The organism is Jiangella endophytica, from assembly GCF_003427025.1.
Classification (GTDB): Bacteria; Actinomycetota; Actinomycetes; order Jiangellales; family Jiangellaceae; genus Jiangella; species Jiangella endophytica.
Window position 1 is genome coordinate 1 of sequence record NZ_QVAI01000010.1, and the last position, 113,332, is coordinate 113,332.

The following is a 113,332-nucleotide window of genomic DNA, read 5'->3' on the forward strand; positions in this document are numbered from 1 at the left end:
AGCCAGCCCTGGCTGGCCAGATGCCAGCCCAGCTGAAGGCGATTCTCCACTCCCGCCGCGTCCATCACGTCATGGAGGCGGCGCTGCACCGTCCGTTCGCTGATCCCGAGCTCCCGGCCGGCGATGCGATCGGTGATGCCCGTCAGCAGCAAGGACAGGAGTGCCTGGTCGGCGCTCGAGAGGTATGACGGGCTCCTGTCTACGGGGTCGGGCGACACCATGGGTTGGGCTCGGGCCCAGATGAGTTCGAACAACGAGACGAGCGTGTCCAGCAAGCCGCATGGGTGCACGAGGATGCACGCGGTGAGGATGCCGTCTCGATCGCTGCTGATGGGGACGAGAGCGAGCGAGCGATCGCTGATCGCGAGCTTGATCGGCACTGCTGTCGACAGGCGGGCTTCCTCCCCGAGAGACAGGTACCGGCCGACCTCCATCGGAGCTCCGGTCTCGCGCAGCGCACGCGGGTGGTAGAGGCAGCGATAGCGAATTCCCTGTGCGAGCAGCTCGATCTCGGTGTCGTTCTCGCCCAACGCCCGTACGTAGGGAGGCATGACGAACATCAGGACCTCCTCGCGGGTGGCCCGCTGCAACTGGTCGAATCGCTGTGCCACGGCATCCTCGCCGACGCACAGCTCGATGAGCTCCTCTGCGGCACGCTCTCGAGGACTGCGGCGGTACTCGTCGATGAGCGGCCCGACGGCGCTACTGGCCTCGCGCAGCTCACGCTCGGACCGCTGGATAAGGGCGGGCAGCGCAACGTCGGGCGGGGCCGGTCGCCACGTCGAGGGTCGGCCCGATACCTGATGGACCAGGCCTTTGGCCGCGAGTTCGTGGACGGCTTTTGAGACGCGCCGTGGCTCGAGCCCGAGCGATTCGCCGAGTCGTCGGGCCGTTGCCGGGGCATCCCTGAGGAGTGCTCGGTACACGACCTCCTCGAGATCGCTGACGCCAATCGCCTTCAGCGACATCGGTGGATTAGTTGCCGGTCTCGACAGCTCGCTCACACTTGACATTCTTACGCCATTGACGGGTTCCCGACATATGCCTTCACCTGGGGCTGCTAATTTCCGCTGATCACACGCGTCCGGACTGAGGGGTCGTTCATGCGTCGGGTCGTTCGTCTTTCGCTCTCCCTCGTCGCCGCCATGGTGGTGCTCGCTGCTGCGCCTCCGGGAGGCGCGCAGCCGTCTCGGCCAATGCCTCTGGCTACTGACGTGGCCGACGCGCGCGTGGCCGACGCGCGTGCACAGACGCGGGTCACCCTGATCACGGGCGACGTCGTGTCCGTGGCGACCATCGGCGGCCGGCAGGCCATGACCGTCGAGTGGGCCGAGCGGGATGGGCCGGTGGCGTTCCAGCAGTTCGATGTCGACGGGGACTCGTACGTGATCCCCGATGACGCGGCACACCTCGTCACCGCGGGGACACTGGACCGGCAACTGTTCAACATCACGCAGCTCGTGGCGCAGGGCTTCGACGACGCCAACACGCCGTCCCTGCCCGTGATCGTCACATATGAGGGGAGGCCGGCCCTGCAGCGAGCGACGACGATGACGCTGCCCGGTGTCCAGGTCACCGCGGAACTTCCGAGCGTCGACGGGGTGGCAGTCGAGGCGGACAAGGACCGCATCCGCGAGGTCTTCGACGCGATCGCCGCTGAGCCCACCGGGGCGCACGGCACCGCGAGCGCCGAATCCATCGAGAGGGTGTGGCTCGATCGCGTCGTCTCGGTTGCCGATGAGGCCAGCAATGGGCGGATCGGAGCACCGGCAGCGTGGTCGTCCGGATGGGACGGCTCCGGCGTGACCGTGGCGGTGCTCGACACCGGCATCGACGTCGACCACCCCGATCTTGCCGGGAAGGTCGCCGCGGCCGAGGATTTCACCACCGATGGAACAGTCGACGACCTGCACGGCCACGGGACGCACGTCTCGTCCACCGCGGCCGGCACCGGCGCCGCATCGGAGCGTGCGCACCAGGGCGTGGCGTTCGACGCGACACTGCTGAACGGCAAGGTGCTCGATGCGGCCGGCAACGGTCAGCTCTCCTGGATCATCAGCGGCATGGAGTGGGCCGTGGCCCAGGGCGCCGACGTGATCAATATGAGCCTCGGGGATCCGGAGCCCAGCGACGGCACCGATCCACTCAGCCAGGCGGTGAACGACCTGACGACCGCGTCCGGCAGCCTCTTCGTCATCGCGTCAGGCAATTCGGGGACGACGCTCGGATCACCCGGTGCCGCCGACGCCGCCCTGACGGTCGGGGCGGTGGACACGAACGACGTGCTGGCGTCCTTCTCCAGCCCGGGACCTCGTTTCGGTGACTTCGCCATCAAGCCGGACCTGTCCGCGCCAGGTGTGGAGATCGTCGGCGCCCGGGCAGGCGGCACCTCCATGGGCGATCCCGTCGACGGCCACTACACGAGAGCATCGGGCACATCGATGGCGACGCCGCATGTCGCAGGAGCTGCGGCCATCCTGAAGGAACAGCACCCGGACTGGCAGGCCGCCGAACTCAAGTCGGCCTTGGTCGGGGCCACGATCCCGACTGTGGGAACGCACTCGATCTACGACCAGGGCGCCGGCCGGCTGGACCTCACCCGCGCGGTCGGCCAGGACGTCATCGCGACACCCGCGCCGCTGAACCTCGGTTTCCTCGCCTGGCCCCACACCGACCAACCGCCGGTGACCCAGACACTGACCTACCACAACGCCGCCGCTGCCGAGACCACGCTGACGCTGAGCCTTGCGCTCACCGACCAGGACGACGTCGCCGCGCCTGAGGGCACCATGTCGCTCACCGCGTCATCGGTGACGATCCCGGCGGGAGGCACTGCCACCGTCGACGTCTCGGTGGACCCCTCCGCGGTGTCGCCGGGCCGATACGGCGGATTCGTCGTCGCCATGGGGCCGGACACCGTGGTCCGGACGCCGGTCGGCGTGTATGTGGAGCCGGAGACCTTCGACCTGACCATCCGCGGCATCGGGCTCGACGGTCTGCCCGCTAACCCACGGTCGGACCTGACCGTTCTTGACGTCGAGGACTTCAGCGACTATTTCCAACAGGGGCAGCCGTTCGTGGACGGCGAGGCGACGGTCCGGGTGCCGGCGGGCATCTACAGCGCCATGGCCTACCTGCGTGGCATGCAGGGCAAGGAGACCACATCGATCGCGCTCGTCGGTGAGCCCGAGATGGTCATCGGCCAGGACACCACGGTGACGCTGGACGCGCGTGAGGCCCACGCGGTCACGCTGACCACGGAACGCCCGACGGTTCCTGTGGAGCACCCGAGCTCAAAGTTGTCCTACGCCCGGACGAGCAGCAGCGGGCAGACCATGTCGACCAGTTGGTTCTTCCCACCGCAGGTCTCCGGCTACGCCAAGCCCACCGAGCCGGTCGGCACCGGTGCGTTCGAGTTCTACTCGCAGTTCGCCGTCCAGTCGCCGCCGGGAGCGCCCGGGACCCCGCGCCTGTACGACGTGAGTTTCCCGAATTCCGGTGCCGTCCCCGACGACACCGCCTACGTCATCGATGCGGCATACGAGCGTGCGCACCTCGCGCGGATCGACAACCGGGTGCACGCCAACGCCGACGCTGATCTCGCCGAGGTGCGCCACCATTTCCGGCCGTACGAGGACGGCAGCCTGGCGTACCTGCGGGAGCTGCCGGCGCCGATCGAGAGGGTCGAGTACGTCTCTGTGGGCGACACCATCTGGACCCAGACCGTGTTCGTCGGCGGCTTCCTGGGCGCCCGGATGGAGGAGTACCCGCAAACGTACGAGCCGGGACCGGCCGGGGTCCGCCACTGGTTCCGGCAGCCGCTCCGACCGGTCATCGACGCGGACTCCTACTTCGGGGAACCGGGCGCCATCCGTTCGGTTCGAGTCGGCGACGAGTTGCGGATCCGGATGCCCGAGGTCGGCGACAGCCAAGACGGCCACTGGGGCCTGGCCTCGGAGTACGAAGGGCTGGCGGTATCGATGCGGCTCTACCGTGACGCGGAGCTGCTTGGCGAGAGCGCAAGCGGGGTCGCGGACTTCGCTATCGCGCCTGGTGCCGGTCAGTACCGTGTGCACGTGGAGACCGACGCCTCGGCGGCACCGGCGGCATGGGCCCAGAAGTCGACGCGCACCGACACCACGTACACGATCGTCTCCACGCCGCCGCGCGAGAACCCGGTGGTGCTGCCGCTGCTCCAGATCGACTACGACCTCGGCGTCGATCTGCACAACGAAGCAGGCCGGCCGGGCGCGCACGAGGTCCGGCTGTCCGTGCGGCATCAGCGCGACGCCGAAGCGAGGCCCGTAGCAGGTCTGGCCATGTGGGCCTCTTACGACGGCGGCGCCACGTGGCGGTCGGTGAGGGTCAGGGCCGATGGCATGGCCGCATACACGGCCAGGCTGATCCATCCGCCCCGCGCTCAGGACGTGTCGCTGCGTACCGAAGCCTGGGACGAGGCCGGAAACCGGATCGACCAGACCATCATCACGGCCTACACCATGCGCAAGCGCTGAGCCCGATCAGAGCGCCGCCGAGACAGTCCGGCGGACGTTCGCCGGATCCGCCACGACGTCGAGGACCGCGCGGGCCAGGTCCGCGCGCACCAGCGTGAAGCCATGACGGACGGTTCCGTCGTGGCGGCGGCAGCCAGACCGGACGCGGCCGGCGGCGAGCATCGGCGGCCCGCGGTCTGAGCGGTCAGGTTCTTGATTCGCCCAGCCGGATACACCTAGCGCTTCATCAGGTGCTCGGCCAGCCTGCTGCCTGTGTGACCAGCTGTGCGCAGACGGCGGTCACTGTGCTTTCGGCGTCAGGACCGTTGACGAGCCAGAGCGTGTTGAGCGGACGCGCGAGCACGCGCCTTACCTACCGCCCGAACCAGAACGTCCTCGGGTTGCGCAAGAATGTGACGCAGACGATCGGCCTGGTGTCCGACACCATTGCGACGCGACGACTCCGTTCGCCGGCGAAGCCATCCATGGGGCGCTCGATGCGGCGCCGGAACACGGATACTTCCTGCTCGTCGACGAGAGCGAGGGCGATGTGCAGGTCGAGGGCGTGATCTACGCTGCGATGTATGTGTGCGAGGTGGAGGGTCCCTCGGCTCCTCTTGGACGACCGCAGGTTCTGCTCAACTGCTTGTCGCTGACGGCGCCACTACCCGCGGTGATGCCGGATGAGACGGAGGCCGGCCGGACCGCTGCTCGTCGCCGACACCGTGCCGCCAATCGGTTCACGCCGCTAATCATCGTCGACACCATGGCGCCGTCGAGGCCCCGACGGCTCGTGCCGTCGGCGTGCAGCACCGCTCTCGACGGGGCCGCCCGCAGCCGGTGCTGCACCAGCTGGGCGGCGTGGACGGTGAGCTGCTGCCTGAACCGGGCCGCCAGCGACGGAGCCAGGAAGGTCGCGGCGAGGACCCGCAGCCACACCGCCAGCCGGGACTGGGTCGCCGGTGGCCAGTGCGCGGTCGACGTCAGCCCCAGCACCACCGGGATCGCGGACTGAGCAACCTGCTGGACGATCGACAGAAGCGCGCCCGGGCCTGCGAAGCATCGAGCATCCTTCTGGACGATGCGTAAAGAAGTCTGGACTCTAAATGATGGATCGTACTCCAGTGCTCACGCAGTATCGATGTCGTAGGTGAACCACGAGCAAACGAGCGCAGCCCGGACGCCGGGCGAGGAAGGCAGTCATGTCCGACTTCAACATCCGCGAGTTCTACGACCGCTACTGCGAGGCGCTCAACGCGCATGAGTTCGACCGCATGGACGAGTTCGTCAGCGAGTCCATCCTCTCGCACGGCCAGCCGGCCACTCGCGGGGACGTCGTCGCGGCGCTCAAGGGTATCGCCGACGCGGTACCCGACATCCACTGGGAGATCAAGGAGGTGGTGATCCACGGTGAAACCCTGGCCTGCCACTCCGTCAACCACGGCACCCCCACCAAGGAATGGCTCGGGGTGGCTCCCACTGGCGCTCGGATCGAGATCGACGAGGTCGCCATGTACCGGGTCCGCGACGGGAAGTTCGTGCAGATGTCGAACGTCCACGACGTCGAGGTCCTGAAGAAGCAACTCGCGGGCTGACCCAGCCGGTACGGAGAACTGATGGAGACCCCCTGGGACAGCTGGAAGGCAAGACGTCGGTGGTGCGCGAGGCCGAGCTGGAGGACCCTCAGGGGGCGCGGCATCCGGGTCAACGCGATCTCGCCGGGCTGGATCGAGACGCCCGGGGGCACCGCCATCAACGGTGGCGAGGAAGCCATGCCGGCCATCAGGGAGTATGCCGCCGCGACCGTGGCCAAGGGCCGCATGGGTCAACCCGAGGAGGCGGCCGCGGTCGTGGCGTTCCTGGCGACGGAACAGAGCAGCTACGTCGTCGGTGCGAACCTCTACGTCGACGGCGGAGCGAACCAGATCTAGGGGGCCGTCCGTGGCAGCGGGACGCGGTCACCTCGGGCGCCGGCCGGTCGCGCGGCCTGGCCGGCGCCCCGCCCGGCCGGTCCATGGCCTAGCCCATCACGGTGCCCGAGGACGACCGGTTGACCACGCGCCTCCGGGAGAACGCACCGAGATCGATCACGTGACCGGTGTGCTCGCAGGTGTAGGTCAGAGGGTCGTGATCGTGGTCGTGGCCGTTCTCGACCCCCTCGACCAGGGCGGCGATGAACCGCCCCGCCAACGGGGCGTTCTTGAACTGATTGCCGCTGGTGCCCATCGCGACGTAGAAGCCGTCAAGGTCGGTGCGGTCGTAGATCGGAGTCCAGTCCTCGGCGACGTCGTAGACACCGGAGATGCCACTGGGCCTGGTGGGAACCCGCAGGCTCGGGAAACGGCGTGCGGCGCGGGTGGCTTGCGCCTCGAACCGATCCATCGTCGGCCGCGGACTCGACGCCTCGACGTCGTCGATCCATTCCAAGGGGTCACAGGCCGGTTCCGTGCTGCCCACCAGGAGTGAGTCGGGCGACGTCGGCCGCAGGTAGATCCCGAGGTCCAGGTCGGCGATGGCCGGCCCGAGGTGCTCGTCGGCGTTGTATCCGGGCGGGGTGGGAACCTGATGAACTTCCTGTCGCATCGGCCGGACCGCGATGGTGAAGTCGGCTCCCACGCCGACCAGCCGGTTGATCGAGCTGGACCAAGGGCCGGCTGCGTTGACGACGACCGGGGTCGCGATGCGAGTTCCGTCGGAGAGACGAACTCCTGTGACGCGGTCGTGGTCGCGATCCACCGAGACGACTGTGCGGTTGAGTCGAAAGACGGCCCCGTTTGCCTGGGCCGCCACGGCCAAATTCTGAGTGGCCAGTTGCGGATCGTTCACGAAACCGGCATCGGGCGTGAACATTGCTCCGAGATGGCCGTTGGGATCGTCGAAGAACGCCTCGTCGTCGATCGTTTTGGGTGGCCAGTAGCGTCCGGTGTCGATACCTGGAACCCGGTCGGCAAGGGTCGCCGCATCCCAGATCTCGTAGGGCACATTCAGCCGATCGAACAAGGCGGTCGTTCGGTCACTGGCGACCGGTGGCGCATCCAGTATCACCATCCCGATTCGGACGAACGACGCCAGCCCCGACTCGTCCTTCGTCCGTAGGTGATCGGCCCACTTCTCCCAGCAGTGCTTGGACTCCCACGCTGTCGCGACGCCGTCCGAGGTGGAGTAGTTGAATCTCACGATGGCGCTCGAGGCGCTGGTGGATCCGAGGCCGGCGCCACCGGCCTTGTCCACGACGACCACCCGAAGGCCCAGTCTGGACAGTTCCAGTGCCGCGGACGATCCGATCACGCCGGCACCGATGACGACTACATCAGTTGTGTCAGACATTCCCGATCCCACGATGGTCGAGTGATTTGCTCCCATCGTCGAGCCACTCATGCTCACGATGCGATCGCCAACCGTCGCGTATCAGCGCGCTCGCACTCGTCGTTCGTGGCGTCGGCCGGTCAAGGGACGAGTTGCGCCAGCTTGAGGCCCAGGTGTGCGGCGAGCCGGTCGTCACCGTGCGAAAGCTTCAGGCCCGTGACGTCCTCGGCGCGCCGCAACCGCTGATAGAGCGTGGCACGGTGAATGTGCAGTTGGCTCGCGGTGCGCTTGACGTCGGCGGCGTTGTCGAAATACGCCGTGAGCGTCTCGACCAACTCACGGTGGTCCACGGAGTTCAGCAGGCGCCGCATGCCTGGGTGAATGCTGTCTGCCAGTTCGTCGGGAGGGAGCTTCGCCAGCATGGCGAAGACCCCCAGGCGCGCATAGGACACGGTCGGGCCCAGCGCACCGGTGATGCGCGCGACCTCCGCTGCCCGTCGAGCCTCGAGGTAGCCGGTGTGGGCGTCGGCGAGGAATCGCTGCGTCGTGCTGCTGCCGACCCAGCCCCTGCCGTCGGCCGGGGCGGCCTCGGTCATCAGCCTGCCGTGCACTTCGCCGGCCAGGTAGTCGACGTTCACGGCCCGGCCCTCCGGCCATGCGGCGACGAGGACCGAGTGGTCGGGCCGGTGCAGGACCAGGCCGTGACCTGGAGGGAGCCGTCGTCGGCCGTGGTCGATCGCGATACGCAGAGCCAATCGGCCGCGCTCGCCGATGGGCTCGTCGCGGGCATGGCTCAGCGTCGCGACCAGCACGGTGACTGGTCCCACCACGACCCACTCCTCTTCGACCAGGGTTTGGGCGGCCTCCTCCCTCAGCGCGTGGTCGGTGGAGAGGAGGTTGCGGACGAGGCCGCGTTCTCGGTCGCCGGCGAGCTCCCCGGCGACATGCTCGCGATGCAGGATGCGTGCGGCTTCATCGGCCGCTTCGCGCAGCACCTCGGCATCGTGTGGGCTGACCTCGCCATCGGACGCGAGGAGCCACAGGTACCCGAGCAGCTTCTGCTCGAAGCGCACGGGCACGCCGATACGCGCCACCTCGAGTCCGACGGCGGGGTTGGCCGGAAGGGTGAAGAGGTCGGCCGCTTGTGCGGCACCCTGCATCGCGATGTAGTCCTTCAGCTCTGCCGGGACGCTGCGACGCAGGATGGATCCGATCCGGGCGGTATCGACGTCGCGCGTATGGGACGTATACGCCAGGAGGCGGATGTATTGGTCATCGACTGCGACCGACCGACGCATCTGAGATCCGAGCGAGTCGACCAGTCGCTGCAGCTCCGCGGCCATGGCCACCACTATAGAAAACGTTCTCGACGCTCGGTGGCCGCGCGCGGTTCGTGCAGGTGGCAGTGGCTCCCGCCAAGAGTCATCTCGCGCGCTCGGGCGCCGATCTCAGCTGTGACCGCGGCGTCAATTGTCGGCTCGTGGCGATCGCCAAGCCGACGTTTGTCGATGCTCCGGTCGGAGCCGCGCGCAATAAGGTTCGCGTCATGAAACGGAAGACTCACTGGAGCCGACGGCCGATGGTCGTGGCTTGCGTCTGCGCCGCGGCGGTGGTCTCGTTCGCGGCCTGCGGTGGGCCCGGAGGCTCGGACTCCGAGGCCACACTCATCGATGGCGGCACCGCGCGGGTCGGCCTGACGTCACCGGTCTCGAACTTCGACCCCTACAGCCTGGACGGCTTCGGGGTCGCGAAGTACGCCTACGACTCGCTCGTCAACATCACCATCGATGGCGACATCGTCTCCGGTCTCGCCACCGAGTGGGACTCGACCGCAACCTCGGCGACGTTCACGCTGCGGCCGGACGTGACGTGCTCCGACGGCTCGACGTTGACCGCGACCGACGTCGCGGACGCGATCACCTACGCCAGCGATCCGGCGAACCAGCTGCAGGCTGCGCAGTTGCTGCTGCCCAGTGTTCCGTTCACCGTCGAGGGCGACGACGACACGAGCACGGTCGAGGTGGTGATGTCGGAGCCCTACAGCTTCTCCGTCCGCACGGTCGGACTTCTTCCCATCGTCTGCCCGAGTGGTCTCGCTGATCCCGAGTCCCTGACATCGACCACTCACGGTACGGGCCCTTACGAGTTGGCCGACTACTCCTCTGCCGGCCCGTACGAGCTCACCGTCCGCGACGGATACGCCTGGGGCCCCGACGGTGCGTCGACCGATGAGCCGGGAGTGCCCGCGAAGGTCGTGATCTCGGTCGTGCCCAGCGAGGCCACGAAGGCCAACCTGCTGACGGCCGGAGATCTGGAGATCGCGGTGGTCGCCGGTCCCGACCAGGCGCGGCTCGATGCGGCTGGCCTCTTCTCCGCGCCGATCCCCACCGTGGCCGGGATCACCTACTTCAACCAGGCCGCGGGCCGTCCCCTCGCCGACACGGCGCTCCGGACGGCGCTGATCGAGGCCCTGGACCGTCAGGCGCTGGCCAACGTGGCCGTGGGCGGCGAGGGCAAGCCGGCGACGGCGCTAGGTCCGGCGAACGCGGTCTGCCACGCCGACATTGTCGATGCCAACCTGCCGGAGGGCGACGCTCTGGACACCCTCGCCGCGGCTGGGTGGAGTCAGGCCGGCGGCAGGCTGGAGAAGGACGGGGACCAGCTGTCGATCAGAGTGCTCACCCTCTCCTCCGACACCCAGCTGATGGCGGTCGCCGAGCTCATGGGAAAGATGTGGGCGGACCTGGGCATCGACATCGAGATGTTGGCCCAGGACGCGACGAGCTTCACGTCGACGTTGTACGAGACCGGCAACTGGGACGTTCTGGTCGGCGCGAGCTCGATCAGCCTGCCGACGACGCTGATCCCGGTGCTCTCGGGTCCGCCTCCGCCGGATGGCACCAACTTCTCGCACATCGAGAACGATGAGTACTCGAGCGCGGTGTCCGAAGCGCTGACGAAGGAGGACACCGACAGCTGCCCCTTCTGGCAGCAGGCGGACGCGGCTCTGCTGCAGGCGGCGGACATCCTCCCGATCGCGGAGTCCAGCACCTACTACTGGGGTCAGAACGTGCGGTTCGCGCTGACCGCGACCGGGGCGAACAGCCCGGCGGTCGATCCGAGCAGCATCCGGCTGTCCGAGTAGAGGCCGGGTCTGTTCCGCCGCCCACACGCACCAGGGGGAGATCATCTCGTTGCACGAGCTGGACCTCATCCATCGAGTGCCCGGCCGGCACGCCGGCCGGGCACTCGCAGGGGGCCATGCCCCTCGGCACCGGCGAGGAGTTGAGTAGATGTCCACCGGCCATGACGGCTTCGACAGGTTCTTCGGAGGTCTCGACCGGCTGGCGCCGGGTGGCACGGTCGTGCCCGCGTGGTCGCCCGACGCCAGGTGGCTCGCCTTCATCGACGGGCCGGCCGATGACCGCCAGGGCTGGCTGGCCGACTGCGCGAGCGGCGAGCGGAAGCCGCTGGTCCCCGACGTCTCCTCACTGCGGGAGTCGATCCGGCACCTGACAGGCGAGACCCCGGCCGGTCGCGGGCTGCCCTTCGACCACGTCATCTTCGCCGCAGACGCTCAGGTGGAGGCGCGCGTCGGCGGGGTACGAGTGCGCATCGAGTTGGACAGCGGCAAGGCCGAGAGGCTCGCCGACGGCGAGGAGGGGAGTGTGACGCCGCGTGAGTTCCTTCGCCCGCGTCCGCTGATCGATCCGGCCGAGGCTCGAGAACTCGCCTCTCCCGGTGGGGCCCTCCTGGCCTCGATGGCCGACGGGAATGTCGTCGTGCGATCGACGATCGACGGCCGGGTGTCATCTCTGACGAGCGACGGCACGCCGGAACACGACTACCGCTTCGACCTGGTCGATTCCGGCCTGGCCTCGTTGGGCATGGCGTTCCCGGTCTGCAACTGGTCACCTGACGGCTCGCGCCTGGCGGTCTCGAGGGTCGACAGCCGGGGCGTTCACCGGGCCCCGCAGGTGCACTACCTCAATCGTGAGGAGGAGGTCGTCCACCGGTACTGCGCGCAGGCCGGCGGCCAGCTCGAGCGCACGACTCTGCACGTCCTCGACGTCTTCGGCCGGCCAGCCGTGCAGCTCGACCTCGGCGACACCACCGACACCTACCCCGTGCCCGCCGCGTGGCTGCCCGACGGCAGGCACCTCATCGTCTTCGTCATGAGCCGCGACTGCCGGCGGATCGACGTCGTGCTCGCCGACGCGCAGACCGGAGCGACCCGGCCGATCTTCCGCGAGGTCGGCGATTCCTTCCTCCGGATCCATCACGACGTCTACTACGCCAGCAAGATCGGCCTGTTCCTCACCCCCGACGGCGCGCACGTGCTGTGGCTGTCCGAGCGATCAGGCTGGAAACACCTGTACCTGTACGACCTCGAGGGCACGTTGGTCCGGCAGCTGACCGACGGCGAGTGGCCGGTGGACTACGTGCACCACGTCGACGACGATCACGTGTACTTCACCGCGCACATCGACACAGACCGTCCCTACGACACACACCTGGCGCGGGTGCGGCTCGACGGGGGGCCCGTCGAGCAGCTCACCAGCGACCCCGGCGCCCACTCGATGGTCATGGCGCCGAGGGGCGATGTGCTCGTGGACACCTGGTCCACGGTGGCGACGGCCCCACGCAGCGTGTTGCGTTCGGTCGACGGATCCCTTCTGGCCGAGCTGTCCACCGCGGACACCTCGGGCCTGGCGTGGACCCCGACCCAGGAGTTCACGGTGCTCGCCGCCGACGGTGAGACGGAGCTGTGGGGGGCGGTGTTCTTCCCGGCCGATTTCGACGAGACCCGGACGTACCCGCTGGTCGAGTACGTCTACGGGGGCCCGCAGTGGGTGGCCGCTCCGCACTCCTTCGACTACGGAGCCTTCGGCAGGCACGCCCACGCACTCGCTCAGCTCGGCTACATCGTGTTCGTCGTCGACGGCCGAGGCACCCCTGGGCGATCCAAAGCCTTCCACGACGTCGTCTACGGCGACTGGACGGCCGGTCTGGTGCCGGATCACGCCGCTGCAGCGCTGCAGCTGAAGGAGCGCTACTCCTTCCTCTCCGAGTCCCCTGTCGCCGTGATCGGGTACAGCTGGGGCGGCTACGCGGCCTTTCGTCTGGCCGCTGAACGCCCCGATGTCTACGGGGCCGCCGTCTCCCTGGCGGCAGGGTTCGATCCCTACTCACTCGTGCTCTACGAGTGCTATCTCGGCCTGCCGCAGGCGAACCCCCAGGCGTACCGGAAGGCCGAGACGTATCCGCTGGCCCACTCGTTCGCATCACCGTTCCTGCTCGCCTGCGGCTCCGCGGACCACCCGCAATGGCCTGACGTCATGAAGATGAGCGAGACGCTGATCCGCGCCGGCAAGGAGCACGAGTTCGTCGTGCTGCCAGGACAGATCCACGCCCTCGACGCAGTGCACGCCGCGTACTTCTGGCGCAAAGTCCGTACGTTCCTCGCCGCCCACCTCGCGGCGGGCTGAGGCGATGGAGTTCATGTCGGAGGATCACGTCGCCGTGATCAACACGATCCTGCGGCGCGATCCCGCCGTACACGAGGCGTGCGCCCGGCTGGCGGGACCGCGAGTGCTCGCCTACCGGCTGGAGCGCGAGCCTGGCGGCGAGCCGGTGCACTGGACGATCGCCTTCGAGCAGACCGTCCAATTCTCCCTGGCCGAGGCCGCGGCACCTGACGTGGTCCTGGTCGGGGACTGGAGCGTGATGATCCGCGCGGCGAAGGCGAACCGTGAGGGTGTCCGGGTCGATCCGGAGCTCTCGGTGGAAGGAGACGAGGAGATTCTCGATGAGATCCTCCAAGTGCTCGGGCTCGCGAGTGACATCGCGACGGTTCCGGTGACGTTCCCTGTGCCGGCCGACGTACGGCGGGTGGGTTGAGCTGGTGACCGCCGAACTGTCCAGCCCGGGGAGGGCCTCCGCCGCGCAGGGGCTACGCAATCCCTGGGTCGCGTTCCTGATCAGGCGTCTGTCGTGGCTGGTCGTGTCGCTGTGGGTGGTGGTCACGGCCGCGTTCCTGATGATCCAGCTGGTTCCGGGTGACCCGGTGCGGGCGGCGCTCGGGACGTCGGCGCCGGCAGAGCTGGTGCAAGCGCGTCGAGAGTCGTTGGGCCTCGACGATCCCTTGCCGACCCAGTACTGGAACCATCTCCGTTCGGTGCTCACCGGTGACTTCGGGACGTCGATGACGACCGACCTCCCGGTCTCGCAGCTGGTGGGTGACCGGTTGCCGACGACCGTGACACTGGCGGCGCTCTCGTTTGTGGTGATCATCCTCATCGCGGTGCCGCTCGGCGTGACGATTGCGGTGCTGACGCGTGGAGCGCGGTGGCGTGGTGGAGAGCTGGCCTTCACGTCGGCGAGCGTCGTCGTGGCGGCGATCCCGGAGTTCCTGCTCGCGGTCGGCCTGGTCTACGTCTTCGCCGTGACTCTGGGCTGGTTCCCCGTCGCCGGTGGCGACGGCATGGGCGCCTGGGTCCTGCCGGTCGCCTCCCTGTCCATCGGCCCGGCGGCCGTCATCGCACGGATCGTGAGGGTGGAGGTGCTTGCCGTCCTGGGACAGGACTTCGTGCGAACGGCGCGCGCCAAACGTCTGCCTCCCTGGCGGATCTACGCGCGCCACGCATTGCCGAACGCGTTGACCGCGACCCTGACGCTCACCGGCCTGCTGCTGACCGGACTGGTGGCCGGGACGGTGCTGGTGGAGAACGTCTTCGCGCTGCAGGGACTCGGCTCGACCATCGTGCAGTCGATCCTGCAGAAGGACTACCCGGTCGTGCAGGGCATCGTGCTCGTGTACGGGGCGCTGGTCCTGCTGGTGAATCTCGTGGTGGACCTGGTGCTGGCGGCGCTGGACCCGCGCTCGACGATCCGGGAGGCCTGATGCGCTCGCGCAGGTGGATGCGTGTCGTGACCACACCCTCGGGTGCGGTGGCGGTGGCGCTGCTGGTGCTGGTCATCGGGCTGGCGATCCTGGCGCCGATCATCTGGGGCGACGCCGCCTCGGAGGTCAACGACAGCGCGCCGGTACAGGGCCCGTCGAGCGCGCACTGGGCCGGGACCGACGCACTGGGGCGCGACATCTTCTACCGGGTACTGGTGGCCACCCGGCTCTCGATCGAGCTGGCGGTGATGGCCTCACTCCTCGGCGTGGTCGTCGGCACGGTCGTGGGCACGGCGCCGTCGGTCCTGCCGCGGTGGGCGGGCAGATGGGTGAGCTCGGCCGTCAACATCGCGGTGGCGTTCCCGAGCCTGCTGCTGGTGTTGTTCTTCGCGGTCGTCTTCGGCGTGGGGACCACAGGCGCCGTCCTGGCCATCGGCCTCGCCTTCGCGCCCGGATTCGCCCGGCTGACGCAGACGCTGTCGGCGGCGGTCGTGGGCCGCGACTTCGTGGCGGCCGCGCGGGTGGCCGGCGTGGGGCGGCTTCGGATCCTGGTCCGGCACGTCCTGCCGAACATCGGCGAACCGCTGGTGGTGAACGCGACGATCAACGCCGGCCAGGCGCTGCTGGCGTTCGCGGGGCTGTCGTTCCTGGGGATCGGCGTGCAGGCGCCGTCCTACGACTGGGGCCGGCTGCTCGGCGAAGGGCTGACCCAGATCTACGTCAACCCCGCGGCCGCGCTGGCTCCCGCCGTGGCGGTGGTGATCGCAGGGCTCGCGTTCAACCTGCTGGGGGAGACAGCGGCCGCCGTGATCGGGGTCCGGACCGGCCCAACGAGATCGGGTCCGCTTCCGGCCACGCCCGGACGCGACGAGCCGATCGACGCGTCCGGCGATCAGCCGGTCCTCGCCGTCGAGAACCTGCACGTCGCGTTCCCTCGTGACGGCCGTTGGGCGACTCCCGTGCGCGGCATCAGCTTCGCCGTCAGGCCGGGCGAGTTCGTCGGCGTCGTCGGCGAGTCCGGCTCGGGTAAGAGCGTCACGGCCTTGGCTGTGTCGCGGTTGATCGAGCACCCGGGCGTGGTCACCGCCGACCGGCTGGACTTCGCGGGTGTGCCGATGCTGTCCACGCCTGAACGGGAGCTGCGTCCTCTTCTCGGTACCTCGCTGGCCATGGTCTTCCAGGACCCGACGACCTCGTTCAATCCGACCCGGCGGGTCGGCCGGCAGCTCGCCGAGGTCGCCGAGCAGCACCAGGATCTGCGTCGCGGACCGGCTCTGGCGCGTGCGGTGGATCGGTTGCGCGCGGTGCGGATCGCGGCAGCTGAGCGCCGGGCGGGCCAGTATCCGCACGAGTTCTCGGGCGGAATGCGACAACGCGCGATGATCGGCATGGGGCTGATGGGGACGCCCAAGCTGGTGATCGCCGACGAACCGACCACCGCGCTGGACGTCACGGTGCAGGGGCAGATCCTCCGGCTGCTGTCGGAGGTCCGCGCCGAGACGGACGCCGCGATCCTGCTGATCAGCCACGACATCACCGTCGTGGCGCAGACCTGCAGCCGGATCCTGGTCATGTACGCGGGGCGGATCGTCGAGGACCTGCCGGCCGCGGACCTGACCCGCACGCCTCGCCATCCGTACACGAAAGCGCTGCTCGCGGTCGTGCCGGACCTCGCCACAGATCGTGAACAGCCCCTCGTCGCGATCGCTGGACGCCCGCCCGCACCCGAACAGATCCCCGCCGGGTGCGCGTTCGCCGCTCGGTGCCCGTTGGCCGATGAACGCTGTAGGACCGATGATCCGGCGCTGGTCCAGGTCGCGCAGCTGCATCGCGTCGCCTGCTGGCACGCCGATGACCAGCACGATCAAGGGACGATGGGATGAGCGAGCTGCGTTTCGAGCACGTGAGCGTGCGGTACGGCTCCGGCCGTGCCGCCCTGACCGCGGTCGATCACGTCAGCCTGACCGTGCCGTCCGGTCAGGTCGTGGGGTTGGTCGGGGAGTCGGGTTCGGGCAAGTCGACGCTGGCTCGCGCGGCGGTCGGGCTGTCTCCGGTCGCCGAGGGCCGTGTGGTGCTCGAGGGCACCGACGTGCGCAGGCTGCCACGTCGTCACCGGCCCCTGCAGATGGTCTTCCAGGATCCGTACTCGAGCCTCGACCCGCGCATGACCATCGGCCAATCCGTCGCCGAGGCCATGCCCCGCGCCGCGCACGGCGGGCGGCGCGGTCGACGGCTGGAGGTCGCCCGGCTGCTGGAACTGGTCAACCTGGATCCGGAACGCGTCGACATGCTGCCCGGCGAGCTCTCCGGTGGGCAGCGGCAACGAGTCGCGCTGGCCCGGGCCCTGGCCGGCCGGCCCGAGGTCATCATCGCTGACGAGATCACGTCGGCACTCGACGTCTCGGTGCAGGGGGCCCTGCTCAACGTGGTCCGCGGCCTCCAGCGTGAGCTGGGGCTGTCGATGCTGTTCATCTCCCACAACCTGGCCGTCGTGCGCTACCTGTCCGATGTCATCGCGGTCATGTACCTCGGTCGAATCGTCGAGGTCGGCCCCACCCTCGACGTGCTGTCGCGTCCGCAACACCCCTACACACGAGACCTGCTGGCGGCGGCCTCGCACACGAGACATGGGCTCGATGACCCTCTGGTGAGCATCGCCGACGCCGAGCCCGCCGACGCCGAGCCCGCCGACCCGCATCACCCGCCCGCCGGCTGTCGCTACCACCCCCACTGTCCCATCGGTCCGCTCGTCCATGCCGATCGTCGGATCTGCGTTTCCGCGGATCCCGCCGAAGGCGCTGAGCAGCGTCCCCACCACGCCGCCTGTCACTTCACCGAAGGCGGAGAACACCTACTCAACCGGGAGGAAGACCGGCATGTCCGCGGCCATTGACACGTCGGATCTCGAAGCACAGGTCGATCGCCTGAACGCCGAGCTCGGGCTGCCGGGACTCGCCGTCGGCATCTGGCACGGGGGTGAGGAACAGTACGTGTACCGCGGTGTCACGAGCGTACGGAACCCGCTGCCGGTCGACCAGGACACGCTGTTCCAGTTCGGCTCGACCGGGAAGACCATGACGGCCAGCGCGATCATGCGCCTGGTCGAGCGCGGCCTCGTCGACCTCGAGGCGCCGGTGCGGCGGTACGTCCCCGAACTCCGGCTGGGCGATGAGCTCGTCGCTCGCGACGTGACGGTGCTCCACCTGCTCAACCACACGGCGGGCTGGGAAGGGGACATGGTGGACTACACGGGCGAGGGCGACGACGCCCTCGAGCGTTACGTCGCGCTGATGAGCCGCCTGCACCAGGTCAGCCCACTCGGAACGATCGTCTCCTACAACAATGCCGCCCTCTCGCTGGCCGGTCGGGTCATCGAGAAGGTGACCGGAGTGACCTACGAGACGGCCATGCGCGAGCTGCTGCTCGACCCGCTCGGTCTGCACGACACCCTGTTCTCGATGAACGACATCATGCTGCGTCGCTTCGTGGTGGGTCATCATCAGAGGGCTGACGGCCGGATCGATCAGGCCACGACGTGGGCGGTCCCGCGCGGTCGTCGTCCCGCCGGTGGAATGTCCGCCACCGCTCGCGACCAGATCGCCTGGGCACGATTCCATCTCTGCGGCGGCCTCACGCCGGACGGCACCCGGGTGCTCAGCGCGGAGACGATCCGTCGCATGCAGCAGCCGACCGCGTCCATGCCGGGTAGCGGGCTGGGCGATCACGTCGGCATCAGCTGGCTGCTGCGCGACGTCGACGGCGTTCGGCTGGTCGCCCACGGCGGGACGACGATCGGCCAGCATTCGGACTTCGTGATCGTCCCGGATCGCGACTTCGCCGTGGTCGTCCTGACCAACTGCGGCCCCAACGGGAACCAGTTCAAGAACCAGTTCACCGACTGGGCCCTGGGTGAGTACCTCGGCCTCGCCCAGGCCGATCCGTCGCTGTCGCTGCGGCCGGACGATGAGCTGACCCGGTACGCCGGCAGGTATCAGACCATCGTGGCAATGAACGATGTCAGGGCGAGCGAAGGCCGGCTGGTGATGACGCAGGGAGCGCGCCCGGACCGGGCCGACACGCTACGCCGGGCGGGGGAGGACCCGGAGGCCCGCCAGGAGTTCGTGCTGGCGATGGTCGAGGGAGCTGGCGATCGATTCGTCGTGGTCGAGGGGGCGACGAAGGGCGCGTCGGGCTACTTCTCCCGTGACGCCGGGCGCCGCGTGGACGGCCTGCACTTCGGCGGCCGGCTCGCGAAGCGGGTCGGGGGAGCGGCGGCCTGATCGACACCGCGTCCGCCGGTCCGGTTGGGCGCGGCGACTACGCCGGACGTAGCCGAACGCCACGGCGCGGACCGATGTAGTGCGAACCTTCGACCGTGATCGCACCGGCCTGCATGACCCAGCCGATGCCAGCGGGCGCCCGCACGGGATCCCGGTAGTCGCACACGTGGTCGACGTGGTCGGGATCGAAGGCGACGAGATCGGCGACGTAGCCGCGCCGGACCAGTCCCCGCTCGGGAATGCGGAAAACCTCGGCGGGCAGCGAGGTCATGCGCCGGACCGCTTCCCCGAGCTCCATGAGCTTCTCGGTCCGGACGTACTCCGCGAGGATCCGCGGGAAGGTGCCGAAGGCGCGCGGGTGCGGCTTGCCGCCACCACCTGGTGGCAGGCCGTCCGACCCGACCATGGTGTCGGGGTCGGCGAAGGCGTCGCGGACGTCGCCGGGATCCATCACGAACAGCACCATGGTCGCGCGGAGGCGCTCCTCGGTGAGGACGCGGATCAAGGCGTCCACCGGGGACAGCTCCAGATCGGCCGCGATCTCAGTGAGGGTGCGGCCCTCGTGACGGTGACTGTGCGTCGAGCTCACCATGACGTTGTCCCAGCCGCCGGCCGCGTGAAGGTGCGATTCCCACCCGTCGATGCCGTGCTCCATGGCGTGGGCGAGCTCGCGCCGGCGTTCCGGCGAGGACAACCGGCCGAGAACCGCGTCGTTTCCGCCGGTCAGGAAGTGCGGCGGGAGCATCGCCGTCAGCACGGTCGATCCCGCCGTGTACGGGTAGATGTCCTTCGTGAGCGGCCGGTCGCTGCCCAGCTCCTTGACCAGGTCCAGCGCCAGGGGCATGCGGCCCCAGTTGTCGCGCCCCCTGGCCTTCAGATGAGAGATGTGCACCCGGCAGCGGGCGGTCCTGCCGATCCGGTCGGCCTCCCGGATCGAGTTCAGCAGCTGGGAACCCTCGTTGCGCAGGTGCGTCACGTAGAGCCCGTCGGGGCCGAGCTGACGCGCCAGCGCGATCAGTTCGCCGGTGTCGCTGAAGATCCCCGGCGGGTAGATGAGTCCGCTGGACATGCCGAAGGCGCCGCCGTCGAGTGCCTTGTCCAGCTCGCGCCGCATCAGTGTCAGCTCGTCGGCATCGGGGGCCCGGTCGTCCAGGCCGAGCACGGCGATGCGCAGCGGCCCGTGGCCGACCAGCGGCGCGTAGTTGGTGACGTAGCCGAGCGCGTCGGTCCGCTCCGTGAACTCCGACCAGGACGACCAGGTGACGTCCAGCGGCGGGAACGTACGATCGGCGAACGCGGCGAACGACTCCGGTGCGAGCGTGCTGGCCGGCGCCAGTGACTCGCCGCAGTTCCCCACGACCTCGGTGGTGACCCCCTGCAGGATCTTGCTGGTGTCGTCGTCGGCCAGCAGGGGCGCGTTGTCCGCGTGCGAGTGCACGTCGATGAAGCCGGGGGCGACCACGAGCCCGCTCGCGTCGATCGTCGGCGCCGCGTCGGCGGGGATGCGCCCCGGGGGCTCCACGGCGTCGATCCGGCCGCGGCGGATCAGGACGTCGGCGCGCGCCGGCGGCGCCCCCGAACCGTCGACGACGCGTCCCCCTCGCACCAGCCGGTCGCTCACCGCGGGCTCCGCGGGCGGGCGAAGTAGTCGGCGATCCGGTCGAGGCCGTTGGCGAGCACGGACTCGCTCGCGGTCAGGGAGAGCCGGAGATGTCCCTCGCCGCTCGGCCCGAACTCGCGACCGGCTCGGACGAGGACGCCCCGCAGCGCCAGCTCCCGGGTGACGTCGACGGACCCGAGGCGATGCTCATAGCGGGGAAAGGCGAACAGCCCGCCCTCCGGAACGTCGGCGCTGAGCCCGGGGATGGCCCGGACGTGCTCGATGACCAGATCGCGTCGCCGCTGCAGGATCTCGCTCATGTCCGAGGTCCACGGCAGCCCCGTCCGCAGCGCGGCGAGGGCGGCCCGCTGAGCGATGGTGTTGACCGAGGTGAGGGTGTTCCGGTGGACGAGGGCGATGTCGTCGATGAGGGGTGCCGGCGCGATCGTGTAGCCGACCCGCCAGCCGGTCATCGACGACGTCTTCGACATGCTCTGGCAGTAGATGAGCCGGTCGCGCCACTGGTCGATATCCACCGCGGACGCGAATGTGCGGCCGTCGAAGGTGAAGCGGTCGCAGACCTCGTCGCTCACGACGACCACGCCGTGCCGGGCGGTGAGCCCGGCGAGCTGCGTGAGCTCGTCTCGCGTGAACACGGCGCCGGTCGGGTTGGACGGGTTCACCAGCACGAGGAGCCGGCAGCCCGGGAGCTGCCGCTCGATCGCCTCGAGATCGAGATGTCCGGCCGGGTCCAGCGGCACGTGGACGGGAACGCCCCCGGCCATCTGCACCACCGCCTCGAACAGGGAGTACGTCGGGTCGAGCAGCAGCACCCGGTCGCCGGGCGAGACGGTCGCGGTCAGCGCGGCGTGTGCTCCCGAGCTCGCCCCGTTCGTGACCAGCACCTCGGCGGCGGTGTACCGGTATCCGGCCACGGCGGAGGTCACGGCCGCCGCCGTCTCCCGCAGCTCGGGGTCGCCGGTGAGGTCGCCGTACCCGGTTCTGCCCTCGTCCATGGCGGCCGTCGCGGCACGCAGCACGGGATCGGGCGTGGCGAAGTCGGGGTCGCCGCTGCTGAGCATGATGGTGCCGGGGGTCCGTCCGTGGACGACCGCGGGACGAAGGCTCCCGGCGCGCAGTCGCCGCACGACGGGGGAGGGCTCGTGCGGCGTCATCGCTCGCTCCGGGCCGCCGGGTCCAGGTGGACGTCGGCGCTGCCGCTCAGCCACGCCGGCAGGCCGGCCAGGAACGTCCTGACCAGGAGGTCGACGATCCGGCCGGGATCGGTGCAGCCGTGGTCGTGGAGATCGCGGATCTCGCGGGGGTCGCTGATCTGGTTGAGCAGCATCAGGGCCCGTGGCAGCGCGTCGGCCGGGTACGTGTCGCGGAGCGTCCGCTCGACCGGGCCGCGCCACGCCTCCGCCGCGGACGAGACGACGGGATCGCCGGACTCGAGCCGGGCGAGATAGCCGCGCCGGGAACGCAGCTGGATGAGCACGGCGCCGTGCGCGACGACGAGGTCGACCCAGTGGCGCATTACCGAGCGCAGGGGGTCGGCGTCGTCCGCGGGGAGGCGGAGACTGACGTCGCGCAGGTCCTCGGTGATCCCCAGGACGACGGCCTCGACGAGGCGCGCCATCGAGGGAAAGTGGCGGTACGCGGTCGCGGTCGAGATCTCGGCGTGGGCGGCCACGTCGGCCATCGTGGCTGTCTCGCCGTCAGCGGCCAGCACCACGCGCGCGGCGGCCAGCAGGCGTCGCCGGTTGCGCCGGGTGTCGCTTCGCACGTGCTCGCTCCGTCCGTCCTCGCTGGTCGTGGCCGGGCCGGGCGCGATCACGTCGTGCTCCGGAGCCGGCGGTCGAAGTACGACCGCATCCGGTGCAGCCCGGTGCGGAGGTCGTCCGCCCCGGCCGCGAACGAGATGCGCACGTGTCCCTCGCCCGAGGGGCCGTACTCCGACCCCGCCCTGACGATGACCCCATGGTCGCGAAGGCCCAGCGTGACGTCGACGGACGGGTGGTCGCCCTCGTACCTGACGAAGGCGTAGAAGCCGCCTTCCGGGGGGACCAGAGCGACTCCGTTCGCTCCGCTCAACTCGTCGGCGACCAGGTTCCGGCGTTGCTCGTACGCCTCCAGCATGGGCCGCAGCGCTGCGTCGTCGAGGCTCAGGGCGCTGACCGCCGCGATCTGGGCCGCAGTGTTGACGGAACCGTTGACGGTGCGATGCACCAGTGCGGCGGCCTCGACGACCGGACGCGGGCCCACGAGGTAGCCGACGCGCCAGCCGGTCATCGCGTAGGTCTTGGAGAACGTCTGGACGTAGACGGTTCGGTGCGCGAGAGCGTCGACGCTGAGGGCCGAGCAGAACTCGTGACCCGCGTAGACGAAGCGATGGTAGGCCTCGTCGGCGACGACCAGGGTGTCCGAGCCCTCCAGCATCGCGGCCAGCGCGCGTAGCTCGTCCCGGGTGTGCACCACGCCGGTCGGGTTGGCCGGGTTCGAGAAGATCACCAGCCGGGCGCCGGGAAGCGCCGCGTGGAGGCGGTCGAGGTCCCAGTGCAGGGACCGGGCCAGCGGGACGTGGACGGCTCGGCCTCCGGCGAGCACGACGAGGTCCGCGTAGAGGGAGTAGGCCGGCTCGGGGATGACCACGCGGTCACCGGGGTTGACGGTCGCGAGGATCAGGGACGCGAGGCCGGCGGTGGCTCCGTGCGTCACGAGCACGTCGGACGCCGTCCAGCTCCGTGCCCCGGGCAGGCGCTCGGCGATCGCGGCTCGCAGGCTCGGGTGGCCCTGCTGGTCGGCGTAGTGCGTGTGCCCGTCGCGTAGTGCCTGGGCCGCGGCGTCGACGATCGCGGCCGGGGTCGCGAAGTCGGGATCGCCCATCGCCAGCGACACCGCTCCCGGTGGCGGGGGCGCGAGGGCCGGCCGGAGCGACGCGGCGCGCAGGTCGTCCGCCCGGCCGGCCGGACGCCAGGTGGCTGCGGGGGAGGTCATGAGGAGCCCCCCGGGCGCTGGCGGATGCGTGAGCGCAGCTGGTTCTCCCGGCCCAGAGCCGCCTGCCACTCGTCCGACACGTGCTGGACCTTGCTCACCGGTACCACGACGACGCCGTCGGCATCGCCGATGATGATGTCGCCGGGGCCGACGACGATGCCGCCGGCCGCCACCGTCGCGCCGACGGTGCCCGGTCCGGTCTTGTACGGCCCCGCGGGGGTCGTGGCCCGTGCGTACACCGTCAGTCCCAGCTCGCCGAGCGCCGTCACGTCTCGCACCGCGCCGTCGATCACCGCGCCCCGCACGCCGGCGCCGACCATGATCTCGCCGATGAGATCCCCGATGAGCGCGCGCGTCGTGTCGCCCCGGCCGTTCACGACCAGGACGTCGCCGGGGCGGGCCTCGTCCAGCGCGCGATGGACGGCCAGGTTGTCCCCCTCGCGCGTGTCGACCGGCAACGCGAAACCGATCAGCGTCGCCCGGTCGGTCAGCAGCCGGACGCCGCCGTCCATGACCGTCATCCGGTTCAGGACGTCACCCACGAGCGCCGCGGGGATGCCGTCGAGCCGCTCGAGCCAGGCGTCCGGCGGCCGGTCCCACGGTGGCGCGACGTCGATGCTGTCGGCGGGCACGGAGAGAAACATGAGCCTCCTCCTGAAATGAGAGTCGAGACGCATTTCGGCTGTCACTCTGACCGGCTGCGGGGGAGGTGTAAAGGCCGGGAGAGTTGTTGCGACCGACGTGCCGTGTCGAGGATGGAACCCGCGACGATCGTCGATACCGATCGGCCGGCGGGTCGTCTGACACTGACTGCACGATGGCCAGTGCCGAGTGGTCTTCAAGGAAGGACACGTTGTGGATGACGCAGCACGCAAGCGACTGACCGATCAGGCGAGGTTCGGCCGCAAGGAGGTGGCCCGCGGCCGGAACGGCATCGCCGTCACCAGCAATCCGATCGTGACGCAGGCGGCCGTCGACGTGCTGAAGTCCGGCGGCAACGCGGCCGACGCGGCCCTCGGGGCCTCCGTCGTCCAAGCGGTGGCCGAACCGCACATGACCACCATCTGCGGCGTGCTGTCCATGCTGTACTACGACGCGCGGACCGGCGCGACGACCTACCTCAACGGCTCGATGAACCGCCCGGAGAAGCTGGAGTCGCTCTCCGTGGACGACCTGACCACGGGCAGGAGTGTCGCCGTGCCCGGCTTCTGGGCGGCCTTCGAGGCGGCGCTGGACCGGCACGGGACGAAGCCGAGGAGCGAGTTGGTGGCGCCCGCCATCGAACTCGCGCGGGAGGGATTCGAGGTCTATCCGTTCCTCTACGGCATGGCCTTCGAGCAGGCCGGGACGCTGGGCCGCTACCGGGAGGGGCGGGAGCTGTTCTTCCCCCGCGGCGGCCTGATCGAGGTGGGTGAAGTGCTGCGCCAACCCGCGCTCGCCGAGACCCTGGAACAACTCGTGGCCGGAGGGGCTGACTATTTCTACCGTGGGGCGTTCGCGGAGAAGATGGTCGCGACGGTTCAGGCCGCCGGAGGGGTGCTGAGCCGGAAGGACCTCGACGAGTACGCCGTGCGCTGGATGGAGCCTGCTCGTGGCACCTACCGGGGCTACGACGTGGCAGCCTCACCGCCGCCGGACACCGGCGGTACCCACATCATCGAGATCCTCAATCTCCTCGAGCTGATCCCGGTCACGGAGTGGGGACCGCCGACGGAGTCCGCCGACTCGCTGTACTGGATGCTGCGATTCTGCGGTGAGGTGTTCGCCGACGGTGGCAAGCTGCGCGATCCGGAGTTCTTCGACGTGCCGCTGGATCTCATCGTGAGCAAGGAGTATGCGCAGCAGCGGTTCGAGATGATGAAGATGAGCGCTCCCCGCCCGACCCGGACGCCGATCTACCCCGGCTCCAATCACGTGACGGTCGTCGACGGCGAAGGGAACGTGGCAAGCATCCTGCACTCGGTGATGAGCATGCCGTGGACCAACGGCTTGTTCGTGGACGGCGTGCAGCTGTGGGCCGGCGCCGCGCACTTCCTGAGCCAGCTGCCGCCGCCAGGTGGCCGTGGCACCTGCTACGTGGCGCCGACCATCATCTTCAAGGACGGAGCACCCGTGCTGGCCGCGGGTTCGCCCTCGGTCTCCCTCATCCCGAACATCGTGCAGAACACCGTCAACATCCTGGACTTCGGGATCGATATCGAGGATTCGGTCCATCGGCCGCGGTTCGGTGGCCCGACGGTCGGGACCATGCGAGATCCGTCGGCACCACCGGTCTACGCGATCGAGGCGGACATCGACGAGACGCTCCGGGCCGAGGTGATCTCGCGGGGTGTCGGTCTCGAGGTGTGCAACCCGTGGAGCATCCACTCCGGCAGCTATGAGGGCGTGCACATCGCAGCGGACGGCGTCATGAGTGCCTGCGCCGACCCGCGCCGTACCGGGAAAGCCGCTGCGGTTTGAGTGCACCTGGCCTCGGGATTTCACCTCGCCGGTGACGAGTACGGCGCGTAACGCAGGGCTCGGGGTCCGCCGCGGAGCCGCCGGTGACGGCCGCACGTCACGCGGGTTTCTACGCGGCCTGTGAATGACCCCGACCCACGGAGGAGGATGGCTTGTGAGGATCGTCACCCTGGTTAAGTACGTTCCGGACGCCACCGCGTACCGGTCTTTCGCTGCTGACAACACGACTGATCGTGCTGGTGTGGACGGCTTGTTGTCAGAGTTGGACGAGTACGCGGTCGAGGAGGCGTTGAAGATCGCCGAAGCGGGCGACGGTGTCGAGGTCGTCGCGTTGACGGTGGGCCCTGCGGGCGCGGACGCGGCGTTGAAGAAGGCGTTGCAGATGGGCGCGGGTGCCGCGGTGCATGTGGTGGATGACGCGTTGCATGGGTCGGATGCGTTGGCGACGGCGCGGGTGTTGGCGGCGGCGATCGGCAAGATCGGGTCGGTGGATCTGGTGTTGACGGGGATGGCGTCGACCGATGGTGGGATGAGTGTGGTGCCGGCGATGTTGGCCGAGCTGCTGCGGTGGGCGCAGGTGGGGTTCGTCGGTGAGCTGTCGGTGTCGGGGTCGTTGGTGACGGCGCGGCGTGATGGTGACACCGCCAGCGAGACGATCGAGGCGGGCCTGCCGGCGATCGTCGCGGTGACTGATCAGATCAACGAGCCGCGGTATCCGTCGTTCAAGGGGATCATGGCGGCGAAGAAGAAGCCGGTCCAGACGTGGGGCCTGGCTGACCTCGACCTCGATCCCGCGACGGTGGGGTTGGGTGCCGCTTGGTCGGTGGTGCGTGAGGTGGTGAAGCGGCCGGAGCGTGCCGCCGGCATGGTCGTGACCGACGAGGGTGACGGCGGCGTGCGGTTGGCCGAGTTCCTCGCCGACCAGAAGTTCATCTGAAGGGGTTGTGACGATGGCTGAGATTCTGGTGCTGGTCGACCACGTCGACGGGCAGGTCCGCAAGACCACGCTGGAGTTGCTGACCCTGGCGGCCCGCGCGGGCGAACCGGCCGCGGTGTTCCTCGGGTCGGGGTATGGCGCGGCCCGCGACACCCTGGGCGCCCATGGCGCGGGCAAGGTGTATGTGGTGGAGGCGGGCGAGTTCGAGCAGTTCCTGGTGGTGCCGAAGGCCGAGGCGCTGGCCCACATCGCGTCCTCGTCCGGCGCGGCGGGGGTGCTGGTCACGTCCAGCCCGGAGGGCAAGGAGATCGCGGCCCGGCTGGCGGTGAAGCTGGGTTCGGGTGTGATCACCGACGCGGTCGATGTTGCCGCCGACCTGTCGACCACGCAGTCGGTGTTCGCCGGCGGGTACACCGTCACCGCGGCCGTCACCACCGGCACCCCGGTGATCACGGTGAAACCGAACGCGGTCACCCCCGAACCCGCACCCGCGACCCCGGTGGAGGAGAAGGTGGCGGTCGCGTTCACCGCGGCGGCCACGAGGGCCCGCATCGTCGACCGCGCGCCGCGCGCGGCGACCGGCCGGCCGGAGCTGACCGAAGCCTCCATCGTGGTGTCCGGCGGGCGTGGCACCGGTGGTGACTTCGCCCCGGTCGAGGCGCTGGCCGACGCCCTCGGCGCCGCCGTCGGCGCCTCCCGCGCCGCCGTCGACTTGGGCTGGTACCCGCACGCCTACCAGGTCGGGCAGACCGGCAAGACCGTCTCCCCCCAGCTGTATCTGGCCGCCGGGATCTCCGGCGCCATCCAGCACCGGGCCGGCATGCAGACCTCCAAGACCATCGTCGTGGTCAACAAGGACCCCGAAGCACCGATCTTCGCGATGGCCGACTTCGGCGTCGTCGGCGACCTCCACACCGTCCTCCCCCAAGCGACCGCGGAGATCGAGAAGCGGAAGGGCTGAGGGTTCGGCGACCCGCGGCTGCGCCGGCCCATGATCATGCTCGTCCGGGCCGGCGCCTCGCCGGCACGTGTCGCTGCGCGGCAGGGAGCGGCGCACGCCGTGCGCGGCATGCCGTCGTGGCGGGGGAGCATTTCGGGTGGCAGGCGTCTTCAGTCGACGGTCAAGGCGACTTTCCGTGGGTCCGCTCGGTGCCGGCTGCTGATCAGCGTCGCCACCGACGAGCCGATGGCGCTCGCCGCGCGCTCGGAGGGCTGACGGGACCTACTGCTTGCGCGGGAGCAACCTCGTGTTCGGCAGCGGCGGAGCGGGCAGCGGCGGTAGCTGGTCCGGTGGGAAGGTGCCGAACAGAGGGGACTTGCTCTCGTCTCGCGGATCGGCCGGCTCGAACCCGAGCTCGGCCTGGTAGCGGCGCCGGAACTCGACGATCTCGTCGTGGTCGCGGCCGACGAAGTTCCACCACATCACGATCTGCTCGTCCAGTGGGACGCCGCCCAGCAGGATCACGCGGGCCTCCCTGTCACCCGCCGTGACGACCAGCGTGTCGGCGCCGGGCGGGACGAACGCGAGCGATCGATGTCCGACGGCGGCGGAGCTCACTGTGACCTCCGCGTTCTCGGCGAGGACGGCGTGCTCGAAGTCCGCCCGCACGGGCAGCCGGGCCGTGGCGCCGGCGTCGAGGATCAGCTCGGCACCGAGGAGGTCGGGCGTCCGCGTCTCGACCGGGGACGCGGACCCGAGGAGCTCCCCGATGAACACCCGTGCCGTGACACCGGGCAGCGTCACCGGTTCAGGCGCGTGGTGGGCGAAGGCGTTCTCGCCGAACCGCGTCTCGTCCGGCAGCGCGTACCAGAGCTGCACGCCGTGCAGGGTCCGCGTCTCCGCGGCGCTGAGCTCCTGATGGGTGATGCCCCGCCCCGCGATCATCAGATTGAGCTCACCCGGCACGACCGAGGCCGCGGTGCCGCCGGAGTCGAGATGCTCGACGCGCCCGCTGAACAGCCACGACACAGTCGCGAGCCCGGTGTGCGGATGCCGCGGCACGTGCATCCCCCCAGTGACCGCGACGTCATCGGGGCCGTAGTGGTCGAGGAAGCACCACGCCCCCACCAACGACCTCCGCCGCTGTGGGAGCGTCCGGTACACCGACGTCGCCCGCACGCCCCCGAGGGGTACCGGGCGCGGCTCGAGCACCTCGACCGCCGTGCACGGCTGCGCGCGGTCCAGGACCTCCAGGTCGGGCCGGGCCTCGAGGTTCGTCATCGGACGACCCTCCCTTCGTTGTCGCGGGGCCGGACCGGATGCCGGCTGAGGATCGAGATCCGGTTGAACGCGTTGATCGTGGCCGCCACCCACTCGGCCGCGACGAATGCATCCGCGCCGAGGACCGATCGGGCGCTGAGCAGGTCGGCCTCCGCCTCGTCGGTCACGGGGAGCACAGTCGCGGCCTCCGCCACCGCGAGCACCGCCCGCTCCCGCTCCTCGAACAGCCCAGCCGCCCGCCACGCGGCCAACAGGTCCAGCTTCTGCTGCCCGATCCCCGCCTGCCGCGCCTGACGGGAATGCAGGTCCAGACAGAATGCACACGCGTTGAGCTGCGACGCGCGGACCTTGATCAGCTCGACCTCCCGCGCCGAGAGCCCTCGTGCCGACGCCGCGTCCCGGATCGCCGTCGCGAACGCCTGCGCGGCCTGCCACGCCTCGGGCATCACCTTGTCCAGCGCCGGACGCATCTCATGCCCCGCCCCGTGCCGCGCGCGCCACCACCGCGAGGTCGTCGCGGGTCGGGCGGCGGAACGCGCCCCCGGCGGCGACGAACTCGTCGCCGTGGGCATTCAGGTGGCGGGCGAACAACGGGCACACGGGCACCACGGTGAGTTTCCTGCGGATGCTGTCCGCGAGCGCCTCCCGCAGCAGCAGGCCGGCCAGGCCGCGGCCGCCGTACTCCTCGTCGACCTCGGTGTGGAAGAAGATCCGCTCGCCTGCCGTGCCGGGTGGATCGACGAACTGGGCCCTGCCGACCTGCGGCCCGTCGCCGAGCCCGACGACGTAGGCGCCCACCGGGATCGTCTCCTCGAGCCCGATCGTCACAGCGGCGCCGGTCCTGTCGGTCGCGTCCCAGCTCACGAGGCGATCACCACGTACAGGCCGGTGATCGGACCCTCCTGCCCGAGGGGCACGTCCCGGCCCCACGGGACCGGCGCCTGGTTCCCGAACCTGAGGGTGCGCGCACTGAGGCCTGTCATGAGCCTGGACCCTACGAGGGGATCGGGCCCGGGCGAATCGGACACGCAATCGGTCATCTGCGGAGGCGGAGGTCCCCGGTGACGTCGATCTCGGCGAGCTCGACGCGCGAGGTGACCCCGAGCTTGGGGTAGACGTTGGACAGGTGGTGGCCGACGGTGCGGTGGCTGATCAGCAGCTGCGCCGCGATCTCCCGGTTGGTCAGGCCCTCGGCGGCCAGCCGGGCGACCCGCAGCTCCTGGGCGGTCAGCCCTGCCGTGTCCTGGCCGGTGCTCGACCCGTCGGCCAACTCGAGTTCACGCAGCGCCCGCGCCTGCAGCGGTGCCGCGCCCACCCGGCCGAACACCTCGGCGGCCCCGCCGAGCTGCTCCCTGGCGTCCGCCCGACGGCGCGCCCGTCGCAGCCACTCCCCGTAGAGCAGCCGGGTCCGGGCGTGCTCGACCGGGTCGTCGCCCGCGCCCACCTCGAGGGCCGCCTGGTAGTGGCGCTCGGCGTCTGATCCGGCCAGAGCGCGGAGCCGGTGGCCGGCCGCGCGGGCCCAGCTCGCGCCCGTCCGCCGGGCCCAGGCATCGACCAGCGCGCCCCGGGACTCGACCACGTCCGCCCGCCCGACCTGCGCCGCCGCCTCGGCGGTGTCGAGCGCGGCGAGCAGGGCGATCGTGCGGTGGGCGGCCTCGTGACCGGGTTCGTCGAGCGGCGTCAGGTGCTGCAGCGCCTCCTGTGGCCGCCCGCCGAACAGCGCCGCCCGCCCGCGGACCCAGTACGCCGACGCGCTCAGCGCCCGGACGCCGTGTGGGACCGAGCGCCGCAGCGCGCCGGCGGTGTTCTGCTCGACGACGGCCTCGTCGCCACGGCCCGCGGCCAGGCTCGCCAGGCAGAGCCGGCACTGGGTGGCCACGTGGTCCGCGCCGACCTCCTCGGCCAGCTGCAGCGCCTCGGTCGCCGTGTCCGCGGCGATGCTCCAGCGCCCGGCGGAGAGGTCGAGGACCGCGGTCTGGGAGAGCACCATCGCCAGCGCGGGGAGCTCGTGGCGGCGGCGCAGCTGGGCGACCTGGAGGCCGAGTACGTCCCGCAGGGGTCCCTCGGCGCCCCAGGCCCAGACCAGGAGCGTTGGCGGGAGAAGCTCCCAGGGCACGGTGCCGAGCAGGCCGACCGTGTCGCTGCTTCCGCCCGGGGGCGCGGCGGCGACTCCGCCGGTCCCGCCGGTCTCGTCGTAGCAGGCCCACCAGGCCCGCAGCGTGGGCATGACCGGCGACAGGTCCGGGTCGTCGTCGGCGCGGAGGGCGAACAGCCGGTCCAGCGCCTCTTGCTGGAGCTCGATCCGCCCCGCCGACCACGCCGCCCGCACCGCCACCGCGCCCAGCTCCACCGCGGCGCGGCCGCCGGCGACGAGCGCTGTGTCGCCGGCGAGGTAGTGGTGGGCACGATCGACCACGCCGTGGCTGAACTCCAGGATCCCGCGCAGCCCCCCGCTGAGCCGGACCACCGGTTCCACGCCGACCAGGCTCTCCGCGTCCGCGAGCAGCCGCTGCGCCGCGGCGGCGTTGCCGCCGTCCCAAGCGGCACGGGCGGCGGCAGCGAGCCGGCGCGCGGCGTCCGCGGGCTCCGGCGACAGCTCGGCGGCCCGCTGGAGCGCCCGCGCCGCCGTCGGACCGGCGCTGCGCCGCAGGCACCGCTGCGCCGTCTGCTCCAGCAGCCCGGCGACGTGCTCGTCCACCGTGTCCGCGGCGGCCGCCAAGTGCCAGGCCCGTTCCTCGACGGCGTCGCTCGGCAGGCCCGCGGCGAGCGCCTGGTGCACGGCCTGGCGTTCGGCGAAGGGAGCTCCGTCGTAGAGCGCCGCCCGGACCAACGGATGCCGGAACTTCAGACGGGCGCCGGTCGCCTCGAGCAGCCCGGAGTGCAGGGCCTCGTCCCAGGCGGACGAGTCGACGCCCCAACCGGCGCCGACCCGCTGCACGAGGCGGCGGTCGCCCCGGTCCTCGGCTGCGGCCAGCAGCAGCAACGCCCGGGTCGCGGGCTTCAGCGCCTCGGCCCGCGCGCAGAACGCCCGGCGTAGCCGCGGCCCGACGGGGACCCCAGCCGAGAGGGAATCCTCGCGATCGAGAGTGGGCAGCTCGTGCAGGGCCAGCGGATTGCCGCCGGCAGCCCGCACCGTGTCGCCGACCAGCGCCTCTCCGGCCTCCGGCGCCACCGCTTCGACCAGCCGCCGCGCGTCGTCGTCGGCCAGGCCAACGACCTCCATCGACGGCAGACCCTCCCACGGCCCCGAGGAGGGGTCCTCGTGGGCGGCCAAGAGCAGCACGACCGGGTCGGTCCGCACCCGCCGGGCGACGAATCCCAGGCAATGGGCGGTCGCCTCGTCGACCCACTGGGCGTCGTCCACCGCGACGAGCACCGGCCGTTCCCGGGCCAGGGCGGAGACCAAGGACAGCACAGCCGCGCCGATCAGGAAGCGGTTGGCCGGGTCCCCGCTCATTCCCAGCGCCCCGCGCAGGGCCGCGGCTTGCGGTTCGGGGAGCGACTCCAGGCGTTCCCGCACTGGCCACAGCAGCTCGTGCAGCGCCGCGAACGCGAGGCCCGCCTCCATCCGGGTGCCCCGGCAGCGCAGCACCGTCGCGTCGGCGGCCGTCTCGACGGCATAGTCGAGCAAGGCCGTCTTGCCGATCCCCGGCTCGCCCCAGACGACGAGCCCGGATCCCGTACCGTCCGCCGCCCGCGCCAGCAGCCCGTCCAGCGTCGTGGTCTCGACGCGCCGCCCGAGCAGCTCCATGAACCAAAAGTAGCCGCTCCGCCTCTGACCGATTCATCGACCGATCCGCCGGGCGCCGCGGTGCCCGACACTCGGCACCTGGGTGCCGCCGCATCCGAGGCGGCACCGCGCACCACAGCACGTCCGCGAAAGGACCCCATGACCGGCTCCCTCGTCGAGCGGCCCGACTTCTCCGGGCTCCGCGCGCTGTACGTCAACTGCACGCTCAACCGCTCGCCCGACCCCAGTCACACGCAGGGCGTGATCGACCGCAGCGTGGCGATCATGGAGGCGAACGGGGTTCTCGTGGACCAGTTCCGCGCCGTCGACCACGACATTGCCACCGGCGTCCGCCCGGACATGACCGAGCACGGGTGGGAGCGCGACGAGTGGCCCGCCTTGCTGGAGCGGGTCCTGGCCGCCGACATCCTCGTCATCGGCGGACCGATCTGGCTGGGCGACAACAGCTCCGTGACCCGCCGGGTCATCGAGCGGCTCTACGGCTACTCCGGCGTGCTCAACACCCAGGGCCAGTACGCCTACTACGGGCGCGTCGGCGGCTGCCTGCTCACCGGGAACGAGGACGGGCTCAAGCACTGCGCGATGAGTATCCTGTTCAGCCTGCAGCACATCGGGTTCACTGTCCCGCCGCAGGCCGACGCGGGCTGGCTGGGCGAGGTCGGCCCCGGCCCGTCCTACCTCGACGAGGGCTCCGGCGGGCCGGAGAACGATTTCACCAATCGCAACATCGCGTTCATGACGTACAACCTGCTCCACCTCGCGTCGATGATCCGCGCCGCGGGCGGGATCCCGGCCTACGGCAATCAGCGCACCGCTTGGGACGCCGGTACTCAACCCGCCCACGCCAACCCGGAGTACCGATGACCTCGGCGAGGACGTGGCCGAGCCTGCGGGTCTCGGACTGGACCCCCACTCGCGAGACCCTGCACATGTGGACGCAGATCGTGGGCAAGATCCGCATGAAGCACGCTCCGCTGCTCAACCACTGGTGGCAGGTGACCCTCTACGTCAGCCCGCGCGGGCTGACGACCTCGACCATCCCCTACCGCGGCGGGGCGTTCGAGATCGAGTTCGACGTCGTCGGCCATCGGCTGGAGGTCCGCAGCAGCGACGGCGGCACACGGAGCCTGCCGCTGCAGCCGATGTCGGTCGCGGAGTTCTACACCCGGCTCCTGGACGTGCTCGGCGGGCTCGGCATCGAGGCGCAGATCCGGCCGTTGCCCAGCGAGGTCGACCCGGCGATCCCGTTCGCCGACGACCACCACCACGCGTCCTACGACGCCGAGGCCGTCACCCTGTTCTGGCGCCAACTGCTGCAGGCGAACCGCGTGATCGGCGAGTTCCGGTCGCACTTCGTCGGCAAGGTCAGCCCGGTGCACTTCTTCTGGGGCGGGATGGACCTCGCCTGCACCCGCTTCTCCGGACGGTCCGCCCCGCCGCACCCCGGCGGGGTGCCCAACTGCGGGGACTGGGTCATGGTCGAGGGGTACTCCCGCGAGCTGTCCAGCTGCGGGTTCTGGCCCGGCGGTGGGGAGGAAGGCGCGTTCTACTCCTACGCCTACCCCGTGCCGGACGGGTTCGCCGACCAGACGATCGGTCCCGAAGGCGCGTTCTACAGCACTGAGTTCCAGCAGTTCCTGCTGCCCTACGAGGCCGCTCGCGCCGCACCGGACCCGGACCGGGCGGTCTCCGAGTTCCTCCACTCCACCTACGAGGCCGCCGCGAACCTCGCGCACTGGGACCGCGCCGCGCTGGAGGACGACCCGTTCCGCTGGCACGGTCCGGAGGACTCCGGCCGATGAGGCTCGACACCGCGACCGCGCTGGTCACCGGCGCGAACCGCGGTCTCCGGCGCCACTTCGTGCTCGAGCTCCTTGCCCGCGGGGCGACGGTCTACGCCACGGCTCGGCGGCCGACCGGCCTCGCGGGGACGGGCGAGCCCTCGCCCTCGACGTCACGGACCCGACCTCGTGGCCCCGACAGGCGGAGGCGTATGGCCGGCAAGCGACTCCGTCTCGACGACGGCGTAGGCACTGCGACGCCCGCATCAACGACGTGGCGCATCTCGTCTGACCGAACGTCGTTCTCCCTCACGAACCACGAGCTCGGTGGGTTGAAGGTGAGCCTCCACGGCCGCGATCAGCGGCAGCCCTCGGGGGACCACTGCCGAGTCGGGCCCGACCCACGAAGCGGCCGGGGAATCACGGGCCTCGACTCAGTAACGCTCATCCCGCCCCGTCGAACTCGGCGACCTCGCGATCCGCATCCGTACCTTGGCGAGCGCCTGTGCGCTGTCGACGCCACGTCAGCCTGTCATGCGATCGAACCACCCGCTCAGCCCACCCGGGTTCCGCCTCCGCAACGACCACGGGTCACCCGGCGGGGTGAGACCAGAAGCCGCCGCCTCGACCTTCACCCGAGCCCACCACACCTCTCGGAGCCGGTCGCCGACCATGCTCCCGGCGCCCGCCGCGACATCCACATCGACGTCGACTCCGACGGTGTCCTCTGGATCGTCGAACGGCCGGTCAGGCCCGATTCGTTGGCGAGCGCCTGAGACGGAATCGCCTAGCTTTCGGTGGCACCAGGAACGCGAGCGGTGCCGTCGGCGGCGGCGCTCGTCGACTGGGTGCGCCCGATCGATGCTGCGCGCTCCTTTGCGCGTCCGATCGGCGCGACGGTCGGCGTTCCGGTCACCGGGTCCGGATACACGACGCAGGACAGCCCGAACACCTCGTCGACGAGGTCGGCGGTGACGACGGCGCCGGGTTCGCCCTGGGCGACGATGCGGCCGTCCTTCATGGCGACGAGGTGGGTGGCGTAGCGGCTGGCCTGGTTGAGGTCGTGCAGGACGGCGACGATCGTGGTGCCGGTCCGGTGCAGGTCGGTGAACAGCTCCATGAGGTCGATCTGGTGGGCGATGTCGAGGAAGGTCGTGGGCTCGTCGAGCAGCAGTATCGACGCCTGCTGGGCGAGCGCCATCGCGACCCAGACCCGTTGGCGCTGGCCACCGGAGAGGGCGTCGACGCGGCGCGCGGACAGGTCGGTGATCTCGGTCGCGGCGATGGCGGCGGCGGTCGCGGCCTCGTCCTCGGGGCTCCACCGGCGCAGGACGCCCTGGTGCGGGTAGCGGCCACGGGCCACGAGATCGGCGACGGTGATGCCGTCGGGGGCAACCGAGGTCTGCGGTAGCAGGCCGAGCTCGCGGGCGATCTCCTTCGGCCGGTACGTTGAGATGGCGCGGCCGTCCAGCAGTACGTGACCGCCCGTCGCTGGCAGCAGCCGGGTGAGCGCGCGCAGCAGGGTCGACTTGCCGCACGCGTTCGGGCCCACGATCACGGTGAACGACCCGTCCAGGACATCGAGCGAGAGAGCGTCGAGGATGGTCGTGTGGTCGTAACCGGCGCTGATCGCCTCGGCGCGCAGGCGTGCTGTGGTCATGGGGTTCTCCGGGCTTCACGGACGAGGAGCCAGACGAGGTAGCAGCCGCCGATGACGACCGTGATCACCCCGACGGGGAAGGGGACGGGAAGGGCGTGCTGGGCGACGGTGTCGGACACCGTCAGCAGCAGCGCGCCGAGGAGGCCGGCCGCGGCGAGGGAGATGCCGGCGCCGCCGGTGAGCCGGCGGGCGATCTGTGGGGCTGCGAGGGAGACGAACGCGATCGGCCCGGCCGCGGCGGTCACCACAGCGGTCAGCGCGACCGCGCACACGAGCAGGGCCAGCCGCGACCGCTCGACCGTGACGCCGAGCGCGTGGGAGGCGTCGTCGCCGAGTTCCAGCTGCTGCAGCGGCCGCGACAGCACGACGAGGGGGAACAGTGCCGCGACGATGACGACCGCAGCGGGGACCAGCTGCGGCCACCCGACCGGTGTCAAGGAGCCCGCACCCCATGCGGTGGCGGTCATGGCAACCTCGACTCGGGCGCGCAGCAGCAGGTAGGTCGAGAGCGCCGCGAGCATGGCGCCGACGCCGATGCCGACGATGATCAGCCGGAAGCCCTGGACACCCCGGCGGTAGGCCAGCAGGTACACGGCGGCCGCCGTCGCCAGTCCGCCGATCAGGGCGCCGGTCGCCGTGGCCGCGAACCCACCACCCAGCAGGACGATCACGATCAGGCCGCCGGTATAGGAGCCGCTGGAGATGCCGACCACGTCGGGACTGGCGAGCGGGTTCGCGGTGAGCGTCTGCAGCACGGCGCCGGAGACGCCGAGCGCCAGCCCGAACAGCACCGCCGCCGTCGTCCTCGGCAGTCGCCACTCGCGCACGACGGTGCCGGAGAGACCGTCGTCGGCGCCGAACAACCCGGCGACCACCTCGGCGGGGGAGAGCGGCAGGTCACCGAGGCAGAGGGCGACGATCGCGGCGACGGCAACGGCCACCGTCAGCGCGAGGCACACGACGAGCGTGCGCAGGTGCAGACGGGCGGACAGACTGCCGCGGCGCATGACGACGTGGGCAGCGCCGAAGTCGATCGGCTCGGGCCTCGTGCGGGTTCCGGTCACAGCGCGCTCGCCCTCGCCCGTCGCGCGAGCGCGATCAGCAGGGGCGCCCCGATGAACGCCGTCACGACCCCGACCGGCAGCTCGCCGGGCGCGAGCACCAGCCGGCCGACGACGTCGGACAGCAGCACCAGCGTCGGCGCGAGCAGCATCGAGAGCAGCAGGATCCGCCGCTGGTCCGGGCCGGTCAGCCACCGCGCCACGTGCGGCACCATCAGCCCGACGAAGGCGATCGGGCCGGCGATCGCGGTCGCACCGCCCGCGAGCACGGTGATGGCGACCACGCTCAACAGCCGTGTGCGCGCCACGTTCACGCCCAGGGCGGCCGCGGCCTCCTCCCCGAGACCGACGGAGTTCAGCGCGCGAGCGAGCCCGAGGGCCAGCAGGGCGCTGGCGGCGAGGAACGGGGTGACGGGCAGCACCACCTCCCACCCCCGTTCGACCAGACTGCCCGCGTTCCAGCCCCGCAGCCGATGGAACGCGTCGGGGTTGAGGAGCATGAGCGCGGTGGTGATACCGGTGAGGACGGCGGCGACCGCCATCCCGGCGAGGGTCAGCCGGATCGGGTCGGCCACGCCTCGCACGGACCCGATCCCGGCGACCGCTGCCGTCACCACCAGTGCGCCGGCTACCGCGAACGCGAGATCCTGTACCGGTGTCACGGTGCCGAACACGACCACCCCGATCGTCACGAACACCGCCGCGCCGGCGTCGACGCCCAGCAGTCCCGGGTCGCCGAGGGGATTGCGGGTCAACGCCTGGATGAGGGCACCGGCGAGGCCGAGCGCGACGCCCACGACGATGCCGGCAACGGTTCGCGGCAGCCGCAGGTCGAGGACGATCCGCGCGTTCTCGCCGCCGGCGTCCGGATGTGCGAGCGCGTCGACCACCTCACCGAGCGGGATCGGCTTCGACCCCAGCACGATGCTGGCGACGCAGACGGCCAGCAGCACGCCGGCCGCGACCACGATCCAGGCCGCCCGGCGACGTGCCGGCGGCCCGCTCACCTGCTGACGGCCGGCGCGTCGCTCCGTGTTGGGCCCGGGCGACGCGTCGGCCGGTGCGGCCATGGTCAGCCCTCGACGCTCTGCGGCGCCTCGCCGGCCACCGCGTCCTCCAGCCGCGGCACGAGCTCGTCGATCACGTACTTCTGGCTCAGCGGCGTCATGAAGTAGATCGCGCCGGCCAGGATCCCGTCCGTATAGACCGCGCGGTTGCCCTTCACGGCGTCGAGGTCGGCCAGCGTCCCGAACTCGAGCAGCGGCTCGATCGCGTCAGCCGTCTCCGTGGCGAACACGATGACGTCGGTGTTCAGCATGCCGACGTTCTCGGCCGAGACGAGCGCCTGGGAGCCCTCGTCCTCACCTCCGTCGGGGACGAACGCCTCCAGCCCGGGGGTCATGGTGAAGCCGAGATCGGTGAGGAAGTCGGTGTTCAGCCCGTCCGGATAGACGTAGAGGTTCCCCTCCGACGACCCGCCCTGCGAGAACGTCACCGTCAGGCCCTCGAACTCCGGATGCGCCGCCCGCGCCTCCGCGTAGGCCTCCTCGACGCTGGTGATCAGCTCCTCGCCCGCGCCGGAGCGTCCGAGCGCGGCGGCGACCTGCCGGGTCTGGTCCTGCCAACTGGAGAACCACTGCGTCGAGCCTTCGACGCTGGCGATGGTCGGCGCGATCTCGGACAGCCGGTCGTACTCCTCCTGGAGCAGCCCGGCGTTCGTCCCGACGATGAGGTCCGGCTCCAGCGAGGCGATCTTCTCGTACTCGAACCCGTCGGCCGTGCTCAAGACCGTGGGTTCCGCGTCGCCGAGGAGCTCGGCGGCCCAGGGCCAGGTCGCGTACGGCTGCTCGCCGTACCACTCGGTGGTCGCGATCGGGGTCACTCCCAGTTCGAGCACGATGTCGTGCTCGGTGAGGCCGACCACGACAACCCGCTGCGGCTCGGCCGGCACCGTCGTGTCCCCGAACTTGTGCGTCACGGTCACCGGGAACTCGTCAGTCGCCTCCGACCGTGCCGTGTTCTCCGACTCGGCCGCCGGCTCCGACGACGAGCCGCAGGCGCCGAGCACTGCCGCGGCGAGCACGGCGGCCGCGATGGCCGCGCGACGCCTGCGAGGGACTGGGGACTGACGCATGACGGCACCTCTCCATCGGGCCTATCGGGGCGGTAGGCAAAGGTGAGGCTAGCCTTATTTATCCGAATCTGCGATGCTCCTCATCGGACGTCGGAAGCGGTGAAAGGACGGGCACATGGCCGGTGGAAGGCACAACCGCTCCCGTGCGGCCGAGTTGCACGCTGCAGGTGTCGTCGAACGGACATCGGACAATCTCGAGATCGAGAGCCTCGTCCTCGACGCCGGCACGACGTATCCGTGGCACTACCACTCGAAGGACCAGCTTGCCTGGATGGGCTCCGGTGCGATGTCGTTGGCGGTCGGAGGATCGACGTGGCACCTACGGCGCGAGCACTTCGCCTGGATCCCCGCAGGCATCCTGCACGAGATGACGATCCTCGCCCCCGGTGAGCTGATCAACGTCTACGCCGACACGCGGCTCCGGCCCGCCGGAGCCCGTTGGGCGCACCCTTGCGCCGTCGGCGCGGATCGGCTCGCGCCCTCGCTGCTGTGGCATGTGATCGAGGAGCCGCGCAGCGTGTCACGGCGTGATCTGTGCCACCGGCTCATCGTCGACGTGCTTGAGTGTGCGGAGACCCGTGACGACGTCGTCGCACTGCCCACGAACAGCCGAGCACGGGCGGTCGCGAAGGCGATCCTCGCCGATCCGGCGGACTCCCGCGATCTCGCCGACTTCGCCTCAGAGCTCGATGTCAGTGAGAAGACCCTCTCCCGCGCGTTCGCCGCGCAGACCGGAACGACCTTCCGGCGTTGGCGGGTCTCCGTGCGGTTGAACGCGGCAGCGGGCCTGCTCGTCGACGGACGATCGGTCGCCGACGCTGCGGGAGCCGTCGGCTACTCCGCAACCAGCGCGTTCATCGCCGCGTTCGCCTCTCGGTTCGGGTGCACGCCCGGGAAGTACGCGCAGACGGTGTCGCCGGACCCCGCCCGGCAGACGTCAGAACCCACCCGACGTCGGCGCGCCGCCTGACGAAGGCTCCGCATTCGACCTCCGCGGCGGGGTGCACTCGGCGACGGGGGTGCAAGTTCTCCAGCATGGGAGCGCCAGGGACGTAGGAGATGGAGCCGTCTTGGTAGTCGACCTCGGCACCGGTGACGAACGCCCAGAACCACAGGTTCATCAGGACGCCGAACCCGTACGCCGCCACGATCGCGTACCCGCCGGGCCTCATGACCGCACCCGGCTGATAGGTCGTGAGCTGTTGCTGAGGGGACTCTGGAGGAGTCCGCTCGCGAGGGAGGCAGCTCATGGGCATGTTGGGGGTTGCCCTGGATCCGGCGACGGTGGTCGTCGCGGTGGATCCGGGGAAGGTGATGAACCGGGTATGGGTCAGCAACGGCGCAGGTTTGTTGGAAGAGCCGATCTCTTTACCGGTTGCGCGGTCGGGAATCGCGGCGCTGGAGAAGCTGCTCGCGGCGCATGCTGGTGAGCAGGTGATCGCGATCGAGGCGACCGGGAGCCTGCATCGGGCGTGGGTTGCCGAGCTCGAGCGGCGCCATCCCGGTGCGGTCCGGTTGTTCGCGCCGTCGGAGACCAGGGCCGCGCGCACGCAGCTGGGGTCGGGACGGTTCAAGACCGACGACCGTGACTGCGCCGCGCTGACCTACCTGGCTCGCCAAGGCGCTGGACGCCGGCACTCGGAGGAAGCCGCGGTCGAGGAGTTGCGTGCCGCGGTCCGTCACCGGCGCGGGCTAGTGGCGGATCGGAAGAAGGCCCAGCAGTGGCTCCATGATCAGCTCAACGCGCTGTGCCCGGGCTTGTCGGCCCCGGCCGGGCACGGCAGATCGCTGCCGATCGAGACCACGACCGGGCAAGCGGTGCTGGCATGCGCGGTCGCCTTCGCCGGCCGGGCGCCGGCGCCTCGCTCTCTGATCGCCCGGTCACCGGGCAGGCTGACCAAGACGACCGCCGAGTACTGGACCACCCGCCGGCGCGACTGCCTCGGCCCGCCGCCCGACGCCGTGGCGCGGGCCGAACGGCTGGGGCGGGATCTGCACCGCTACCGGTCCCTGCAGGCCGACCTGGCCGCGATCGAGGACGAGATCGCGGTCCTGCTCGCCCGGACCGACGGGCAGGTCCTGACCAGCCTGCCCGGGGTCGCGGCCCAGCGCGCTGCCGCGTTCGCCGCGCACAGCCTGCCGATCGCCCGGTTCTGCGATGCCGAGCACCTCTACTCCGCCACCGGACTCGCACCGGCCAGGGCCGTCGCGCGTGATCGGGTTCGCCACCACCACGCCGGGCGTACGTGGCGGGGCGTACACCTCGGCTGGAGGTCGATCCCGGGCACGGCGGTGGATCCATGAGAGCTGGTTCCGGACATCGACGGGGACAGGCTCGGCCGCTGCGACCACCTCGAGGCCAGGGCGCGCGCTCAGAAGGAGGCGTGGCTCGATCAGGGTCACGACACGCGGCCGATGTCCTGTTCCCGGGTGCGACCTGGTGGTTCGATTCGTCGGCCGGATCTCGATACGCCGGCCAGCGATCGGGCCGGCTCGGATGCTTCGGACATCCCCAGGGGAAGGCGGAGGAGAGCCGGTTGGTCACGGCGTGACGTACATGTGGATTTCTCTGGTCGACGGGAGAGTGGTGATCATCTGATGAGCGTTGACGAGGCACTGGTGATGCGGGGTTTCTGGGGGGCGCGGCAGGAGTCCGCGAAGGCAGTCGCCGACAAGTTGGTGGCGTTTACCGCGCGGCTGGACGGAGTTGTCGGCGAGCGTGTCTCGTGGACGACTCGCGACATGCGGTCGCTGGCCGATCCGCTGGAATTCGAGCAGGTTGTGGCCGCGGCGTTCGATGAGAACACGGATGCGCCGCATCTGGGGGCAAGCCAGTTCTACGACGGGAGCGCAAAAGGCCTCGAGGCGGCTTCCATCGGCATGGTGGTGGGCGGATATTCGGACAGCGGAAATGTCAAGAACAGCATTGTCGTGAAGATTAGAAGCGCCGATGTGGAGCGTTTTGGTGCTGCTGTCCTGCGGGCGGTCGTCTCGGAATGGGATCCTGACTGGGGCGATGTGACGTCGTCATCGCTCATGAGGGCCCTCGCTGATGCACAGCCCCGGGGAAAGCCGATTCCCAAGATGGGATACATGACGTATCTCTCCGAGGCGCGCGCGCAGGCCCTGCCGGATGGTTTGGAGAAGCACCTGCAGAGGCTCGACAACGGTGGGGTGGTGATCGGCTCAAATGAGAAGGACGGCTTCTTGACAGCAGCCACGGCCACGGAATTGGCAGAGCTGCTTCGGTCCAGTGCGGCTTTCGCAGCGACGCCGGCGTCGAGCAGCAAGCTCTGATGCCGCCCCCGTCCGCCTCCGCCGGGTCTCCACGCGACCCGGCCGCCTCTACGCGGTCTCCGCCGCACTGGCCGACCTGGTGCAAAGGGATCGAGGACGTGACGACCGAGGCCCGGCAGGCGTGAACGAAGCCCGCGCTCGGGAGCTGCGCGACCGCCTGGTCAAAGACCGTGCGGCGCACGGTGTTCTCCGCGGCCGGTGAGCTCGCGTACCTCGCGGGGCGGATGGCCTTCGACAGCGGCGAACACGAGGCCGCTTGGCGCGACTTCCGCACGGCGGTGCATTTGGCCGACGAGGCCGGCGACGCGCCATTAGCAGGACACGTGCTGCGAGCGATGGCCCACCAGGCCGTCGATCTTGGCCAGCCCTCCGACCGACGACTTCTGGGGCGGTAGCCGGTCGGTCATCCGGGTCGACGGCGAGCGGTTCACAGCCGACGCCGTCAAGGGGCTGATCGGGTTCTCGCATCTCGAGGTGGTGTTCCGGTTCCACCTCACCGACCCGGCGGATCTGATCCTCGGTGCCCGGCGGCCGCGGGACAACCCGGACTGGCCGGAGGTCGGCACGTTCGGGCACCGCAACATGCGCCGTCTGAACTGGTCTGGAGCGGGACCGCTTGAAGAGCCAGATCACCAGGTCGCCGCGCGGCAGGCCATGGCGGTTGAAGACGTTCAGGAGCTGAACGACCATGTCGGCGGCCTTGCCGCAGCTTTGGAGAGCGCGACGGACCATGAGAAGGCTGACCTGTACCAGGAGCTACTTCTGAGCCTGACCTACGAACCCCTGGCACATCAGCTCCGAGCGGAACTGGTGCCAGGGGTGAGGCTAAGTGGGCGTGTCCGAGGGGGGGAGTTGTCCATCTTCCCTCCGCAGGCCGTACTCAACCTGTGAGCTTGACCCGCGCTTTCTCATGCTGGGTTGGAGTTCCAGCCAGCGTATCGAATCCTTCCTCGACGTCGGCAAGGCACGGCGGATGCAAGGGGCCAAGACCTTGCAGCTTCGTCTGGCGCACGGGCTGATCGCTTGCTCTAGTCGGTCGCCTCGGGCTCCAGGAACGGGATCAGATCCCCGTTGCCGTCAACGCTGTCGAGGATGTCTCGGTGGGGGACGTCGTCGACTGCATACCTGTACCGGCGAGTGAGCAGGTCTCGCATCGCTTCCTCGTCGCGGTTCTCGGTGCGGCCTTGAAGCTTCCATCGCTGTGCCACTGAAAGCGCCTGGATCTGGGCGTGGAGATCCACTTTGTCGTCGGTGAAGATCTCAAGCGGCGGCTTCGGCGAGCCAGGCGTCTCCGGTTGCCTGGCCAGGCTCTGAACCTTCGACTGGTCACTGACGCCGATCTGGATTCCGGCCTGCTTCATGCGCCAGTTCCACGCCACGTTCATAAGAGTCACCAGGATCTGCCAGTCGAGCCACCCTACTTCGCGCAGGCGGACCCCCCGGGGAGATCGCCTGCGTCGAGGCCACCTTCGACCATGCACGTGCACGTCAGCCGGACACAATGAACGTCTGTGGAACTGCCGTCGCACCCAGGCACAAGCTGAGCAGTCCACCGCCCCGCGGTGGTCCTCATCGTTGCCGCCTTGGCGATCGTGAGTGCCACGCGAGTTCCACAAGCGATCGTTGGCTGCGCGTCCGCTGCGCCCGACGATGGGACAGCCCCTCCGGATCCAATGTGGAGAGATCTCGCGGTGGGCAGCGGATGGAGGTGCTTCATGCTTCGACGCGACACGGAGTACGTGCTGATCTGGGACGCGCAGGGCCACCAGTGGCTTGCCCGTCCGGTACAGCGGGACGGGGATCGTCTGGTCTCGGTTGCCGGTTCGGCCACGGCGATCGAGCTGCCGGCCTGGAGCGGACGTCTTGCCGAGTCCTGGTCGGACGAATGACGTCTCGACCGGAGCTGCCACGGAGGTTTGCTCTTCGCCGCGACCGCGACCGGTCAGGCGTGTCAGGGGTGGGGCTCGTGGCATTCGGCACGTCCTTTCCCGGCGGCGCAGCGACCTTGGCCTGGTGCAGCGGGCCGATCCAGTCGGTCACGGTGTTCGCCTCCGTCGCAGACATCGAACAGATCCATGGCCACGACGGCGACTCCGTCGTCGTCTGGCTTGACCCTCACCACACCGATGAGAAAGGAAACGACCATGAGTGAAGCCACGATCAAGACGACAGAGGCTGGCCCGCGCCCATACGGCATGCGGTTCCTGCAACCGCCTCGCCGAGCGGCGCAGCCGCGCCCCGACGGCGTCCGGTATAGCCCGGAGCTGCAGCTCACCGTCGGCGCCGACGGAAATCCGTGGAAGACGGAGGCGATGGCGTCGGAGACGTCGTCGAACAACGACGGAGGCCAGGCCGGCGAGGACACCGACCCGGACCCGTACTGACCGGACCAGCCGTGCGGAGCCCAAATCGCACCGTGATGGTGCTGACCAGCCAGCCGGACACGACCGCCGACTTGGTAGTGCGCAAGCTCAACGAGCGCGACGTGCCCGTATTCCGGTTCGACACGACCGCGTTCCCGACCGAGGCGACCATGGCGGCCCAGCTCGGTGGCGGATGGGGCGGCGGCATGCGGCTGGGGGAGCGGGAGCTCGAGCTGGATCGCGTGGGATCGGCGTATTACCGGCGACCGGGCGAGTTCGCGATGCCTGCGTCGATCAGCCCGGCTGCGCGGCGGTTCGCCGCCGCGCAGTCCCGGGCCGGCCTGCTCGGTGTGCTTGTGTCCCTGGACTGCCTGTGGGTCAATCATCCCGGCCGCAACGCCGACGCCAGCTACAAGCCGTGGCAGCTGACGGTGGCCGAGCACGTCGGACTCCGGCCGCCGCGAACGCTGATCACCAACGACCCGGACGCGGCGCGCCGGTTCGCCAAGGACATCGACGGCCCAGTGATCTATAAGACGCTCGCTGGTGGCGTGGTCGACGACGACGGCGTACCGAAGGGCATGCCCACCAGCGTCGTGGACCCGGACGGGCTGGACGACTCCATCGCACTCTGTGCGCACCAGTTTCAGGAGTGGGTGGACAAGCAGCACGAGGTTCGCCTGACCGTCGTCGGTGATGAGTTCTTCGCTGCCGAGATCCACGCCGGCAGCGACGACGCTCACGTGGACTGGCGTAACGACTACGCCTCGCTTAGCTACGAGATCGCCGACGTGCCCGATGATGTGCGCCGTGGTGTGGTGGAGTTGATGCGCAGCTTCGGGTTGGTGTTCGGCGCACTGGACTTCGTCGTCACGCCAGCCGGTGAGTGGCGGTTCCTGGAGATCAACCCCAACGGCCAGTGGGGGTGGATCGAGACGGTCACCGGACTGCCCATCGCCACCGCGCTGGCCGAGCTGCTGCAGAGAGGAACGACGACGTGACCACCGAGACGGGCGCGGGCGAGGTCCGTGCCCAGCAGCTGCGGGACCAGCTCGCCGACCAGCTGGCCGCCAGTGGCGGTGTGACGACACCGGGCTGGCGGCAGGCGGTGCGACGGGTGCCGCGGCACGAGTTCCTGCCGCGGTTCTACGCCTGGCAGGACACCGACGGCGGCCCTACCGCATGGGTGCCGGTCACCCGGGAATCAGTCGGCGAGGAAGCGTGGCTGACCCGGGTGTACGAGAACACGACCTGGACCACGCAGCTCGACGGCAGCGACGCCTCGTGGGAACGGGAAGGGCCGCAGTTCGGCAGCCCGACCAGTTCCTCCACCCTGCCCGGGCTGCTGGTGATGATGCTCGAACACCTCGACGTCGCCGACGGCGACAAATTGCTGATTGTCGGCACCGGGACCGGATACTCCACTGCGCTCGCGTCCGAGCGTCTCGGGTCGAACCGAGTCGTCAGCGTCGACGTTGACCCGCTGCTCGCCGACCGGGCTCGCGCGCGCCTCCACCGCGTCGGCTACTCAGCCACTGTTATCGCGGGGGACGGGCTGGCCGGGCACGAGCCCGGCGCGCCGTACGACCGGGTCATCGCCTTCTGCTCACCCACCTCGATCCCTTCCGCCTGGCTTGCTCAAGCTCGGCCAGGCGCGGTCGTCGTGACTACTCTCACCGGGGCGCTCGGCGGATACGGCTTGGTCAAGCTCACCGTCGACGAAGCCGGTGGCGCGACTGGGCAGGTGTTGCCTCAGGCGGCGTCCTTCATGCTCGCCCGAAGTCAGACCAACCCGTCACCGATCCGCCTGAGGGACCGCATGGGGCCAAGCCACGGTGCGCCACGCTCGGCCCGGATCACGCCACGGCTCTTGGACGACAACGCGTTCCGCTTCACCGCGCAGCTCGCCGTTCCGGACGTCATGCGGTTCACCGTCATCGACGACGGCACCACCTACACCCACTTCGCGCACCGTCATGACGGCAGTTGGGCACGGCTGCAGCAGAAGGGTGACGGCTGGCTGGTCGAGCAGGGCGGTGCTCGGGCGCTCTGGACCGAGCTCGAAGCAATCCACGACAGCTGGACGGAGGCCGGTTCGCCCCAACCGGCCGCATACGCGATCTCGGCCGGGGCTGACGGTTCCCAACGCATTTGGGCCGGTGGTACCGAGCTTGGATTCACGGGGACGTCCGCGGCTCGCGACGTTGGCTGACGCGAGCCACGCACGACTCGGTGTGACGCTGGCCACTACGATAGTGACAATGTGTCACCGACCGATCGTGGTGTCAGATGACCGTACAGCGTTGGACCGGGATCGAGACCAGGGCGCTGAGGCACGCTCTGCGCATGAGCGTCCGCGACTTCGCCGAGCATCTCGGCGTCGCGATTCGAACCGTCTCGAAGTGGGAGAACCGGGGTGCCGGCATCGCGCTGCAGCCGGCGACGCAAGCCATTCTCGACGTCGCCTTGCAGAGGGCAACGGACGACGAGACTGCTCGATTCGAGCAGCTCATCGACGCCGGTCGGCGCACTCCACAGTCTGATCCACCCGGAGATGTCGCTACAGCTCCTGAGGTGTTGCTTCCGCTGATCATCGATGGGCGGACAGTGCTGATGCCTCTCTCGCCACATGGCCTGGGTCGTGCGTTCGTCGACTTCGGGGCGGCCCTCACCGAGCCTTTCGCCGATCGAGCACGGGTGGCTTCGGAGGACGCTGAACCGACACGCACTCCGCTTGATGGGAGCAGCATGGACATCGATCGGCGGCGGGTCCTGGGTGCCCTGTCCTATGGCATCGCCGCCGCCACGCTGTGGGGGCGCGGTCAAGGGGCGACGCTGAATGCCGGGCGGCGTCTGCAGGCCGGGCACGTCGACTCGATCCGGGCCGCTCTGGTCGGCTACCGCCACCTCGCCAGCGACGCAGCACCCGCCACGAGCGCCGAGCGACTCGTTGCGGCGGTCCGTCGCGCCCAGCAGGGATACCAGGGCGCAGCCTACGATGCGGTCGCGCAGATGCTGCCGGACATGATCACAGCAGTCGATGCCCACGCGAGCGAGTCAGTACGCGCTCAGGAACTCCGCGCACAGACCTATATCGTCGCCGCGAAACTCCTGAGAAAGGCAGGCGAAGCCCAGCTCGCCTGGATCTCTGCGGATCGTGCAGCCGCTGCGGCAAGCGTCTCGGAGTCGCCGGCCGCCCAGAGCGCCGCTGCGTACCAGGTCGTCTGTGCGATGCTCGCGATGGGCGACGCAGCTCGTGCAGAGGATCTGGCGATGACCTTCGTAGAGCGGTTCGCGAGTCCACGTGCGCTCCGCGATCCGGAGCTCCTGTCGCATGCGGGTGCGCTGTGGCTCGTGTCGTCGGTCATCGCTGCACGTAACGGAGATCGCTCGGCGTCGATCGAACGGCTGGCTCTTGCCGATGAACTCGGGACCCGGCTCGGCCTGAACGCCAACTACGGCTGGACCGCATTCGGGCCGGTCAACGTCGCGATCCATCGGTTGTCGGCGGCGAAGGAGACCGGCGACCCGAACGAGGTGCTCGAGCTCGGTGGTGCGATCGATGCCGATGCTCTGCCCGCCGGGCTGAAAGGGCGTCGAGCAGAGGTCCACATCAACATGGCGTGGGCGCACACTCAATTGCGCAACGACCCGGCGGCCGTCCGTCACCTGCAAGGGGTGGAGAACGTCGCGCCGGAGCTACTCAGCTTCAATCGGGTCGGTGCTGGAGTCATCCACGACCTTCTCGGTCGCGAGGACAAGAGTCGGACGCCTGGGCTTCGGGCACTCGCTCGGCGAGCGGGGGTTGCGTGACGACCAGGGACTCGCGCCCGCCGCGGACGCTCTACTTCGTTGTCACCGGTGCACCGCTCACAAGATTCGTGCATCACGGAATCGCCGAGGCTCGCGCCGCCGGCTGGCAGACCGCGGTCGTCGCGACCGCGGCCGCGTTGAGTTGGCTCGACCGCGAGGAGCTGGAACGCGTCGGTGTGGCACTGGTGACCGATCACCGTGAGCCCGGCATGGACAAGCGGCTTCCTCGGCCGGATGCCGTGGTGTTGGCGCCGGGCACCTTCAACACCGTGAACAAGCTGGCCGCGGGCATTGCCGACACCTACGCGTTGAGCGTCCTGTGTGAGTCGCTGGGTGAGCGGCGCGCCATGGTCGTGGTCCCGTTCGTCAAGCGAGCGCTCGCCGGGCATCCGGCATGGGGCGCTTCCCTGGAGACCTTGCGTCGGGCCGGTGTTCAGCTCGTAAATCCGCACACAGGTGACATTGGCGCCGCAACGCCGATCGAGTCCGGCACCGGCGACGCCGTCGCGGCTGCATTCCAGTGGCGCTGGGTTCTCGATGCGCTCCCCGTCCAAGGCCCTTGACTACTGCCCGGCGCGCCAGCCCTTGCCTGGGCGGGTGGCCTCCCATGCTTCGATCGTTGTCACCAGCCACAAGGGTGCGCGACTGACATAGCGGTCTGGCTTCGGCATCTGGCCCCTGCTGGCCCATCCGCTGATGGTCGAGGGCAGGACGCTCAGACGCAGGGCGACTTCGTCCCTGTCCAGGTATTGCTGCCCGTCGACCTCAATCGGCACCGAACGATTCTCGGCTGCGTCCGGCGGTGGCGACGGTGAGTGGCGCGAGGCCTACGCCAGGACCTCGTCATGGCGAACGTGGACCGCTGGATCGCGACCGAGCTGAACGACCCGGCATGGATCGCGTCCGCGGCGAGCCCTGACGCAGCTGAGATCGCAAGGTTGGAGAGCTCGCGGGAGAAGCTCGCGACTCTCGAGCGCAAGATCGTGAACCTGGTCGCTGCCGTCGAGGGTGCCGAGGATGCCCCGGAGCTTCTGATCCAGAAGCTCTCGGCGCGGTCACACGAGCGCGACCGACTCAAGAGCGAGATCGCCAGGCTCACCGCCCGGCAGACGATCGCTGCCGAGGAGGTAGAGGAGCTGATCGACTACGTCGGTGGGCTGCCGGCCGCCCTCAGAGAAGCGACGGACGAGGAGAAGGCCGACCTCTATGAGGGGCTGGGTCTGGACCTGTCCTACGAACCCCTGGCACATCAGCTTCGAGCGGAGCTGGTGCCAGGGGTGAGTCCATCTGGGCGTGTCCGAGGGGGGACTTGAACCCCCACCCCCTTGACGGGGACTAGCACCTCAAGCTAGCGCGTCTGCCTATTCCGCCACCCGGACTTTGCGGCGCGTGGAGCGCCAGCGGCTGCGTAACCATACCAAACTCGCGGGGTCCTCTGTCCAACCAGGGAGGGGCCGACGCGCGGGAGGAGTCGGGGCGAACGCCCGGCCGCGGGTCGTGATCATGTCTATGCTCGAACGCAACGCCTCGCACAGGGGACGGGCGGGGCTGCCGACCACGAGGAATCGAGGGGCGGATGGCCGGACCTGTGCCAGGACGAGGGGTGGACGGGCCGGCGTCGGCGGCCCTGTTGAAGGCGGGGAGGTTCTTCACCCGCTGGGACGAGTCCCGCGACGGGCGGGTGGTGTTCCGCGACGGCGGCCGGCAGGGCGACGTGTTCTATCGGGACCGGTGGAGCCACGACAAGGTGGTCCGGTCGACGCACGGGGTGAACTGCACGGGGTCGTGTTCGTGGAAGGTGTACGTCAAGGACGGCATCATCACGTGGGAGACCCAGCAGACCGATTATCCGTCGGTGGGGCCGGACCGCCCGGAGTACGAACCACGAGGCTGCCCCCGTGGCGCCGCGTTCTCCTGGTACACGTACTCACCGACGCGTGTCCGCCACCCGTACGTGCGCGGCGTCCTCCTCGACCTCTACCGCGAGGCCAGACAGCGCCTCGGCGACCCCGTCCTGGCGTGGGCGGACATCACCGGCGACGAGCAGAAGCGGCGCCGCTACCAGCAGGCGAGAGGCAAGGGCGGGCTGGTCCGCGCCAGCTGGGACGAGGCGATCGAGATCGCCGCCGCGGCACATGTGCACACCATCAAGGAGTACGGGCCGGACCGCTGCGCCGGCTTCTCGCCCATCCCGGCGATGTCCATGGTGTCGCACGCCGTGGGGACGCGGTTCATCCAGCTCATCGGCGGCGTGATGACGTCGTTCTACGACTGGTACGCCGACCTCCCGGTGGCCAGCCCGCAGGTTTTCGGCGACCAGACCGACGTGCCGGAGTCGGGGGACTGGTGGGATGCGACGTACCTGATGATGTGGGGCTCGAACGTCCCGGTGACGCGCACCCCGGACGCTCACTGGATGGCCGAGGTCCGCTACCGCGGCACGAAGGTCGTCACCGTCAGCCCCGACTACGCCGACAACACCAAGTTCGCCGACGAGTGGTTGCCGGCCCAGGCGGGCACCGACGCCGCGCTGGCGATGGCCATGGGCCACGTCGTCCTCAAGGAACACTTCGTCGACAGGACGACGCCGTTCTTCGCCGACTACGTCCGCACCTACACCGACCTGCCGATGCTCATCCGGCTCGAGCCGCACGACGAGGGCGGCCGCACACCCGGCAAGTTCCTGACGGCGGCCGACCTCGGCCAGGACGCCGCCGAGGACCAGTGGAAGACCGTCGTGCTCGACGAGGCCACCGGCACCCCGCGGGTCCCGAACGGCTCCATCGGCTTCCGCTACGCCGACTCCGGCAGGGGCCGCTGGAACCTCGACCTCGACGGCGTCACCCCGGCCCTGACGATGGCGGGGGAGGGCAGCGAGAACGTCGAGGTGCTGCTGCCCGCCTTCACCGCGCCCGACGGCTCCGGCGACGTGTTGCGACGCGGGGTACCGGCCCGCCGCGTCGGCGGCCACCTGGTGACGACGGTGCTCGACCTCATGCTCGCGCAGTACGGCGTCGAACGCGACGGGCTGCCGGGCGACTGGCCGACCGGCTACGACGACGCCGCGACGCCGTACACGCCGGCCTGGCAGGCCGAGATCACCAGCGTGCCGGCCGACCAGTGCATCCGCATCGCCCGCGAGTTCGCCGCCAACGCCGAGGAGTCCGGCGGCCGCTCGATGATCATCCTGGGCGCCGGCGTCTGCCAGTGGTTCCACGGCGACGCGACGTACCGGGCGATCCTCTCGCTGCTCATCCTGACCGGCTGCATGGGCCGCAACGGCGGCGGCTGGGCGCACTACGTCGGCCAGGAGAAGTGCCGCCCGATCACCGGCTGGATCTCGCTGGCCAACGCGCTGGACTGGTCGCGCCCGCCGCGCACGATGATCGGGACGGCGTATTGGTACATGCACACCGACCAGTGGCGCAACGACGGCTACTCGACGGCGTCGCTGGCCTCGCCGCTGAGCACACGCGGCGACGGGACGGGGCAGCACACCGCCGACGCCATCGCCCAGTCCGCCCGGCTCGGCTGGATGCCCTTCTACCCGCAGTTCGACGTCAACCCGCTGCAGGTCGCCGACGACGCCGTCGCCGCCGTGGGAGCCGGCACGGCAGCGGACCCCGCCGCCTATGTCGCCCAGGCCCTGCACGACGGGCGCCTGACGCCGGCCATCGAGGACGTCGACGCGCCGCGCAACTGGCCGCGGACGCTGGTGCTGTGGCGGTCGAACCTCATGGGGTCGTCGGCGAAGGGCAACGAGTACTTCCTCAAGCACCTGCTCGGCACCCACTCCAACGTCATGGGGTCGGAGAACCCGGCCGCGCCCCGCCCCGCGGACGTGCGGTGGCACGACGAGGCGCCGGAAGGAAAGCTCGACCTGCTGGTCTCGGCCGACTTCCGCATGACGTCGACGACGCTGCTGTCCGACGTCGTGCTGCCGGCCGCGACCTGGTACGAGAAGCACGACCTCTCGTCGACGGACATGCACCCGTTCGTGCACGCGTTCACGCCGGCCATCGACCCGCCGTGGGAGGCGAAGACCGACTTCGACGCGTTCCACCTGCTCGCCCGCAAGCTCTCCGACCTCGCGAGGACGCACCTGGGCACACGGCGCGACCTCGTCAGCGTCCCGCTGCAGCACGACACCCCGGGTGAGACGGCGCAGCCGGGCGGCCGCGTCACCGACTGGCGCGGCACGGCACACCCCGGCACACCCGGCCGCACCATGCCGGTCTTCACCGTCGTCGAACGCGACTACACCGCCATCGCGGACAAGCTGGCCGCCGTCGGCCCGCTCGCCGACACCCTCGGCTTCACCGTCAAGAACGTCACCTTCCGGCTGGAGGAGCAGACCGCCCGGCTCGCGCAGAGCAACGGCGTCATGCTCGGGGGAGCCGCCGACGGCCGCCCGGCCATCGACACCGACGAGAAGCTGGCCGAGGCGATCCTCGCCTTCTCCGGGACGACGAACGGCGAGCTGGCCGTCCAGGGCTTCCGCACGCTGGAGGAACGCGTCGGTCGGCCGCTGGCCGACCTCGCCGAGGGCTCCGAGGAACGCAGGATCTCCTTCGCCGACACCCAGACCGCGCCGGTCCCCGTCATCACGTCGCCCGAGTGGTCCGGTTCGGAGACCGGCGGAAGGCGCTACGCGCCGTTCACCGTCAACATCGAGCGGCTCAAACCGTTCCACACACTCACCGGCCGCATGCACTTCTACCTCGACCACGACTGGATGCTGGAGTACGGCGAGGCGCTGCCGATCTACCGCCCGCCGCTGGACTTCCACCGGCTCTTCGGCGAGCCGCGGCTGGGCCCGGACGGCGCCAGCCAGATCACCGTCCGCTACCTGACGCCGCACTCGAAGTGGTCGATCCACTCCGAGTACCAGGACAACCTGCTGATGCTCTCGCTGTCGCGCGGCGGCCCGGTGGTGTGGATGAGCCCCGGCGACGCCGCCGCCATCGACGTGAACGACAACGACTGGGTCGAGTGCGTCAACGCCAACGGCGTCTTCGTGGGCCGGGCGATCGTGTCGCACCGCATGCCCGCCGGCGTCGTCTACGTGCACCACGCGCAGGAGCGCACCATCGACGTCCCGAAGTCGGAGGCGACGGGGCGGCGCGGCGGCATCCACAACTCGGTGACCAGGCTGCTGGTGAAGCCGACCCACCTGATCGGCGGGTACGCGCAGCTCTCGTACACGTTCAACTACCTCGGCCCGACGGGGAACCAGCGCGACATGGTCTCGACCATTCGCAAGCGCTCCCAGGAGGTGACGTACTGATGCGGGTCATGGCACAGCTGGCCATGGTGATGAACCTCGACAAGTGCATCGGGTGCCACACGTGCTCGGTCACCTGCAAGCAGGCGTGGACCAACCGGGCGGGCACCGAGTACGTCTGGTTCAACAACGTCGAGACGCGGCCCGGCCAGGGCTATCCCCGCCGCTACGAGGACCAGGAACGCTGGCGCGGCGGGTGGACCCTGAACAAGCGCGGCAACCTCGAGCTGCGCACCGGCGGACGGGTGAAGCGGCTGCTCGGCATCTTCGCCAGCCCCGTGCAGCCGGAGCTGGCCGACTACTACGAGCCGTGGACCTACGACTACCGCATGCTCACCGAGGCGCCGCTCGGCGACGATTTCCCGGTGGCGCGGCCGAAGTCGCTGATCACCGGTGAGGACACCAAGGTCACGTGGTCGGCGAACTGGGACGACAACCTCGGCGGCACCAGCGAGCTCGGCCACCTCGACCCGGTCGTCGAGAAGGTGCAGCGCGAGTCCGAGGACAAGATCCGCTTCGAGTTCGAGCGGACGTTCATGTTCTACCTGCCGCGCATCTGCGAGCACTGCCTGAACCCGTCGTGCATGGCGTCGTGCCCGTCCGGGGCCATCTACAAGCGCAGCGAGGACGGCATCGTGCTGGTCGACCAGGACCGCTGCCGCGGCTGGCGTCAGTGCGTCACGGGCTGCCCGTACAAGAAGATCTACTTCAACCACCGCTCCGGCAAGGCGGAGAAGTGCACGTTCTGCTATCCGCGGGTCGAGGTCGGGCTGCCGACGGTGTGCGCCGAGACCTGCGTGGGCCGGCTGCGCTATCTCGGCCTGTTCCTGTACGACGCCGACGCGGTCACGGCGGCCGCGTCGACGCCTGATCCGCAGGACCTCTACGAGGCGCAGCTGGACCTCATGCTCGACCCGTCCGACCCGGCGGTGGCCGCGGCGGCGAAGGCCGGCGGCATCCCGGACGACTGGATCGACGCCGCCCGCCGCTCGCCCGTGTACGCGCTGGCCAAGACGTACCGCATCGCGCTGCCGCTGCATCCGGAGTACCGCACGATGCCGATGGTCTGGTACGTCCCGCCGCTGTCGCCGGTGGTCGACCTGCTGGCCGAGCAGGGCCACGACGCCGAGGACCGCGCCACGCTGTTCGGGGCGATCGACGCGCTGCGCATCCCGGTCGAGTACCTGGCCGAGCTGTTCACCGCGGGGCGGACGTCGACGGTGACGGAAGTGCTGCGCAAGCTGGCCGCGATGCGCGCCTACATGCGCGACGTCACGCTCGGCCGCGACGGCGACCCGTCCATTCCGGCGTCGGTCGGCCTGACCGAGGAGTCGCTGTACGAGCTGTACCGGCTGCTCGCGATCGCCAAGTACGACGAGCGCTACGTGATCCCGACGGCGCACGCCGAGCAGGCGCACGACCTCGAGGAGATCGGCTGCGCGCTGGACGTCGACGACGGCCCCGGCATGTACGAGTCCGGCCCGTTCGGCGAGGCCAGCGGCCGGCCGGTGCCCGTCGCCGTCGAGACCTTCCAGGCGCTGAAGCAGCGGCAGACCACCGACGCCGCGCCGGGCGGCGACCTCAGCGGCCGGGTCAACCTGCTCAACTGGGACGGCAGCGGCCGGCCGGACGGCCTGTTCCCGCCGAAGCGGGACGGTGCGTCGTGATCGGCCGCCGCCGCGACCGGGCCGCCGGCGCCCGCGTCGTCCACCAGGTCGCGTCCTGGTGCCTGGACTACCCCGACGCGTCGCTGGCGCAGCGGCTGCCGCTGCTCGGCACGGCGCTGGCCGAGCAGCCGACGTCCGACGCCGTCGCGCACCTGTCCGTGCTGGTCGAGCACCTGGCCGGCCGGCCGCTCGCCGACCTGCAGCGCGACTACGTCGACGTCTTCGACCTCAGCCGCGACCGGGCGCTGCACCTGTCGTACTGGACCGACGGCGACACGCGGCGGCGGGGCGAGGTACTGGGCCGGTTCAAGGCCGCCTACCGGTCCAGCGGCTTCCTCGTCGACCTGCGCGGCGAGCTGCCGGACCATCTGCCGACGGTGCTCGAGTTCGCCGCGATCGCCGACCCCGCCGCCGGCACCGCGCTGTTGCAGGAGTACCGGGCGTCGCTCGAGCTGCTGCGCTTCGCCCTGCTCGACCTCGGCACGCCGTACGCCGACGGCGTCGCGGCCGTCTGCGCGACGCTGCCGGGGGAGTCCCCGCCGGACCGCGCCGCCGTCCACGCCCAGGCCGGCCCGCCTCCGGTCGAGACGGTCGGGCTGGAGCTGCTGCCGTACGGGAGCCGGCCGTGAACACCGTCCTGTGGGGCGTGCTGCCGTACGTCATGGTGGTCGTGCTGGTGGCCGGTTCGATCTGGCGGTACCGGTACGACAAGTTCGGCTGGACCACGCGGTCGTCGCAGCTCTACGAGTCGCGGCTGCTGCGCATCGGATCGCCGCTGTTCCACTTCGGCATCCTCGTCGTGATCATCGGGCACATCGGCGGACTGGTGATCCCGGAGTCGTGGACCGAGGCGGTCGGCGTCAGCGAGGGCATTTACCACGTCAACGCGCTGGTGTTCGGTGGTCTGGCCGGGGCGTGCACGCTGGCCGGCATCGCGATCCTGATCTACCGGCGACGGCGGACCGGGCCGGTGTTCATGGCGACCACCCGCAACGACAAGGCGATGTACGTCGTACTCGTCGGCGCCATCGCGCTGGGGTTGTGGACGACGCTGGTCAGCGTCGGCGCCGGGCACGAGGCGCACAACTACCGCGAGTCGGTGTCGCCGTGGTTCCGGTCGCTGTTCATGCTGCAGCCCGACATCGACTCGATGGCCGCCGCGCCGGTGCAGTTCCACATCCACACGCTGGTCGGCATGCTGCTGTTCGCGATCTGGCCGTTCACCCGGCTGGTGCACGCGTTCACCGCGCCGGTGCACTACCTGTTCCGCCCCTACATCGTCTACCGCAGCCGCGACGCCGGGCAGCGGCCGACCGCCGGTCCGCGCCGGCGCGGCTGGGACCCCGTCGGCAGCCCTGACCGGGACCGCTGAAGGAGGCGCCATGACCACCGACGACGTCCGGCGGGGCCAGACCCGCAACCTGGCGCTGGCGACCGTCGCGTTCGCGGTCAGTTTCTGGGCGTGGAACATGATCGCGCCGCTCGGCGTGCGCTACACCGGTGACCTCGGCCTCACCGCCGGGCAGAAGTCGCTGCTGGTGGCCACCCCGGTGCTGGTCGGCTCGGTCGGCCGGATCCTCGCCGGCGCGCTCACCGACCGGTTCGGCGGCCGGCTGATGTTCCCCGTGCTGATGCTGATCTCGACGCCGTTCGTACTGCTGGTCGCGGTGGCCGGCGAGGCGGAGTCGTACGCGCTGCTGCTGGTGTTCGGGTTCTTCCTCGGCATCGCCGGCACGACGTTCGCGGTCGGCATCCCGTTCGTCAACGCCTGGTACGAGCAGTCCCGGCGTGGCTTCGCGACCGGGGTGTTCGGTGCCGGGATGGGCGGGACGGCGCTGTCGGCGTTCTTCACGCCGCGGTTCGTGGACTGGTTCGGCTACGTCGCGACGCACGTCATCGTCGCGGCCGCGCTGGTGGCGATGGCGGCGATCTGCTGGACGTTCATGCGTGACGCGCCGACGTGGACGCCCAACACGGCGCCGGTGGTGCCGAAGCTGGCCGCGGCCGGGCGGCTGGCGGTCACGTGGCAGATGTCGTTCCTGTACGCGGTGGCGTTCGGCGGGTTCGTCGCGTTCTCGACCTATCTGCCGACCTACCTGAACGACATCTACGACTTCGACCTGACGGCGGCCGGCACCCGCACCGCGGGCTTCGCGCTGGCCGCCGTCGTCGCGCGGCCGCTCGGCGGCGTGCTGTCCGACCGCATCGGCCCGCGCACGGTCGTCGCGATCTCGCTGGCGGGGACGACGGTCCTGGCCGTGGTGGTCGCGTTCCAGCCGCCGGTCGAGATCCCGGCCGGCGTCGCGTTCGTCGCGCTCGCGTTCTTCCTCGGTCTCGGCACCGGCGGCGTGTTCGCGTGGGTGGCGAAGCTGGCGCCGCCGGAGAAGGTCGGCACCGTCACCGGCATCGTCGGCGCGGCCGGCGGACTCGGCGGCTTCTTCCCGCCGCTGGTCATGGGGGCGACGTTCGAACTGCTGCTGCCCGGCTACGGGGTGGGGCTGGTGCTGCTGGCGGTCACGGCCGCCGGAGCGCTGGCGTTCACGCTGCTCGGGGTGCGTCCCCGGTCGGCGGCCCGGAGCTAACTCGACGGCGCCGCCCCGCTGGGTGCCGGGCGGCGCCGTCGATCAGTCAGGCAGAGGTCAGCAGTACGGCGGGGCTGCGCCGACGTTGGCCACGTAGCGGGCCGACACCCACTGGCCGCCGCCGTCGCCGGTCAGCTGGTACCAGCGCCGGTTGCCGTCGACGCTCTGCGAGTCGACCTTGCAGACGATGGACATCGTCGCGCCACGCGGGATCGAGCTGACCCGGGCGTTGGCGGTCGTCGGGCCGCTGCGGACAGCGAGCGCCGTCGACGACGACACCCGGCCGGTGTACTCCTTGCCGTCGCCGCAGAAGCGCGGCGCGGTGCCGATGTTGGCGACGTAGCGGGCGCTGACCCAGCGGCCGTTCGCCAGCTTGTACCAGAGGCTGTTGCCGCTGACCGACGGGCCGAACACCTTGCACTGGATCGTGATGGTCGCGCCCTTCGCGTACGACCCGACCTTCGTCGCGGCCGACGTCGGTGCGCTGCGGACGTTGACGCCCTCGGTGATGCGTCCCTTGTAGGTCGTGGTCGCGGCGTCCGCGGCCGTACTGGTCGCCAGCAGGCCGAGCGGAACGATGGTGGCCGTGGCGAGCGCGATCGCCGTTCGCCGGAGCCGTTGCCGGATGATCATGATGGACCTCCTGACTGCCGACCCGGACGGTGCGACCGGGTATCGGCTCTCACCATCAATCACTCCTCAGCGTGGCCCTCGGTTGCATGGGTCGGCGGAGTTTCCGCATGATCGCCCCCTTGTATCGGTGCAGGTCAGTGGACTTTTCGTCACGTTGTGCGACAAGACGGTCACGCTGGGCTACGATGGGAGGTAGCCGGGGGCCGCTCCGCCTCTTGCCCCCCAACTGGCGGAGCGGCCTTCTCTTGTGTCCGGCCCCTTCGACACGATGAGCCCATGACGGACGCAGCGCGAGCCGCCCTGGCCGACGCCGTGAGCCTGTGGCGGCTCACGCCCGCCGTCGCGAAGGACGTCATCGACGCGGCGACCGACGCCCTGGTGGCCGGGCTCGACTCGCCGAGCCTGCGGATCCTGGCGGGGGAGCCGGCGTCGGCCACGGCGTACGAGCTCGCGGACCTGATCGACGACACCATGTGCGAACTGGGCCTGGCCGACGTCCTGGAGGACGACGTGCAGCGGGCCGCGCTCGCGGCGATGCTGCGGCGGCTGCGCGCCGGGCGGGTCCGGCCGGGGGAGCTCGTGTCGTGGGCGCACGTCTGCATCGGCCACGGAGGTCACGACGACGCCCAGCCGTTCGTGCAGCTCGACGACGTCTACGACCTGTGGGCGTCCGAAGGGCACGACCTCGGCCTGCTGGACCGGTGGACGCACGAGGAGGCCGACGCCTTCCTCGCCGGACTGCCGTCGCCCGGGCGCGCGGACGAGTGGATGTCGGGTCCGCCGCCGGCGGCCACGCCGGCGCGGCCGCCAGTGGCCCGGCCGTCGCCGCCACGGCGTGGCCGGTTCGCCCGGCTGTTCGCCCGGCGCCGGAGTTGATCATGGAGAAGCGCAGCTTCCCCGCGCCAGGAAGCTGCGCTTCTCCATGATCAACGCGGTCCGTGGGCGGGTGACCCGTCCGTGGACGCGATCCTAGGCCCGTACACGACGGCGTGCCAGCACGGCGTGCGCGCCGAGCTCGGCGTCGCGGATACCTCGCCGTTCAGGTGTTCGGCGGCGTGCGGCGCGGCTTGCCGCGGCACGACTGGGCCTGGCGGGACGGATCGGCGGAGACGTGACCGTGGTGACCGGCGCCGCACAGGCGGTCACTGTGTGCTGCCAACGATCGCTGAGCCCGCAGCCGCCCAGCGTCGGGAGCATCGTCACGGTCACGGACCCCGCATGGGTCGACGTCCTCCGCCGATCCGGCCCGTGAACGTATGACGCGCCCGGGTGTCGTCCGGTTCACACGATCGCTTGACATTTCTTGGCGAGATTTGTACTTTCCTGTGTAGTTAATTAACCGGAGGCGAAAATGACGGTCGAGGCCGAATCGCTCACGGCGACGTTCACCGCGCTCGCCGACCCGACGCGCCGCGCCATCCTGGCCCGGCTGACCCGGGGCGAGGCCACCGTCGGGCAGCTGGCGGAACCGTTCGACGTGTCGCTGCCGGCCATCTCCAAGCACGTGAAGGTGCTGCAGAAGGCCGGGCTGATCGAGCAGACGCGACGGGCTCAGTGGCGATCCTGCCGGCTGCGCCCGGAGCCGCTGCGCGACGTCGTCACGTGGATGGAGCAGTACCGCGACTTCCTCGGCGACAGCCTCGACCGGCTGGATCAGTACCTCGCCGACCTGCAGAAGGGAGATCGGCCATGACCCGACGCGAACTGGGCGACGCCGCCACCACTGTCGACGCCGAGGGATCGGACCTGCTCATCGAGCGGGTGTTCGCCGCACCGCGCGAGCTGGTGTGGGCGGCCATGACGACGGCGGAGCACGTCGCGCACTGGATCGGACCGCACGGCACCACCACCGAGGTGGTCGAGCTGGACGTCCGGCCCGGCGGGCGGTGGAAGTGGATCAACCGGTACGAGGGCGGCGAGGTCGCGTTCCTGGGGGAGTACCTCGAGGTCGACTCGCCGAAGCGGCTGGTCCGCACGACGGCGCCGGATCCGGCGCCGGCCGGCGTCCCGCCCGCCGTCGAGACCATCACGTTCGAGGAGGTCGACGGCGGCACCCGGGTGCACTGGCTGACCACGTTCCCGTCGCCGGAGGTCCTCGACTTCGCCGTCTCCACCGGCATGGCGACGGGCATCGTCGAGCAGTTCGACCGGCTCGCCGAGCGGCTGGCTCAGGGCTGACGGCGGCGCAGCGCGCGGGGAAGCGTCACTGCGACGGCGACGGTGGCCAGCGTGCCGCCCGCCCCGGCGACCAGGAACGTCACCGGCGCCGACGTCGCGTCCAGCAGCAGGCCGCCGGCCACGTACGACAGGCCGGCGGCCAGCCCGATGGCCCCGTAGAGGTTGCCGAACACGCGGCCGAGCAGTGCGTCAGGCACCAGTCGCGGCAGCAGCGTGTTGGTCGCGACGTCCATCGCGGCGATACCGAGGCCGCGCATCGTCTGCAGGGTGAACGCCGCCGCGACCGCCCAGGCGAGCCCGGTGAGCAGGTTGCCGACGCTGCTGACGGCGAACCCGGCGACCAGCAGCCACAGCATTGACGCTCGCGACGACCACCGGGCGAGCAGTGCGTACCCGGCGAACAGCCCGATGCCGACGGCGGCCAGCAGCACGCCGGCGGCGGAGTCACCCGCGTCGAAGGTGTCCTTGGCCAGCACCACCAGCGCGACGTCGTCGATCGCGTTGAACGCGACGACGGCGCAGAAGCCGAGTCCGATGATCCGCAGCGCCGGCTCCCGCCACAGGTGTCCGAGCCCGGCCCGGGCGTCGCGGAGCAGCCCGCCGCGCGGTGCCTCCGGCTCCGACGGCGGGAGCGCCGGCAACCGGAGCAGCAGCAGCGCCGACAGCAGGAACGTCGCCGCGTCGACCAGCAGCACGCCCTGCACCCCGGCCAGCGGGAACAGCGCGGCCGCGACCAGCGGGCCGGCCGCCTCGCCGCCGTTCGTCGCCAGCCCGAGCGCCGAGTTCGCCGCCGCCTGCCGGCGGGGCGGCACCAGTGTCGCCATCGCGGCACGCGACGCGGGCAGGAACACCTGCCCGGCCACCGCCCGCGCGCCGACCAGCACCAGCAGCAGCGGCAACGGCGGGAGTGCCAGCGCGATCGCGGCCAGCAGCCCGGCCTGCACCAGCTCGCAGCCGATCATCACCCGGCGCCGGTCCCAGCGGTCGCTGACCGCACCGGCGAGCGGGCTGAGCAACGCCGGTGCGAGCTCGCCGACCAGCAGGAGCAGCGCGACCGCGAGCGCTTGGCCGGCGGTGTCGGCGACGTGCAGCATCAGAGCGACCAGGCTGAGGGAGTCGCCGAGGAACGAGATCGTGCGGGCCGCGAACAGCGACCGGAACGCGGCGTCGCTCCGCAGCGAGCCGGTGCGCGCCACGATGACGAGGATCGCCCATCCGGTCGCACCGGCTCAAGGGGTTTCCACGCGGCGGGCCGGCCGCGGCGGCGTCAACGTTCGGTGAGCCGGACGACCGGGTACAGGCGGTCGTTCTTGGTCTGGTACTTCGCGAACCGCGGGTTGGCGGCGACGATGCGCTGCCACGCCTCGTCGCGGTCGGCGCCGTCCAGCGTGTGCGGTGTGACCGGCCGCGGCTTCTCGCCGGGCAGCTCGGCCGATGCGCGGTCCGGGTGCGCCGTCAGGTTGAGGTACCAGTTCGGGTCGGCGCTGCCGCCGCCGGACGCGACGACCAGGCGCCCGCCGTCGTCGTCGGCGTACCACGCGATCGGCGTCAGGAACGGCTGCCCGGACCGGCGCCCGGCCGTGTGCAGGATCAGCACGTCCATGCCCATCATCCGGCCCTTGCCCTTGCGGCGCATCTTCGCGACCGTCTTGGTGTTCGTGCGGCGCTGGAACCACAGCGACAGGCGTCCGGGGGTGCCCTTCTTGCGGGTCTGGTCCGTCGTCTCGTTCTCCATGCTCATCACGGTAGAAGGGGCGGACCGGGGCCGCTTCTCGATTCCTGACCGATCGGCCGCCTCACTCCTGGTTCGGTTGCAGGATGGAGGCACGTGCCGACCGAACGGAGATCGACGATGACCGCCGACGCGCAGACGCTGCGGGCCAGGCTCCGCGCCGACCTCGCCGCCGCGATGAAGGAGCGCCGGCGCGAGGCCGTCACCGCGCTGCGGACCGCTCTCGCGGCCGTCGATGACGCCGAGGCGGTCGACCCGGCGGCGCAGCCCCCACCGGCGACCAGCGAACACGTCGCCGGCGCCCACGCCGGGCTCGGCGCGGCCGAGGTGCGGCGCCGCGAGCTGACCGCCGACGACGTGCGGGCGATCCTGCGGACTCAGGTCGCCGAGCGTCGCGCCGAGGCCGGCCGGTACGACGCCCACGGGCGCCACGACGCCGCCGACCGGCTCCGCCGCGAGGCTGACGTCCTCGGGTCCTACCTCGGGCCCTAGCGGGCCGCGCGGGCGTAGCGTTGGGTCATGGCGGACATTGACAGCGCCGCGACCACGCCGGGCGAACTGGCCCGGCGGCTCGACGCCGCGGGGTACCTGGCCGACGAGGGACTGGCGACGGCGGCGTTCCTGGCGGTGCGCATGGGCCGGCCGCTGTTCCTCGAGGGCGAGGCCGGCGTCGGCAAGACGGCGCTCGCCCAGGCCCTGGCCGAGGTCCTCGGCGCGCCGCTCATCCGGCTGCAGTGCTACGAGGGCGTCGACGCCGCGCAGGCGCTGTACGACTGGGACTTCCCGCGCCAGCTGCTGCACCTGCGTGCCGCCGAGGCCGCCGGTGTCACCGACGTCGACCGCCTCGAGCACGAGCTGTACGACCGCCGGTTCCTGCTGGCCCGGCCGCTGCTGCGCGCGCTGGAGACGACGCCGTCGGTGCTGCTGGTCGACGAGGTCGACCGCGCCGACGACGAGTTCGAGGCGTTCCTGCTCGAGGTGCTGTCCGACTTCACCATCTCGATCCCGGAGTTGGGCACCGTCCGCGCCGAGACCCCGCCGGTCGTCGTCGTGACCAGCAACCGCACCCGCGAGGTGCACGACGCGCTCAAGCGGCGCTGCCTCTACCACTGGCTGGCCCACCCGACGTTCGAGCGTGAGGTCGCGGTCATCCGGCGGCATCTTCCGGGTGTCAGCGAACGGCTGGCCGACGACGTCGCCCGCACGGTGCAGCGGCTGCGCGCCGCCGACCTGCTGAAACCGCCCGGACTGGCGGAGTCGATCGACTGGGTGACGGCGCTGACGGCACTCGGCGCGACCGAGCTGTCGGCCGACCTCGCGACCCGGACGCTGGGCGCGGTGCTCAAGTACCAGGAGGACACCGAGCGCATCATGGGCGAGGTCGCGGAGCTGGTCGGCCGGCCATGAACATCGAGGTCGACGCCGAGGTGGTCGGGTTCGCCCGGCGGCTGGCCGCGGCCGGCGTCGATGTCCCGCCCACGCGGGTGCACGCGATGCTCGAGGCACTCGACGTGCTCGGCGCGGGGTCGCTGCGGTCGGTCTACTGGTCCGGCCGCGTGACACTGTGCGCGTCACCGGAGGACGTCGAGCGGTACGACCGCGTGTTCGCCGCCCACTTCGGCCGCCGCCCGGACCGTCCGCCGCGGCGGGTCACCGTCCCGCCGGTCACCCGGTTGATCGCGCTGCCGGACGGCTCCGGCGACGGCGCCCGCGACGGCCACGACGCCGACCCCGAGCGGCAGCGCATCGCCACCGCCAGTCGCCTCGAGGTGCTCCGGAACCGCGACGTGACGACCCTCGGCCCGGCCGACCGCGCCGAGGTCGGCCGCTACATCAGCGCGCTGCTCCCGGCCGCCCCGGACCGCGTCACCCGCCGGCTGCGCCCGTCGCCGTCCGGGCCGGTCGACGCGCGCCGGACGGTCCGTAGCATGCTGCGCCACGGCGGAGAGCCGGTCGACCTGCGGCGGCAGCGGCACGGACGCCGGCAGCGGCGGCTGGTCTTCCTCGTCGACGTCAGCGGATCGATGGCGCCGTACGCCGAGACGCTGCTCCGCTTCGCCCACGCCGCCTGCCGGGTGCGGCCGGCGACCGAGGTGTTCACCGTCGGCACCCGGCTCACCCGGGTGACGCGTGAACTGCGCCGGCGCGATCCGGTGGCGGCGCTGACGGCGGCGTCGGCGGCCATCGACGACTGGAGCGGCGGCACCCGGCTGGGCGACGAGCTGAAGGAGTTCCTCGACCGCTGGGGGCAGCGCGGCACCGCCCGCGGCGCCGTCGTCGTCATCGGCAGCGACGGCTGGGAGCGCGGCGACCCGGCGCTGCTGGCCGACCAGATGGCCCGGCTGGCGCGGCTGGCCCGGCGCATCGTGTGGGTCAACCCACACCGAGGATATAAAGGATACAGTCCAAGTACCGGTGGGATGCGCGCGGCGCTGCCGTACGTCGACCGGCTCGTCGCCGGTCACTCGCTGGGCGCGATGCAGGAGCTGGCCGCGCTGCTCGGCGGACGCGAGCCGTTGGGGCGGGCGCGACCCGCCCGGGAGGGGTGGTGACGGTGCAAGAGGTCATGCGTGAGCTGGTGGCCGCCGTCGGCGACGGCGGGCGGACCGGTCTGGTCACCGTCGTCAGTACGTTCAAGTCCGCGCCGCGCCAGCCCGGCGCGTCGATGGCCGTCACCCAGGCCGGCGAGGCGGTCGGCAGCGTGTCCGGCGGCTGCATCGAGGGCGCGGTGTACGAGCTGGCGCAGGAGGTCATGGCCGGCCGGCCGCCGGTGCTGCAGCGCTACGGCATCAGCGACGACGACGCGTTCGCCGTCGGGTTGACCTGCGGAGGCATCATCGACGTGTTCGTCGAGGCGGTCGACCACGAGACGTTCCCGACACTCGTGGACGTCGCGGGGAGCGTCGACGCCGCCGAGCCGGTCGCCGTCGCCACCGTCGTCGCCGGGCCGGGCGACATCGGCGCGCACCTGGTCGTCTGGCCCGACCGCACGGCCGGGACGCTCGGCGGCCGGCGGCTCGACGACGCCGTCGCCGACGACGCCCGCGGCATGCTCGACCAGGGCATGACCGCCATCCGCCGCTACGGCGCCTCCGGCGAGCGTCGCCTCGACGACCTCGAGGTGTTCGTGCAGTCGTTCGCGCCGCGGCCGCGCATGCTGGTGTTCGGCGCCATCGACTTCGCCGCCGCGCTCGTCCGGGTCGGCCGGTTCCTCGGCTACCACGTCACGGTGTGCGACGCACGGCCGGTGTTCGCGACGCGGCGCCGGTTCCCCGACGCCGACGAGGTCGTGGTCAAGTGGCCGCACGACTACCTCGCATCGACGCCGGTCGATTCGCGCACCGTGATCTGCGTGCTTACCCACGACCCCAAGTTCGACGTGCCGCTGCTGGCCGCCGCGGTCGGCACGCCGGCCGCGTACATCGGGGTGATGGGGTCGCGGCGCACCCACCACGACCGGCTGGCCCGGCTGCGCGCCGAAGGCCTGACCGACGCCGAGCTGGCCCGGCTCGCGTCGCCGCTGGGACTCGACATCGGCGCCCGCACACCCGAGGAGACGGCCGTGTCGATCGCCGCGGAGATCATCGCGGCGCGGTGGGGCGGGTCCGGCCGCCGGCTCAGCGACACCAGCGGGCCGATCCACCGAGAACCGCTCGCCGCCGATGCCGTCTGACGTCGCGGGTCTCGTGCTCGCCGCCGGGTCGGGCTCCCGGTACGGCGGGCCGAAGGCGCTGGTCCGGTACGAGGGGTCGCGGCTGGTCGACCGCGCGGTGCGGCTGCTGTCCGGCGGCGGCTGCGCCCCGGTCGTCGTGGTGTCCGGCGCGGTGTCGCTGAGCGTGCCGGGCGCGATCGTCGTGCACAACCCGGACTGGGCGACGGGCATGGGGTCGTCGCTGCGGGCCGGCCTGCGTGCGCTGAGCTGGTCGGTGACGGCCGATGCCGTGGTGGTGGCGCTGGTGGACCAGCCGTGGGTCGGCGTCGAGGCCGTGAAGAGGCTGCGTCAGGTCTGGTCGTCCGCGGCCGGGGAGGTCTCCGTCGCCGTCGCGACCTACGAGGGCCGCCGCGGCAACCCCGTCCTGCTGGCTCGTCCGGTCTGGCCGGAGGTCGCCGCTCTCGCCGACGGCGACGTCGGCGCCCGCCCCTTCCTGCGGGCGCACCCCGAGCTCGTCACGGCCGTCGACTGCACCGGCACCGGCACCTCCGCCGACGTCGACACCCCCGCCGACCTCCCCCCTTTGAATGATCACGTTCAGTAGGGCCGTGACCGCTTCGGCAGGCATGCATGCCTGGTGAGGCGTGAACTCGCCTATGCCGAGCCCGGTAAGCGGTTGCCGGCCACTCCACCAGGCGTCCTACCGGATCACCAGGAATGCGTGCCTCGCAGAGCGTGAGCACCCCTGCTGAACGTGATCATTCCAAGGCGGGTGGGGGAGCGGTGGCGGCCAGGGCGGAGAGGGCCGACGTGAAGCACTCCATGGGCGGCTGGACGAGGCCGGCGCCGACCTGGCCGGTGCCGGCGATCCGGCCGGCGATGCCGGTGTTGATCTGCGGCAGCACCCCGGTGCGGGTCACCAGCGTGACGTCGATGCCGGTCGGCGCGCCGCGGAACTCCAGGATCGGGATGGCGTACGCCGGGTTCTCGCCGACGGTGATCTCGTACATGAGGCGGCTGGTCGCCAGCGCGTCCGGCACCGAGCCGCCGACGAACCGGACGATCGCCGGGGCGGCCGCCATCGCGAACCCGCCGAGCCCCATGGTCTCGGTGATCGCGGAGTCGCCGATGTCGGGGTTGGCGTCGTCGGGGCCGTACGCACCCAGGTAGAGCCCGGCCGGCGTGTTGGCGGGCGCGGTGAACCACTGCCGCCCGGTCCCGGACACCTGGATCCCGAAGTCGGTGCCGTTGCGGGCCATCGTGGTGACGACGGAGCAGCCGGGCAGGTCCGCGGCGGCGGCCGTCTGCAGCTTGCCGGCCGGCATGACCAGGTTCAGGAAGAAGTGGTCGTTGCCGCCGACGAACTCCGCCACGGCCGCCACCTGCGCCGACGGCGCGCCGCTGTCGACCAGCGAGGGCAGCAGGTCGCGCAGGAGCATGAGCGTGCCGGCCCGGTTGCGGTTGTGGCCCTCGTCGCCCATCTGGACCATCTGCGCGACGATCCCCTTGACGTCCACCCGCCCGCGCCGGCGGACGGCGGCCTGCAGCAGCGGCCCGAGCACGGACGACATCCAGCGCAGCCGGTCGATGACGGGCGGGCCGTAGGCGCCGTAGCGCAGCACCGTCCCGAGGCCCTCGTTCAGCGAGCACCACGCGGTGCGTCCGCCGGCGTCGTCGACCAGCTCGAACAGCCACATCGACGGCGACACGACGCCGGCCATCGGCCCGACGCCGCCGCGGTCGTGACACGGCGCCCATTCGACGCCGTCGCCCGAGGCCAGCAGCGCCTCGGCCGCGGACGGCGTCGCCGCCAGGCCCTCGAACAGCGCCGCCCCGATCAGCGCGCCGCGCAGCGGCCCGGACGCCCGCTCCCACGTGATCGGCGGCCCGGCGTGCAGGAACTGTCCTGGCTGCAGTCCGAGCACCTCACCGGCCGGCCGGACGTCGACCAGGTCGGCGCCCGCGGCCAGCATCGCGGCCAGCGCCTGCTCGTTCGCCGCCGGTCGTCGCGGGTCGGCCAGCACCCGGGCGAGATCGTCCTCCGTCCCGGCCACCGGCGGCCGCCAGTCGACCGTCGTCACCGGCACCGCCTGCGCGGCCAGTGCGGCCGCGAACAGGTCGACGCCGGCACTGACGACGCGCGGCTCGTCGCGCAGCAGGTCGCTCACTCCGGACCCCCGTCGACCAGGGCGATCGCGGCTCGCGCCGCCGCCGCGTCGGACAGATGCACTGACGCGCCCGACTCGCGCAGCGCCCGCGCCTGATCCTCCAGCCCTTGCGGGTCGTCGGCCGTGCCGACCAGCGCGACGACGACGGCGAGGTCGCGGCCGCGCGCACCGGCGACGTTGCGGGCCCGGACGATCGCCGGCGCCAGCTCCGCGGCCGGGTCCGGGTGCGCGCCGTGTCCCAGGACGACGTCGAGCAGGACGACGCCGCAGGACGGGTCGCGGGCCTCGGCCAGCAGCCGTTCGATGCGCAGCGAGTTGTCGATCATCGGATGCGGCCGGCCGCGGGTCAGCGTGTCGTCGCCGAAGTCGATGAACGTGTGTCCTTCGGCCTCCAGTCCGGGTCCGAGCGCCCACGCCGGCTCCAGTGCGATGTTCGACCGCACCGGCCCGAACGCGGCGCTGACCAGCAGCATGGCCTCGTCGCAGAGGGTGCCGCCGGCGTAGAGGCCGCGGATGTAGGGGTACCGGCCGGTCGCGGGGGCCGTCGACGGCCACGACCGCGGCGGCTGCCACTCAGCGCCGGCCGTGGTGACGACGGTCTCGGCGACGTCGGTGAGGTCGGGCAGGCCGGGCCCGAGCAGCGCGAGGACGACCGGTTTGCCGAGCTTCTCGGCCCGCTCCCGGACGGCGTCGGCCACCTCCGGCGCGGGCGGCTTGCTGACGACGACCACCACCTCGGTGGCGTCGTCGTCGGCCAGCAGGTCCAGCGCCGCAAGGGTCGACGCGCCGCCCACCGCGGCGGACAGGTCGCGGCCGCCGACGCCGAGGCAGTGGCTGATGCCGACGCCCGCGCCGTCGAGCAGGCTGAGCAGTTGCTGCGCGCCCGTGCCGGACGCCGCGACGACGCCGACCGGCCCCGGCCGCACGACGTTGGCGAACCCGAAGCCGACGCCGCCGACCACCGCGGTCCCGCAGTCGGGCCCCATGACCAGCAGGCCGCGGTCGCCGGCCTCCTGCTTGAGCCGGACCTCCTGCTCGACCGGCACGTTGTCGGAGAACACGACGACGTGCAGACCGTGCTGCAGCGCGTCCATCGCGTCGGCGAACGCGTACCGGCCCGGGGTGGAGACGAACGCGACGGTGCCGCCGTCGCGACGGGCGGCGGAGCCGACGGTGCGCGGGGCCGCCGCGGCGCCGAAGCCTCCGCCGCTGTCGGATGGACGGGCCGCCAGCGCGGTCTCGACCCGGGCCAGCGCCCGGCCGAGTGCGGCGTCGTCGTCCGCCGTCACGCCGATGACCAGGTCGTTCGGGCTGGCGGCGGGGACCTCGAAGCCCATGCCGCCGAGCAGGTCGAGGTTCAGCTCGGTGGCCATGGCGACCAGCGCGCCCTCGACCCCGTCCTCGCCCTGGACCGCCTGGCTGACCTGCATCAACGTCACGGAGTCGTGATAGGCGCCGGCACGCACCTCGACGTGCCGGATCACCGAGCGGCCCCCGCGAGTGCGGCGAGCGCGACGCGGGCGCCCAGGCGCAGCGCCGCGCCGGACGTGTGCCCGACGGCGAGCAGCTTGCGCTCGGCCCCGCCGGCGTCGCCGCGGGTGGCGCCGAGCGCGGCGAGGTACGTGGTGAGCTGCGGAACCGCCAGCCCGCGGGCGGCGTAGGGGAGTAGTCCGGCGGAGACGGCGGTCGTGCGGCGCAGCGGGTCGGCGGCCTCGACGGCGGCGGCCAGCCGCGCGGCGGCACGTGGTCCCACGGCGGCGCCGACCACCAGCGCGCCGGCCAGGACGTCGTCGCCGGCCGGGGTGAGGCCGGGGCCCAGCCCCAGCAACCCGGCGACGGCGTCGGCGATCTCGTCGTCGTCGCCGCACAGCAGCGCCAGCCCGAGCCGTCCCGCGGCCGCGACGACCGAGCCGTCCAGCCCGGGACTGTCCTCCTGCCCGGCGGTGCGCCGACGGGCCAGCGCGACGTCGCCGATGACGGCCGGCCGCATCCTCCACCAGCGTCCGACGGTGACGACCGCGCCGTCGGCGTCGTCGCCGATGCGCAGTTCGCCCTCGCCCACCAGTGCGCGCTGGCCGGGCCGCAGCCCGGACACCGGCCACGGCGTGACGACGGCGCACGGCAGGCGCACGGCGGCCGGGCCGGTGAGGCACAGGAGCACCGGCCCGGTGCCGTGGTCGACCAGGACGGCGGTCATCGTGCGGGTGGCGGCCACGACCTCCCCGGCGAGCCGTGGACCTCCCACGAGAGCGGCGACGGCGGTGCTGGCAGCGCCCGGCAGGACCTGCCGGGACACGTCACCCGGCCATGGCCGGGTGGCCCGGACCCCGGTCGGGACCGTCGGTGCCGGCACTCGCGACCTCCGTTCCGTCCAAGATCACCTGAACTGGGACTGCCACGAACGTAGCCGGGACCGCTACGGTCATCGCATGGGCAAACTTGCCAACGATCCGGCCCCGGGTTCGCCGGAGTTGCCAGCGGCCGGTGGCAAGTGGCCGCCCCGCGCGGTGGCGGGGCTGACGGTGCGCAAGGCGATGGAGATCCCGTCGCTGGCGGGCGCGCGGCTGCTCGCGGGGGAGGACGGCCTGGACCGCGTCGTCCAGCGCGCCAACATCATGGAGGTGCCCGACATCCTGCCGTGGGTCAAGCCGCACGAGCTGCTGCTCACGACCGGTTACCCGCTGCGCAACACGCCGCAGGGCCTGCCCGGGTTGGTCGCCGAGCTGGACGCCCGCGGCCTGGCCGCGCTCGGCGTCAAGCTGCATCGCTACCTCGACGCGCTGCCCGAGGAGATGATCCACGAGGCGGACCGCCTCGGCCTGCCGCTCTTGCTGCTGCCCGACGCCGTCGGGTTCGACGACATCCTCAACCAGGTGCTCACCGGCGTGCTGAACAAGCAGGCGGCGGCGCTGGAGCGGTCGTGGGAGGTGCACCACGCGCTGCTGTCGGTGGTGCTCGACGGCGGCGGGCTGACCGAGCTGGTCACGAAGACGTCCGCGGTCCTCGGCGTGCCGGTCATGGTGACGACGGCCGACGGCCGGGTGCTCGCCGAGGGCGGCAACGTCGACGACTTCTCGTCGTGGCGGCACACGCCGTGCTTCGACACGTCCGGCCGGTTCCGCACCGAGTACGAGCCGGGCGGCGTCCACTCCCACGTCGACGTGCCCGGCTGGCACGCCGTCGTGTCGATCGTCGCCGGGCGGGTCGACCACGGGCGCATCGTCGCCTTCGCCCGGCACCGCGCGCTGGACGACGCCGACGTCAACGTGCTGGAACGGGCCGCGACGGTGGCCGCTCTGGCGGTGAACAAGCAGCTCGCCGTCACCGCCGTCGAGAGCAAGTACCGCGGCGACTTCCTGCGCGACGTGCTGTCCGGGCGGGCCGGCGACCGCGAGCGCATCGTGGCGCACTGCGAGTCCCTCGGCTGGGACGTCGGCCGCGACCTCGTCGTCGTCGTGGCCGAGCTCGACCCGGAGGCCGGGCCGGCCGCGTCGTCGGGGCTGCAGCTGCGGCCGGTGCAGGAGCGGTTCACCGTCGCCTGGCAGTCGGTCGTGGGGCGGCGCGACCCGCGCGCCGCCGTCGTCGGGTTCGCGCAGGAGGTCGTCGCGCTGCTGCCCGTGGGCGCCCGCCCCGACCCCGAGTCCGCTGTCCGCGACGTCGTCCGCCAGGTCTCCGGCGACGGCGGCGGCGGGCGCCGTTCGTTCTCCACCGGCGTCAGCCGCATCGTCGACGACCCCTCGCGCCTCCCGGTGGGGTACGAGCAGGCCCGGCGCGCCGTCGACGTCGGGCGGCAGATGAACGGCCGCGGCTCGCTCGCCCATTTCGACAGCCTCGGCTCGTTCCGCCTGCTCAGCCAGATCGAGGACCGCGAGGAGCTGCGCGGCTTCGTGCGCGAGACCCTGCACGGCCTCGCGGCCGAGGACGACCCCGAGATGGAGGACCTGCGGCACACCCTGAAGGTGCTGCTCGACACCAACCTCAACGTCGCCGAGGCCGCGCGGCAGCTGCACTTCCACTACAACACGCTGCGCTACCGCATCAGCAAGCTGGAGCGCATGCTCGGCCCGTTCACCACCGACCCCGAGCTGCGGCTCGACCTCGCGCTGGCGCTCAAGGTGCTGCAGATGCGCGGCCTCAGCTGAGCTCTCCCGGCAGCTCGAACCAGGGGTAGAGCGTGTCGTCCATGAAGCGGGTGACGCCGGCGACGTGGTCGCCGTCGAGGGTGAGGACGACGAGACCGGCGGGCGCCGCGTCGAGGTAGAGGCCGAACGCGGGCTGGCCGTTCGCCCGCGTCGCCAGCCGCGTGTACCGGCGGCCGGCCCGCCAGCCGGCGCTGGCCCGGAGGAACCCGGCGACGGCCGCCGCCCCGAGGTACTGGTGCGGCGCCGGCGGCATCGCCAGCCAGGCGTCGTCGGTGAGCAGGGCGATCACGGCCTCGACATCGTCGGCGACGAACGCCGCGGCGAACCGCTCGGTGAGGTCGCGTTCGGCGGGAGAGTCCGCGGCCGGCGGCGCGCCCCGGCCGGACGCCGTCGTCCGCAGCGTCGACCGGGCCCGTTGCAGCGTCCCCTTCACCGCCGTCGCCGACGTGTCCAGCAGCCGCGCCGCCTCCGCGAGTGGGAAGCCGAGCACGTCGCACAGCACCAGGGCGGCGCTCTGCCTGGGCGGCAGCAGCTGCAGCGCCTCGACGAAGGCCAGCTCGACCTGTTCGCGCAGCAGAAGGGCGGGCTCGGGGAGCAGTGCGTCGGGGAACGGCTGCACCCAGGGGGTCTCGTGGTGCCGGGTCGGCTCCGGAGCGTCGAACGGCGGCACCGGGGCGAGGGGCGGCCGTCGCCCGGCGTCGCGGATCGCGTTCAGGCAGCGGTGCGTCGCGATGCGGTACAGCCAGCCCCGCAGCGACGCCCGTCCCTCGAACTCCGGCAGCCCGCGCCAGGCCGCGAGCAGCGTCTCCTGCACCGCGTCCTCGGCGTCGGGCAGCCGGCCGAGCAGCCGATAGCAGTGCAGCCGCAGCTCCCGCCGGAACGGCTCGACGAGCTCGGCGAACGCGTCGGGGTCGCCGGCCCGGGCCCGGGTCAGGAGCGCCGAGGTCACCGACGCATCGTCGCACGACCGTTCCGTCGCGCGCGGCGCCGGTGTCTGCACTCGTGAAGGACTCATCGAGAAGGGAACGATCATGACTCGTGCCGCCCTGGACGTCGCGCTCGCCTACCACCACGCGTGGGCCGGCGGCGACCTGGAGGCCGCGCTGCGCCACGTCGCCGACGACGTCGTCTGCGAGGCCCCGCCCGGCCGCCTGGAGGGGATCGCCGCCTACCGGGCGTTCCTGGAGCCGTACGTGACGCAGCTGGTCAGCGCCACGTTGATCGCCGCGTTCGGCGACGACGACACCGCCCTCGTCATGTACGACTCGGTCACCCAGCTGGTCGCCCGGGCGCCGGGCGCCGAATGCGTCCGTGTCGCCGACGGCCGCATCGTCCACAGCTGGTTCGTCTTCGACCGCGCGCCGTTCATGGCGGCCCGAGCGGCCGTGGTTGGATCGGGGGATGCCGAAGGCACCCCTTCCTGACGACGTCAGCGCGTTCCTCGCCCGGCCCAACCCGGCCGTCATGGCGACCATCGGGCCGGGCGGCCCGGTCTCCGTCGCGACCTGGTACCTGTGGGAGGACGGGCGCGTCCTGGTCAACCTCGACGAGTCGCGCAAGCGGCTGGAGCACCTGGCGGCCGACCCGCGGGTCAGCCTCACCGCGCTCGCCGACGGCGACTGGTACACGCATGTCAGCCTCCAGGGCCGCGTCGTCGACGTGCACGACGACGTCGACCTGGCCGACATCGACCGGCTCGCGCGGCACTACACGGGCGGGCCGTACCGCCGGCGCGACCGGGGCCGCGTCAGCGTCTGGATCGAGGTCGACCGCTGGCACGGCTGGGGCCGCATGGAGAACACCGACGTCGACCACCACCGCCGCGCCTAAGGCATCTCCCGGGCCCGTGGCCTACCGCGCGACGCCCCAGGCGGCGCCTCGCGGCGTTCTCGTCAGTCGTCAGAGCACCCCGCTATGACTCCTTCCTCGGCCTTGCGAGGCATCCACCCGAACGCCGCTCGCTACGGCCGAGGCTCGGGAGGCACGCCCTGGACCTGGCGCAGGCCGACGGCGTCGTGGCGCCAGAAGATCTCCGAGTACACGAGGGTGCCGGTCATCCACGGCTCGTGCCGGCCGAGCAGCCGCACCTGGAACGCGGCCTCGGGGATGCGCAGCGACGGCCTGCGGAAGCCGAGCGGCTCGCCGGGCCGGAACCCGAACCGCGGGTAGTAGCCCGGCGAGCCCTCGAGGAACACCGCGGGCGCCCCCTGCTCGTCGGCCAGTTCGAGGCCGCGGGCGACGAGCGCCGTGCCGACGCCGCTCCGCTGGTGCGCGGGGAGCACCCCGACCGGGCTCAGCACCAGCACGTCGACCAGCCGCTCCGGCGCGTCGAGGACACTGCGCGTGAACAGCACGTGCCCGACGACCTGGTCGCCCTCGGCGGCGACCAGGGACAGGCCGCTGGTGGGGGAGAGCAGGCCGCGCAGGTCGCGCGTGAGACCGGCCACGTGCTCGCCGTCGTCGCCGAACGCCCGCCGATGGACCTCCTCGACGGCGGCGTGGTCGGCGGGTCGCTCCGGGCGCAGCTCCATGACCGTCACCGTAGGCGGCGCGGCCGGCCGGTCGCACGGCGTTTTCGCCCGGTGAGTTCACCCCGCTCTGTCACGAGCGAGCTCGTCGCCTACGACCACCGGCGGGCCGATGCCGCCAGGGCCGCAGGGCTGCGCGTCGTCGCGCCGGTCGGCCGCGACGACATGTGACGGGGCCGACAGCGCGCCGCCCGCGGTTCCGTCCGAGCCCGCTGATATTCTCGCAACCGACCGACGTCCTTTAAGTCCCGTCCCGTGAGGCGGGGAAGGAGGTCCTGCGAAGCATGTCTCGCGACCTTTCCGGCGCGCGCGAAGTGCTCGACGGCGACGATGTCGCCCGGGCGCTCACGCGTATCGCCCACGAGGTGGTGGAGCGCAACAAGGGCGCCGCCGACCTCGTCCTCCTCGGCATCCCGAAACGCGGCGTCCCGCTCGCGTACCGGCTCGCCGAACGCATCTCCGCGGTCGAAGGCACCGAGGTCCCGGTCGGGGCCCTCGACGTCACGATGTACCGCGACGATCTGCGGCTGCGCCCGGCCCGAGCGCTCGAGCGCACCGACATCCCGAACGGCGGGGTCGACGACCGCATCGTGGTCCTGGTCGACGACGTGTTGTTCTCGGGACGGACCATCCGGGCGGCGCTGACGGCGCTGGAGGACGTCGGGCGGCCGCGCGCCGTCCGGCTGGTCGTCCTCGTCGACCGCGGGCACCGCCAGCTGCCGATCCGCGCCGACCACGTCGGCAAGAACATCCCGACCTCGCTGGCCGAGAGCGTGAAGGTCCGGCTCGCCGAGATCGACGGCCACGACGGCGTCGTCCTCGGCAGGTCGGCGCCGGAGGCCGAGGCGGAGCGGGAGGCCACGCCATGATCCGTCACCTGCTGTCCGCCGGCGACCTCTCGCTCGACGACGCGACGCTGGTGCTCGACACCGCGGACGAGATGGCCCGGCTGACCGAGGGCCGCGCCGTGAAGAAGCTGCCGACGCTGCGCGGGCGCACCGTGGTCAACCTGTTCTTCGAGGACTCCACCCGCACCCGCACGTCCTTCGAGCTGGCGGCGAAGCGGCTGTCCGCCGACGTCGTCAACTTCTCGGCGAAGGGGTCGAGCCTGTCCAAGGGCGAGAGCCTCAAGGACACCGCACTGACGCTCGAGGCCATGGGCGCCGACGGCGTCGTCGTCCGGCATTCCGCCAGCGGCGCGCCCTACCGGCTGGCGACGTCGGGCTGGATCAACGCCTGCGTCGTCAACGCCGGCGACGGCACGCACGAGCACCCGACCCAGGCGCTGCTCGACGCGTTCACCATGCGCCGCCACCTCGGCGACCTGGCCGGCAAGCAGATCGTCATCGTCGGCGACGTGCTGCACAGCCGGGTGGCCCGCAGCAACGTCCTGCTGCTGGCGACGCTCGGGGCCGAGGTCACGCTGGTCGCCCCGCCGACGCTGCTGCCGAACGGCATCGAGCACTGGCCCTGCGCCACGAGCTACGACCTCGACGACGCGCTGAGCGGGGCCGACGCGGTCATGATGCTCCGCGTCCAGAGCGAGCGCATGAACGCCGCGTTCTTCCCGTCGGCCCGCGAGTACAGCCGCCGCTACGGCCTCGACGCCCGCCGGCAGGCGCTGATGCCGCCCGAGGCGCTCGTGCTGCACCCCGGCCCGATGAACCGCGGCATGGAGATCACCGCCGAAGTCGCCGACAGCGCCCGCTCGGTCATCGTCGAGCAGGTCACGAACGGCGTCTACGTCCGCATGGCGGTCCTGTACCTGATGCTGGCCGGCACGAACACCGGCCCGACCCCTGAGGAGGCGGCATGAGCGGCACCCTGATCACCGGCGCGCGCGTCCTCGGCGGCGACCCGCAGGACGTGCTGATCGACGACGGCGTCATCGTCGCGCTCGGCGCCGGCGCGCGGGAGCAGGCCGGCGACGACGCCACGACCATCGATGCCACCGGGCTGATCGCGCTGCCCGGCCTGGTCGACCTCCACACCCACCTGCGCGAACCCGGCCGCGAGGATGCCGAGACGGTCGAGACCGGCACGAGGGCCGCGGCCAGGGGCGGGTTCACCGCGGTCCACGCCATGGCCAACACCGACCCGGTCGCCGACACCGCGGGCGTCGTCGAGCAGGTGTGGCGGCTGGGCCGCGAGGCCGGTCACGCCGACGTCCGCCCGGTCGGCGCCGTCACGATCGGCCTGAAGGGCGAGCGGCTGGCGGAGCTCGGCGCCATGGCCGAGTCGGCCGCCGGCGTGCGGGTCTTCTCCGACGACGGCGTCTGCGTGCACGACGCGATGCTGATGCGCCGGGCGCTCGAGTACGTGAAGGCGTTCGACGGCGTCATCGCGCAGCACGCGCAGGAGCCGCGGCTCACCGAGGGCGCGCAGATGAACGAGGGCGAGCTGTCCGGACGCCTCGGGCTGCGCGGCTGGCCGAGCGTCGCCGAGGAGGCCATCGTCGCGCGCGACGTGCTGCTGGCGGCGCACGTCGGCTCGCGGGTGCACATCTGCCACCTGTCGACGAAGGGCTCGGTCGAGATCGTCCGGCTGGCGAAGGAACGCGGCCTGCCGGTGACGGCCGAGGTGACGCCGCACCACCTGCTGCTCACCGACGAGCTGGTGGCCGGCTACGACCCGCGCTACAAGGTCAACCCGCCGCTGCGCTCGGCCGCCGACGTCGCCGCGCTGCGCGAGGCGCTGGCCGACGGCACCATCGACATCGTCGCCACCGACCACGCGCCGCACCCGGTCGAGGCGAAGGACTGCGAGTGGGACGCCGCGGCGTTCGGCATGCTCGGGCTCGAGACCGCGCTGTCGGTCGTCCAGCACACCATGGTCGACACCGGGCTGCTCGACTGGGCCGGCGTCGCCGACCGCATGTCGTTCGCGCCGGCCCGCATCGGCCGCTGCGACACCGGCGACCAGCCGCACGGCCGGCCCGTCGCCGTCGGCGAACCGGCCAACCTCACCCTCGTCGACGCGAGCACCACCACCACGGTCGACCCGTCGGCATCGGCGTCGCTGTCGCGGAACACGCCGTACGAGGGGATGAAACTGCCGGGCACCGTCGTCGCGACGTTCCTGCGCGGCCGGCCCACGCACCACACGACAGGGGGAACCGCATGACGACGAGCGCACCGGCGCTGCTCGTGCTGGAGGACGGCCGCACGTTCCGCGGCCGCTCGTACGGCGCGTCCGGCGAGACGTTCGGCGAGGCCGTCTTCTCGACCGGCATGACCGGCTACCAGGAGACGCTGACCGACCCGTCCTACCACCGCCAGGTCGTGGTGCAGACGGCGCCGCACATCGGCAACACCGGGGTCAACGACGACGACCCCGAGTCCGGCCGCATCTGGGTCGCCGGCTACGTCGTCCGCGACCCCGCCCGCCGCGCGTCCTCCTGGCGCAGCGTGCGCAGCCTCGACGAAGAGCTGGCCGCCCAGGGCGTCGTCGGCATCAGCGGCATCGACACCCGCGCGCTCACCCGTCACCTGCGCGAACGCGGCGCCATGCGGGTCGGCATCTCCACGGTCGAGACCGACGCCGACGCGCTGCGCCGGCGGGTCCTCGACAGCCCGGAGATGCTCGGCGCCGACCTCGCCGCCGAGGTCAGCACGCAGGAGCCCTACGTGGTGCCGGCCGACGGCGAGCGCCGGTTCACCGTCGTCGCGCTCGACCTGGGCATCAAGACGATGACGCCGCGGCGCATGGCCGAGCGCGGCATCGAGGTGCACGTGCTCCCGGCCACGGCGACCATCGACGACGTGCTGGCCCGCGATCCGGACGGGCTGTTCCTGTCCAACGGCCCGGGCGACCCGGCGACCGCCGACGGCCCCATGCACGTGGTGCGGCAGGCGCTCGAACGCGGCCTGCCGTTCTTCGGCATCTGCTTCGGCAACCAGGTGTTCGGCCGTGCGCTGGGCTTCGGCACCTACAAGCTCGGCTACGGCCACCGCGGCATCAACCAGCCGGTCCAGGACCGCACCACGGGCAAGGTCGAGGTGACGGCGCACAACCACGGCTTCGCGGTCGACGCGCCGCTGGATCGCGCGACGGACACGCCGTACGGACGCGCCGAGGTCAGCCACGTCTGCCTCAACGACGACGTCGTCGAGGGCCTGGCCCTGCGCGACGAGAACGGCCGGCTCAAGGGCTTCTCCGTCCAGTACCACCCCGAGGCCGCCGCCGGCCCGCACGACGCCGCCTACCTGTTCGACCGGTTCACCGAGGTCATGTCGGCGGCGCCGCAGACCCAGAAGGAGGCCTGATGCCCAGGCGCACGGACATCGACAGCGTCCTGGTCATCGGCTCCGGCCCGATCGTCATCGGTCAGGCCTGCGAGTTCGACTACTCCGGGACGCAGGCCTGCCGCGTGCTGCGCGCCGAGGGCCTGCGGGTCATCCTGGTCAACAGCAACCCGGCGACGATCATGACCGACCCCGACATCGCCGACGCCACCTACGTCGAGCCCATCACGCCGGAGTTCGTCGAGAAGGTCATCGCGCTGGAGCGGCCCGACGCGCTGCTGGCCACGCTGGGCGGGCAGACGGCGCTGAACACGGCGGTCGCGCTGCACGAGCGCGGCGTGCTCGAGCGGTTCGGGGTCGAGCTGATCGGCGCGTCCATCGACGCCATCGAGCGGGGCGAGAACCGCGAGTCGTTCAAGAAGATCGTCGAGGAGGTCGGCGGCGAGACCGCCAGCTCGGAGATCTGCCACTCGATGGACGACTGCCTGGCCGCGGCCGGCAAGCTCGGCTACCCGGTCGTCATCCGGCCGTCGTTCACCATGGGCGGCGCCGGCTCGGGCATGGCGTTCGACGAGGACGACCTGCGCCGCATCGCCGGCGCCGGCCTCGACGCCTCGCCGACCACCGAGGTGCTCCTCGAGGAGTCCATCCTCGGCTGGAAGGAGTATGAACTCGAGGTCATGCGCGACGGCGCCGACAACGTCGTGATCGTGTGCTCGATCGAGAACGTCGACCCCATGGGCGTGCACACCGGCGACTCCGTCACCGTCGCGCCGGCGCTGACCCTGACCGACCGCGAGTACCAGGTCATGCGCGACCAAGCCATCGCGATCATCCGGGCGGTCGGTGTCGACACCGGCGGCTGCAACATCCAGTTCGCGGTGAACCCCGACGACGGCCGGCTCATCGTCATCGAGATGAACCCGCGGGTCTCCCGCTCCAGCGCGCTGGCCAGCAAGGCGACCGGCTTCCCGATCGCGAAGATCGCCGCGAAGGTGGCGCTCGGCTACACGCTGGACGAGATCCCGAACGACATCACGGGGGAGACCCCGGCGTCCTTCGAGCCGACGCTCGACTACGTCGTGGTGAAGGCGCCGCGGTTCGCGTTCGAGAAGTTCCCGGCCGCCGACTCCACGCTGACCACGCACATGAAGAGCGTCGGCGAGGCCATGGCCATCGGCCGCAACTTCACCGAGGCGCTGCAGAAGGCGCTGCGGTCGCTGGAGAAGTCCGACGGCGCGCTGGACTTCGCGTCCGAGCCGGGCGACAAGGACGAGCTGACCGACCGGGTCCGGCGCCCCTACGACGGCCGCCTGCGCGACGTGCTCGACGCGCTGCGGGCCGGGGCGAGCGTCGACGAGCTGTATGCGGCCACCCGCATCGACCCCTGGTTCCTCGACCAGCTGCTGCTGCTCACCGAGGTCGCCGACGACGTCCGCAGGGCCCCGCAGCTCACGCCCGACGTGCTGCGCGAGGCGAAGCGGCACGGCTTCTCCGACGCCCAGCTGGCAGCGTTGCGGGGCACGTCGGCCGAGGTCGTCCGGGGGGTCCGGCACGCGCTGGGCATCCGGCCCGTGTTCAAGACGGTCGACACCTGCGCCGCCGAGTTCGCGGCCAAGACCCCGTACCACTACTCGTCCTACGACGAAGAGACCGAGGTCAGCCCGCGCGAGCGCGCCGCGGTGATCATCCTGGGGAGCGGCCCCAACCGCATCGGCCAGGGCATCGAGTTCGACTACTCCTGCGTGCACGCGGCGATGGCGCTGCACGAGGCCGGCTACGAGACCGTCATGGTCAACTGCAACCCGGAGACGGTCTCGACCGACTACGACACGTCCGACCGGCTCTACTTCGAGCCGCTGACGCTCGAGGACGTGCTCGAGGTCGTGCACGCCGAGCGGCAGGCCGGCCCGGTCGCCGGGGTCATCGTCCAGCTGGGCGGGCAGACGCCGCTCGGGCTGGCGGCCGCGCTGGCCGAGGCCGGTGTCCCGATCGTCGGCACGTCGCCGAAGGCCATCGACCTCGCCGAGGACCGCGGCTCGTTCGGGCGGGTGCTCGGCGAGGCCGGGCTGCCGGCGCCCAAGCACGGCACCGCGAGCTCGTTCGACGAGGCCCGCGAGATCGCGCACACCATCGGTTACCCGGTGCTCGTGCGGCCGTCGTACGTGCTCGGCGGGCGCGGCATGGAGATCGTCTACGACGACGCCACGCTGGCCGATTACATCGGCCGGGCCACCCAGGCCAGCCCGGAGCACCCGGTGCTGGTCGACCGCTTCCTCGACGACGCGGTCGAGATCGACGTCGACGCGCTGTTCGACGGCGACGAGCTGTACCTGGGCGGGGTCATGGAGCACATCGAGGAGGCCGGCATCCACTCCGGCGACTCCGCGTGCGCGCTGCCGCCCATCACGCTCGGCCGCGACGAGTTGACCCGCATCAAGGCCTCCACCGAGGCCATCGCCCGCGGCGTCGGCGTGCGCGGGCTGCTGAACGTGCAGTACGCGCTGGCCGGCGACGTCCTCTACGTGCTGGAAGCCAACCCGCGGGCGTCGCGGACGGTGCCGTTCGTCTCCAAGGCCACCGGCGTGCCGTTGGCCAAGGCGGCCGCCCGGGTCATGCTCGGCAGCACGATCCAGCAACTGCGCGACGAGGCCCTGCTGCCCGCCGGCGGCGACGCCGTCGACCTTCCCGCCGACGCCCCGGTCGCGGTGAAGGAGGCGGTCATGCCGTTCAACCGCTTCCGCACGCCCGACGGCCGCTCCGTCGACACGCTGCTCGGCCCGGAGATGCGCTCCACCGGCGAGGTCATGGGCATCGACGAGCAGTTCGGCACCGCGTTCGCCAAGTCCCAATCGGCCGCGTTCGGCGCGCTGCCGACGTCGGGCACGGTGTTCGTCTCCCTGGCCAACCGCGACAAGCGGCACATGATCTTCCCGGTCAAGCGGCTGGCCGACCTCGGCTTCACCATCCTGGCCACCGCCGGGACGGCCGAGGTGCTGCGTCGCAACGGGGTGACGGCCGAGGTCGTGCGCAAGCGCTGGGTCGGCCACGAGCCCGACGGCACGCCGACGATCATCGGCCGCATCCTCGCCGGCGACGTCGACCTCATCATCAACACGCCGAGCGGGACGACCACGGGCGGCAGCCCGCGCGCCGACGGCTACGAGATCCGCCGCGCCGCCATCCAGGGCAACATCCCCTGCATCACCACCACGCAGGGGCTGGCCGCGGTGGTGCAGGGCATCGAGTCGCTGCGTGCCGAGTCGGTCGGTGTCCGGTCGCTGCAGTCCTGGGCGCGCCGGTCGTGACGGCGTACGACCTGCTGTTCCGGCGGGTGCTGTCGAGGCTCGACGCCGAGACGGCACACAGGGGGGCGTTCGCCGCCATGCGGCTGGCGGCCCGGGTGCCGGGGCTGGCGGCGTACGGACGGCGCCGGCTCGGCCCGCCGGCCGGGTCGCCCGCGGCCGTCGAGGCGTTCGGGCTGCACTTCCCGGGCCCGCTGGGGCTGGCCGCCGGGTTCGACAAGAACGCCGTCGGCATCGACGCCCTGGCGGCGCTCGGCTTCGGGTTCGTCGAGGTCGGGACGGTCACCGGGCGGCCGCAGCCGGGCAACCCGAAACCGCGCCTGCACCGCCTGGTCGCCGACCGCGCCGTCGTCAACCGCATGGGCTTCAACAACGACGGCGCGGCCGTGGTGGCCGCCCGGCTGGCCCGGCGACGCCGCCGTCGCGGCGCGCTGCCGGTCGTCGTCGGCGTCAACATCGGCAAGTCCAAGGTGGTGCCGGAGGCCCGCGCCGTCGGCGACTACGAGGCCAGCACCAGGCTGCTCGCCCCGTATGCCGACTACCTGGTGGTCAACGTCAGCTCGCCGAACACCCCCGGCCTGCGCGACCTGCAGGCCGTCGAGCTGCTCCGGCCATTGCTCAGCGCCGTGCGCACGCAGGCCGACGCCGTCACGACCCGCCGGGTGCCGCTGCTGGTGAAGATCGCGCCCGACCTCGGCGACGACGACGTCCTGGCGGTCGCGAAGCTCGCCCTCGAACTGGAGCTCGACGGCATCATCGCGACCAACACCACCATCGGCCGCGACGGCCTGCGCTCCACGCCGCTGGCGGTCGAGCGGGCCGGGGCCGGCGGGCTGTCCGGCGGGCCGCTCGCCGACCGGTCGCTGGAGGTGCTGCGGCTGCTCCGCGGCGCCGTCGGCGACCGGCTCACGCTGGTCGCCGCCGGTGGCATCACGACCGCCGAGGACGCGCACGATCGGCTGCGGGCCGGCGCGACGCTGGTTCAGGCGTACACCGCGTTCATCTACGGCGGGCCGTTCTGGCCGGCGCGCGTGCAGCGCGAGTTGGCTCACCTGATCGAGGAGGCCCCGTGACCCCCCAGACCGAAGTTGATCTTGGAGTTGTTCGGCAATCGTGGGGTGAAATGTCCGATAGATGGCCGAACAACTCCAAGATCAACCGGAGGGGGGCAGCATGACCGCGCCAGAGTCGTTCGGGCGGCGGCTGCACGCCGCGATGCGGGACCGCGGGCAGTTCTGCGCGGGCATCGACCCGCACCCGGGCCTGCTCAGCGCCTGGGGGCTGGCCGACGACGCCGCCGGGCTGGAGCGGTTCGCCCGCACGGCCGTCGAGGCGCTCGGCGAGACGGTCGCGCTGCTCAAGCCGCAGTCGGCGTTCTTCGAGCGGCACGGGTCGCGCGGCGTCGCCGTGCTGGAGCGGGTCATCGCCGACGCGAGGGCCGCGGGTGCGCTGGTGCTGCTGGACGTCAAGCGCGGCGACATCGGCTCGACCATGCAGGCCTACGCCGACGCCTACTGCGACCCCGCGTCGCCGCTGTGCGCCGACGCGGTCACCGTCTCGCCGTACCTGGGCTTCGAGTCGCTGCGCCCGGTGCTCGACACCGCCGCAGTCCACGGCAACGGCGTCTTCGTGCTGGCGCTGACGTCCAACCCGGAGGGCCCGGAGGTCCAGCACGCGACGACCACCGGCGGGCGCACCGTCGCCGGGACCATGCTCGAGCACGTCCGTGCCGCCAACGCCGCCGCGCTGGCCGCGGGCGATCCGCTGGGCAGCGTCGGCGTCGTCGTCGGCGCCACGACCGGCGCGTCCGGTGAGCAGCTCGCCGTCGGGGGGCCGCTACTGGCGCCGGGCATCGGGGCTCAGGGGGCCACCGTCGCGGACCTCGCGACGGTCTTCGGGACCGCTTTGCCGCAGGTCGTGCCGTCGGCGTCGCGCGAGGTGCTGTCCGCCGGACCGGACCCCGCGGCGCTGCGCGCGGCCGCCGTCCGGACCATCGAGGACGTCCGTGACCTGCTGTTTCGTGCCTCCACCGGGGCATGACCAGTCCAGATCCGCGGACTTCCAGCGCGACACGCGGGGGACCTCGTACCGTGGATTCATCCGGACAGGTACGGTGGATTGCGTTGCTGACCTGGTGCTTCACTCGCTAGGTTCCTGAAACAAGGCCATCGGAAGCGGTGGTCGGACCCACATCCACACAACGACACAACAGAGGTGACCCGCTCGTGGCGCTCCCTAATCTGACTCCCGAACAGCGCGCGGCCGCTCTCGAGAAGGCTGCCGAAGCTCGCCGGGAGCGTGCGGAGGTCAAGAACCGCCTGAAGAATGCCGGAGCACGCCTTGGCGACGTGCTCAAGGAAGGCGCGAACAATGAGGTCATCGGCAAGATGAAGGTTTCTGCCCTCCTCGAGTCGATGCCCGGCGTTGGCAAGGTCCGCGCCAAGCAGATCATGGAGGAGATCGGCATCGCCGAGACCCGTCGCGTGCGCGGTCTGGGCGCCAACCAGTCGGCGGCGCTGATCGAGCGTTTCGGCGGTTGAGCCTGCACACGTCCCATCCGCTGTCGGCCCCGCGGGTCATCGTCCTGTCGGGGCCGACGGCGGTCGGAAAGACGACCGTCGTCAAGAAGCTGCGCGCCGCCCATCCGGAGTTGTGGATCTCGGTGTCCACGACGACCCGGCCGCCGCGGCCGCGAGAGGTCGACGGCGAGCATTACCACTTCGTCGACGACGCCACGTTCGACAAGATGATCGAGCAGGGCGAGTTCCTCGAGTGGGCCGTGGTGCACAAGCGGGCGAAGTACGGCACGCCGCGCACTCCGGTCGAGCGTGCGCTCGCGGGCGGCAACTCGGTGTTGCTGGAGATCGACCTGCAGGGTGCCCGCCAGGTCAGGGAGACCATCCCCGACGCGCTGTTCGTGTTCCTCGCACCACCGAGCTGGGACGAGTTGGTCCGCCGGCTCATCGGCCGGGGCACCGAGACGGAGGCCGAGCGCGAGCGCCGGTTGACCACCGCCCGCGAGGAACTGGCCTCGGAGGCCGAGTTCGACGTCACGCTCGTGAACACCGACGTCGAGACGGTTTGCGAAGAGTTGGTAACCTTGATGCGTACACCCCACTTGACAAGCCCGGAGGCATGAGCGTGGCCGGAACCCAAGGCGTTGCCGAGGGCATCACCTTCCCACCCATCGACGACCTGCTGGCCAAGACCGACTCCAAGTACGGCCTGGTCATCTACGCGGCCAAGCGGGCGCGGCAGATCAACGCCTACTACTCGCAGCTGGGCGAGGGCCTGCTCGAGTACGTCGGGCCGCTCGTCGAGACGCACGTGCAGGAGAAGCCGCTGTCCATCGCGCTGCGCGAGATCGACGCGGGCCTGCTCACGGCCGAGCACATCGACCCCAACGACATCGACGCCGAGGAGCCGGTCGCGCCGGTCGCCAAGGCGGAGCCCGCGTCCGAGCAGAGCTGACGGCCGGTCCCGGCTGATGGCCGAGATCGTTCTCGGGGTCGGGGGCGGCATCGCCGCCTACAAGGTCGCCGACGTCCTGCGCCGGCTCACCGAGTCCGGCCACGGCGTCACCGTCGTACCCACCAGGTCGGCCCTCCGTTTCGTCGGGGAGCCGACCTGGGCGGCGTTGTCGGGTCGTCCGGTGCGCACCGAGGTCTTCGACGACGTCCACGAGGTGCCGCACGTACGCATCGGCCGGCACGCCGACCTCGTGCTGGTCGCGCCGGCCACGGCCGACCTCATGGCCAAGGCCGCCGCGGGGCTGGCCGACGACCTGCTGACGTCGACGCTGCTCACCGCGCGTGGTCCGGTGGTGTTCGTGCCGGCCATGCACACCGAGATGTGGGAGCACCCGGCCACGGTCGCCAACGTCGAGACGCTGCGCCGGCGCGGCGCCCTGGTCGTCGAGCCCGCGGTCGGGCGGCTGACCGGAGCCGACACCGGCAAGGGCCGGCTGCCCGAGCCGGCCGACATCTTCGCCTACGTCTCCGACGTGCTGACCCGCGGCGACGCCGGCCCGGACCTCGCCGGCCGGCACGTCGTCGTGTCCGCCGGCGGCACCCGCGAGCACCTCGACCCGGTCCGGTTCCTGGGCAATCGCTCGTCCGGCCGGCAGGGCTACGCGCTGGCCCGCGCCGCGGCCGCCCGCGGCGCCCGGGTCACTCTGGTGGCGGCGAACGTGGCGCTGCCCGATCCCGCAGGCGTCGACCTCGTGCGGGTCGGCTCCGCGGCGCAGCTGTACGACGCCATGGTCGAGGCCTCGGCCGGCGCCGACGCGGTCGTCATGGCCGCCGCCGTCGCCGACTTCCGCCCGGCCGCGTACACCGGCACCAAGATCAAGAAGTCCGCCGACGGGACGTCGCCGGTCATCGAGCTGGAACGCACCTCCGACATCCTGGCCCATCTGGCCGCGCACCGGCCGAGCCCGAAGCAGGTCGTCGTCGGGTTCGCCGCCGAGACCGGCGACGCGTCCGGCAGCGTGCTCGACCACGGCCGGGCCAAGCTGGCCGCGAAGGGCTGCGACCTCCTGGTCGTCAACGAGGTGGGCGCCGATCGCGGGTTCGAGACCGAGGACAACGCGGCGGTCGTGCTGGGCGCCGACGGCAGCTCCGTCACCGTCGAGAGCGGCCCGAAGTCCGCGCTCGCGCACGTCGTCTGGGACCTCGTCCGCGCCCGGCTCTGACCAGCAGGTGAACCACCTGCGTCTCAGGATGCGGGTGAAAACTGTCCACTACGTGGACGTTCCGCCGTAGAGGTCGGGACATTACCCTACAGTTGGGCTTCCTGGGAGAAGTCCGCGTCATGAGAGGGGGCATGGGTTGTCTCTACGTCTGTTCACGTCCGAATCCGTCACCGAGGGTCATCCGGACAAGATCTGCGACCAGATCAGTGACGCCGTGCTGGACGCGCTGCTCAAGGACGACCCCAACAGCCGTGTCGCGGTCGAGTCCATGGTGACCACCGGCCTCGTCCACGTGGCCGGTGAGGTGACCACCCGCGGCTACGCCGACATCCCGGGCATCGTGCGCGACACCATCCTCGGCATCGGGTACGACTCCTCGACCAAGGGCTTCGACGGCTACTCCTGCGGCGTGTCGGTGTCCATCGGCTCGCAGTCGCAGGACATCGCGCAGGGCGTCGACTCCGCGTACGAGCGCCGCGTCGAGGGCGACCTCGACCCGCTGGACCTCCAGGGGGCCGGCGACCAGGGCCTGATGTTCGGCTACGCCAGCGACGAGACGCCCGAGCTCATGCCGCTGCCCATCCTCGTCGCGCACCGGCTGGCGCAGCGGCTGGCCGAGGTCCGCCGGTCCGGCGCCGTGCCGTACCTGCGTCCCGACGGCAAGACCCAGGTCACCATCGAGTACGACGGCGACCGCCCGGTCCGCCTCGACACCGTCGTCGTGTCGACGCAGCACGCGGCCAACATCGACCTCGAGCAGCTGCTCACCCCCGACATCGCCAACCAGGTGGTCAAGCCGGTCCTCGAGACGTTCGAGCTCGACGGCCACGACTTCCGGCTGCTGGTGAACCCGACCGGCCGGTTCGAGATCGGCGGCCCCATGGGCGACGCCGGCCTCACCGGGCGGAAGATCATCATCGACACCTACGGCGGCATGGCCCGGCACGGCGGCGGCGCGTTCAGCGGCAAGGACCCGTCGAAGGTCGACCGCTCCGGCGCCTACGCCATGCGCTGGGTCGCGAAGAACGTCGTCGCGGCCGGGCTGGCCAGCCGCTGCGAGGTGCAGGTCGCCTACGCCATCGGCAAGGCCGAGCCGGTCGGCCTGTTCCTCGAGTGCTTCGGCACCGAGACGGTCCCGGTCGAGCGCATCGAGAACGCCGTCAGCGAGGTCTTCGACCTGCGGCCCGCGGCCATCATCCGCGACCTCGACCTCAAGCGGCCGATCTACGCCCAGACCGCCGCCTACGGGCACTTCGGCCGCGAGCTGCCGGACTTCACCTGGGAGCGCACGGATCGGGTCGATGCCCTAAGGGCCGCCGCCGGCTGATCGTCCGCGCGGCGGAGGCGAAGATCGTCCCCGGGTCCCAGCGGGCGGCCCGGCGGCGTCCGTAGCGTGGTGGTCATGCGCCGCCTGTTGCCGATCGCCGCCCTGTCCACCGCCGCCCTGCTGACCGCCACCACGGCCGCCGCGGCCGTCCCCGCCGGTGCCACCGGCGACGGGATCGACGTGCCCGCGCTCGAGCGGGCCCTCGACGCCGTCGTGGCGGCCGGCGCGCCGGGCGCCCTCGTCGAGGTCCGCGACGGCAACGCGGTGTGGTCCGCCGCGGCCGGCGACCGCGATCCGCTCGACCAGCGTCCCGAGCCGGTCGAACCCACCGACCGGGTCCGCATCGGCAGCGTCACCAAGGCCATGCTGACCACCGTCGTGCTGCAACTCGTCGACGAGGGCCGGCTGGGCCTCGACGACACCGTCGCCGAGCACCTGCCCGGCGTGCTGCCGTACGACGAGCCGATCACGGTGCGCCAGCTGCTCAGCCACACCGGCGGCGTCCCCGACTATTTCCTCGACCTGTTCCCGTCGCTGGCCGAGGGCTCGCCGGCGGACGTCGAGAGCGGGCGGTTGCAGGTCCTGCGGCCGCAGCGGCTGATCGACATCGCCACCTCGCGGCCGCTCGACTTCGTCCCCGGCGACTCCATGAGCTACTCGAACACCGGCTTCTACGTCGCCGGCCTGCTGGTCGAGGAGCTCACCGGCAACGCCGTCGAGGACGAGTTGAAGCGGCGGGTGTTCGAGCCGGCCGGCCTGGCGCAGACGTCCATCCCGCGGCTCAGCCCGGTCATCCGGGGCGAGCACCCGCACGCGTTCCTCGCGACCAACGACCCGGACCGGCCGCTGCTCGACACCACCCGCATCTCGCCGACGCTGCTGTGGGCGGCCGGCGCCGTCATCTCGACGACGGCCGACGTGAACACGTTCTTCCGGGCGATGTTCGACGGCACGCTGCTGCCGGCCGAGCTGCTGGCGCAGGCGCGGGAGCTGACGCCGCAGTCGGAGGGTTCCTACGGGCTGGGCATCCAGGCGCTGCCCGCCGAGTGCGCGCCGGTCGAGGGCGGCGTCGCCTACGGCCACACCGGCAGCACGCTCGGCTTCGTCACGTACGCGTTCTCCTCGCCCGACGGCGAGCGGCAGGTCAGCGTGGCGCTCACCGTCGAGGACCTGATCGCGCGCAACGACGAGCTGGCGGCCGCGCTCAACGTGCTGCTCGGCACGGGGCTGTGCGCGACGCCGGCGGCGCCGGCCGCACGAGGCGCTCAGGTGGGCGTCGTGGAGAATCTGGACCGCATCCCCGGGTGAGCCTGTGGACAACGCGAGGTCGGCGCCGCCAGTGCGGTAGAAACGGTCTGTGAGCGCATCCGAGCCGGCCGAGCCCGACCAGCTGGCCCTGGTCGCCGCGCCCGGCAAGCGCCGGTTCCGCACCCGCGAGCCTGAGCCGGTCGCTGACGAGCACCCCGTGGCCGCCGTGCTGGTCGACGTCGGCCTGCCGCACCTCGACCGGCCGTTCGACTACCTCGTGCCCGCCTCCATGGCCGACGACGCCGTCGTGGGCGCTCGCGTGTCGGTGCGGTTCGCCGGCACCGACCACGACGGCTTCGTCGTCGCTCGCAAGGACTCCAGCGACCACGGCGGCAAGCTCGCGCGGCTGCGCCGGGTGGTGTCGCCGGAGCCGGTGCTGGCGCCTGAGATCGCCGCGCTGGCCCGCGCCGTCGCCGACCGCTACGCCGGCACCGTCTCCGACGTCCTGCGGCTGGCCGTCCCGCCCCGGCACGCCACCGCCGAGAAGGCCGCGTCGCCCGAGCCGCCGGCCCTGCCGGAGCGGCCCGATCCCGGCGGGTGGGCACAGCACACCGACGGCGTCGCGCTCCTCGACGCGCTGGCCGCCGGAGGCACTCCGCGTGCCGTCTGGAACCCCGGCCCGGCCGCCGACTGGCCCGGCCTCCTGGCCCGACTGGTCGCCACGGCACTGTCCGGCCAGCGGGGCGCGCTGGTGGTGGTGCCCGACGGCCGCGACGTCGCGCTGGTGTCGTCGGCGCTGACCCAGCTGCTGGGGGAGGGCCGGCACGTCGAGCTGGAAGCCGACGCCGGGCCGTCCGCGCGCTACAAGCGCTGGCTGGCGGTGCGCCGCGGCGCCGTGAAGGCCGTCGTCGGAACCCGGTCGGCGGCGTTCGCGCCGGTGCACGACCTCGGGCTGGTCGTCGTCTGGGACGACGGCGACGACCTGCACGCCGAGCCGCGGGCGCCGTACCCGCACGCGCGCGAGGTGCTGCTGCTGCGCGCCCACCAGTCCGGTGCGGCCGCCGTCGTGGGCGGGTTCGCCCGAACCGCCGAAGCCGAGCAGCTGCTCGTCACCGGCTGGGCCCGGCCGGTGACGCCGTCGCGGCAGACCGTGCGGGCCGCGTCGCCGCGGGTGCACACCAGCGGCGACGACCACGAGCAGGCCCGCGACGAAGCCGCCCGCACCGCCCGGCTGCCGTCGCTGGCCTGGCGCACGGCGCGGGCCGGGCTCGGCCGCGGGCCGGTGCTGGTGCAGGTGCCGCGGGCCGGCTACCTGCCGGGCGTCGCCTGCGCCAGGTGCCGCACTCCGGCGCGCTGTGCGGCCTGCTCCGGGCCGCTGGTGCTCGGTCAGGCCGATCGGCCGCCGAGGTGCGCCTGGTGCGCCACGGAGCACCCGTCGTGGCGGTGCGCGGAGTGCGGGCACGGAGCGTTGCGCGCGACCGTCGTCGGGGTGCGGCGGACGGCTGAGGAGCTGGGCCGGGCGTTTCCGGGCGTCCCGGTGCTGCTGTCCCGCGGCGACGCCGTCCGCTCCACGGTGGGCGCCGAGCCGGCGCTGGTGGTGGCGACGCCCGGCGCCGAGCCGGTCGCCGACGACGGCTACACCGCGGCACTGCTGCTCGACGGCACGGCGCTGCTGGCCCGGACCGGGCTGCGCGCCGCCGAGGAGGCGCTGCGGCGCTGGCTGCGGGCGGCCGCCCTGGTCCGTCCCGGCCCCATGGGCGGCGAGATCGTCGTCGTGGCCGACTCCGGCGCCCCGGCCGTCCAGGCGCTGGTCCGCTGGGACCCGGCCGGCTTCGCGGGTCGCGAACTGGCCGAGCGGACGTCCCTGCACCTGCCGCCCGCCGCCCGCGTCGCCGAGCTCACCGGCGCCCCCGCCGACGTCGACGACCTCCTCATGCACCTCGAGCTGCCGACCGGCGCCGAAGTCATCGGCCCCGTCCCGGTCGACGACGCCGCGCGGGCGATGATCCGCGCGCCCCGAGCCGCGGGGACGGCGCTCGCGGCGGCGCTGCGGTCGGCGGCCGGCATCCGCTCGGCGCGGCGTACCGGGGGGTCGGTGCGCGTGCGCATCGATCCGGTCGACTTCGGCTGAGTTCGCCCAGCTCGCCGTCCCGCTCGCCGTCTCGTTCGCCAGGAGGTGGGGTTCGCCGGGGGAGTGGCGACAGTGGGTCGTCCCCCTGCTGCCGATTGTCTTGGCCGCGGGGGCGCGCCTCGAGTCCGCGGCCTCTGCTGGGTGCGCTTGGTGCCTGGTTGGGGGCCTTGGACTTGACCCGCGCCCCCACGGCCCAAGAACGGGCAGCTATCAGGGGGACGGGGGAGTGCGGGCACGCTCGCTCGGGTGCACCGTCGCCTGGGCTGGCGGCGGTTCGCCGTCGTGTGCCGTTGGCCGCGGTACGGCGTTTGGTCTCGCAGCCGCCGCCGCGGGTGGCGGCCGTGATCTGGGGCTATGCCCAGGACTGTGTTCGCTCTGCGAGGCATGCATGCCTCGAAGAGGGGGAGAACGCCTGGTGATGTGGACGGGATCGTCGATGATCATCGCTGGTTGCGCGGCCGAGGGAATGGGCAGGAGGGGACGGCGAACTGTCACCCAACGGCGAGCGGCACAGTCAACGCGACACCAGATCGACGTAGAACTCGACAGCCTCCTGAGGCCGGCCGTCGAACACCAGGCGGCCGTCGTCGAACACCAGGACGCGGTCCATGGCCAGGACGGCGTCGAGGTCGTGAGTGACCAGCACGACCCGTTGCGGCAGCTCGGCCAGCAGTGTCAGCACCTTGCGGGTGTTGCGCAGGTCCAGCAGCGTCGTCGGCTCGTCGCAGACGAGGACCTTCGGCTCCGTCGCCAGCACCGAGCAGATCGCCAGCAGCTGCTTCTGCCCGCCGGACAGCAGATGCGCCGGGTGATCGGCGTGCCCGGCCAGCCCGAACGACGCGAGGGCCTCGGCGACCCGCGCGGGGACCTCGGACCGCGGCAGGTCGCGCAGCCCGAACGCGACGTCCTCGGCGACCGTCGGCATGAGGATCTGCGCGTCCGGGTCGGTGAACACGAACCCCACCGACCGCCGCACCTCCGCGCCGGATCGCCGCGTCGACAGGCCGTCGACCGTCACCGACCCCGACGACGGCAGCACCAGCCCGTTGAGCAGCCGCGCGAACGTCGACTTGCCCGATCCGTTGGCCCCGATGACGCCGACCCGCTGCTCGGTCAGCGTCACCGTGACGTCGCGCAGAACCGTCCGCTCGCCGTACCGATGCGTGACGGCGTCGACCTCGATCACCACGGCGTCACAGGGACGACGCGGCGAAGGTGTCGCAGGCCGCGAAGTCGCCGGTCTGGAAGCCCGTGGTGAACCAGCGCTGCCGCTGCTCGCTGGAGCCGTGCGTCCACGACTCCGGCGTGACGGTGCCCTGGAACCGTTCCTGGATGTAGTCGTCGCCGACGGTCTCGGCGGCGGCCAGCGCGTCGGCGACGTCCTGGTCGGTCAGGTCGGTGATCAGCGGCTGCCCGGTCTCGTCCTCGGCGGTGGTGGCGGCGTGCGCCCACATGCCGGCGTAGCAGTCGGCCTGCAGCTCGAGGCGGACGGCGTCGGAGTCGGGCCCGGACTGGGTGCGGACCCGATTCATCTGGCCGGTGAGGTTCTGCACGTGATGACCGTACTCGTGGGCCAGCACGTACGCCTCGGCGAACTGGCCGCCGGGACCGCCGTACGTGGTGCGCAGCTGGTCGAAGAAGCCGAGATCGAGGTAGACCTTCTGATCGCCGGGGCAGTAGAACGGCCCGACCTGCGACGACGCCGTGCCGCAGCGCGTGGTGACCGACGAGGTGAAGAACGTCGTCGTCGACGGCGTGTACTGCTGGCCGGCCGCGGTGAAGTAGTCGTCCCAGAACGCCTGCACGGAGTTGACGTAGAGCACGAACCGGCAGTCGGGGTTCTCGTCGATGTCGGAGACGACCTGGCACTCGCGCTCCAGCTCGCCCTCGGACCCCGGCTCGGCCTGGACCTGCGGCGTGCCGTCGTCGCCGCCGATGAGGTCGGCCGGGTTGGTGCCGGTCAGCAGCGCGAGCAACGCGAGGATGACCACCCCGATGCCTCCGCCGGCCGCCGCCGTGCGGCCGGCGGGGCGCCGGCCACGCTGGTCGGACACCTGGGAAGGATCCAGGCGTGCCCGCCGGTTGAACTTCATGGCCGATTCACCTCCCGCGTAGACTGCACACCATGATGCCCGTGGCGGACTGATCGTGCTGGACCGATCGCCCACCCATTCCGAGGCCACGGAGAGTTCACCCTGACATGATCACCGCTCATCAGCTCGAAGTGCGCGCAGGCGCGCAGATCCTGCTCGAGGACGCCAGCTTCCGCATCGGTCCCGGCGACAAGGTCGGCCTCGTGGGCCGCAACGGCGCCGGCAAGACCACGCTCACCCGCATCCTGGCCGACGAGGGGCAGCCGGCGTCCGGGTCGGTGGTCCGCACCGGCCCGATCGGCTACCTGCCGCAGGACCCGCGCGCCGGCGACCCCGAGATCATCGCCCGCGACCGCATCCTGAGCGTCCGCGGGCTCGACGTCGTCGTCGCGAGCATGCGCAAGGCCGAGAAGCAGATGGCCTCCAGCGACCTCGACGAGCACGAGCGCGGCATGCGCCGCTACGCCCGGCTCGAGGCCGAGTTCCTCGCGGCCGGCGGCTACGCCGTCGAGAGCGAGGCGGCCAGCATCGCCGCCAGCCTGGGGCTGCCCGACCGCGTGCTCTCGCAGCCGCTGAAGACGCTCTCCGGCGGTCAGCGACGCCGGGTCGAGCTGGCCCGCATCCTGTTCTCCGACGCCGAGACGCTGCTCCTGGACGAGCCGACGAACCACCTGGACGCCGACTCCATCGTCTGGCTGCGCGACTTCCTGCGCGCCTACAAGGGCGGCCTGGTGGTCATCAGCCACGACGTCGCGCTGCTCGACAAGACCGTCAACCGGGTCTTCCACCTCGACGCCAACCGCGCCACCATCGACGTCTACAACATCGGCTGGACGGCCTACCTCGCCCAGCGCGAGACCGACGAGCGTCGCCGGCACCGCGAGCGGGCCAACGCGGAGAAGAAGGCCGCCGCGCTCAAGGCGCAGGCCGACCGCATGCGCTACAAGGCCACCAAGGCCACCGCGGCGCAGAACATGGACCGCAGGGCCCAGCGGCTGCTGTCCGGCCTGGAGGAGCAGCGCCGCTCGGACAAGGTGGCCAAGCTGCGCTTCCCGGACCCCGCGCCGTGCGGCAAGACGCCGCTCACGGCCTCCGGGCTGTCCAAGTCGTACGGGTCGCTCGAGATCTTCACCGACGTCGACCTCGCCATCGACCGCGGCAGCCGGGTCGTCATCCTGGGCCTCAACGGCGCCGGGAAGACGACGTTGCTGCGGCTGCTGGCCGGCATCGAGACGGCCGACACCGGTGCTGTGGAGCCCGGACACGGCCTGCGGCTGGGCTACTACGCCCAGGAGCACGAGACGCTCGACACCTCGCGCACGGTGCTCGAGAACCTGCGCAGCACCGCGCCTGACCTCCCGGAACTGGAGGCGCGGCGCGTGCTCGGCTCGTTCCTGTTCTCCGGCGACGCCGTCGACAAGCCGGCCGGCGTGCTGTCCGGCGGCGAGAAGACCCGGCTGGCGCTGGCGTCGCTGGTCGTGTCCAGCGCGAACGTGCTGCTCCTGGACGAGCCGACGAACAACCTCGACCCCGCCTCCCGCGAGGAGGTGCTGGCCGCGCTGCGCTCGTTCGCCGGCGCGATCGTCCTGGTGACCCACGACGAAGGCGCCGTCGAGGCGCTCGGCCCGGAGCGGGTCGTGCTGCTTCCCGACGGAGTCGAAGATCTGTGGAACCCCGACTATGCGGAGCTCGTCTCACTCGCATAGAGAGGTCGATCTGCCCTGCGCTTTTTCGTTCCCTGGAGGGACGATCGAGCCTTCGAGTGGCGAAAAAGCGTAATGGAGCGGATCATTGTCCTCTGTCATGCAGGACAACGAAACGGGAGGACGCGTGGCCGAGAAGTTGGTAAAAGGCGCGCGGATCAGTGGGGGGCAGCGTGACAAGCTCGCCTCTGACCTGAAGAAGAAGTACGAAGGTGGCCGGAGCATCCGCGAGCTCGCCACGGAAACCGGGCGTTCCTACGGGTTCGTCCACCGGGTTCTGTCTGAATCCGGTGTCAACCTACGAGGCCGTGGAGGGGCCACACGAGGCAAGGCGAAGAAGCAGGCCTGAATCTAGCCCCAGTTGGTCGAGATGCCGGAGGAGGGTGGCCTCCAGCAGCTCGATCACCCCGACAAACGCTTCGTCACCCATTGCGCGGTCCCCGGCGCGCACGCCTGCAGAGGCGATGCGGCGGCGAGTCACCGAGCCAGCCCGGCCGGTGAATCGTTCGGCGGAATCTCGAGTCGTCGTACTCGAACCCGAGGGGCCTTCTTTCAGTTCAGTTGATCTTGGTCAGAGTCGGTAGCACTGTTCGGCGAGTCCGACATATCGGGCAGCCCTAAACCGTCGCACTCCGCACTGTTGATCTTGGATCACGTCATTGCCTGAGTATTCGGTGTGCTTTCACGCAGAGTGACGTGAAGGCAGTGTCGGTGCTAGTTCGCGTTCTTTGCGTGGAGCACCATCGGCGTGTTCAGTGCGCCCGGAATCGCTGCCACACAGCCGGTCGGGGTCACTCCGGCCGGTCTGTCGGCATGTCCCGGTACGGACCGGTTCTGTCACCGTGTGTAACGAATTCACCGGTGCCGGCGGGGGCGAGATCGATTACGGTGCGTGACGATTCGCCGGAGATCGGCACGCTCAGAGCGAACGGGGGAAGAACCACCCGCCGGGTGGCGTTGTCGGCGCCAGGTCGCATGATGGTCGGCAGCAGACGTGAGGAGGTCGACGCCGGTGTCGATGGGGATGGGTCAGGCGTGGCGCGCCTCCAGGTCGTTCTCCGGCGACCAGTCGGTCACCCACAAGCGGCTGGCCCGGGGCACCGTGAAGCGCATCGCGGGGTACGGCCGGCCCTACCGCCTCCAGCTGGCGGTGTTCCTCGCCACCACGGTCGCCGCCGCGGCGTCCGCGGCGGCCGTGCCGCTGCTGCTGAAGGTGCTCATCGACAGCGGCGTCAGCGCCGGCAACCGGTCGGTCGTCGTCTGGGCCGCCCTCGCGGTGGCCGCACTGGCCGTGGTCGACGTCATCCTGGGCCTGGTCGGCCGGTGGATGTCGGCGCGGGTCGGCGAAGGGCTGATCTTCGACCTGCGTCGCCAGGTCTTCGACCATGTGCAGCGCCAGCCGGTCGCGTTCTTCACCCGCACGCAGACCGGCTCGCTCGTGTCGCGGCTCAACAGCGACGTCATCGGCGCCCAGCAGGCGTTCACCGGCACGCTGTCGCAGGTGGTCAGCAACGCCGTGACCCTGGTGCTGGCGCTCGGCGCGATGATCGTGCTGTCGTGGCAGATCACCCTGATCGTGCTGGTCCTGGTGCCGCTGTTCCTGCTGCCGGCCCGGTTCATCGGCCGCAAGCTGGCCGACATCAGCCGCGAGTCCATGCAGCTCAACGCCGCGATGAGCCAGACCATGACGGAGCGGTTCAACGTCTCCGGCGCGCTGCTGGTGAAGATCTTCGGCCGCTACCAGAACGAGAACGCCGACTTCGGGCAGGCCGCGGGCCGGGTCCGCGACATCGGCGTCGTGCAGGCGCTGTACGCGCGCTACTTCTTCCTCGGTCTCACCTTCCTCGCCTCGCTCGCCACGGCGGTCGTCTACGGCGTCGGCGGCTGGCTGGCCATCGGCGGCACCCTCGAGGTGGGCACGCTGGTGGCGCTGGCCGCGTTGCTGACCCGCCTCTACGGGCCGCTGACCGCCCTGTCGAACGTCCAGGTCGACATCATGACGGCGCTGGTCAGCTTCGAGCGGGTCTTCGAAGTGCTGGACCTGTCGCCGATGGTGCGCGACGCGCCCGGCGCCCGGCCGCTGCCCGGTGGCGACGAGCAGCTGTCCGTCCAGCTCGAAGACGTCCATTTCACCTACCCGGGCAACGAGGTCTCGCTGGCCTCGCTGGAAGCGGTGGCCCGGCCGGTCACGGCGTCACCGGAGCCGGTGCTGAAGGGCGTCTCGTTCGACGTCGCGCCGGGGGAGCTGGTCGCGCTGGTCGGCCCGTCCGGCGCCGGCAAGTCGACCATCACGCACCTGGTGGCGCGGCTCTACGACCCGACCTCGGGCGTGGTGCGCGTCGGCGGTCACGACGTGCGCGACGTCACACTGGAGTCGCTGCACGAGGCCGTGGGCATCGTCACGCAGGACGCGCACATGTTCCACGACACCATCCGCTACAACCTCGCCTACGCGCGTCCCGGCGCCACCGACGACGAGCTGTGGGCGGCCCTCGAGGCGGCGCAGATCGCCGGGCTGGTCCGGTCGCTGTCCGAGGGCCTCGACACCGTCGTCGGCGACCGCGGTTACCGGCTCTCCGGCGGCGAGAAGCAGCGCCTGGCCATCGCCAGGCTGCTGCTCAAGGCGCCCCGCGTGGTCGTGCTCGACGAGGCGACGGCCCACCTGGACTCCGAGTCCGAGGTGGCCGTCCAGCGGGCGCTCGAGACCGCGCTCGCCGGGCGGACGTCACTGGTCATCGCGCACCGCCTGTCGACCATCCGCGGCGCCGACCAGATCCTCGTCGTCGACGACGGCCGCATCGTCGAGCGCGGCACCCACGAGCAGTTGCTGGCCGCCGACGGCGCCTACGCCGAGCTGTACCGCACCCAGTTCGCCCTGCAGGACGTCTCGGCCCGCACGGCCTGACCGCCGCTCTCGCGCCCGCCCGCCCGCCGGTCCCGCGTCGGTCCGCCGCTCCGGCCCCCGGGGAGTTGATCACGTGAAGTAGGGGTGCTCCCGCTTCCACAGGCATGCATTCCTGGGGAAGCGGGAGCACCCCTACTTCACGTGATCAACTCCGCCGAGCGGAGGCGTCAGAGGGAGCGGATCGAGCCGCCGTCGACGGCGATCATCGAGCCGGTGAGGTAGGACGCGGCGGGGGAGAGGACGAACGCGGCCACCCGGCCGAACTCCTCGGGCCGGCCGTACCGCCGCAGCGGGATGGTCCGCGACGCCGCCTCCTTGACCTCCTCGGGGTCGCGGCCGGACATCGCGGCCAGTTCGCGCAGGCGGTCGGTCTCGATGCTGCCGGGCAGCAGGCCGACCGTTCGGACGCCGTCGGGCCCCAGCTCGTCGGAGAGCTGCTTGATCACCATGGCGAGGCCCGGCCGCAGCCCGTTCGACGCGGCCAGCCCGGCGATGGGCGCCTTCACCGAGCTGGACAGCACGAACGCCAGTGCGCCGCCGCCGGACAGCCGTGCGGCGACGACGCGGGCCACCCGGACGGCGCCGAGGAAGACGCTGTCGAAGGCGGCGCGCCACTGGTCGTCGGTGAGATCGGTGACCTTGCCGGCGGGCGGCCCGCCGACGCTGACGAGGGCGCCGTCGAGCCGTCCGAAGCGGTCCAGCGCGGTGTCGGCCAGCCGCTCCGGCGTGCCCGGGTCGGCGTTGTCGGCCGCGACGCCGACGACGGAGTCGCCCAGCTCGCGGACGGCGGCGTCGACCGCCTCCTGCGAGCGCGACGTGAGCACGAGCCGGGCGCCGTCGGCGACCAGGGCCTCCGCCCCCGCCCGGCCGAGCCCGCGGGTGCCGCCGGTGACGATGTAGACGCGATCCTTCAGGCCGAGATCCATGGTCGTCGATCCTAGGGCCCGTCCCTCAGGCGTGTCCGGTGGCCGGGCCGGCGAGATCGGACAGCAGGTAGGCCGCCGTCACCAGCGGGATGTGGCTGAGCGCCTGCGGGAAGTTGCCGACCATGCGGCCGATGCGCGGGTCGTACTCCTCGGCCAGCAGCCCGAGGTCGTTGCGCAGGCTCAGCAGCTGCTCGAACAGCTCCCGCGCCCGCTCCGTGCGCCCGGTCAGGTGCAGCGCCTCGACCAGCCAGAACGAGCAGGCCAGGAACGCGCCTTCGTCGCCGGGCAGGCCGTCGACGTCGTGCTCGGTGCGGTAGCGCAGCACCAGCCCGCTGTCGGTGCACAGCTCCTTCGCGACGGCGTCGACGGTGCCGACGACGCGCGGGTCGTCCGGCGGCAGGAAGCCGACGATCGGGATCTGCAGCAGCGCGGCGTCGAGCGCGGGGTGGCCGTAGGACTGGGTGAACGTGTTGCGGTCCGGGTCGTAGCCGTGGTCGAGGACGTCCTTCATGATCGTCGCCCGCAGCGCCTTCCATCGGTCCGGGTGGCCGGTGGCGCCGTCGGTCTCCAGCGCAGCGACGCCGCGATCGGCGGCCACCCACGCCATGACCTTGGAGTGGACGAAGTGCCGGCGCTCGCCGCGGATCTCCCAGATGCCCTCGTCGGGCTGGGACCAGGCCTGCTCGAGGTGCTGCAGCAGCTTCTCCTGCAGCGCCCACACGTGCCGCTCCAGCGTCAGCCCCTGTTGGTGCGCGCGGGCCAGCGTGTCGATGACCTCGCCGTAGACGTCGATCTGCAGCTGTTCGGCGGCGGCGTTGCCGACCCGCACCGGGCCGGACCCCTCGTAGCCGGCCAGCCAGTCGATCTCGTACTCCGGCAGCCGCCGCTCGCCGCTGAGGCCGTACATGATCTGCAGGTCGGCGGGGCTGCCGCCGATGGCCCGGATCAGCCAGTCGCGCCACGCCCGCGCTTCGTCGACGTAGCCGCTGCGGATCAGCGCGTCCAGCGTGAACGCGGAGTCGCGCAGCCAGCAGTACCGGTAGTCCCAGTTGCGCACGCCGCCGATCGACTCGGGCAGCGACGTCGTGGGCGCGGCGACGATGCCGCCGGTGGGCTCGTACGTCAACGCCTTCAGGGTGATCAGCGACCGCATGACGGCGTCGCGGTACGGGCCGTCGTACTTGCACCGGGCCGCCCAGTCGGTCCAGAACCGTTCGGTGGCCTCCAGCGCCCGCAGGGCGTCGACCGGCTCGCTCGGCGGGCGGTGCGACGGCCCCCAGGCCAGCACGAAACTGACCCGCTCGCCCTGGCTGACGGCGAAGTCGGAGTGCGTCGTCAGCGACCGGCCGTACGTCGGCACCTCCGTGTGCAGCGCGACGGAGTCGGGCCCGGCGACGCCGACGATGAGGCCGTCCTCGCGGTGCATCCACGGCACCGAGCGCCCGTAGTCGAAGCGCAGCCGCAGCTCGCTGTGCATCGGCACCCGGCCGGACAGTCCTTCGACGACGCGGACGACGTCGTGCTCGCCGGTGCTCTCGGGCATGAAGTCGATGACCTTGACGCTGCCGTCGGGGGTGTCCCAGATGTGCTCGAGGATCAGGGTGTCGCCGCGGTAGGAGCGCCGGTCGGCCGGGCCGGCACCCATCGGCGCGATGCGCCAGAAGCCGTTCTTGGCACTGCCGAGCAGCGAGGCGAAGCAGGCGGCGGAGTCGAAGCGGGGCAGGCAGAGCCAGTCGATCGTGCCGTCGCGGTCGACCAGGGCGGCGGTGTGCAGGTCGCCGATGATGCCGTGATCCTCGATCAGACCCGTCATGTCTCCATGTCTACCCGACGGACTCCGTCGGCGCCGGGGTGTCGCTGCCGGAGTCGTCGTGCGGCTCGTCACGGCCGCGCGCCTCGCCGCGGATCAGCAGCACGAACCCGCCCACGCCGACGACGGCGAACAGGAACCACTGGATCGCGTAGGACAGGTGCGGCCCGGACTCGGTGGCGGGCGGGTCGATCAGCTGCAGCGACGTCGCCGGTTCCGGGTCCTGGGTGATCAGCTCGCCCCAGGCGCCGTAGAACGAGTAGGGGAGGCCGGCGGCGATCGCCTCGACGTCGACGAACCGCACCGAGCGCGACGACGGGTCGACGTCGTGGCCGGTCTCGCTGTGCCGGACCCGTGCGGTGACGGTGACCTCGCCGTCCGGCGGGGGCGGCAGCTCGATCTCGTCGTCGTCGCGGCCGTCGGCGGCGACGAATCCGCGGTCGACCAGCAGCGCGGTGCCGTCGTCGCCCACCAGCGGGGTCAGCGCGTGCACGCCGCGGGTGCCGTCGACCGGGCGCAGCCGCAGCCGCAGCTCGTTGTCGACGTCCCATCGGCCGGTGATCTGGACGGTGCTCCACTCGTCGCCCTCGGCCAGCGGCCGGCCCGGCGGCGCGAGGTCGGCGGCCGGCACAGGGTCGCCGCCCTCGTTCGCCTCGATGACGGCGTTGCGGTCCTGCCGCTGCTCGTTGCGGTCGAGCTGCCAGAGCCCGAGCCGTACGCACAACAGCACCAGCAGCACTCCGGCGAGCGTGCGCACCAGCCAGCGCCGCGACGCCAGGAACTTGTACACGCCACGACGGTACGCCGGGCGGCCATGGGCGTCGGCACCGGGGCGCGCGCGGGCTTAGGCTGGAACGGTGCTGGTTGACCGATATGGACGTGTGGCCACCGACCTGCGGGTGTCGCTGACCGATCGCTGCAACCTGCGCTGTACGTACTGCATGCCCGAGGAGGGGCTGGCGTGGCTGCCGCGCCAGGACATCCTCACCGACGACGAGGTGGTGCGGCTGGTCCGCATCGGCGTCGAGCGGCTGGGCGTGCGCGAGGTCCGGTTCACCGGCGGCGAGCCGCTGCTGCGCCGCGGGCTGGTCGACATCGTCGCCGCCTGCGCCCGGCTGGAGCCGCGGCCCGAGCTGTCGCTGACGACCAACGCCGTCGGCCTGGCCCGGGTGGCCGGCGCGCTGGCCGAGGCCGGGCTCGACCGCGTCAACGGCTCCCTCGACACCCTGCGGCCGGATCGCTTCGAGGCGCTGACGCACCGGCGCCGGCTCGACGACGTCCTCGCCGGGCTGGCCGCGGCCCGCGAGGCCGGGCTCACCCCGGTCAAGATCAACGCCGTGCTCATGCGCGGCCTCAACGACGACGAGGCGCCCGAGCTGCTGGCCTGGGCACTCGAGCACGGCTACGAGCTGCGCTTCATCGAGCAGATGCCGCTCGACGCCCAGCACGGCTGGGACCGCGCCACCATGGTGACGGCCGAAGAGATCCTGGCGTCACTGCAGGCGGTGTTCACGCTGACCCCGCTGGGCGACGTCGAGCGCGGCAGCGCACCGGCCGAGGCCTGGCTGGTCGGCGACGGACCGGCCCGCGTCGGCGTCATCGCGTCGGTGACCCGCCCGTTCTGCGGCAGCTGCGACCGCACCCGGCTCACGGCCGAGGGCGAGGTGCGCAACTGCTTGTTCGCACGCGAGGAGTCCGACCTGCGTGGCCCCATGCGTTCCGGCGCCGACGACGCGGAACTGGCGCGCCGCTGGGAGATCGCCATGGCGGGCAAGGCGGCCGGTCACGGCATCGATGACCCCGGGTTTCTGCAGCCGTCGCGACCGATGTCGGCGATCGGCGGCTGATTCCGTCGAAAGGCGGGCGAAGCGGGCTCTGTGCCGTTGATCAGCAGGTGACGTGCGGCAACCCGGCCGCGAGATGAAGACGACGCCGGGCAGCCACGGGGGAAGCCGCCCGGCGTCGCCGGTACGCAACGCACCGACGGGGGAATACGGAACGTGCGCCTGGGGAGTATTGCACGTTCCACAACCACTTCGGAAGGCCCAGTCAATGTTCGATTCGATCTTTGGCCACCGGGGCCGGGGGAAGCTCGAGACGCGGTGCCGGAGCCACGGGTGAGAGGGCGCTGTGGCGTGGCTGGCGGGCCGCGTTGGCGATGACGACGGCGATGTACGGCAGCACGACCGCCCCCAGGATGAACACGATGCGCAGCCAGCCCTGGCTGATGACTGCCAGTGGCAGACATGCGACACGGATGCCCATCATGATCAGGTAGCGGCGCTGCCGGCTGGCGAGGTCGTCACTGCGCGGCGCCGCGGCCGTCGTGACCGACGGCACAGGATCGCTGCGGCGCGCGCCGTTGTGTCGACCTGACCCGTTCACACTCCAACGGTAGGCCAGAATCGAGCGATCAGCGCAGCCGGGCCGCCCAACGGCCCGGCGACAAGACAGAGGAGAAACGGTATGAACCGCACCTACCGGGTGACCGAGATCGTCGGGACGTCGGCGGAGGGGGTGGACGCCGCGGTGCGCAACGGCATCGGCCGGGCCGCGCAGACGCTGCGTCACCTCGACTGGTTCGAGGTCACCGAGATCCGCGGCCAGATCGTCGACGGCGAGGTCCAGCACGTCCAGGTCGGCATGAAGGTCGGCTTCCGACTCGAGGACGCCTGACGGTAGCGTCGGCGCGGACATCTGCATACCCGACACGAAGGAGAGCCCGACGTGGGTCGGTCCGTACTGGTGACCGGTGGCAATCGAGGGATCGGGCTGGCCATCGCGCGCTCGTTCGCGCAGGCCGGTGACGACGTCACCATCACCTACCGCAGCGGCGAGCCGCCCGAGGGACTGGCCGGGGTGCGCTGCGACGTCACCGACAGCGAGTCGGTCGACGCGGCGTTCACCGAGGTCGAGGCCGCGCAGGGGCCGGTCGAGGTGCTGGTGGCCAACGCCGGCATCACCCGCGACACACTGCTGCTGCGGATGAGCGAGTCCGACTTCACCGACGTCGTCGACACCAACCTGACCGGCGCGTTCCGGGTGGCCAAGCGCGCCGCGAGGGGAATGCTGCGGGCCCGCAAGGGCCGGGTCGTGTTCATCTCCAGCGTCGTGGGCCTGCTCGGCTCGCCGGGGCAGATGAACTACGCCGCCAGCAAGGCCGGCCTGGTCGGGCTGGCCCGGTCCATGGCGCGTGAGCTGGGCAGCCGCAACATCACCGCCAACGTCGTCGCGCCGGGGTTCGTCGAGTCCGACATGACGGCCGAACTCACCGACGAGCGGCGCGAGGAGATCCTCGGCGGCATCCCGCTGGGCCGCTACGCCGGCGCCGACGAGATCGCCCGTGTGGTGCGCTGGGTGGCCAGCGACGACGCGGCATACGTGACGGGAGCCGTCATTCCGGTCGACGGCGGATTGGGGATGGGTCACTGATGGGCATTCTGGAGGGCAAGCGGATCCTGGTCACCGGGGTCCTGACGGAGGCGTCGTTCGCGTTCCACGTGGCCCGGCTCGCGCAGGAGCAGGGCGCCACCGTCGTGCTCACCGGGTTCGGCCGGATGAGCCTGGTCGAGCGCATCGCCAAGCGGCTGCCCACGCCGGCGCCGGTCCTCGAGCTGGACGTCACGAGCACCGAGCAGCTCGACTCGCTGGCCGACCGGGTCCGCGAGCACGTCGACGGGCTCGACGGCGTCGTGCACTCGGTCGGGTTCGCCCCGCAGACGGCGCTCGGCGGGAGCTTCCTCGAGACTCCCTTCGAGGACGTCTCGACCGCCGTGCACGCGTCGACGTACTCGCTGAAGTCGCTGACCATGGCCACTCTGCCGCTGATGCCCGGCGGCGGCTCCGTCGTCGGCATGGACTTCGACGCCCAGGTGGCCTGGCCCGGCTACGACTGGATGGGGGTCGCGAAGGCCGGTCTCGAGGCGACGGCGCGCTACCTGGCCAAGTACCTGGGTGAGAAGAACATCCGGGTCAACCTCATCTCGGCCGGCCCGGTGAAGACGATGGCGGCCCGGTCCATCCCCGGCTTCTCCGACTTCGAGGGCGTCTGGAACGACCGCGCGCCGCTCGGCTGGGACCTGTCCGACCCCGAACCCGGCGCCCGCGGCGTCATCGCGCTGCTGTCCGACTGGTTCCCCAAGACCACGGGAGAGGTCATCCACGTCGACGGCGGCGTGCACGCGGTGGGCGCGTGATCCCGGCCGGTCGCGACGGTTCCGTCCGGCTGGGCGGGCTGGTCCTGCGGGACCACTGGTTCGACGCGCCGCTGGACCACTCCGCGACCGGCGGCGAGACGATCCGGCTCTACGCGCGGGAGGTCGTGTCGGCGGCCGATCCCGATCGCGACCTGCCGTGGCTGCTGTTCCTGCAAGGTGGGCCGGGCGGGAAGGCGACCCGTCCGGCCGGCGCGTCGGGCTGGGTGGGCCGGGCGGTCAAGGACTTCCGGGTGCTGCTGCTGGACCAGCGCGGCACCGGCCGGTCGACGCCCGCCACCGCGGCGACGCTGGCCGGGCGCGGTGACGCCGCGGCGCAGGCCGAGTATCTCGCGCACTTCCGCGCCGACGCGATCGTGGCCGACTCCGAGCTGATCCGCCGGCAGCTGGCCGGCGACTCGCCGTGGCACGTGCTGGGTCAGTCCTTCGGCGGATTCTGCTCGCTGACCTACCTGTCGTTCGCGCCGGACGGCCTGGCGTCGGTCATGCTCACCGGCGGCCTGGCCCCGATCGCCGTGGCCGTCGACGACGTCTATGCCGCCACCTATCCCGCCGTCGAGCGGAAGAACGAGCGGTTCCACGCGGCGTTCCCGCAGGCTCGGGACCAGCTCGAGGCGGTGGCCGCGTTCCTGCGGGCGAACGACGTCGTGCTGCCGGACGGCTCGCGGCTCACCGTCCCGCGGCTGCAGGCGCTGGGGCTCGCCCTCGGCGCGAAGTCGGCGATCCCCGGCCTGGCCTACCTTCTGGAGGAGGCGTTCGCCGCCGACGGCGTGCTGTCCGACACCTTCCTCGTCGGCGCCTGGCAGGCGCTCTCGTTCGCCACCCAGCCGTTGTACGCCGTCGTGCACGAGGCCTGCTACGCGCACAACGCGGCGACCCGGTGGTCGGCGCAGCGGGTCGGCGCCGGGCTGGAGCGATTCGCGCCGGACGCCGATCCGCTGCTGTTCACCGGCGAGATGATCTACCCCTGGATGTTCGAGCACGACCCCGCGCTGGCGCCGTTGCGCGAGACGGCCGACCTGCTGGCCGAGCGCGAGTGGGGGCCGCTGTACGACCTCGACCGCCTGGCGGCCAACGAGGTGCCCGTCGCGGCCGCGCTCTACGCCGAGGACATGTACGTCGACGCCGGCCTGTCGCGCGACACCGCCGCGCGGGTGCGCGGGCTGCGGGCCTGGGAGACCAACGCCCACGAGCACGACGGCCTGCGCGAGACCGAGGACGTCGTCGACCGCCTGATCCGGATGAACCGGGGCGAGCTGTGAGCGGCCCCCGCTTCACCGTCGCGATGCGCGGCTACGACCGCACCCAGGTCGACGCCCACTGCAGCCGCATCGAGGCGACGCTGGCCGGTACGGCGGGCACCCTCGCGATCACCGCCGAGGAGGCGGTGAACCCGGTGTTCACCATCGTCCTGCGCGGCTACGACCCGCGCGAGGTCGAGGCGTGGGTGCGCGCCCAGGCGGCGCTGCTCTCCGGCGGCACGGGCGCGGCGCCGCTGGTCCGCCACTCGGAGGTACTGCGGGTGGCCGAGCGGCCGGCGGGGGAGCGGTTCACCGTCGTGCGGCTGGCCGAGGGATACGACATCGGCGACGTCGACGCGTTCCTCGACCGCGTCCGCACCACCGTAGGGACGACGCTGAGTGCCGACGAGGTCCAGCGGGTGCAGTTCACCACGGTCCGGCTGCGGGCCGGGTACGACATGCGCGCCGTCGACGACTACCTCGACGAGGTCGTCGCGGAGTTGCAGCAGCCGCCGGGTGCGCCGGCTCCCGCCGCGCCCGTCGCCGCCGAACCGGAGCCGGAGCCGGAGCCGAGCACGACGCAATGGCGCGAGTCGCTGAGCGAGCGGTACGAGCTGCTGCGGGTCGCCGAGCGGCCACGCGGCGAACGGTTCGGGCGCACCGGGCTGACGAAGGGCTACGACGCCGACCAGGTCGACGCGTTCGTCGACGAGGTGCGCGGAACCCTGACATCGACGCTCACCCGCGACGACGTCGTGAACGTGCACTTCGACGACGCACGCGGCGGCTACCGCCACCGCGAGGTCGACGCGTGGCTGGTGGCGCTCGAAGAGCACACCCGCAGCTGATCATGGAGAAGCAGCGGCCGACCGCTGCGCGGGCCGTCAGTGGGTGCGCTCGGTGGTCAGCTCGATGAGCTGGGTCAGTGCCTTGCGGCCGTCGTCGGTGACGTCGGCGGCGTCCAGAGCCGCGTGGGCGTCGCCGACCAGCTCGGTGACCAGCGCTTCGACCCGGTCCAGTGCTGCAGTGTCGATCAGCACCTCGCGCAGTGCCGTCACTCCGTCGAGGTCCAGGGCCGGGTCGCCGAGCAGCGACCCCACCAGCGCCGCCTGCGACGCCGTCGCCCGTTCCAGCGCGTACGCGATGAGCAGCGTCCGCTTGCCCTCGCGCAGGTCGTCGCCCGTGGGCTTGCCGGTCCGGGCGGGATCGCCGAAGACGCCGAGCACGTCGTCGCGCAGCTGGAACGCCTCGCCGAGGGCCGCGCCGAACCGGCGGTACGACGCCAGCAGCGGCTCCGGCGCTCCGGCCAGCGCACCGCCGATGACCAGCGGGTGCTCGACGGAGTAGCGGGCGGACTTGTACCGGATGACCGTCCGGGCGCGGTCGGCCTGCCCAGACGGCGCGCCGCCGCCGCTGACCTGTTCGAGCATGTCGAGGTACTGGCCGCCGCCGACCTCGGTGCGCATGCGGTCGAACACCGCCCGCGCGGGACGCAGCCGGTGCGCCTCGACGGCGGCCCGGTCGAACAGCTCGGCGCTCCAGGCCAGCAGCATGTCGCCGAGCAGGATCGCCGCCGCCGCGCCGAACGCGTCGGCGGCGCCCTGCCAGCCGGAGTCGCGGTGCAGCGTCGCGAACCGGCGATGGACCGACGGCAGTCCGCGCCGTGTGTCGGACGCGTCGATCAGGTCGTCGTGGACCAGCGCCGACGCCTGGAACAGCTCCAGCGCCGCGCCGATCGTCACCATCGCCTCGTCGGCCGGGTCGCCGCCGGCCGCCCGCCAGCCCCAGTAGCAGAACGTCGGGCGCAGCCGCTTGCCGCCGGACAGGAACGCCGCCGCGGCGTCGACCAGCGGCACCGTGTGCGGGCTGGCCGCGCCGAGCAGCTCGCGCTGCTCGCCCAGGAACGCGTCGAGGGCGTGCTGGATGCGCGGCCGCAGGAGGCCGACCGGGTCGTCGGGGCCCGCGAGGGGCACTGGGGTCACCACGCCAGCAAGGCTAGGGGGTGGACGTCCCGCCGGTGTCTGCCAGGGCGGCTTGCAGGTCGTCGAGGATCGCGTGCGCACCGCGGTAGGTCGAGCTGCCCCACACGGCGTAGTCGGCGTCGACGACGTCGCCGGCCTGCGCGGCGGGCAGGTTCTGCCAGAGCGCCGACGAGGTGATGGTCTCGCGCGCGCCGGTGTTCTCGCCGTTGGCCAGGACGAAGATCGCGTCGCCGTTCGCCTCGGGGATCAGCTCCAGGCTGATCTCGATGAAGTCGCGGTCCGGGTCCGGCTCCAGCTGGCCGGCCGGGCGGGCGAAGCCGACGTCGTCGAGCACCTGGCCGGGGAACGAGGCCGGTGTCTCCAGCCGCAGCACGTCGGCCGCCTGCACCCGGACCAGCGACACCTCGACGGCGCCCGGGTCGCCGACGGCGTCGCGGACCTCCTGGACGTGCGCGTCGTACTCGGCGACGACCTCGTCGGCCCGCTCCGGCACGCCGAGCGCCTCGGCCAGCTCGGTGACGTGCGAGCGCCAGCTGCCCGTGCCCTCCCAGGCCAGCGACACGGTCGGCGCGATCTGCGAGAGGGAGTCGTAGGCCTCCGCGAACCCGGCGACGTCCACGGACAGGATGAGGTCCGGGTCGGCGACGGCCAGCGCCTCGATGTCGGGCTCGCGGGAGCCACCCACCAGCTCGAGGTCACTAACGGGGAAGTCGGCGGGCAGGAACGTGGCGAGGTCGGAGCCGTCCGCCGTCTCGGCCGAGGCGGCGACCGGCTCGAACCCGAGGTCCACCAGCGCCGACAGCGTCGGCCGCCACAGGACGGCGATGCGCTGCGGGTCGTCGGGCACCTCGGTCTCGCCCTGGGCGTGGACGACGGTGTGCGTGGCGGCGGCCGCCCCGCCGTCGCCGGAGGCGGGTTCGTCGTCTCCGCCGCCGCACGCGGCGAGAACGAGCAGGGCGGCCAGGGGCAGAGAAGCGGCGAGGCGGCGCATGGGTCTCCGGGGGTTCGTGATCAGGACGGACGGCGTTCCAGCGCGGCCCGGCGCTTGGCGACGCGGACCTCGTCGTCGACGTACGGGCAGCCGCCGCAGAACGCCGCGGGCTCCTGCCGGGCGTCGCGCGGGCGGAGGTCGTCGACCACGTACTTGAGGCAGCAGGTGCCCTTGACGCTGCCGGCCGCGACACCGCCGGACCACGGCACGTGCAGCAGCCGGGGCCGGCGGCGCACCGGTGCGCCCAGCGCGACCAGCTCGTCGACGACCGCGTGGGTGCGCTGCCAGGTCTCGTCCGGGTCCAGGCCGGCGGCGTTGGCCGCGAGCACGGCGGGGCCGCCGAGGCGGTCGGCGACCGAGTTCCACATGGTGCGCACGCCGTACGGCGCCAGCTCTGCGACGGCGTCGACGACCGGCGCGAGGACGACGTGCAACCGCCGAGCCACCTCGTCGGCGCTGATGTCGTCGTCGATGGTCCCGCCGGTGAGCGCCAGCCGGTCGAACTGCGCGCCGTCGACGTGCACGCGCGTGGTGGCCGGGTCCAGCGGCAGGCCTCGGCGTTCGACCAGGTAGCTCGCCAGCAGAGCCGTCGCGACCCGGCCGGTCAGCCGGAGCACCAGGTAGGACGCGGCGACGTTGCGGTGGCCGCCGGCGGCATCGTCGAGGCGGTCCAGCCACGCGGCGACGACGCCGGGGCCGGCTGCCGCGTCGGCGAGTGTGGTCCAGCCGTCGCCGTCGGCCGACGTGACGAACCCGAAGGACGGATGGAGCCGCTCCAGGCGGCGCGCGGCGGCGTCGAGGGGCTCGGTGGCGGTGGCGGCGAACATAGGTATGACTAACCTAAGTCTTGGCGACGAAGATCGCCAATCGTTCGTACGCTGAGACGATCTGTCCGAAAGGCGGACGTCGTCGGTAGGCTGGGCGAATGGCTCTGGGACTTCCGTCGACGATGCCCGGTGGTTCGCGCACCATCCGGGAGTTGCTGGCCGCCGGCGGAAGATCGTTCTCGTTCGAGTTCTTCGCGCCGAAGAGCGAGGCCGCCGAGGTCGTCTTCTGGCAGACCATGCGCGAGCTCGAGCGGCTGCAGCCGACGTTCGTCTCGGTCACGTACGGGGCGGGCGGCACCACGCGCGACAGCACGGTGCGCGTCACCGAGGGCATCGCCCGCGACACCACGTTGACCGTCGTCGGGCACCTGGCCGCGGTGAACCACTCGGTGGCCGAGCTGCGCAACGTCATCGGCCAGTACGCCGACGCCGGCGTGCGCAACTTCCTCGCGCTGCGCGGCGACCCGCCCGGCGACCCGCGGGGCGAGTGGGTGAAGCACCCGGAGGGCTTCGAGTACTCCGAAGAGCTGGTGCGGCTCATCCGCGCCAGCGGTGACTTCTGCGTCGGCGTCGCGGCGTTCCCGGACAAGCACCCTCGCTCGCCCGACCTCGAGACCGATGCCCGGTTCCTGGCCCGCAAGTTCCAGGCCGGCGCCGACTACGCGATCACCCAGATGTTCTTCCACGCCGACGACTACCTGCGGCTGCGCGACCGGGTCGCGGCGGCCGGGGGAGACGCGCCGATCATCCCGGGCATCATGCCGGTGACGAACGTGCGGCAGATCCAGCACTTCGCCGTGCTCACGGGCGCCGTGTTCCCGGCCGCGCTCGCGCAGCGGCTGCTCGCCGTCGAGGGCGACCCCGAGGCCGTGCGCGCCATCGGCGTCGAGGTGGCGACCGAGCTGTGCGAGCGCCTGCTCGCCGAGGGCGTGCCCGGCCTGCACTTCATCACGCTCAACAGGTCGACGGCGACCCGCGAGATCTATCAGAACCTCGGGGTCGGCGCGCTGTCCTGAACCGCCCTCAGGCCCGGCCGATGTGGTCGGTGACGATCGCCGCCGACTCCGCGACCAGCGCGATCCCCGGCCCGGGATGGGCGCCGGCGCCGGCCAGGTAGAGGCCGCGGACGCGGGTGACGTTGGCCGGGCGCTGGAAGATCGCGGTGACGCGGCCGGCGGCGGCGCCGTGGACGGCGGTCGGGGCGACGTGCTGGACGCGGCCGTCGGCGGTGTCGTACGTGATGGTCGCCGGGCCGCCGTCCGCCGGGAAGCGGATCTGCGGAGTCGGGGCGGGCTGCGTGTGCGCCTCGGTGACGACGGTGCGCACCTGGCCGGGTTCCGGCTCGGCGTGGTCGAGCCGGCGCCGGAACGGGCCGCGGCGGTCGTCGGCGAGGCCGCCCGGGGGAGCCGTCCACACCACCGCGTCGGCGTCCACGGTGCCGCCGGCGGCCAGCGTCACGCCGGTGAGCCGCTTGCCGTCCAGCGCCGGGCCGGTCACCGGCGCCTCGTACCGGAACGTCGCGCCGCGCTCGGCCGCCCGCCCCGCCAGTACGTCGATGAGCTGCGCAAGCTCGGCCGTCCACACGCCGAAGGTCTGCTCCAGGTACGGCAGCACGGTGAGCGCGGCCGGAGCGGTCGCCGGGTCGGCCCCGAAGCGGGTCGCGTAGGACTCCAGCGCGGTCCTCAGGCGCGGCTCCCGCAGTGACGTCGCGACGTCGCGCAGTGTGCCGCCGGACGGCGCGGGCTTGGCGCCGGCGTGGCCGAGGACGAGCGGCCGCAGCGCGCGCCACGCTCGGTCGCCGTGCGCGACGACCGCATCCCACTGCGCGCCCGCGCCCCGGCCGAACGCCTCGTCGAGGGCTCGCCGAGTGCCGGACGGGCTCGCGTTCGGGACGGCGACCTCGGCTCCGTCGGCGAACACCCACCGGGCCGCGGGGTCGACCGGGACGACGTCGAGCTCCCGCTCCAGCGGGCGGCCGGTCTTGCGGAACAGGTCGCGCAGGACCGCCGGCAGGGTGAAGGGTTGCGGGCCGTACCTCAGCTGGCCGCCCGGTGCCGGGCCGGACTCC

105 protein-coding genes, 1 tRNA gene and 2 pseudogenes (1 of these 108 cut by a window edge) are annotated in these 113,332 nt (G+C 71.6%); 69 read left to right on the forward strand and 39 right to left on the reverse strand.

The window, feature by feature from the left end:
- Window positions 1–1,004: helix-turn-helix domain-containing protein (locus DZA62_RS19595; RefSeq protein WP_198663975.1), on the reverse strand; the 1,004-nt coding region annotated here is incomplete at its 3' end.
- Between the two features lie 210 nt (window positions 1,005–1,214).
- Between DZA62_RS19595 and DZA62_RS19600 the strand changes: the two genes are divergently transcribed.
- The 4 genes from DZA62_RS19600 to DZA62_RS19615 all read left to right on the forward strand — a co-directional run bounded on the left by DZA62_RS19600 (window position 1,215) and on the right by DZA62_RS19615 (window position 6,424).
- The gene (locus tag DZA62_RS19600) at window positions 1,215–4,514 is read left to right on the forward strand and encodes a S8 family serine peptidase (protein WP_157987775.1); all 3,300 of its coding nucleotides are present in this window, start codon (window positions 1,215–1,217) and stop codon (window positions 4,512–4,514) included.
- Window positions 4,515–5,259: 745 nt separating this feature from the next.
- Window positions 5,260–5,508, forward strand: coding sequence for a hypothetical protein (locus tag DZA62_RS35805; protein ID WP_157987776.1), 249 nt, complete (start codon window positions 5,260–5,262; stop codon window positions 5,506–5,508).
- A gap of 187 nt (window positions 5,509–5,695) precedes the next feature.
- A complete protein-coding gene (locus DZA62_RS19610; protein WP_116950621.1) occupies window positions 5,696–6,088 on the forward strand; it encodes an ester cyclase in 393 nt (130 codons plus the stop codon).
- A gap of 21 nt (window positions 6,089–6,109) precedes the next feature.
- Complete coding sequence (locus DZA62_RS19615; RefSeq protein ID WP_198663976.1) at window positions 6,110–6,424, forward strand: SDR family oxidoreductase; 315 nt, start codon at window positions 6,110–6,112, stop codon at window positions 6,422–6,424.
- A gap of 88 nt (window positions 6,425–6,512) precedes the next feature.
- Here DZA62_RS19615 and DZA62_RS19620 read toward each other — a convergent pair whose 3' ends face one another.
- Window positions 6,513–7,871, reverse strand: coding sequence for an NAD(P)/FAD-dependent oxidoreductase (locus DZA62_RS19620; RefSeq protein ID WP_198663977.1), 1,359 nt, complete (start codon window positions 7,869–7,871; stop codon window positions 6,513–6,515).
- Between the two features lie 68 nt (window positions 7,872–7,939).
- Window positions 7,940–9,142, reverse strand: coding sequence for a PucR family transcriptional regulator (locus DZA62_RS19625; protein ID WP_157987777.1), 1,203 nt, complete (start codon window positions 9,140–9,142; stop codon window positions 7,940–7,942).
- A 62-nt stretch (window positions 9,143–9,204) separates the two neighbouring features.
- Between DZA62_RS19625 and DZA62_RS19630 the strand changes: the two genes are divergently transcribed.
- From DZA62_RS19630 to DZA62_RS19660, 7 genes are all read left to right on the forward strand, one after another.
- Complete coding sequence (locus DZA62_RS19630; RefSeq protein WP_157987778.1) at window positions 9,205–10,944, forward strand: ABC transporter substrate-binding protein; 1,740 nt, start codon at window positions 9,205–9,207, stop codon at window positions 10,942–10,944.
- Window positions 10,945–11,092: 148 nt separating this feature from the next.
- Window positions 11,093–13,288, forward strand: coding sequence for a S9 family peptidase (locus DZA62_RS19635; RefSeq protein ID WP_116950625.1), 2,196 nt, complete (start codon window positions 11,093–11,095; stop codon window positions 13,286–13,288).
- A 13-nt stretch (window positions 13,289–13,301) separates the two neighbouring features.
- A complete protein-coding gene (locus DZA62_RS19640) occupies window positions 13,302–13,700 on the forward strand; it encodes a hypothetical protein (protein ID WP_198663978.1) in 399 nt (132 codons plus the stop codon).
- Window positions 13,701–13,704: 4 nt separating this feature from the next.
- Window positions 13,705–14,703: an ABC transporter permease gene (locus DZA62_RS19645; RefSeq protein WP_198663979.1), complete on the forward strand. Its 999-nt coding sequence runs from the start codon at window positions 13,705–13,707 to the stop codon at window positions 14,701–14,703.
- Between the two features lie 17 nt (window positions 14,704–14,720).
- A complete protein-coding gene (locus tag DZA62_RS19650) occupies window positions 14,721–16,586 on the forward strand; it encodes a dipeptide/oligopeptide/nickel ABC transporter permease/ATP-binding protein (RefSeq protein WP_332871889.1) in 1,866 nt (621 codons plus the stop codon).
- On the forward strand, window positions 16,583–17,596 hold the full coding sequence (locus tag DZA62_RS19655; RefSeq protein WP_116950628.1) for an ABC transporter ATP-binding protein: 1,014 nt from the start codon (window positions 16,583–16,585) through the stop codon (window positions 17,594–17,596). The genes DZA62_RS19650 and DZA62_RS19655 overlap by 4 nt, the downstream gene beginning before the upstream one ends.
- Window positions 17,580–18,983: a serine hydrolase domain-containing protein gene (locus DZA62_RS19660; protein ID WP_198663981.1), complete on the forward strand. Its 1,404-nt coding sequence runs from the start codon at window positions 17,580–17,582 to the stop codon at window positions 18,981–18,983. The genes DZA62_RS19655 and DZA62_RS19660 overlap by 17 nt, the downstream gene beginning before the upstream one ends.
- 37 nt (window positions 18,984–19,020) lie before the next feature.
- On the opposite strand, the gene DZA62_RS19665 is transcribed toward DZA62_RS19660, so the two are convergent.
- From DZA62_RS19665 to DZA62_RS19685, 5 genes are read right to left on the reverse strand one after another with little or no spacing between them, the layout of a single operon-like run.
- A complete protein-coding gene (locus tag DZA62_RS19665) occupies window positions 19,021–20,604 on the reverse strand; it encodes an N-acyl-D-amino-acid deacylase family protein (protein ID WP_116950630.1) in 1,584 nt (527 codons plus the stop codon).
- Window positions 20,601–21,758, reverse strand: a complete 1,158-nt coding sequence (locus DZA62_RS19670) for a pyridoxal phosphate-dependent aminotransferase (protein ID WP_116950631.1) — start codon at window positions 21,756–21,758, stop codon at window positions 20,601–20,603. Before DZA62_RS19670 ends, DZA62_RS19665 begins: the two co-directional genes overlap by 4 nt.
- A complete protein-coding gene (locus DZA62_RS19675; protein WP_157987780.1) occupies window positions 21,755–22,369 on the reverse strand; it encodes a TetR/AcrR family transcriptional regulator in 615 nt (204 codons plus the stop codon). The genes DZA62_RS19670 and DZA62_RS19675 overlap by 4 nt, the downstream gene beginning before the upstream one ends.
- Window positions 22,370–22,416: 47 nt before the next feature.
- Window positions 22,417–23,580, reverse strand: coding sequence for a pyridoxal phosphate-dependent aminotransferase (locus tag DZA62_RS19680; RefSeq protein WP_116950633.1), 1,164 nt, complete (start codon window positions 23,578–23,580; stop codon window positions 22,417–22,419).
- Window positions 23,577–24,224, reverse strand: coding sequence for an RraA family protein (locus tag DZA62_RS19685; protein ID WP_116950634.1), 648 nt, complete (start codon window positions 24,222–24,224; stop codon window positions 23,577–23,579). Before DZA62_RS19685 ends, DZA62_RS19680 begins: the two co-directional genes overlap by 4 nt.
- Window positions 24,225–24,435: 211 nt before the next feature.
- On the opposite strand from DZA62_RS19685, the gene DZA62_RS19690 reads away from it, so the two are divergent.
- From DZA62_RS19690 to DZA62_RS19700, 3 genes are all read left to right on the forward strand, one after another.
- The gene (locus tag DZA62_RS19690; RefSeq protein WP_157987781.1) at window positions 24,436–26,040 is read left to right on the forward strand and encodes a gamma-glutamyltransferase family protein; all 1,605 of its coding nucleotides are present in this window, start codon (window positions 24,436–24,438) and stop codon (window positions 26,038–26,040) included.
- A gap of 154 nt (window positions 26,041–26,194) precedes the next feature.
- The gene (locus DZA62_RS19695; RefSeq protein WP_116950636.1) at window positions 26,195–26,977 is read left to right on the forward strand and encodes an electron transfer flavoprotein subunit beta/FixA family protein; all 783 of its coding nucleotides are present in this window, start codon (window positions 26,195–26,197) and stop codon (window positions 26,975–26,977) included.
- A gap of 13 nt (window positions 26,978–26,990) precedes the next feature.
- On the forward strand, window positions 26,991–27,938 hold the full coding sequence (locus DZA62_RS19700; RefSeq protein WP_116950873.1) for an electron transfer flavoprotein subunit alpha/FixB family protein: 948 nt from the start codon (window positions 26,991–26,993) through the stop codon (window positions 27,936–27,938).
- Window positions 27,939–28,199: 261 nt separating this feature from the next.
- Here the strand turns inward: DZA62_RS19700 and DZA62_RS19710 are convergent, their stop codons facing one another.
- The 5 genes from DZA62_RS19710 to DZA62_RS19730 are packed head-to-tail and all read right to left on the reverse strand — an operon-like array spanning window position 28,200 to window position 32,949.
- Window positions 28,200–29,198 carry a pirin family protein gene (locus DZA62_RS19710; protein ID WP_116950638.1) on the reverse strand — a complete coding sequence of 333 codons (999 nt, stop codon included), beginning with the start codon at window positions 29,196–29,198 and terminating at the stop codon, window positions 28,200–28,202.
- Window positions 29,195–29,668 carry a carboxymuconolactone decarboxylase family protein gene (locus DZA62_RS19715; RefSeq protein WP_116950639.1) on the reverse strand — a complete coding sequence of 158 codons (474 nt, stop codon included), beginning with the start codon at window positions 29,666–29,668 and terminating at the stop codon, window positions 29,195–29,197. The genes DZA62_RS19710 and DZA62_RS19715 overlap by 4 nt, the downstream gene beginning before the upstream one ends.
- Window position 29,669: 1 nt before the next feature.
- On the reverse strand, window positions 29,670–30,062 hold the full coding sequence (locus DZA62_RS19720; RefSeq protein WP_116950640.1) for an N-acetyltransferase: 393 nt from the start codon (window positions 30,060–30,062) through the stop codon (window positions 29,670–29,672).
- Window positions 30,059–30,181 carry a hypothetical protein gene (locus DZA62_RS37275; protein ID WP_269813905.1) on the reverse strand — a complete coding sequence of 41 codons (123 nt, stop codon included), beginning with the start codon at window positions 30,179–30,181 and terminating at the stop codon, window positions 30,059–30,061. Before DZA62_RS37275 ends, DZA62_RS19720 begins: the two co-directional genes overlap by 4 nt.
- Before the next feature lie 53 nt (window positions 30,182–30,234).
- A complete protein-coding gene (locus tag DZA62_RS19730) occupies window positions 30,235–32,949 on the reverse strand; it encodes an ATP-binding protein (protein WP_116950642.1) in 2,715 nt (904 codons plus the stop codon).
- 138 nt (window positions 32,950–33,087) lie between these two features.
- Here DZA62_RS19730 and DZA62_RS19735 point away from each other — a divergent pair, with 138 nt between their 5' ends.
- Window positions 33,088–33,813, forward strand: a complete 726-nt coding sequence (locus DZA62_RS19735) for a flavodoxin family protein (RefSeq protein WP_116950643.1) — start codon at window positions 33,088–33,090, stop codon at window positions 33,811–33,813.
- A complete protein-coding gene (locus DZA62_RS19740) occupies window positions 33,810–34,751 on the forward strand; it encodes a DUF5996 family protein (RefSeq protein WP_116950644.1) in 942 nt (313 codons plus the stop codon). The genes DZA62_RS19735 and DZA62_RS19740 overlap by 4 nt, the downstream gene beginning before the upstream one ends.
- Before the next feature lie 766 nt (window positions 34,752–35,517).
- Here the strand turns inward: DZA62_RS19740 and DZA62_RS19750 are convergent.
- From DZA62_RS19750 to DZA62_RS19765, 4 genes are read right to left on the reverse strand one after another with little or no spacing between them, the layout of a single operon-like run.
- Window positions 35,518–36,390, reverse strand: coding sequence for an ABC transporter ATP-binding protein (locus tag DZA62_RS19750; RefSeq protein ID WP_116950645.1), 873 nt, complete (start codon window positions 36,388–36,390; stop codon window positions 35,518–35,520).
- Window positions 36,387–37,397 carry a FecCD family ABC transporter permease gene (locus DZA62_RS19755; RefSeq protein ID WP_116950874.1) on the reverse strand — a complete coding sequence of 337 codons (1,011 nt, stop codon included), beginning with the start codon at window positions 37,395–37,397 and terminating at the stop codon, window positions 36,387–36,389. Before DZA62_RS19755 ends, DZA62_RS19750 begins: the two co-directional genes overlap by 4 nt.
- A gap of 53 nt (window positions 37,398–37,450) precedes the next feature.
- The gene (locus DZA62_RS19760) at window positions 37,451–38,521 is read right to left on the reverse strand and encodes a FecCD family ABC transporter permease (protein ID WP_116950646.1); all 1,071 of its coding nucleotides are present in this window, start codon (window positions 38,519–38,521) and stop codon (window positions 37,451–37,453) included.
- 2 nt (window positions 38,522–38,523) lie between these two features.
- Complete coding sequence (locus DZA62_RS19765; RefSeq protein WP_116950647.1) at window positions 38,524–39,585, reverse strand: ABC transporter substrate-binding protein; 1,062 nt, start codon at window positions 39,583–39,585, stop codon at window positions 38,524–38,526.
- 115 nt (window positions 39,586–39,700) lie between these two features.
- On the opposite strand from DZA62_RS19765, the gene DZA62_RS19770 reads away from it, so the two are divergent.
- On the forward strand, window positions 39,701–40,555 hold the full coding sequence (locus DZA62_RS19770) for a helix-turn-helix domain-containing protein (protein WP_116950648.1): 855 nt from the start codon (window positions 39,701–39,703) through the stop codon (window positions 40,553–40,555).
- Window positions 40,556–40,604: 49 nt separating this feature from the next.
- On the opposite strand, the pseudogene DZA62_RS37640 reads toward DZA62_RS19770, so the two are convergent.
- Window positions 40,605–40,745 (reverse strand): annotated as a pseudogene (locus tag DZA62_RS37640) (ECF transporter S component); the annotation flags it as partial.
- A gap of 88 nt (window positions 40,746–40,833) precedes the next feature.
- Between DZA62_RS37640 and DZA62_RS19780 the strand changes: the two are divergent.
- The 4 genes and pseudogenes from DZA62_RS19780 (at window position 40,834) to DZA62_RS36430 (ending at window position 43,773) form a co-directional block, all read left to right on the forward strand.
- Window positions 40,834–41,889 carry an IS110 family transposase gene (locus tag DZA62_RS19780; RefSeq protein WP_116950649.1) on the forward strand — a complete coding sequence of 352 codons (1,056 nt, stop codon included), beginning with the start codon at window positions 40,834–40,836 and terminating at the stop codon, window positions 41,887–41,889.
- Window positions 41,890–42,183: 294 nt separating this feature from the next.
- On the forward strand, window positions 42,184–42,882 hold the full coding sequence (locus tag DZA62_RS19785; protein WP_116950650.1) for an Imm52 family immunity protein: 699 nt from the start codon (window positions 42,184–42,186) through the stop codon (window positions 42,880–42,882).
- A 170-nt stretch (window positions 42,883–43,052) separates the two neighbouring features.
- Window positions 43,053–43,250, forward strand: a pseudogene (locus DZA62_RS19790) (Tat pathway signal protein); the annotation flags it as partial.
- Window positions 43,240–43,773, forward strand: a complete 534-nt coding sequence (locus tag DZA62_RS36430) for a hypothetical protein (RefSeq protein ID WP_198663984.1) — start codon at window positions 43,240–43,242, stop codon at window positions 43,771–43,773. The pseudogene DZA62_RS19790 and the gene DZA62_RS36430, both read left to right, overlap by 11 nt.
- A gap of 137 nt (window positions 43,774–43,910) precedes the next feature.
- Here the strand turns inward: DZA62_RS36430 and DZA62_RS19800 are convergent, their stop codons facing one another.
- Complete coding sequence (locus DZA62_RS19800) at window positions 43,911–44,243, reverse strand: hypothetical protein (protein ID WP_157987782.1); 333 nt, start codon at window positions 44,241–44,243, stop codon at window positions 43,911–43,913.
- A gap of 354 nt (window positions 44,244–44,597) precedes the next feature.
- Between DZA62_RS19800 and DZA62_RS19805 the strand changes: the two genes are divergently transcribed.
- The 7 genes from DZA62_RS19805 to DZA62_RS35820 all read left to right on the forward strand — a co-directional run bounded on the left by DZA62_RS19805 (window position 44,598) and on the right by DZA62_RS35820 (window position 49,621).
- Window positions 44,598–44,771, forward strand: a complete 174-nt coding sequence (locus tag DZA62_RS19805; protein WP_157987783.1) for a hypothetical protein — start codon at window positions 44,598–44,600, stop codon at window positions 44,769–44,771.
- Window positions 44,772–44,848: 77 nt separating this feature from the next.
- Window positions 44,849–45,034 carry a hypothetical protein gene (locus DZA62_RS19810; RefSeq protein ID WP_198663985.1) on the forward strand — a complete coding sequence of 62 codons (186 nt, stop codon included), beginning with the start codon at window positions 44,849–44,851 and terminating at the stop codon, window positions 45,032–45,034.
- The gene (gene tgmA, locus DZA62_RS19815; RefSeq protein WP_157987784.1) at window positions 45,027–45,266 is read left to right on the forward strand and encodes a putative ATP-grasp-modified RiPP; all 240 of its coding nucleotides are present in this window, start codon (window positions 45,027–45,029) and stop codon (window positions 45,264–45,266) included. Before DZA62_RS19810 ends, tgmA begins: the two co-directional genes overlap by 8 nt.
- Before the next feature lie 35 nt (window positions 45,267–45,301).
- Window positions 45,302–46,246 (forward strand): ATP-grasp ribosomal peptide maturase, encoded by a 945-nt coding sequence (tgmB, locus tag DZA62_RS19820; RefSeq protein ID WP_116950655.1) that lies wholly within the window; start codon window positions 45,302–45,304, stop codon window positions 46,244–46,246.
- The gene (gene tgmC / locus DZA62_RS19825; protein WP_157987785.1) at window positions 46,243–47,457 is read left to right on the forward strand and encodes an ATP-grasp peptide maturase system methyltransferase; all 1,215 of its coding nucleotides are present in this window, start codon (window positions 46,243–46,245) and stop codon (window positions 47,455–47,457) included. The genes tgmB and tgmC overlap by 4 nt, the downstream gene beginning before the upstream one ends.
- A 134-nt stretch (window positions 47,458–47,591) precedes the next feature.
- Window positions 47,592–49,058, forward strand: coding sequence for a helix-turn-helix domain-containing protein (locus tag DZA62_RS35815; protein ID WP_157987786.1), 1,467 nt, complete (start codon window positions 47,592–47,594; stop codon window positions 49,056–49,058).
- The gene (locus tag DZA62_RS35820) at window positions 49,055–49,621 is read left to right on the forward strand and encodes a flavoprotein (RefSeq protein WP_157987787.1); all 567 of its coding nucleotides are present in this window, start codon (window positions 49,055–49,057) and stop codon (window positions 49,619–49,621) included. The genes DZA62_RS35815 and DZA62_RS35820 overlap by 4 nt, the downstream gene beginning before the upstream one ends.
- Here the strand turns inward: DZA62_RS35820 and DZA62_RS19835 are convergent, their stop codons facing one another.
- Window positions 49,622–49,834, reverse strand: a complete 213-nt coding sequence (locus DZA62_RS19835; RefSeq protein WP_198663987.1) for a helix-turn-helix transcriptional regulator — start codon at window positions 49,832–49,834, stop codon at window positions 49,622–49,624.
- A 69-nt stretch (window positions 49,835–49,903) separates the two neighbouring features.
- On the opposite strand from DZA62_RS19835, the gene DZA62_RS19840 reads away from it, so the two are divergent.
- Complete coding sequence (locus DZA62_RS19840) at window positions 49,904–50,371, forward strand: hypothetical protein (RefSeq protein WP_157987788.1); 468 nt, start codon at window positions 49,904–49,906, stop codon at window positions 50,369–50,371.
- Here the strand turns inward: DZA62_RS19840 and DZA62_RS19845 are convergent.
- Window positions 50,353–50,437 (reverse strand) — tRNA-Leu (locus tag DZA62_RS19845). The two genes, DZA62_RS19840 and DZA62_RS19845, sit on opposite strands and share 19 nt — an antisense overlap.
- A gap of 197 nt (window positions 50,438–50,634) precedes the next feature.
- Here DZA62_RS19845 and DZA62_RS19850 point away from each other — a divergent pair.
- From DZA62_RS19850 to DZA62_RS19870, 5 genes are read left to right on the forward strand one after another with little or no spacing between them, the layout of a single operon-like run.
- Window positions 50,635–54,345: a nitrate reductase subunit alpha gene (locus DZA62_RS19850; RefSeq protein ID WP_116950659.1), complete on the forward strand. Its 3,711-nt coding sequence runs from the start codon at window positions 50,635–50,637 to the stop codon at window positions 54,343–54,345.
- Window positions 54,345–56,009, forward strand: a complete 1,665-nt coding sequence (narH, locus tag DZA62_RS19855; RefSeq protein WP_116950660.1) for a nitrate reductase subunit beta — start codon at window positions 54,345–54,347, stop codon at window positions 56,007–56,009. The genes DZA62_RS19850 and narH overlap by 1 nt, the downstream gene beginning before the upstream one ends.
- The gene (narJ, locus tag DZA62_RS19860) at window positions 56,006–56,638 is read left to right on the forward strand and encodes a nitrate reductase molybdenum cofactor assembly chaperone (RefSeq protein ID WP_116950661.1); all 633 of its coding nucleotides are present in this window, start codon (window positions 56,006–56,008) and stop codon (window positions 56,636–56,638) included. The genes narH and narJ overlap by 4 nt, the downstream gene beginning before the upstream one ends.
- Window positions 56,635–57,381: a respiratory nitrate reductase subunit gamma gene (narI, locus tag DZA62_RS19865; RefSeq protein WP_116950662.1), complete on the forward strand. Its 747-nt coding sequence runs from the start codon at window positions 56,635–56,637 to the stop codon at window positions 57,379–57,381. Before narJ ends, narI begins: the two co-directional genes overlap by 4 nt.
- A gap of 10 nt (window positions 57,382–57,391) precedes the next feature.
- Complete coding sequence (locus DZA62_RS19870) at window positions 57,392–58,591, forward strand: MFS transporter (protein ID WP_116950663.1); 1,200 nt, start codon at window positions 57,392–57,394, stop codon at window positions 58,589–58,591.
- 57 nt (window positions 58,592–58,648) lie between these two features.
- On the opposite strand, the gene DZA62_RS19875 is transcribed toward DZA62_RS19870, so the two are convergent.
- Window positions 58,649–59,224, reverse strand: a complete 576-nt coding sequence (locus tag DZA62_RS19875) for an SH3 domain-containing protein (RefSeq protein WP_116950664.1) — start codon at window positions 59,222–59,224, stop codon at window positions 58,649–58,651.
- A gap of 276 nt (window positions 59,225–59,500) precedes the next feature.
- Between DZA62_RS19875 and DZA62_RS19880 the strand changes: the two genes are divergently transcribed.
- The 3 genes from DZA62_RS19880 (at window position 59,501) to DZA62_RS19890 (ending at window position 61,402) form a co-directional block, all read left to right on the forward strand.
- The gene (locus DZA62_RS19880) at window positions 59,501–60,100 is read left to right on the forward strand and encodes a hypothetical protein (RefSeq protein WP_116950665.1); all 600 of its coding nucleotides are present in this window, start codon (window positions 59,501–59,503) and stop codon (window positions 60,098–60,100) included.
- A 475-nt stretch (window positions 60,101–60,575) separates the two neighbouring features.
- Entirely contained in the window at window positions 60,576–60,917 is a 342-nt protein-coding gene (locus tag DZA62_RS19885; protein ID WP_116950666.1) for an ArsR/SmtB family transcription factor, read from the forward strand.
- Window positions 60,914–61,402 carry an SRPBCC domain-containing protein gene (locus DZA62_RS19890; protein ID WP_116950667.1) on the forward strand — a complete coding sequence of 163 codons (489 nt, stop codon included), beginning with the start codon at window positions 60,914–60,916 and terminating at the stop codon, window positions 61,400–61,402. The genes DZA62_RS19885 and DZA62_RS19890 overlap by 4 nt, the downstream gene beginning before the upstream one ends.
- Here DZA62_RS19890 and DZA62_RS19895 read toward each other — a convergent pair.
- Window positions 61,393–62,598 (reverse strand): MFS transporter, encoded by a 1,206-nt coding sequence (locus tag DZA62_RS19895; protein ID WP_198663989.1) that lies wholly within the window; start codon window positions 62,596–62,598, stop codon window positions 61,393–61,395. The two genes, DZA62_RS19890 and DZA62_RS19895, sit on opposite strands and share 10 nt — an antisense overlap.
- A 71-nt stretch (window positions 62,599–62,669) precedes the next feature.
- On the reverse strand, window positions 62,670–63,137 hold the full coding sequence (locus tag DZA62_RS19900; RefSeq protein WP_198663990.1) for a nitroreductase family deazaflavin-dependent oxidoreductase: 468 nt from the start codon (window positions 63,135–63,137) through the stop codon (window positions 62,670–62,672).
- Window positions 63,138–63,254: 117 nt separating this feature from the next.
- Between DZA62_RS19900 and DZA62_RS19905 the strand changes: the two genes are divergently transcribed.
- From DZA62_RS19905 to DZA62_RS19925, 5 genes are read left to right on the forward strand one after another with little or no spacing between them, the layout of a single operon-like run.
- Complete coding sequence (locus DZA62_RS19905; RefSeq protein ID WP_116950669.1) at window positions 63,255–63,626, forward strand: GatB/YqeY domain-containing protein; 372 nt, start codon at window positions 63,255–63,257, stop codon at window positions 63,624–63,626.
- A gap of 27 nt (window positions 63,627–63,653) precedes the next feature.
- Entirely contained in the window at window positions 63,654–64,541 is an 888-nt protein-coding gene (locus tag DZA62_RS19910; RefSeq protein ID WP_116950670.1) for an AAA family ATPase, read from the forward strand.
- Window positions 64,538–65,686, forward strand: coding sequence for a vWA domain-containing protein (locus tag DZA62_RS19915; protein ID WP_116950671.1), 1,149 nt, complete (start codon window positions 64,538–64,540; stop codon window positions 65,684–65,686). Before DZA62_RS19910 ends, DZA62_RS19915 begins: the two co-directional genes overlap by 4 nt.
- A 14-nt stretch (window positions 65,687–65,700) precedes the next feature.
- Window positions 65,701–66,807, forward strand: a complete 1,107-nt coding sequence (locus DZA62_RS19920) for an XdhC family protein (RefSeq protein ID WP_198664021.1) — start codon at window positions 65,701–65,703, stop codon at window positions 66,805–66,807.
- Window positions 66,797–67,390, forward strand: coding sequence for a nucleotidyltransferase family protein (locus DZA62_RS19925; protein ID WP_116950672.1), 594 nt, complete (start codon window positions 66,797–66,799; stop codon window positions 67,388–67,390). The genes DZA62_RS19920 and DZA62_RS19925 overlap by 11 nt, the downstream gene beginning before the upstream one ends.
- Before the next feature lie 154 nt (window positions 67,391–67,544).
- Here DZA62_RS19925 and DZA62_RS19930 read toward each other — a convergent pair whose 3' ends face one another.
- Genes DZA62_RS19930 through DZA62_RS19940 form a run of 3 tightly spaced genes read right to left on the reverse strand, consistent with a single transcriptional unit; the run spans window position 67,545 to window position 71,307 of the window.
- Window positions 67,545–68,954 (reverse strand): YlbE family protein, encoded by a 1,410-nt coding sequence (locus DZA62_RS19930; RefSeq protein WP_116950673.1) that lies wholly within the window; start codon window positions 68,952–68,954, stop codon window positions 67,545–67,547.
- Window positions 68,951–70,384 (reverse strand): FdrA family protein, encoded by a 1,434-nt coding sequence (locus tag DZA62_RS19935; RefSeq protein WP_116950879.1) that lies wholly within the window; start codon window positions 70,382–70,384, stop codon window positions 68,951–68,953. Before DZA62_RS19935 ends, DZA62_RS19930 begins: the two co-directional genes overlap by 4 nt.
- Window positions 70,385–70,434: 50 nt before the next feature.
- Window positions 70,435–71,307, reverse strand: a complete 873-nt coding sequence (locus tag DZA62_RS19940) for an oxamate carbamoyltransferase subunit AllH family protein (protein WP_116950674.1) — start codon at window positions 71,305–71,307, stop codon at window positions 70,435–70,437.
- A gap of 76 nt (window positions 71,308–71,383) precedes the next feature.
- Between DZA62_RS19940 and DZA62_RS19945 the strand changes: the two genes are divergently transcribed.
- Window positions 71,384–73,096 carry a PucR family transcriptional regulator gene (locus DZA62_RS19945; protein ID WP_116950675.1) on the forward strand — a complete coding sequence of 571 codons (1,713 nt, stop codon included), beginning with the start codon at window positions 71,384–71,386 and terminating at the stop codon, window positions 73,094–73,096.
- Here the strand turns inward: DZA62_RS19945 and DZA62_RS19950 are convergent.
- The gene (locus DZA62_RS19950; protein ID WP_198663992.1) at window positions 73,089–74,045 is read right to left on the reverse strand and encodes an RNA polymerase subunit sigma-70; all 957 of its coding nucleotides are present in this window, start codon (window positions 74,043–74,045) and stop codon (window positions 73,089–73,091) included. The genes DZA62_RS19945 and DZA62_RS19950 overlap by 8 nt on opposite strands.
- Before the next feature lie 82 nt (window positions 74,046–74,127).
- On the opposite strand from DZA62_RS19950, the gene DZA62_RS19955 reads away from it, so the two are divergent.
- Window positions 74,128–74,520: a nuclear transport factor 2 family protein gene (locus DZA62_RS19955; protein ID WP_116950676.1), complete on the forward strand. Its 393-nt coding sequence runs from the start codon at window positions 74,128–74,130 to the stop codon at window positions 74,518–74,520.
- On the forward strand, window positions 74,498–74,926 hold the full coding sequence (locus DZA62_RS19960) for a TIGR03618 family F420-dependent PPOX class oxidoreductase (protein ID WP_116950677.1): 429 nt from the start codon (window positions 74,498–74,500) through the stop codon (window positions 74,924–74,926). The genes DZA62_RS19955 and DZA62_RS19960 overlap by 23 nt, the downstream gene beginning before the upstream one ends.
- A 131-nt stretch (window positions 74,927–75,057) precedes the next feature.
- Here the strand turns inward: DZA62_RS19960 and DZA62_RS19965 are convergent, their stop codons facing one another.
- Complete coding sequence (locus DZA62_RS19965; RefSeq protein WP_116950678.1) at window positions 75,058–75,627, reverse strand: GNAT family N-acetyltransferase; 570 nt, start codon at window positions 75,625–75,627, stop codon at window positions 75,058–75,060.
- A gap of 281 nt (window positions 75,628–75,908) precedes the next feature.
- Between DZA62_RS19965 and pyrR the strand changes: the two genes are divergently transcribed.
- The 14 genes from pyrR to DZA62_RS20035 all read left to right on the forward strand — a co-directional run bounded on the left by pyrR (window position 75,909) and on the right by DZA62_RS20035 (window position 92,572).
- Complete coding sequence (gene pyrR, locus DZA62_RS19970) at window positions 75,909–76,493, forward strand: bifunctional pyr operon transcriptional regulator/uracil phosphoribosyltransferase PyrR (RefSeq protein WP_116950679.1); 585 nt, start codon at window positions 75,909–75,911, stop codon at window positions 76,491–76,493.
- Window positions 76,490–77,440, forward strand: coding sequence for an aspartate carbamoyltransferase catalytic subunit (locus DZA62_RS19975; protein ID WP_116950680.1), 951 nt, complete (start codon window positions 76,490–76,492; stop codon window positions 77,438–77,440). Before pyrR ends, DZA62_RS19975 begins: the two co-directional genes overlap by 4 nt.
- Window positions 77,437–78,747 (forward strand): dihydroorotase, encoded by a 1,311-nt coding sequence (locus DZA62_RS19980; protein ID WP_116950681.1) that lies wholly within the window; start codon window positions 77,437–77,439, stop codon window positions 78,745–78,747. Before DZA62_RS19975 ends, DZA62_RS19980 begins: the two co-directional genes overlap by 4 nt.
- The gene (carA, locus tag DZA62_RS19985; protein WP_116950682.1) at window positions 78,744–79,889 is read left to right on the forward strand and encodes a glutamine-hydrolyzing carbamoyl-phosphate synthase small subunit; all 1,146 of its coding nucleotides are present in this window, start codon (window positions 78,744–78,746) and stop codon (window positions 79,887–79,889) included. Before DZA62_RS19980 ends, carA begins: the two co-directional genes overlap by 4 nt.
- Entirely contained in the window at window positions 79,889–83,176 is a 3,288-nt protein-coding gene (carB, locus tag DZA62_RS19990; RefSeq protein WP_116950683.1) for a carbamoyl-phosphate synthase large subunit, read from the forward strand. The genes carA and carB overlap by 1 nt, the downstream gene beginning before the upstream one ends.
- Complete coding sequence (locus DZA62_RS19995) at window positions 83,173–84,246, forward strand: quinone-dependent dihydroorotate dehydrogenase (RefSeq protein ID WP_116950684.1); 1,074 nt, start codon at window positions 83,173–83,175, stop codon at window positions 84,244–84,246. Before carB ends, DZA62_RS19995 begins: the two co-directional genes overlap by 4 nt.
- A 100-nt stretch (window positions 84,247–84,346) precedes the next feature.
- Window positions 84,347–85,213, forward strand: coding sequence for an orotidine-5'-phosphate decarboxylase (pyrF, locus tag DZA62_RS20000; protein ID WP_116950685.1), 867 nt, complete (start codon window positions 84,347–84,349; stop codon window positions 85,211–85,213).
- A gap of 185 nt (window positions 85,214–85,398) precedes the next feature.
- On the forward strand, window positions 85,399–85,713 hold the full coding sequence (gene mihF / locus DZA62_RS20005; protein WP_053202389.1) for an integration host factor, actinobacterial type: 315 nt from the start codon (window positions 85,399–85,401) through the stop codon (window positions 85,711–85,713).
- Window positions 85,710–86,312 (forward strand): guanylate kinase, encoded by a 603-nt coding sequence (gene gmk, locus DZA62_RS20010; protein ID WP_232827541.1) that lies wholly within the window; start codon window positions 85,710–85,712, stop codon window positions 86,310–86,312. The genes mihF and gmk overlap by 4 nt, the downstream gene beginning before the upstream one ends.
- A 2-nt stretch (window positions 86,313–86,314) precedes the next feature.
- Window positions 86,315–86,644: a DNA-directed RNA polymerase subunit omega gene (gene rpoZ, locus DZA62_RS20015; protein WP_269813908.1), complete on the forward strand. Its 330-nt coding sequence runs from the start codon at window positions 86,315–86,317 to the stop codon at window positions 86,642–86,644.
- A 16-nt stretch (window positions 86,645–86,660) separates the two neighbouring features.
- Entirely contained in the window at window positions 86,661–87,866 is a 1,206-nt protein-coding gene (gene coaBC, locus DZA62_RS20020) for a bifunctional phosphopantothenoylcysteine decarboxylase/phosphopantothenate--cysteine ligase CoaBC (RefSeq protein WP_116950687.1), read from the forward strand.
- A 136-nt stretch (window positions 87,867–88,002) separates the two neighbouring features.
- The gene (gene metK / locus DZA62_RS20025; RefSeq protein ID WP_116950688.1) at window positions 88,003–89,193 is read left to right on the forward strand and encodes a methionine adenosyltransferase; all 1,191 of its coding nucleotides are present in this window, start codon (window positions 88,003–88,005) and stop codon (window positions 89,191–89,193) included.
- A 75-nt stretch (window positions 89,194–89,268) separates the two neighbouring features.
- Window positions 89,269–90,501, forward strand: a complete 1,233-nt coding sequence (locus DZA62_RS20030) for a serine hydrolase domain-containing protein (protein WP_157987789.1) — start codon at window positions 89,269–89,271, stop codon at window positions 90,499–90,501.
- 49 nt (window positions 90,502–90,550) lie between these two features.
- Complete coding sequence (locus DZA62_RS20035) at window positions 90,551–92,572, forward strand: primosomal protein N' (protein ID WP_116950690.1); 2,022 nt, start codon at window positions 90,551–90,553, stop codon at window positions 92,570–92,572.
- A 514-nt stretch (window positions 92,573–93,086) separates the two neighbouring features.
- On the opposite strand, the gene DZA62_RS20040 is transcribed toward DZA62_RS20035, so the two are convergent.
- Both DZA62_RS20040 and ypfJ read right to left on the reverse strand, forming a co-directional pair.
- Window positions 93,087–93,758: an energy-coupling factor ABC transporter ATP-binding protein gene (locus DZA62_RS20040; RefSeq protein WP_116950882.1), complete on the reverse strand. Its 672-nt coding sequence runs from the start codon at window positions 93,756–93,758 to the stop codon at window positions 93,087–93,089.
- 7 nt (window positions 93,759–93,765) lie between these two features.
- The gene (gene ypfJ, locus DZA62_RS20045; RefSeq protein ID WP_116950691.1) at window positions 93,766–94,665 is read right to left on the reverse strand and encodes a KPN_02809 family neutral zinc metallopeptidase; all 900 of its coding nucleotides are present in this window, start codon (window positions 94,663–94,665) and stop codon (window positions 93,766–93,768) included.
- Window positions 94,666–94,772: 107 nt separating this feature from the next.
- Here ypfJ and DZA62_RS20050 point away from each other — a divergent pair, with 107 nt between their 5' ends.
- The 3 genes from DZA62_RS20050 to DZA62_RS20060 all read left to right on the forward strand — a co-directional run bounded on the left by DZA62_RS20050 (window position 94,773) and on the right by DZA62_RS20060 (window position 99,273).
- Window positions 94,773–96,371: an ABC-F family ATP-binding cassette domain-containing protein gene (locus DZA62_RS20050; protein WP_116950692.1), complete on the forward strand. Its 1,599-nt coding sequence runs from the start codon at window positions 94,773–94,775 to the stop codon at window positions 96,369–96,371.
- 124 nt (window positions 96,372–96,495) lie between these two features.
- Complete coding sequence (locus DZA62_RS20055) at window positions 96,496–96,717, forward strand: helix-turn-helix domain-containing protein (protein ID WP_074946318.1); 222 nt, start codon at window positions 96,496–96,498, stop codon at window positions 96,715–96,717.
- 669 nt (window positions 96,718–97,386) lie between these two features.
- Window positions 97,387–99,273: an ABC transporter ATP-binding protein gene (locus tag DZA62_RS20060; protein WP_116950693.1), complete on the forward strand. Its 1,887-nt coding sequence runs from the start codon at window positions 97,387–97,389 to the stop codon at window positions 99,271–99,273.
- Between the two features lie 167 nt (window positions 99,274–99,440).
- Here the strand turns inward: DZA62_RS20060 and DZA62_RS20065 are convergent, their stop codons facing one another.
- Genes DZA62_RS20065 through DZA62_RS20075 form a run of 3 tightly spaced genes read right to left on the reverse strand, consistent with a single transcriptional unit; the run spans window position 99,441 to window position 102,799 of the window.
- The gene (locus DZA62_RS20065) at window positions 99,441–100,199 is read right to left on the reverse strand and encodes an SDR family oxidoreductase (RefSeq protein ID WP_116950694.1); all 759 of its coding nucleotides are present in this window, start codon (window positions 100,197–100,199) and stop codon (window positions 99,441–99,443) included.
- 25 nt (window positions 100,200–100,224) lie between these two features.
- The gene (locus tag DZA62_RS20070) at window positions 100,225–102,012 is read right to left on the reverse strand and encodes a glycoside hydrolase family 15 protein (RefSeq protein WP_116950695.1); all 1,788 of its coding nucleotides are present in this window, start codon (window positions 102,010–102,012) and stop codon (window positions 100,225–100,227) included.
- A gap of 10 nt (window positions 102,013–102,022) precedes the next feature.
- Window positions 102,023–102,799, reverse strand: coding sequence for an SURF1 family cytochrome oxidase biogenesis protein (locus tag DZA62_RS20075; protein WP_116950696.1), 777 nt, complete (start codon window positions 102,797–102,799; stop codon window positions 102,023–102,025).
- 67 nt (window positions 102,800–102,866) lie between these two features.
- Between DZA62_RS20075 and moaA the strand changes: the two genes are divergently transcribed.
- Window positions 102,867–103,856, forward strand: a complete 990-nt coding sequence (gene moaA / locus DZA62_RS20080; RefSeq protein ID WP_116950697.1) for a GTP 3',8-cyclase MoaA — start codon at window positions 102,867–102,869, stop codon at window positions 103,854–103,856.
- A gap of 202 nt (window positions 103,857–104,058) precedes the next feature.
- On the opposite strand, the gene DZA62_RS20085 is transcribed toward moaA, so the two are convergent.
- On the reverse strand, window positions 104,059–104,394 hold the full coding sequence (locus DZA62_RS20085) for a DUF3099 domain-containing protein (RefSeq protein ID WP_198663994.1): 336 nt from the start codon (window positions 104,392–104,394) through the stop codon (window positions 104,059–104,061).
- Between the two features lie 81 nt (window positions 104,395–104,475).
- Here DZA62_RS20085 and DZA62_RS20090 point away from each other — a divergent pair, with 81 nt between their 5' ends.
- The 5 genes from DZA62_RS20090 to DZA62_RS37280 are packed head-to-tail and all read left to right on the forward strand — an operon-like array spanning window position 104,476 to window position 108,312.
- The gene (locus tag DZA62_RS20090) at window positions 104,476–104,685 is read left to right on the forward strand and encodes a dodecin (RefSeq protein ID WP_116950699.1); all 210 of its coding nucleotides are present in this window, start codon (window positions 104,476–104,478) and stop codon (window positions 104,683–104,685) included.
- A 51-nt stretch (window positions 104,686–104,736) separates the two neighbouring features.
- Complete coding sequence (locus tag DZA62_RS20095) at window positions 104,737–105,441, forward strand: beta-ketoacyl-ACP reductase (RefSeq protein ID WP_116950700.1); 705 nt, start codon at window positions 104,737–104,739, stop codon at window positions 105,439–105,441.
- Window positions 105,438–106,205 carry an enoyl-ACP reductase FabI gene (fabI, locus tag DZA62_RS20100; RefSeq protein ID WP_116950701.1) on the forward strand — a complete coding sequence of 256 codons (768 nt, stop codon included), beginning with the start codon at window positions 105,438–105,440 and terminating at the stop codon, window positions 106,203–106,205. Before DZA62_RS20095 ends, fabI begins: the two co-directional genes overlap by 4 nt.
- Complete coding sequence (locus DZA62_RS20105) at window positions 106,202–107,485, forward strand: alpha/beta fold hydrolase (RefSeq protein ID WP_232827544.1); 1,284 nt, start codon at window positions 106,202–106,204, stop codon at window positions 107,483–107,485. The genes fabI and DZA62_RS20105 overlap by 4 nt, the downstream gene beginning before the upstream one ends.
- Window positions 107,482–108,312: a DivIVA domain-containing protein gene (locus DZA62_RS37280; RefSeq protein WP_116950702.1), complete on the forward strand. Its 831-nt coding sequence runs from the start codon at window positions 107,482–107,484 to the stop codon at window positions 108,310–108,312. Before DZA62_RS20105 ends, DZA62_RS37280 begins: the two co-directional genes overlap by 4 nt.
- 36 nt (window positions 108,313–108,348) lie before the next feature.
- On the opposite strand, the gene DZA62_RS20115 is transcribed toward DZA62_RS37280, so the two are convergent.
- From DZA62_RS20115 to DZA62_RS20125, 3 genes are read right to left on the reverse strand one after another with little or no spacing between them, the layout of a single operon-like run.
- Window positions 108,349–109,449 (reverse strand): polyprenyl synthetase family protein, encoded by a 1,101-nt coding sequence (locus DZA62_RS20115; RefSeq protein ID WP_198663995.1) that lies wholly within the window; start codon window positions 109,447–109,449, stop codon window positions 108,349–108,351.
- A 10-nt stretch (window positions 109,450–109,459) separates the two neighbouring features.
- A complete protein-coding gene (locus tag DZA62_RS20120) occupies window positions 109,460–110,437 on the reverse strand; it encodes an iron-siderophore ABC transporter substrate-binding protein (RefSeq protein ID WP_116950704.1) in 978 nt (325 codons plus the stop codon).
- Window positions 110,438–110,457: 20 nt separating this feature from the next.
- The gene (locus DZA62_RS20125; protein WP_116950705.1) at window positions 110,458–111,264 is read right to left on the reverse strand and encodes a hypothetical protein; all 807 of its coding nucleotides are present in this window, start codon (window positions 111,262–111,264) and stop codon (window positions 110,458–110,460) included.
- 98 nt (window positions 111,265–111,362) lie between these two features.
- On the opposite strand from DZA62_RS20125, the gene metF reads away from it, so the two are divergent.
- The gene (gene metF / locus DZA62_RS20130; protein WP_116950706.1) at window positions 111,363–112,280 is read left to right on the forward strand and encodes a methylenetetrahydrofolate reductase [NAD(P)H]; all 918 of its coding nucleotides are present in this window, start codon (window positions 111,363–111,365) and stop codon (window positions 112,278–112,280) included.
- Between the two features lie 7 nt (window positions 112,281–112,287).
- On the opposite strand, the gene DZA62_RS20135 is transcribed toward metF, so the two are convergent.
- Window positions 112,288–113,332, reverse strand: partial view of a phytoene desaturase family protein gene (locus DZA62_RS20135; protein ID WP_116950707.1) — the 3' portion only. Its footprint extends 89 nt past the window's final position; 1,045 of the gene's 1,134 nt are visible here — the last part of the coding sequence; the start codon falls outside the window, past its right edge; it ends in the stop codon at window positions 112,288–112,290.

Coding starts and splice junctions, on each gene's coding strand:
- DZA62_RS20125 (WP_116950705.1), bottom strand. CDS start 111,264: ATGTTCGCCGCCACCGCCACCGAGCCCCTCGACGCCGCCGCGCGCCGC.
- DZA62_RS19730 (WP_116950642.1), bottom strand. CDS start 32,949: ATGGAGCTGCTCGGGCGGCGCGTCGAGACCACGACGCTGGACGGGCTG.
- DZA62_RS19625 (WP_157987777.1), bottom strand. CDS start 9,142: ATGGCCGCGGAGCTGCAGCGACTGGTCGACTCGCTCGGATCTCAGATG.
- tgmB (WP_116950655.1), top strand. CDS start 45,302: ATGGTGCTGACCAGCCAGCCGGACACGACCGCCGACTTGGTAGTGCGC.
- DZA62_RS37275 (WP_269813905.1), bottom strand. CDS start 30,181: ATGACAGGCCTCAGTGCGCGCACCCTCAGGTTCGGGAACCAGGCGCCG.
- DZA62_RS19920 (WP_198664021.1), top strand. CDS start 65,701: ATGCGTGAGCTGGTGGCCGCCGTCGGCGACGGCGGGCGGACCGGTCTG.
- narH (WP_116950660.1), top strand. CDS start 54,345: ATGCGGGTCATGGCACAGCTGGCCATGGTGATGAACCTCGACAAGTGC.
- DZA62_RS19770 (WP_116950648.1), top strand. CDS start 39,701: ATGGCCGGTGGAAGGCACAACCGCTCCCGTGCGGCCGAGTTGCACGCT.
- DZA62_RS19715 (WP_116950639.1), bottom strand. CDS start 29,668: ATGCGTCCGGCGCTGGACAAGGTGATGCCCGAGGCGTGGCAGGCCGCG.
- tgmA (WP_157987784.1), top strand. CDS start 45,027: ATGAGTGAAGCCACGATCAAGACGACAGAGGCTGGCCCGCGCCCATAC.
- DZA62_RS19685 (WP_116950634.1), bottom strand. CDS start 24,224: ATGTTTCTCTCCGTGCCCGCCGACAGCATCGACGTCGCGCCACCGTGG.
- DZA62_RS19735 (WP_116950643.1), top strand. CDS start 33,088: ATGACCGGCTCCCTCGTCGAGCGGCCCGACTTCTCCGGGCTCCGCGCG.
- DZA62_RS19965 (WP_116950678.1), bottom strand. CDS start 75,627: ATGGAGCTGCGCCCGGAGCGACCCGCCGACCACGCCGCCGTCGAGGAG.
- DZA62_RS19670 (WP_116950631.1), bottom strand. CDS start 21,758: ATGACGCCGCACGAGCCCTCCCCCGTCGTGCGGCGACTGCGCGCCGGG.
- DZA62_RS19660 (WP_198663981.1), top strand. CDS start 17,580: ATGTCCGCGGCCATTGACACGTCGGATCTCGAAGCACAGGTCGATCGC.
- DZA62_RS19850 (WP_116950659.1), top strand. CDS start 50,635: ATGGCCGGACCTGTGCCAGGACGAGGGGTGGACGGGCCGGCGTCGGCG.
- DZA62_RS19955 (WP_116950676.1), top strand. CDS start 74,128: ATGACTCGTGCCGCCCTGGACGTCGCGCTCGCCTACCACCACGCGTGG.
- pyrF (WP_116950685.1), top strand. CDS start 84,347: ATGACCGCGCCAGAGTCGTTCGGGCGGCGGCTGCACGCCGCGATGCGG.
- DZA62_RS19875 (WP_116950664.1), bottom strand. CDS start 59,224: ATGATCATCCGGCAACGGCTCCGGCGAACGGCGATCGCGCTCGCCACG.
- DZA62_RS19975 (WP_116950680.1), top strand. CDS start 76,490: ATGATCCGTCACCTGCTGTCCGCCGGCGACCTCTCGCTCGACGACGCG.
- DZA62_RS20120 (WP_116950704.1), bottom strand. CDS start 110,437: ATGCGCCGCCTCGCCGCTTCTCTGCCCCTGGCCGCCCTGCTCGTTCTC.
- coaBC (WP_116950687.1), top strand. CDS start 86,661: ATGGCCGAGATCGTTCTCGGGGTCGGGGGCGGCATCGCCGCCTACAAG.
- DZA62_RS19700 (WP_116950873.1), top strand. CDS start 26,991: ATGGCTGAGATTCTGGTGCTGGTCGACCACGTCGACGGGCAGGTCCGC.
- DZA62_RS19750 (WP_116950645.1), bottom strand. CDS start 36,390: ATGACCACAGCACGCCTGCGCGCCGAGGCGATCAGCGCCGGTTACGAC.
- DZA62_RS35815 (WP_157987786.1), top strand. CDS start 47,592: ATGAGCGTCCGCGACTTCGCCGAGCATCTCGGCGTCGCGATTCGAACC.
- DZA62_RS19740 (WP_116950644.1), top strand. CDS start 33,810: ATGACCTCGGCGAGGACGTGGCCGAGCCTGCGGGTCTCGGACTGGACC.
- DZA62_RS19805 (WP_157987783.1), top strand. CDS start 44,598: ATGCTTCGACGCGACACGGAGTACGTGCTGATCTGGGACGCGCAGGGC.
- DZA62_RS19615 (WP_198663976.1), top strand. CDS start 6,110: ATGGAGACCCCCTGGGACAGCTGGAAGGCAAGACGTCGGTGGTGCGCG.
- DZA62_RS19780 (WP_116950649.1), top strand. CDS start 40,834: ATGGGCATGTTGGGGGTTGCCCTGGATCCGGCGACGGTGGTCGTCGCG.
- DZA62_RS19755 (WP_116950874.1), bottom strand. CDS start 37,397: ATGCGCCGCGGCAGTCTGTCCGCCCGTCTGCACCTGCGCACGCTCGTC.
- DZA62_RS19900 (WP_198663990.1), bottom strand. CDS start 63,137: ATGGAGAACGAGACGACGGACCAGACCCGCAAGAAGGGCACCCCCGGA.
- DZA62_RS19915 (WP_116950671.1), top strand. CDS start 64,538: ATGAACATCGAGGTCGACGCCGAGGTGGTCGGGTTCGCCCGGCGGCTG.
- carA (WP_116950682.1), top strand. CDS start 78,744: ATGACGACGAGCGCACCGGCGCTGCTCGTGCTGGAGGACGGCCGCACG.
- DZA62_RS19635 (WP_116950625.1), top strand. CDS start 11,093: ATGTCCACCGGCCATGACGGCTTCGACAGGTTCTTCGGAGGTCTCGAC.
- DZA62_RS19910 (WP_116950670.1), top strand. CDS start 63,654: ATGGCGGACATTGACAGCGCCGCGACCACGCCGGGCGAACTGGCCCGG.
- DZA62_RS19800 (WP_157987782.1), bottom strand. CDS start 44,243: ATGAAGCAGGCCGGAATCCAGATCGGCGTCAGTGACCAGTCGAAGGTT.
- metF (WP_116950706.1), top strand. CDS start 111,363: ATGGCTCTGGGACTTCCGTCGACGATGCCCGGTGGTTCGCGCACCATC.
- DZA62_RS19905 (WP_116950669.1), top strand. CDS start 63,255: ATGACCGCCGACGCGCAGACGCTGCGGGCCAGGCTCCGCGCCGACCTC.
- DZA62_RS19620 (WP_198663977.1), bottom strand. CDS start 7,871: ATGAGTGGCTCGACGATGGGAGCAAATCACTCGACCATCGTGGGATCG.
- DZA62_RS19640 (WP_198663978.1), top strand. CDS start 13,302: ATGTCGGAGGATCACGTCGCCGTGATCAACACGATCCTGCGGCGCGAT.
- DZA62_RS19765 (WP_116950647.1), bottom strand. CDS start 39,585: ATGCGTCAGTCCCCAGTCCCTCGCAGGCGTCGCGCGGCCATCGCGGCC.
- pyrR (WP_116950679.1), top strand. CDS start 75,909: ATGTCTCGCGACCTTTCCGGCGCGCGCGAAGTGCTCGACGGCGACGAT.
- DZA62_RS20065 (WP_116950694.1), bottom strand. CDS start 100,199: ATGGATCTCGGCCTGAAGGATCGCGTCTACATCGTCACCGGCGGCACC.
- DZA62_RS19980 (WP_116950681.1), top strand. CDS start 77,437: ATGAGCGGCACCCTGATCACCGGCGCGCGCGTCCTCGGCGGCGACCCG.
- DZA62_RS19885 (WP_116950666.1), top strand. CDS start 60,576: ATGACGGTCGAGGCCGAATCGCTCACGGCGACGTTCACCGCGCTCGCC.
- DZA62_RS19760 (WP_116950646.1), bottom strand. CDS start 38,521: ATGGCCGCACCGGCCGACGCGTCGCCCGGGCCCAACACGGAGCGACGC.
- DZA62_RS19655 (WP_116950628.1), top strand. CDS start 16,583: ATGAGCGAGCTGCGTTTCGAGCACGTGAGCGTGCGGTACGGCTCCGGC.
- DZA62_RS19680 (WP_116950633.1), bottom strand. CDS start 23,580: ATGACCTCCCCCGCAGCCACCTGGCGTCCGGCCGGCCGGGCGGACGAC.
- DZA62_RS19880 (WP_116950665.1), top strand. CDS start 59,501: ATGACGGACGCAGCGCGAGCCGCCCTGGCCGACGCCGTGAGCCTGTGG.
- DZA62_RS19890 (WP_116950667.1), top strand. CDS start 60,914: ATGACCCGACGCGAACTGGGCGACGCCGCCACCACTGTCGACGCCGAG.
- DZA62_RS19960 (WP_116950677.1), top strand. CDS start 74,498: ATGCCGAAGGCACCCCTTCCTGACGACGTCAGCGCGTTCCTCGCCCGG.
- DZA62_RS19840 (WP_157987788.1), top strand. CDS start 49,904: ATGGCGAACGTGGACCGCTGGATCGCGACCGAGCTGAACGACCCGGCA.
- DZA62_RS19925 (WP_116950672.1), top strand. CDS start 66,797: ATGCCGTCTGACGTCGCGGGTCTCGTGCTCGCCGCCGGGTCGGGCTCC.
- carB (WP_116950683.1), top strand. CDS start 79,889: ATGCCCAGGCGCACGGACATCGACAGCGTCCTGGTCATCGGCTCCGGC.
- DZA62_RS19650 (WP_332871889.1), top strand. CDS start 14,721: ATGCGTGTCGTGACCACACCCTCGGGTGCGGTGGCGGTGGCGCTGCTG.
- DZA62_RS20090 (WP_116950699.1), top strand. CDS start 104,476: ATGAACCGCACCTACCGGGTGACCGAGATCGTCGGGACGTCGGCGGAG.
- DZA62_RS19610 (WP_116950621.1), top strand. CDS start 5,696: ATGTCCGACTTCAACATCCGCGAGTTCTACGACCGCTACTGCGAGGCG.
- DZA62_RS20060 (WP_116950693.1), top strand. CDS start 97,387: ATGGGGATGGGTCAGGCGTGGCGCGCCTCCAGGTCGTTCTCCGGCGAC.
- DZA62_RS19710 (WP_116950638.1), bottom strand. CDS start 29,198: ATGACGAACCTCGAGGCCCGGCCCGACCTGGAGGTCCTGGACCGCGCG.
- DZA62_RS20030 (WP_157987789.1), top strand. CDS start 89,269: ATGCGCCGCCTGTTGCCGATCGCCGCCCTGTCCACCGCCGCCCTGCTG.
- DZA62_RS19945 (WP_116950675.1), top strand. CDS start 71,384: ATGGGCAAACTTGCCAACGATCCGGCCCCGGGTTCGCCGGAGTTGCCA.
- DZA62_RS19785 (WP_116950650.1), top strand. CDS start 42,184: ATGAGCGTTGACGAGGCACTGGTGATGCGGGGTTTCTGGGGGGCGCGG.
- ypfJ (WP_116950691.1), bottom strand. CDS start 94,665: ATGAAGTTCAACCGGCGGGCACGCCTGGATCCTTCCCAGGTGTCCGAC.
- DZA62_RS20050 (WP_116950692.1), top strand. CDS start 94,773: ATGATCACCGCTCATCAGCTCGAAGTGCGCGCAGGCGCGCAGATCCTG.
- DZA62_RS19935 (WP_116950879.1), bottom strand. CDS start 70,384: ATGCAGGTCAGCCAGGCGGTCCAGGGCGAGGACGGGGTCGAGGGCGCG.
- DZA62_RS20070 (WP_116950695.1), bottom strand. CDS start 102,012: ATGACGGGTCTGATCGAGGATCACGGCATCATCGGCGACCTGCACACC.
- DZA62_RS35805 (WP_157987776.1), top strand. CDS start 5,260: ATGGCGCCGTCGAGGCCCCGACGGCTCGTGCCGTCGGCGTGCAGCACC.
- DZA62_RS19870 (WP_116950663.1), top strand. CDS start 57,392: ATGACCACCGACGACGTCCGGCGGGGCCAGACCCGCAACCTGGCGCTG.